Source organism: Klebsiella pneumoniae subsp. pneumoniae HS11286, from assembly GCF_000240185.1.
GTDB classification, from domain to species: Bacteria; Pseudomonadota; Gammaproteobacteria; order Enterobacterales; family Enterobacteriaceae; genus Klebsiella; species Klebsiella pneumoniae.
Genome location: NC_016845.1, coordinates 1,310,980 through 1,426,322, shown reverse-complemented (window position 1 = coordinate 1,426,322; position 115,343 = coordinate 1,310,980). Strand labels below are relative to the sequence as shown.

The 115,343-nt window shown below is 56.0% G+C and carries 111 protein-coding genes (2 of these 111 only partly in view); 41 read left to right on the top strand and 70 right to left on the bottom strand.

The features are described from left to right. Positions 1-200 carry the 5' end (the start) of a helix-turn-helix domain-containing protein gene (locus KPHS_13750; protein ID YP_005225675.1) on the bottom strand. 667 nt of this gene lie to the left of the window's left edge, so only the first 200 of its 867 coding nucleotides appear in the window; the start codon lies at positions 198-200; its stop codon lies beyond the left edge, outside the window. A gap of 108 nt (positions 201-308) precedes the next feature. On the opposite strand from KPHS_13750, the gene KPHS_13740 reads away from it, so the two are divergent. Next, entirely contained in the window at positions 309-1,736 is a 1,428-nt protein-coding gene (locus tag KPHS_13740) for a major facilitator superfamily transporter MFS_1 (RefSeq protein YP_005225674.1), read from the top strand. 70 nt (positions 1,737-1,806) lie between these two features. Continuing rightward, positions 1,807-3,051, top strand: coding sequence for a putative transport (locus tag KPHS_13730; RefSeq protein YP_005225673.1), 1,245 nt, complete (start codon positions 1,807-1,809; stop codon positions 3,049-3,051). Between the two features lie 3 nt (positions 3,052-3,054). Here KPHS_13730 and KPHS_13720 read toward each other — a convergent pair whose 3' ends face one another. Continuing rightward, positions 3,055-4,035, bottom strand: coding sequence for a putative LacI family regulatory protein (locus tag KPHS_13720; RefSeq protein ID YP_005225672.1), 981 nt, complete (start codon positions 4,033-4,035; stop codon positions 3,055-3,057). Positions 4,036-4,296: 261 nt separating this feature from the next. On the opposite strand from KPHS_13720, the gene KPHS_13710 reads away from it, so the two are divergent. From KPHS_13710 to KPHS_13640, 8 genes are all read left to right on the top strand, one after another. Next, the gene (locus tag KPHS_13710) at positions 4,297-4,695 is read left to right on the top strand and encodes an NUDIX hydrolase (protein YP_005225671.1); all 399 of its coding nucleotides are present in this window, start codon (positions 4,297-4,299) and stop codon (positions 4,693-4,695) included. Between the two features lie 207 nt (positions 4,696-4,902). Continuing rightward, a complete protein-coding gene (locus tag KPHS_13700) occupies positions 4,903-5,043 on the top strand; it encodes a hypothetical protein (RefSeq protein YP_005225670.1) in 141 nt (46 codons plus the stop codon). Positions 5,044-5,376: 333 nt separating this feature from the next. Continuing rightward, positions 5,377-5,994 carry an RmbA gene (locus tag KPHS_13690; RefSeq protein ID YP_005225669.1) on the top strand — a complete coding sequence of 206 codons (618 nt, stop codon included), beginning with the start codon at positions 5,377-5,379 and terminating at the stop codon, positions 5,992-5,994. Between the two features lie 70 nt (positions 5,995-6,064). Next, positions 6,065-6,643: a fimbrillin MatB gene (locus KPHS_13680; RefSeq protein ID YP_005225668.1), complete on the top strand. Its 579-nt coding sequence runs from the start codon at positions 6,065-6,067 to the stop codon at positions 6,641-6,643. A gap of 64 nt (positions 6,644-6,707) precedes the next feature. Further along, entirely contained in the window at positions 6,708-7,385 is a 678-nt protein-coding gene (locus tag KPHS_13670) for a hypothetical protein (protein YP_005225667.1), read from the top strand. Positions 7,386-7,393: 8 nt separating this feature from the next. Further along, the gene (locus tag KPHS_13660; protein ID YP_005225666.1) at positions 7,394-9,931 is read left to right on the top strand and encodes a TcfC E-set like domain-containing protein; all 2,538 of its coding nucleotides are present in this window, start codon (positions 7,394-7,396) and stop codon (positions 9,929-9,931) included. Beyond that, positions 9,921-11,540 carry a hypothetical protein gene (locus KPHS_13650; RefSeq protein YP_005225665.1) on the top strand — a complete coding sequence of 540 codons (1,620 nt, stop codon included), beginning with the start codon at positions 9,921-9,923 and terminating at the stop codon, positions 11,538-11,540. Before KPHS_13660 ends, KPHS_13650 begins: the two co-directional genes overlap by 11 nt. Then, positions 11,537-12,220, top strand: coding sequence for a hypothetical protein (locus tag KPHS_13640; protein YP_005225664.1), 684 nt, complete (start codon positions 11,537-11,539; stop codon positions 12,218-12,220). The genes KPHS_13650 and KPHS_13640 overlap by 4 nt, the downstream gene beginning before the upstream one ends. 6 nt (positions 12,221-12,226) lie before the next feature. Here KPHS_13640 and KPHS_13630 read toward each other — a convergent pair whose 3' ends face one another. Both KPHS_13630 and KPHS_13620 read right to left on the bottom strand, forming a co-directional pair. Further along, positions 12,227-12,922 carry a LuxR family transcriptional regulator gene (locus tag KPHS_13630; protein YP_005225663.1) on the bottom strand — a complete coding sequence of 232 codons (696 nt, stop codon included), beginning with the start codon at positions 12,920-12,922 and terminating at the stop codon, positions 12,227-12,229. A gap of 180 nt (positions 12,923-13,102) precedes the next feature. Continuing rightward, on the bottom strand, positions 13,103-13,270 hold the full coding sequence (locus KPHS_13620; RefSeq protein YP_005225662.1) for a hypothetical protein: 168 nt from the start codon (positions 13,268-13,270) through the stop codon (positions 13,103-13,105). A gap of 315 nt (positions 13,271-13,585) precedes the next feature. Here KPHS_13620 and KPHS_13610 point away from each other — a divergent pair, with 315 nt between their 5' ends. Next, complete coding sequence (locus tag KPHS_13610) at positions 13,586-14,002, top strand: putative lipoprotein (RefSeq protein ID YP_005225661.1); 417 nt, start codon at positions 13,586-13,588, stop codon at positions 14,000-14,002. Between the two features lie 19 nt (positions 14,003-14,021). Here the strand turns inward: KPHS_13610 and KPHS_13600 are convergent, their stop codons facing one another. From KPHS_13600 to KPHS_13540, 7 genes are all read right to left on the bottom strand, one after another. Next, the gene (locus tag KPHS_13600; RefSeq protein YP_005225660.1) at positions 14,022-15,173 is read right to left on the bottom strand and encodes a putative NADH-dependent dehydrogenase; all 1,152 of its coding nucleotides are present in this window, start codon (positions 15,171-15,173) and stop codon (positions 14,022-14,024) included. 1 nt (position 15,174) lies between these two features. Next, entirely contained in the window at positions 15,175-16,197 is a 1,023-nt protein-coding gene (locus tag KPHS_13590; RefSeq protein YP_005225659.1) for a putative xylose isomerase-like TIM barrel, read from the bottom strand. Between the two features lie 16 nt (positions 16,198-16,213). Then, a complete protein-coding gene (locus KPHS_13580) occupies positions 16,214-17,419 on the bottom strand; it encodes a putative nucleoside H+ symporter (RefSeq protein ID YP_005225658.1) in 1,206 nt (401 codons plus the stop codon). Positions 17,420-17,607: 188 nt separating this feature from the next. After that, complete coding sequence (locus KPHS_13570; RefSeq protein YP_005225657.1) at positions 17,608-18,984, bottom strand: putative phenylalanine-specific permease; 1,377 nt, start codon at positions 18,982-18,984, stop codon at positions 17,608-17,610. A gap of 107 nt (positions 18,985-19,091) precedes the next feature. Further along, positions 19,092-21,290 (bottom strand): putative TonB-dependent receptor, encoded by a 2,199-nt coding sequence (locus KPHS_13560; RefSeq protein YP_005225656.1) that lies wholly within the window; start codon positions 21,288-21,290, stop codon positions 19,092-19,094. A gap of 59 nt (positions 21,291-21,349) precedes the next feature. Further along, entirely contained in the window at positions 21,350-22,432 is a 1,083-nt protein-coding gene (locus KPHS_13550) for a YncE family protein (RefSeq protein ID YP_005225655.1), read from the bottom strand. Between the two features lie 395 nt (positions 22,433-22,827). Next, positions 22,828-24,321, bottom strand: coding sequence for a putative aldehyde dehydrogenase (locus tag KPHS_13540; RefSeq protein ID YP_005225654.1), 1,494 nt, complete (start codon positions 24,319-24,321; stop codon positions 22,828-22,830). 149 nt (positions 24,322-24,470) lie between these two features. Here KPHS_13540 and KPHS_13530 point away from each other — a divergent pair, with 149 nt between their 5' ends. From KPHS_13530 to KPHS_13500, 4 genes are all read left to right on the top strand, one after another. Beyond that, entirely contained in the window at positions 24,471-25,772 is a 1,302-nt protein-coding gene (locus KPHS_13530) for an FAD-binding oxidoreductase (protein ID YP_005225653.1), read from the top strand. A gap of 13 nt (positions 25,773-25,785) precedes the next feature. Further along, a complete protein-coding gene (locus KPHS_13520) occupies positions 25,786-26,151 on the top strand; it encodes a cupin domain-containing protein (RefSeq protein YP_005225652.1) in 366 nt (121 codons plus the stop codon). Positions 26,152-26,523: 372 nt separating this feature from the next. After that, a complete protein-coding gene (locus KPHS_13510; RefSeq protein ID YP_005225651.1) occupies positions 26,524-28,023 on the top strand; it encodes a putative amino acid/amine transport protein in 1,500 nt (499 codons plus the stop codon). Further along, positions 28,001-28,594, top strand: a complete 594-nt coding sequence (locus tag KPHS_13500) for a DUF3156 family protein (RefSeq protein ID YP_005225650.1) — start codon at positions 28,001-28,003, stop codon at positions 28,592-28,594. The genes KPHS_13510 and KPHS_13500 overlap by 23 nt, the downstream gene beginning before the upstream one ends. 6 nt (positions 28,595-28,600) lie before the next feature. On the opposite strand, the gene KPHS_13490 is transcribed toward KPHS_13500, so the two are convergent. The 3 genes from KPHS_13490 to KPHS_13470 form a co-directional block, all read right to left on the bottom strand. Beyond that, entirely contained in the window at positions 28,601-29,716 is a 1,116-nt protein-coding gene (locus KPHS_13490) for a putative deacetylase (protein YP_005225649.1), read from the bottom strand. A 16-nt stretch (positions 29,717-29,732) separates the two neighbouring features. Then, positions 29,733-30,905, bottom strand: coding sequence for a transporter (locus tag KPHS_13480; RefSeq protein ID YP_005225648.1), 1,173 nt, complete (start codon positions 30,903-30,905; stop codon positions 29,733-29,735). 117 nt (positions 30,906-31,022) lie between these two features. Beyond that, positions 31,023-31,706, bottom strand: coding sequence for a regulatory protein (locus KPHS_13470; RefSeq protein YP_005225647.1), 684 nt, complete (start codon positions 31,704-31,706; stop codon positions 31,023-31,025). 424 nt (positions 31,707-32,130) lie between these two features. Between KPHS_13470 and KPHS_13460 the strand changes: the two genes are divergently transcribed. The 4 genes from KPHS_13460 to KPHS_13430 all read left to right on the top strand — a co-directional run bounded on the left by KPHS_13460 (position 32,131) and on the right by KPHS_13430 (position 36,777). Then, on the top strand, positions 32,131-33,318 hold the full coding sequence (locus KPHS_13460; RefSeq protein ID YP_005225646.1) for a putative iron-sulfur modifier protein: 1,188 nt from the start codon (positions 32,131-32,133) through the stop codon (positions 33,316-33,318). A gap of 44 nt (positions 33,319-33,362) precedes the next feature. Continuing rightward, complete coding sequence (locus tag KPHS_13450) at positions 33,363-35,096, top strand: putative arylsulfatase (RefSeq protein YP_005225645.1); 1,734 nt, start codon at positions 33,363-33,365, stop codon at positions 35,094-35,096. Positions 35,097-35,183: 87 nt separating this feature from the next. Next, positions 35,184-35,960 carry a putative 3-ketoacyl-(acyl-carrier-protein) reductase gene (locus tag KPHS_13440; protein ID YP_005225644.1) on the top strand — a complete coding sequence of 259 codons (777 nt, stop codon included), beginning with the start codon at positions 35,184-35,186 and terminating at the stop codon, positions 35,958-35,960. A gap of 25 nt (positions 35,961-35,985) precedes the next feature. Next, the gene (locus KPHS_13430) at positions 35,986-36,777 is read left to right on the top strand and encodes a molybdenum cofactor biosynthesis protein F (RefSeq protein YP_005225643.1); all 792 of its coding nucleotides are present in this window, start codon (positions 35,986-35,988) and stop codon (positions 36,775-36,777) included. 668 nt (positions 36,778-37,445) lie between these two features. Here the strand turns inward: KPHS_13430 and KPHS_13420 are convergent. The 4 genes from KPHS_13420 to KPHS_13390 form a co-directional block, all read right to left on the bottom strand. Continuing rightward, entirely contained in the window at positions 37,446-38,399 is a 954-nt protein-coding gene (locus KPHS_13420; RefSeq protein ID YP_005225642.1) for a putative aldo/keto reductase, read from the bottom strand. Between the two features lie 128 nt (positions 38,400-38,527). Then, positions 38,528-39,304, bottom strand: coding sequence for an amino acid ABC transporter substrate-binding protein (locus KPHS_13410; RefSeq protein ID YP_005225641.1), 777 nt, complete (start codon positions 39,302-39,304; stop codon positions 38,528-38,530). A gap of 19 nt (positions 39,305-39,323) precedes the next feature. Next, complete coding sequence (locus KPHS_13400) at positions 39,324-40,502, bottom strand: aminobenzoyl-glutamate utilization protein (protein ID YP_005225640.1); 1,179 nt, start codon at positions 40,500-40,502, stop codon at positions 39,324-39,326. A gap of 215 nt (positions 40,503-40,717) precedes the next feature. Further along, the gene (locus KPHS_13390) at positions 40,718-40,855 is read right to left on the bottom strand and encodes a hypothetical protein (protein ID YP_005225639.1); all 138 of its coding nucleotides are present in this window, start codon (positions 40,853-40,855) and stop codon (positions 40,718-40,720) included. Here KPHS_13390 and KPHS_13380 point away from each other — a divergent pair. Beyond that, the gene (locus tag KPHS_13380) at positions 40,818-40,943 is read left to right on the top strand and encodes a hypothetical protein (protein ID YP_005225638.1); all 126 of its coding nucleotides are present in this window, start codon (positions 40,818-40,820) and stop codon (positions 40,941-40,943) included. The two genes, KPHS_13390 and KPHS_13380, sit on opposite strands and share 38 nt — an antisense overlap. 64 nt (positions 40,944-41,007) lie before the next feature. Here the strand turns inward: KPHS_13380 and KPHS_13370 are convergent, their stop codons facing one another. Both KPHS_13370 and KPHS_13360 read right to left on the bottom strand, forming a co-directional pair. After that, positions 41,008-41,463: an RcnB family protein gene (locus KPHS_13370; protein ID YP_005225637.1), complete on the bottom strand. Its 456-nt coding sequence runs from the start codon at positions 41,461-41,463 to the stop codon at positions 41,008-41,010. Between the two features lie 168 nt (positions 41,464-41,631). Continuing rightward, positions 41,632-42,021, bottom strand: coding sequence for a hypothetical protein (locus KPHS_13360; protein ID YP_005225636.1), 390 nt, complete (start codon positions 42,019-42,021; stop codon positions 41,632-41,634). A gap of 60 nt (positions 42,022-42,081) precedes the next feature. On the opposite strand from KPHS_13360, the gene KPHS_13350 reads away from it, so the two are divergent. The 4 genes from KPHS_13350 (at position 42,082) to KPHS_13320 (ending at position 45,295) form a co-directional block, all read left to right on the top strand. Continuing rightward, entirely contained in the window at positions 42,082-42,201 is a 120-nt protein-coding gene (locus KPHS_13350; RefSeq protein ID YP_005225635.1) for a hypothetical protein, read from the top strand. Between the two features lie 91 nt (positions 42,202-42,292). Then, entirely contained in the window at positions 42,293-43,411 is a 1,119-nt protein-coding gene (locus KPHS_13340; RefSeq protein ID YP_005225634.1) for a putative periplasmic binding protein, read from the top strand. Positions 43,412-43,472: 61 nt separating this feature from the next. Next, a complete protein-coding gene (locus KPHS_13330) occupies positions 43,473-44,501 on the top strand; it encodes a putative FecCD-family membrane transport protein (protein YP_005225633.1) in 1,029 nt (342 codons plus the stop codon). After that, positions 44,498-45,295, top strand: a complete 798-nt coding sequence (locus KPHS_13320; protein YP_005225632.1) for a putative ABC transporter — start codon at positions 44,498-44,500, stop codon at positions 45,293-45,295. The genes KPHS_13330 and KPHS_13320 overlap by 4 nt, the downstream gene beginning before the upstream one ends. A 40-nt stretch (positions 45,296-45,335) precedes the next feature. Here KPHS_13320 and KPHS_13310 read toward each other — a convergent pair whose 3' ends face one another. From KPHS_13310 to KPHS_13290, 3 genes are all read right to left on the bottom strand, one after another. After that, a complete protein-coding gene (locus KPHS_13310) occupies positions 45,336-46,478 on the bottom strand; it encodes an auxiliary transport protein, membrane fusion protein (MFP) family (protein YP_005225631.1) in 1,143 nt (380 codons plus the stop codon). Then, positions 46,478-46,822, bottom strand: a complete 345-nt coding sequence (locus KPHS_13300) for a DUF3302 domain-containing protein (protein YP_005225630.1) — start codon at positions 46,820-46,822, stop codon at positions 46,478-46,480. The genes KPHS_13310 and KPHS_13300 overlap by 1 nt, the downstream gene beginning before the upstream one ends. Before the next feature lie 135 nt (positions 46,823-46,957). Continuing rightward, positions 46,958-47,599: a helix-turn-helix domain-containing protein gene (locus KPHS_13290; protein ID YP_005225629.1), complete on the bottom strand. Its 642-nt coding sequence runs from the start codon at positions 47,597-47,599 to the stop codon at positions 46,958-46,960. A gap of 100 nt (positions 47,600-47,699) precedes the next feature. On the opposite strand from KPHS_13290, the gene KPHS_13280 reads away from it, so the two are divergent. The 6 genes from KPHS_13280 to KPHS_13230 all read left to right on the top strand — a co-directional run bounded on the left by KPHS_13280 (position 47,700) and on the right by KPHS_13230 (position 54,352). Continuing rightward, a complete protein-coding gene (locus KPHS_13280) occupies positions 47,700-47,819 on the top strand; it encodes a hypothetical protein (protein ID YP_005225628.1) in 120 nt (39 codons plus the stop codon). A gap of 18 nt (positions 47,820-47,837) precedes the next feature. Further along, entirely contained in the window at positions 47,838-48,761 is a 924-nt protein-coding gene (locus KPHS_13270; protein YP_005225627.1) for a fructokinase, read from the top strand. 164 nt (positions 48,762-48,925) lie between these two features. Next, the gene (locus KPHS_13260; RefSeq protein ID YP_005225626.1) at positions 48,926-50,443 is read left to right on the top strand and encodes a sucrose porin; all 1,518 of its coding nucleotides are present in this window, start codon (positions 48,926-48,928) and stop codon (positions 50,441-50,443) included. A gap of 104 nt (positions 50,444-50,547) precedes the next feature. After that, positions 50,548-51,918 (top strand): sucrose-specific enzyme II, encoded by a 1,371-nt coding sequence (locus tag KPHS_13250; protein ID YP_005225625.1) that lies wholly within the window; start codon positions 50,548-50,550, stop codon positions 51,916-51,918. Continuing rightward, a complete protein-coding gene (locus KPHS_13240) occupies positions 51,918-53,318 on the top strand; it encodes a beta-fructofuranosidase, sucrose-6-phosphate hydrolase (RefSeq protein YP_005225624.1) in 1,401 nt (466 codons plus the stop codon). Before KPHS_13250 ends, KPHS_13240 begins: the two co-directional genes overlap by 1 nt. A 23-nt stretch (positions 53,319-53,341) precedes the next feature. Continuing rightward, positions 53,342-54,352: a putative LacI family regulatory protein gene (locus KPHS_13230; RefSeq protein ID YP_005225623.1), complete on the top strand. Its 1,011-nt coding sequence runs from the start codon at positions 53,342-53,344 to the stop codon at positions 54,350-54,352. Positions 54,353-54,399: 47 nt separating this feature from the next. Here the strand turns inward: KPHS_13230 and KPHS_13220 are convergent, their stop codons facing one another. Then, positions 54,400-55,008 (bottom strand): hypothetical protein, encoded by a 609-nt coding sequence (locus KPHS_13220; protein YP_005225622.1) that lies wholly within the window; start codon positions 55,006-55,008, stop codon positions 54,400-54,402. 40 nt (positions 55,009-55,048) lie between these two features. On the opposite strand from KPHS_13220, the gene KPHS_13210 reads away from it, so the two are divergent. Then, the gene (locus KPHS_13210) at positions 55,049-55,186 is read left to right on the top strand and encodes a hypothetical protein (protein YP_005225621.1); all 138 of its coding nucleotides are present in this window, start codon (positions 55,049-55,051) and stop codon (positions 55,184-55,186) included. A 5-nt stretch (positions 55,187-55,191) separates the two neighbouring features. Here KPHS_13210 and KPHS_13200 read toward each other — a convergent pair whose 3' ends face one another. The 4 genes from KPHS_13200 to KPHS_13170 all read right to left on the bottom strand — a co-directional run bounded on the left by KPHS_13200 (position 55,192) and on the right by KPHS_13170 (position 60,123). Continuing rightward, a complete protein-coding gene (locus tag KPHS_13200) occupies positions 55,192-56,214 on the bottom strand; it encodes a sugar ABC transport system permease component (RefSeq protein YP_005225620.1) in 1,023 nt (340 codons plus the stop codon). A 19-nt stretch (positions 56,215-56,233) separates the two neighbouring features. Beyond that, the gene (locus KPHS_13190; RefSeq protein YP_005225619.1) at positions 56,234-57,718 is read right to left on the bottom strand and encodes a putative ABC transporter; all 1,485 of its coding nucleotides are present in this window, start codon (positions 57,716-57,718) and stop codon (positions 56,234-56,236) included. Positions 57,719-57,750: 32 nt separating this feature from the next. Then, on the bottom strand, positions 57,751-58,674 hold the full coding sequence (locus KPHS_13180) for a putative periplasmic binding protein (protein YP_005225618.1): 924 nt from the start codon (positions 58,672-58,674) through the stop codon (positions 57,751-57,753). A 429-nt stretch (positions 58,675-59,103) separates the two neighbouring features. Beyond that, positions 59,104-60,123 (bottom strand): LacI family DNA-binding transcriptional regulator, encoded by a 1,020-nt coding sequence (locus KPHS_13170; protein YP_005225617.1) that lies wholly within the window; start codon positions 60,121-60,123, stop codon positions 59,104-59,106. Positions 60,124-60,224: 101 nt separating this feature from the next. Between KPHS_13170 and KPHS_13160 the strand changes: the two genes are divergently transcribed. Next, positions 60,225-61,232 (top strand): putative oxidoreductase, encoded by a 1,008-nt coding sequence (locus KPHS_13160; RefSeq protein YP_005225616.1) that lies wholly within the window; start codon positions 60,225-60,227, stop codon positions 61,230-61,232. 383 nt (positions 61,233-61,615) lie between these two features. Here KPHS_13160 and KPHS_13150 read toward each other — a convergent pair whose 3' ends face one another. Genes KPHS_13150 through KPHS_13130 form a run of 3 tightly spaced genes read right to left on the bottom strand, consistent with a single transcriptional unit; the run spans position 61,616 to position 64,746 of the window. Continuing rightward, complete coding sequence (locus KPHS_13150; protein YP_005225615.1) at positions 61,616-62,647, bottom strand: putative oxidoreductase; 1,032 nt, start codon at positions 62,645-62,647, stop codon at positions 61,616-61,618. Between the two features lie 9 nt (positions 62,648-62,656). After that, a complete protein-coding gene (locus tag KPHS_13140; RefSeq protein ID YP_005225614.1) occupies positions 62,657-63,829 on the bottom strand; it encodes a gfo/Idh/MocA family oxidoreductase in 1,173 nt (390 codons plus the stop codon). After that, a complete protein-coding gene (locus KPHS_13130) occupies positions 63,826-64,746 on the bottom strand; it encodes a myo-inosose-2 dehydratase (RefSeq protein ID YP_005225613.1) in 921 nt (306 codons plus the stop codon). Before KPHS_13130 ends, KPHS_13140 begins: the two co-directional genes overlap by 4 nt. Before the next feature lie 571 nt (positions 64,747-65,317). Between KPHS_13130 and KPHS_13120 the strand changes: the two genes are divergently transcribed. Continuing rightward, on the top strand, positions 65,318-65,743 hold the full coding sequence (locus KPHS_13120; protein YP_005225612.1) for a hypothetical protein: 426 nt from the start codon (positions 65,318-65,320) through the stop codon (positions 65,741-65,743). Positions 65,744-65,819: 76 nt separating this feature from the next. On the opposite strand, the gene KPHS_13110 is transcribed toward KPHS_13120, so the two are convergent. From KPHS_13110 to KPHS_13050, 7 genes are all read right to left on the bottom strand, one after another. Further along, entirely contained in the window at positions 65,820-67,337 is a 1,518-nt protein-coding gene (locus tag KPHS_13110; protein ID YP_005225611.1) for a lysyl-tRNA synthetase, read from the bottom strand. A gap of 331 nt (positions 67,338-67,668) precedes the next feature. Continuing rightward, the gene (locus KPHS_13100) at positions 67,669-69,144 is read right to left on the bottom strand and encodes a di-/tripeptide transport protein (protein YP_005225610.1); all 1,476 of its coding nucleotides are present in this window, start codon (positions 69,142-69,144) and stop codon (positions 67,669-67,671) included. A 59-nt stretch (positions 69,145-69,203) separates the two neighbouring features. Continuing rightward, on the bottom strand, positions 69,204-71,351 hold the full coding sequence (locus tag KPHS_13090) for a lysine decarboxylase 1 (RefSeq protein YP_005225609.1): 2,148 nt from the start codon (positions 71,349-71,351) through the stop codon (positions 69,204-69,206). An 82-nt stretch (positions 71,352-71,433) separates the two neighbouring features. Next, complete coding sequence (locus KPHS_13080) at positions 71,434-72,768, bottom strand: arginine/agmatine antiporter (RefSeq protein YP_005225608.1); 1,335 nt, start codon at positions 72,766-72,768, stop codon at positions 71,434-71,436. A gap of 365 nt (positions 72,769-73,133) precedes the next feature. Further along, positions 73,134-74,702, bottom strand: coding sequence for a transcriptional activator of cad operon (locus tag KPHS_13070; protein YP_005225607.1), 1,569 nt, complete (start codon positions 74,700-74,702; stop codon positions 73,134-73,136). Between the two features lie 292 nt (positions 74,703-74,994). Beyond that, positions 74,995-75,267: a DUF1471 domain-containing protein gene (locus KPHS_13060; RefSeq protein ID YP_005225606.1), complete on the bottom strand. Its 273-nt coding sequence runs from the start codon at positions 75,265-75,267 to the stop codon at positions 74,995-74,997. 100 nt (positions 75,268-75,367) lie between these two features. Continuing rightward, positions 75,368-76,288: a lipid A biosynthesis lauroyl acyltransferase gene (locus KPHS_13050; RefSeq protein ID YP_005225605.1), complete on the bottom strand. Its 921-nt coding sequence runs from the start codon at positions 76,286-76,288 to the stop codon at positions 75,368-75,370. 510 nt (positions 76,289-76,798) lie between these two features. Between KPHS_13050 and KPHS_13040 the strand changes: the two genes are divergently transcribed. Next, complete coding sequence (locus tag KPHS_13040; protein ID YP_005225604.1) at positions 76,799-77,665, top strand: GNAT family acetyltransferase; 867 nt, start codon at positions 76,799-76,801, stop codon at positions 77,663-77,665. Positions 77,666-77,687: 22 nt separating this feature from the next. Here the strand turns inward: KPHS_13040 and KPHS_13030 are convergent, their stop codons facing one another. From KPHS_13030 to KPHS_13000, 4 genes are read right to left on the bottom strand one after another with little or no spacing between them, the layout of a single operon-like run. Beyond that, entirely contained in the window at positions 77,688-78,713 is a 1,026-nt protein-coding gene (locus tag KPHS_13030; protein YP_005225603.1) for a putative fimbrial biogenesis outer membrane usher protein, read from the bottom strand. A gap of 1 nt (position 78,714) precedes the next feature. After that, entirely contained in the window at positions 78,715-81,150 is a 2,436-nt protein-coding gene (locus tag KPHS_13020) for a putative outer membrane protein (protein YP_005225602.1), read from the bottom strand. 10 nt (positions 81,151-81,160) lie between these two features. Continuing rightward, a complete protein-coding gene (locus KPHS_13010) occupies positions 81,161-81,856 on the bottom strand; it encodes a pilin chaperone (RefSeq protein YP_005225601.1) in 696 nt (231 codons plus the stop codon). A 58-nt stretch (positions 81,857-81,914) separates the two neighbouring features. Then, the gene (locus KPHS_13000; protein YP_005225600.1) at positions 81,915-82,475 is read right to left on the bottom strand and encodes a fimbrial protein; all 561 of its coding nucleotides are present in this window, start codon (positions 82,473-82,475) and stop codon (positions 81,915-81,917) included. 471 nt (positions 82,476-82,946) lie between these two features. Between KPHS_13000 and KPHS_12990 the strand changes: the two genes are divergently transcribed. Beyond that, entirely contained in the window at positions 82,947-83,609 is a 663-nt protein-coding gene (locus tag KPHS_12990; protein ID YP_005225599.1) for a two-component regulatory system response regulator, read from the top strand. Then, the gene (locus KPHS_12980) at positions 83,587-83,892 is read left to right on the top strand and encodes a hypothetical protein (protein YP_005225598.1); all 306 of its coding nucleotides are present in this window, start codon (positions 83,587-83,589) and stop codon (positions 83,890-83,892) included. The genes KPHS_12990 and KPHS_12980 overlap by 23 nt, the downstream gene beginning before the upstream one ends. Before the next feature lie 52 nt (positions 83,893-83,944). On the opposite strand, the gene KPHS_12970 is transcribed toward KPHS_12980, so the two are convergent. After that, on the bottom strand, positions 83,945-85,249 hold the full coding sequence (locus KPHS_12970; RefSeq protein YP_005225597.1) for a putative citrate synthase: 1,305 nt from the start codon (positions 85,247-85,249) through the stop codon (positions 83,945-83,947). Between the two features lie 45 nt (positions 85,250-85,294). Then, entirely contained in the window at positions 85,295-85,435 is a 141-nt protein-coding gene (locus KPHS_12960; RefSeq protein YP_005225596.1) for a hypothetical protein, read from the bottom strand. 324 nt (positions 85,436-85,759) lie between these two features. On the opposite strand from KPHS_12960, the gene KPHS_12950 reads away from it, so the two are divergent. Further along, the gene (locus KPHS_12950; RefSeq protein ID YP_005225595.1) at positions 85,760-85,930 is read left to right on the top strand and encodes a hypothetical protein; all 171 of its coding nucleotides are present in this window, start codon (positions 85,760-85,762) and stop codon (positions 85,928-85,930) included. A 78-nt stretch (positions 85,931-86,008) separates the two neighbouring features. Here KPHS_12950 and KPHS_12940 read toward each other — a convergent pair whose 3' ends face one another. The 8 genes from KPHS_12940 to KPHS_12870 form a co-directional block, all read right to left on the bottom strand. Continuing rightward, positions 86,009-86,410 (bottom strand): hydroxyisourate hydrolase, encoded by a 402-nt coding sequence (locus tag KPHS_12940; RefSeq protein ID YP_005225594.1) that lies wholly within the window; start codon positions 86,408-86,410, stop codon positions 86,009-86,011. Between the two features lie 1,490 nt (positions 86,411-87,900). Continuing rightward, positions 87,901-92,253, bottom strand: a complete 4,353-nt coding sequence (locus KPHS_12930; protein ID YP_005225593.1) for a hypothetical protein — start codon at positions 92,251-92,253, stop codon at positions 87,901-87,903. Positions 92,254-92,289: 36 nt separating this feature from the next. Continuing rightward, a complete protein-coding gene (locus tag KPHS_12920) occupies positions 92,290-93,414 on the bottom strand; it encodes a tail fiber protein (RefSeq protein YP_005225592.1) in 1,125 nt (374 codons plus the stop codon). A 1-nt stretch (position 93,415) separates the two neighbouring features. After that, positions 93,416-94,003, bottom strand: a complete 588-nt coding sequence (locus KPHS_12910) for a DUF2612 domain-containing protein (protein ID YP_005225591.1) — start codon at positions 94,001-94,003, stop codon at positions 93,416-93,418. Beyond that, a complete protein-coding gene (locus KPHS_12900) occupies positions 93,996-95,228 on the bottom strand; it encodes a baseplate J/gp47 family protein (protein YP_005225590.1) in 1,233 nt (410 codons plus the stop codon). The genes KPHS_12910 and KPHS_12900 overlap by 8 nt, the downstream gene beginning before the upstream one ends. A gap of 7 nt (positions 95,229-95,235) precedes the next feature. Then, entirely contained in the window at positions 95,236-95,592 is a 357-nt protein-coding gene (locus tag KPHS_12890; protein ID YP_005225589.1) for a hypothetical protein, read from the bottom strand. A gap of 67 nt (positions 95,593-95,659) precedes the next feature. Beyond that, a complete protein-coding gene (locus KPHS_12880) occupies positions 95,660-96,598 on the bottom strand; it encodes an antirepressor protein (RefSeq protein YP_005225588.1) in 939 nt (312 codons plus the stop codon). 106 nt (positions 96,599-96,704) lie between these two features. Then, entirely contained in the window at positions 96,705-96,881 is a 177-nt protein-coding gene (locus KPHS_12870) for an Arc family DNA-binding protein (RefSeq protein YP_005225587.1), read from the bottom strand. A 217-nt stretch (positions 96,882-97,098) separates the two neighbouring features. Here KPHS_12870 and KPHS_12860 point away from each other — a divergent pair, with 217 nt between their 5' ends. Continuing rightward, entirely contained in the window at positions 97,099-97,359 is a 261-nt protein-coding gene (locus tag KPHS_12860) for a hypothetical protein (protein ID YP_005225586.1), read from the top strand. 2,353 nt (positions 97,360-99,712) lie between these two features. Here KPHS_12860 and KPHS_12850 read toward each other — a convergent pair. The 14 genes from KPHS_12850 to KPHS_12720 all read right to left on the bottom strand — a co-directional run bounded on the left by KPHS_12850 (position 99,713) and on the right by KPHS_12720 (position 109,987). Next, complete coding sequence (locus tag KPHS_12850; RefSeq protein YP_005225585.1) at positions 99,713-100,555, bottom strand: hypothetical protein; 843 nt, start codon at positions 100,553-100,555, stop codon at positions 99,713-99,715. A gap of 3 nt (positions 100,556-100,558) precedes the next feature. Then, complete coding sequence (locus KPHS_12840; protein YP_005225584.1) at positions 100,559-102,484, bottom strand: transglycosylase; 1,926 nt, start codon at positions 102,482-102,484, stop codon at positions 100,559-100,561. Beyond that, positions 102,465-102,608: a hypothetical protein gene (locus KPHS_12830; protein ID YP_005225583.1), complete on the bottom strand. Its 144-nt coding sequence runs from the start codon at positions 102,606-102,608 to the stop codon at positions 102,465-102,467. Before KPHS_12830 ends, KPHS_12840 begins: the two co-directional genes overlap by 20 nt. A gap of 77 nt (positions 102,609-102,685) precedes the next feature. Further along, on the bottom strand, positions 102,686-103,162 hold the full coding sequence (locus tag KPHS_12820; protein YP_005225582.1) for a hypothetical protein: 477 nt from the start codon (positions 103,160-103,162) through the stop codon (positions 102,686-102,688). Between the two features lie 79 nt (positions 103,163-103,241). Continuing rightward, positions 103,242-103,799: a Rha family transcriptional regulator gene (locus KPHS_12810; RefSeq protein YP_005225581.1), complete on the bottom strand. Its 558-nt coding sequence runs from the start codon at positions 103,797-103,799 to the stop codon at positions 103,242-103,244. Positions 103,800-103,979: 180 nt separating this feature from the next. Next, on the bottom strand, positions 103,980-104,423 hold the full coding sequence (locus KPHS_12800; protein YP_005225580.1) for a hypothetical protein: 444 nt from the start codon (positions 104,421-104,423) through the stop codon (positions 103,980-103,982). Beyond that, complete coding sequence (locus KPHS_12790; protein ID YP_005225579.1) at positions 104,423-105,904, bottom strand: DUF3383 domain-containing protein; 1,482 nt, start codon at positions 105,902-105,904, stop codon at positions 104,423-104,425. Before KPHS_12790 ends, KPHS_12800 begins: the two co-directional genes overlap by 1 nt. Before the next feature lie 3 nt (positions 105,905-105,907). Then, complete coding sequence (locus KPHS_12780; protein ID YP_005225578.1) at positions 105,908-106,459, bottom strand: hypothetical protein; 552 nt, start codon at positions 106,457-106,459, stop codon at positions 105,908-105,910. Then, positions 106,441-106,674 carry a hypothetical protein gene (locus KPHS_12770; protein YP_005225577.1) on the bottom strand — a complete coding sequence of 78 codons (234 nt, stop codon included), beginning with the start codon at positions 106,672-106,674 and terminating at the stop codon, positions 106,441-106,443. Before KPHS_12770 ends, KPHS_12780 begins: the two co-directional genes overlap by 19 nt. Before the next feature lie 131 nt (positions 106,675-106,805). Continuing rightward, positions 106,806-107,369, bottom strand: coding sequence for a hypothetical protein (locus tag KPHS_12760; protein ID YP_005225576.1), 564 nt, complete (start codon positions 107,367-107,369; stop codon positions 106,806-106,808). A 445-nt stretch (positions 107,370-107,814) separates the two neighbouring features. Continuing rightward, positions 107,815-108,141, bottom strand: coding sequence for a hypothetical protein (locus KPHS_12750; protein ID YP_005225575.1), 327 nt, complete (start codon positions 108,139-108,141; stop codon positions 107,815-107,817). Position 108,142: 1 nt separating this feature from the next. Continuing rightward, the gene (locus tag KPHS_12740; protein ID YP_005225574.1) at positions 108,143-109,180 is read right to left on the bottom strand and encodes a DUF2184 domain-containing protein; all 1,038 of its coding nucleotides are present in this window, start codon (positions 109,178-109,180) and stop codon (positions 108,143-108,145) included. Then, on the bottom strand, positions 109,180-109,662 hold the full coding sequence (locus tag KPHS_12730) for a hypothetical protein (RefSeq protein YP_005225573.1): 483 nt from the start codon (positions 109,660-109,662) through the stop codon (positions 109,180-109,182). Before KPHS_12730 ends, KPHS_12740 begins: the two co-directional genes overlap by 1 nt. Before the next feature lies 1 nt (position 109,663). Then, a complete protein-coding gene (locus KPHS_12720; protein YP_005225572.1) occupies positions 109,664-109,987 on the bottom strand; it encodes a hypothetical protein in 324 nt (107 codons plus the stop codon). Positions 109,988-110,183: 196 nt separating this feature from the next. Between KPHS_12720 and KPHS_12710 the strand changes: the two genes are divergently transcribed. The 3 genes from KPHS_12710 (at position 110,184) to KPHS_12690 (ending at position 112,749) form a co-directional block, all read left to right on the top strand. Further along, positions 110,184-111,152: a transposase InsC for insertion sequence IS903 gene (locus tag KPHS_12710; protein ID YP_005225571.1), complete on the top strand. Its 969-nt coding sequence runs from the start codon at positions 110,184-110,186 to the stop codon at positions 111,150-111,152. Between the two features lie 231 nt (positions 111,153-111,383). Continuing rightward, complete coding sequence (locus KPHS_12700) at positions 111,384-112,646, top strand: transposase (RefSeq protein ID YP_005225570.1); 1,263 nt, start codon at positions 111,384-111,386, stop codon at positions 112,644-112,646. Continuing rightward, positions 112,627-112,749, top strand: a complete 123-nt coding sequence (locus KPHS_12690) for a hypothetical protein (protein YP_005225569.1) — start codon at positions 112,627-112,629, stop codon at positions 112,747-112,749. The genes KPHS_12700 and KPHS_12690 overlap by 20 nt, the downstream gene beginning before the upstream one ends. Before the next feature lie 76 nt (positions 112,750-112,825). Here KPHS_12690 and KPHS_12680 read toward each other — a convergent pair whose 3' ends face one another. From KPHS_12680 to KPHS_12650, 4 genes are all read right to left on the bottom strand, one after another. Next, complete coding sequence (locus tag KPHS_12680; RefSeq protein YP_005225568.1) at positions 112,826-113,833, bottom strand: DUF2213 domain-containing protein; 1,008 nt, start codon at positions 113,831-113,833, stop codon at positions 112,826-112,828. A 162-nt stretch (positions 113,834-113,995) separates the two neighbouring features. After that, on the bottom strand, positions 113,996-114,151 hold the full coding sequence (locus KPHS_12670; protein YP_005225567.1) for a hypothetical protein: 156 nt from the start codon (positions 114,149-114,151) through the stop codon (positions 113,996-113,998). A gap of 121 nt (positions 114,152-114,272) precedes the next feature. After that, the gene (locus tag KPHS_12660) at positions 114,273-114,962 is read right to left on the bottom strand and encodes a putative phage head morphogenesis protein (protein YP_005225566.1); all 690 of its coding nucleotides are present in this window, start codon (positions 114,960-114,962) and stop codon (positions 114,273-114,275) included. Positions 114,963-115,014: 52 nt separating this feature from the next. Then, positions 115,015-115,343 carry the 3' portion of a DUF1073 domain-containing protein gene (locus KPHS_12650; RefSeq protein ID YP_005225565.1) on the bottom strand. The gene runs 1,192 nt beyond the window's last position, so the window shows 329 of its 1,521 coding nt (coding positions 1,193-1,521); the start codon falls outside the window, past its right edge; it ends in the stop codon at positions 115,015-115,017.

Here is a 115,343-nt window from a genome sequence, read left to right as displayed (position 1 = left end):
GTGTACCAGGTAACGCCGACGTCGGCGAGCATCGCCACCTCTTCCCGGCGCAGACCCGGCGTGCGCCGGCGGCCCACCCGGGGCAACCCCAGGCGCTGCGGATCGAGGCTTTCACGGCGGGCGCGCAGAAAGGCCCCCAGCTGTTTGCGTCGATCGTCCGGCACGGCGATCGTCGACTCCCGTTGCGGCATCGTGGTCATCACCCCTCCAGCATAGTAGTGCCAATACCAGTATAGACAGGAACTGGTACCCGTTTAATTTATCGGTAATGCTACGTCGGTCTGCTGAATGACGCAATGGAGAATCCCATGAATACGTCTGCTGTTTCACCCGGCCGCGCCGGTCTGTTGCTGCTGCTGAGCGGCCAGATGCTGCCGCTTATTGATACCTCGATCACCAATGTGGCGCTGGACGCCATCACCCACACCCTGGCGGCCAGCGCCACGCAGCTGGAGCTTATCGTCGCGCTGTACGGCGTCGCCTTTGCCGTCTGCCTGGCGATGGGCAGTAAGCTTGGCGATAACTATGGCCGCCGGCGCCTGTTTATGTGGGGCGTCGCCCTCTTTGGCATCGCTTCCCTGCTGTGCGGGATGGCGAACAGCATCGGCGCCCTGCTGGCGGCCCGCACCCTGCAGGGCGCCGGGGCGGCGCTGATTGTGCCGCAGATCCTCGCGACCCTGCACGTCACCCTCAAAGGCCCCGCCCACGCCCGGGCCATCAGCCTGTATGGCGGGATCGGCGGGATCGCCTTTATCGTCGGTCAGATGGGCGGCGGCTGGCTGGTGTCGGCGGACATCGCCGGGCTGGGCTGGCGCAACGCCTTTTTTATCAATGTGCCGATCTGCCTGCTGGTGCTGGCTCTGAGCCGCCGCTATGTGCCGGAAACCCGTCGCGAGACGCCGTCGCGGATTGACTGGCAGGGTACGCTGTACCTCGCGCTGATCCTCTGCTGCCTGCTGTTCCCGATGGCCCTCGGTCCGGAGCTGCACTGGCCGCTGTGGCTGCAGCTGATGCTGGTGGCGGTCCTGCCGCTGCTGTTCGCCATGCGTCAGAGCGCCCTGCGCCAGCAGCAGCGTGGCGACCATCCTCTGCTGCCGCCGCGTCTGCTGCAGTTGACCAGCATCCGCTTCGGGATGGCCATCGCCCTGCTGTTTTTCGGCGCCTGGTCCGGCTTTATGTTCTGCATGGCGCTGACCATGCAGGAGGGGCTGGGGATGGCGCCGTGGCAGTCCGGCAATAGCTTTATCGCCCTCGGCGTGGCCTATTTTATTTCGGCGCTGTATGCCCCGCGGCTTATCGCCCGCTACAGCATGGGGCGGATCCTGCTGACCGGTCTGGCGGTGCAGATCGCCGGTCTCCTGCTGCTGTGCGCCACCTTCTCCCGCTTCGGCGTCGCCACCAACGCCCTGACGCTGGTTCCCGCCACGGCGCTGATCGGCTATGGCCAGGCGCTGATCGTCAACAGCTTTTATCGGATTGGTATGCGCGATATCAGCGCCAGCGACGCCGGGGCCGGGAGCGCAATCCTCAGCACCCTGCAGCAGGCGACCCTCGGTCTCGGACCGGCTATCCTTGGTTCGCTGTTCCTGGCGCTGGCCCGTCGCGGCGGCGGAAACTATCCGCAGGCGCTGATTGATTTTCTGCTGGTCGAGGTGGCCATGATGCTGTTGCTGGGGGCGATAGCGCTGTGGCTACGCCATCATCTCAACCGACAGCCGGCGACGGTGGCCTCGTAATACCGGCGGCGGTAATTTGCATAATAGCTATCCAGCGGTCATCATACCCGCTGGATATTCAGGAGACGTTATGCAGGAATTAATATCGCAAATTGCCGCCTTAGGAATCGAAATAACCCCCACCCGCTCGCTGATGATTATCTTCGGCATTATCTTGTTCACCGCCGTGGTCGTGCATCTGATATTGCACAAAGTGGTCCTGCGCGCATTTGAAAAACGGGCGCTGGCCAGCAGCCATCTGTGGCTGCAAATCATCACGCAGAATAAACTCTTTCACCGACTGGCCTTTACCCTGCAGGGGATCATCGTCAACGTCCAGGCGGTGCTGTGGCTGCAAAAAGGCAGCGAGGCCGCGGAAATATTAACCACCGTGGCCCAGCTATGGGTGATGATATATGCCATGCTGTCCTTCTTCTCGCTGCTGGATGTCATTTTAAAGCTGGCGCAGAAATTTCCCGCCGCCTCACAGCTGCCGCTGAAGGGCATATTCCAGGGGATTAAGCTGGTGACGGCGATTATTATCGGCATCCTGATTATTTCCCTGCTGATAGGCCAGTCACCGGCGATCCTGATTAGCGGGCTCGGCGCGATGGCCGCGGTGCTGATGCTGGTGTTTAAAGATCCGATCCTCGGTCTGGTGGCCGGTATTCAGCTCTCGGCCAACGATATGCTCAAGCTTGGCGACTGGCTGGAGATGCCAAAGTACGGCGCCGACGGCGCGGTGATCGATATCGGCCTCACCACGGTCAAGGTGCGCAACTGGGACAATACCATCACCACCATTCCGACCTGGTCGCTGGTCTCTGACTCGTTTAAAAACTGGAGCGGCATGTCGGCCTCCGGCGGCCGCCGCATCAAACGCAGCCTTAACATCGACACCACCAGCATTCATTTTCTTGATGAACAGGAGCAGCAGCGCCTGATCCGGGCGAAATTACTTAAACCCTATATGGATTCACGCCACGAAGAGATAAGCGCCTGGAACCAGCAGTACGCCGGGGAACAGTCGGTTCTCAATGAGCGGCGAATGACCAATGTCGGCACCTTCCGCGCCTATCTGCAGGAGTATTTACGCCATCATCCGCGCATCCGCCAGGATATGACCCTGATGGTGCGCCAGCTGGCGCCGGATGCCAACGGCTTGCCGATCGAGATCTACTGCTTCACCAACACCGTGGTATGGGCGGAATATGAAGGGATCCAGGCGGACATTTTCGACCATGTCTTCGCTGTGGTGGATGAGTTTGGCTTACGCATTCATCAAACGCCCACCGGCAACGATATTCGCGCGCTGACCGGCGCCTTCTCCCGCTGATCCTCAGACGCTGGCGCGGTCTATCACGCGCCAGTCCATCATCACCCGCTCGACGGCAGCGTCGGGATCGTCGATGCGTTTCATCAGTAGAGACACCGCCGTACGGCCGATCGCCCGGGAGGGCTGTTCGACGGTGGTCAGCTGCGGGGAGACCACTTCCGCCAGCTCGGTGCCATCGAAGCCGATCACCGCGATATCCCCCGGCACCCGTAGTCCGGCCTGGGCGATAGCCCGCAGCGCCCCGGCGGCGAGGGAGTCCGAAACGGCAAACACCGCATCGGGCTTCTCGTCTTGCGACAGCAGTTGCTCCATCGCCCGTTTACCGGCCGCCGCGCTAAGATCCTGCGCGTAGGTCACCTGCTGATACGCCAGACCGTGCACGTGCAGCACGCTTTTATAGCCGCGCTCGCGCAGACGGGCATAGCGATAGCTGAGGTCGTGATTAATGAGCGCGATGCGGCGGCGGCCGCTATCGGCCAGTCGGGACACCGCCCCCTGAGCCGCCTCGACGTCGTTAATCCCGACGCAGGAGATGCTGCCGGTGTCGGCATACTCCGCGCACTGCACCCAGGGCGCATCGCCAATCATGGTGGTCAGTTCCGGCAGGCTGGAGAGCGCGTTCATGGTAATAATGCCGTCGACCATTTTGCCGGAGAGCAGCTGCAGGCCCGAGGTCGAGCGGGCCAGATCCGACCCGGAGTTACACAGCAGAATGCGGTAGCCATTCTTCTCCGCCTCTTCTTCTATCCCCTTCACCACCTCGGCGCAAAAGGGGTTAGCGATATTGGAGACCATCACCAGGATCATATTGCTGCGGGCGGTTCGCAGCTGACGCGCCAGCAGGTTCGGCTGATAGTTGCTCTCTTTGATCGCCTGCAGCACGCGCTCACGGTTTTTGGCTTTTACCGTATCGCTGTTGTTCAGCACCCGCGACACCGTGGCCACCGAGACGCCGGCCAGACGAGCAATTTTCTGAATAGACATAAACCCTGCACTTCCTGCGATAGAGGTGGATCCTGCAGGCTATCATAAATGAGCGCAGCCCGCGCCGCTAGCCGGGCTGCGTGCGAACTGGGAGCCTTACGCTTTTGCGATGCCAGGACGTTAACCGCTTTTGCAAAACATGACGGGATTGATTAGCACGCTTAGCGGGCTATCATGGTGGCGCTGATGTAATTTCGCAAAATGCAAAACTCACTCGAGTATGCTACGGCATTGGTATAGAAATGGGGTATTTTGAGCGCAATGAAAATGATTATTATCGCAGCGGCAATTATCACCGACAGTCAGGGACGCTGTCTTTTAGTGCGTAAGCGGGGAACTGAATATTTTATGCAACCCGGCGGCAAGCCTGAAATCGGCGAGACCCCGCACGCGGCGCTGATCCGCGAGCTGGAGGAGGAACTCAACTTCAGCGTCTCACCAGAAGAACTGGTCCAGGTAGGCCGTTTCACTGATGCGGCGGCAAACGAGCCAGGTCATCTTGTCTCTGCGGATGTCTTTCTGATAGCCACGAACAGGGTAAGCTTTACACCGACGATGGAAATAGAAGAAGTGATCTGGTTTACGCCGGGTCAGGATCGGCATATTAAGCTTGCTCCCCTTACCGAAAACCACCTGCTCCCTCTGCTGAAAGGGGTGTAACCACCCCAAACGCATCGAAAGTTTTGGCTCATTTATCTGCAAGTAAAAATCCACACCATCCTCGTCTTGAAGTATTTACGGCTACCTGTAGGCAGAGCCAATCCATGCGGCCCCCCTAACTCTCTCCGTGACCTGTTTGTCCGCTTTGTACCATCACTATTCCGCACAGACTGCTGACGAGTTCTCCTTAAACATTAACGCGTCTTTATGCATGGGCCTCTGCTGTTTTGTACGCCAGATCATATTTTGCCCGCGCCTTCTTTCACTCTGAGCATCAAACAGCGCAACTTCACCTTACAAAAAAGGGAATATCCGCCTGAAAAAACACAAATTAAAAAACAAATTTAAAACAAAATGTTAACAAAATAGTGTGTGGCTGCGCTTTTTTTGACTTATTGTGCTGTTTTTTTTTAACCAATTACTGCTCATTCAGCGAGAAAATTCCTGGTCGCAATGGATAATTCTTAAGCTGCGTTCGCTATAAAATTCTGCCCATTAAGATTTTTCTTATTAATAAGAGCAGGTTAGTATGATTCGCAGTATTTTTTGACTTTAAGAATTTACACATTTTTCAGCAAAATAACCACCTTGAAATTAAAGTTGTCACATTTATTAACTAGTCATAATATAGCCACATCATTGAACGATAAGGTAAGACAATATAGGGAAATAAATCGACACATGGTTCCACAGAAATATGAGAAGGCATACTGTATTAGCTGCCAGTATCAGTGCGAAATCTATCCACGACCTACGATAAAATCGATTAGATGTATTGAAACTCACTATTGCGTATGGCCTGATAAAAACATCTACTTAAAAAATGGCGTGCATTGTTTTTTAATTAACAAGCATTACAACTTCTCTAATTCTGGATATGTTTTTGTTGATTTTTCTCGCTACAACATCAGATTATTCACCAATGATAAATGGATTGAATATCTGATCAAAACAGGATTGCGGATAGTTTTGATTGCCGACAGATTAGCGCAACCACTGGCGTTGTACTGGAAACACCGTTGTCAGCAAATACTTTCAATTATCTATACCAGCGATACCCGAAATGAGATTGAAAGGAAAATACATCTTTCCTTTCTCGGCCAAAAAGATGGACGCGGCTATCGTCAGAAACTAAGCGCTCAAGAGGTATTGGTACTCGATCTTTTACTTGCAGAGAAGTCAGTTAAAGAGATAGCACAAGAATTGCAGATGGCAGAAAAAAGAATCTACGCAATCAAGCTCAGCTTGCAGAATAAGATGGGAGGCAGAGGGAAGTTAAACATTATTTTATCTGGATAAAGTCATTATCAGTATTTATAGCAATAACTCCATAAATGGAACTAACTTAATTATTCTCAGGAAATTGAAAATGAAAAAAATCGTATTAGCAGGTGTTGCGGCTGCGGCTCTTATCTCTTCCAACGCAATGGCTGACGTAACTGCTTCCGCCACTGCAAGCTGGGATGCAAGCGCAACGAAAGACACCACCAGCGCGCTAGTTGTCACTCCGCTGAAATCCCTGAATTTCCAGTACGCGGAAGGGATTAAAGCGTTTAACTCTCAGAAAGGCGCTTTTGACATCACCATCCAGGGCCAGTCTGGCGCGACTGACTTTACGCTGACCTCTCAGATCGTGAGCAACACCCTGAGCCGTACCACTGACGCCTCTACTCTGGCCGTCGGTGTGAACTGGAACGGCAACGCGCTGAACAAATCCACCCCGGTAACGATGATTGATACTTCCAACAACATTTCCGCGGGTCTGGATGCGCTGGCTGTCGCGACCGCCTTCGCAGGCGCCGATCGCGTCAGCACTCAGGGTAACTTCGATTTCACTATCGACTCCGCGACTTCTGACGGCAGCACTGCCGCTGAGTTCAAAGATTTAACCGACGGTTACTGGAGCGGCGACGTTCGCGTTCAGTTTAATGCGGTCTGGACTATCTAATCAGGTGTAGCCAACACCTGTCCGGTAAGACAAGGAGGCCTCGGCCTCCTTATAAGGATGCGCCATGAAACTGAATCCATTATTCCTCTCTCTCTTTTTATTCACCGTGACGCCCTCCTCCCATGCGATTAATGTCGGAGACGTCACCTCAATAATGGGGCCGGATGCCTCGACTCTGGCAAAAGAAATCATTAATACCACCGATACGGCGCGTTACGTTAGCGTCAGCGTGGAGCGTATCTCATCGCCTATGGCCGGTGGCACGGTTATCCCGATGGCGAACAGATCGGAATTATTATCAACACCCGCCAGCCTGATATTACCCGGCAATGCTAAAGAGAACTTTCGTTTTTTTTACAAAGGACCTCAGGATAACCAGGAACGTTACTACCGAATATCCTGGACCGATGAGCCGGTAACCGAGTTTGAAGCCAGTAAAAAGAAAAAACAGGGCGAGGCAACGACTTCAGCCATTATTGGTACCATTCTGGTGGTCGCGCCGCGAGAAGAAAGATTTGACTATCGTCGCGATAATGACACGGTAACCAATACTGGTAACGCTTCATTCCGTGTGATCTCCTACGGTCCCTGTCGTGATAAAGCGAAGGATGAGGGACAAGGCTGCCGTGAGCGATATTATGTCATGCCTGGTGTCAGCGTAAAAATAAAGCATACCGATCTCACCAATAAAAAAACGCGAATTGGAATATGGCACGGTGAGCAATATATAAATGTAAACTGAGTAACATCATGGATAATCTTGGTTATGTCAAAGGGACGTTGTTCGCTGGGTTATTGATTACAGTAAACCAGGGTTGGGCAGCTAATGCTACAGCGCCAGTCAAAGTCAGTAACTATATTATTCCTTCGGTATTTGCTAACGCGTTATATCAGGGCATGTCGGTCCCTGTTTTTATTCGTTATGAAGGCGATAATAGTACCCAACGCAGTCAGCAAAAAATCGCTGATGCCATCCTGACCATCAAGGATAATGAGTTTCGCCTGAATCAGATCGCGCTCAGCGATCTGCCGGAGCGAACCGAACTATCACCTCAGATTAAATCATTGCTCAACGAGATGCAGGATAAAAGCATCGGCGACGGTCAGCGCGTTTATATCAACAAAGACGCCTCACTTTCACTTGATACGCGTTCCTTTTATCTCGAGCTGACGGTTAACCGGGCAGCCATGCAGGCCGCTATTTTGCCGCGTACCAATATGCTTGGAGAATCTACCGCCCAGAATCTCTCGAGCGTGCTGAATTACTCGATGGGGAGCTATTACAACAAATATGAGAATACCGATAACGCCAGCAGCTATCTGACGCTGGATAATACCTGGTCGCTGCGGGAACACCATCTGAACTTTAACGGTTCTCTTTACGGGATAGGTACCGGCAACCAGGAGAGTAAACTGTATCGCTCGATGTACGAACGTGACTATCAGGGACGCCGCCTGGCAATGGGTATGGTGGATACATGGAATCTGCAATCGATTGCCAGCATGAGCGCCCTGAATTCCAGCCGTATTTACGGCGTCAGCTATGGCAATAAAAGCAGTTCACAAACGCAGGACAATACGCTTGCTCTGGTGCCCGTCACGGTGTTTCTCCCGGCCGCTGGTGAAGTACACGTCTATCGTGACGGCAAACTGCTCAGCATTCAAAACTTCTCGATGGGTAGCTACGAGCTCGATACGTCGCGTCTGCCATTTGGCATCTACAACGTTGATATCCAGGTGGTAGTTAACGGGCGCGTGGTCAGCAGCCGGACGGCGAACATCAATAAAACGTTCGCCCGTAAATCGAGCGTGACCGGCGATCTCTCGTGGCAAACCTTCGGCGGCAGCCTCGAATACAACAAGATGGACTATCGCCACAAATACAACATCAATTATGGCACAAAGAATACATGGATAGCCGGGATCGCCGCGGCAACCAGCCAACCCTGGCTTTCCGGCGTCAATCTGAAAACCACGCTCTACGGTTTTGACACTAACGGCGTCAATGAAACGGAAGCGAACGTTATTTTCAACGACGCGTTCAGTTTTAACCAGCAGGGGCTGCTCGCTACCGACGGCAGCTGGCAGAGTACCTCCACCTTTAATATGAGTTTACCCGACGGTTACGGCAACCTGTGGGGGTCGCGCCAGTACAGTTCCATCGGTAACGCGCTCCCGATGCAGCAGAATGACTACGTGACCATCGGCGCCAATGCCAATCTGCGCAAAATCGCGCCGTTCCTCGGTACGCTGAGCGTCAGCCGAACCAATAACAAATATACCGGCAGCACCTATACCAACGTCGATTACGACCAATCGCTGTTAGCCAATCGCTATGCGACCGTGTCGCTGCGCGCCGGTATTCAGAACTATCAATACAACAACCATGAAAATCTGCGTGATAAGTACGTCAATATTGATGTCTCTATCCCCTTCTCTACCTGGCTCAGCACCGGCGTGTCCAGCCAGAATGGAAACATGCTGGCGAACGCCACGCTGCGCAAAAGCTTTGACGACAGCGCTATTACCCAGGTGGGAGCATCGGTTTCGAAGCAGATTAAACAGAATAAAAATGACGATAGCCGCTATCGTTCCGACGATTACGCCGCCAATGGTTACGTCAGCTATGACACCAAATATAACGCTGGCACCGTCTCCGTTAGCCGCTCATCGCAGCACAGTTCAAACTACAGCCTGAGCTCGCAGGGCAGCCTGGCCTGGACGGAAAAAAATGTTTATGTCGGCAAAGGCACTCAAACCGCAGGCCTGGTGGTGAATACCAATTTCAGCGGCAAGGGGAGGATGATGGCGCAGATCAACGGCCAGAACTACCCGCTGACCGGCAAAAGCAACTTCATCAGTCTTCCGCCCTACGCCGAATACAAGGTGGAGCTGATGAACGACAAAAATTCGGAAGACAGCGTCGACATCGTTAACGGCCGGCGGAACAAAGTCGTGCTCTATCCCGGCAACGTCAGCGTGATTAACCCGGAAATCAAACAGCTCGTCACCGTATTTGGCCGGGTGAAAGATCGCCGCGGTGGTTACTACGCCAACGCCGATATACATAACCACATTGGTAAAACACGCACCGACGAACTCGGCGAGTTCGCCATGGACGTTGATAAGCGCTATCCGGTGATTACCCTGGTCGATAAATTCGGCGGTATTTGCGAAGTGGATTTGGATCTGCGAGAAGCGAAAGGTGCCGTATGGGTCGGTGAGATCCCTTGTGAGATCCAACAACAAACGGCATCAGTGACTGGAGATATTAAGAATGTCTATTAAACCCCAGGCCATCATGCTGCTGGCCGGCTGGCTGCTAGCCGCGCCGGCTATGGCACTTACCGCTACTAACGACGGGAGCGGCAGCAACACCTATATGTTTATCGACAACGATGTCGATGATGAATATTTCATCACCACCAGCTCCCTGTCCCCGCGCTTCACTGGAGCCAATATCTGGACGAAATATAAAACGAACCAGCGTAGTCTGGGATACATGGGCAACTCAGGCTGGAGTTACAGCAACCGCTATTTTGACCTCTGGATAGACAACTCCCCGATTAACCAACCGTTTCTCGGGCTCCGCTGCATGTCAACGGGCGCGAACTGCCCGGCTTCGGGCTATATCCCCGCCGATGTACTCGACAAAGACGGCTTCTATCACGCGATGTCCGGCAACAGCGTGGCCAATGGTTACTACGGCGCCGGGGTGCTGAGTCAGTCGGCATATGAGTATTTTCGTAATCGGCCGGTGGGAACCATCGATAATTTGCAGTTGAATCTTTGCTATATGGACTCCAAAGCTGATTATGACTTTGCTTCCGGCGTTCGCTGTAAAGATCTCCCCAGCGGAGGAAAGTGGGTTTACTACACGATGAACCTCGAAAAGGTCTCGCATCTGACCTTAAACAGTACCGGCGCGATGGCGGAAGTGTGGATTGCCAGCGACGGTACGCCAAGCGTCAACCTCGGCTCTGAATTGTGCCAGATGGGGGTGGTAGGGAGCGCTTCGGGGATCATTTGTAAAATGGTGTCTTACAGCTTTCAGGAAACCAAAACCCTCACCACTTCGCTTGATTTCCGGATGGTTATCGATACGACGCTGCTGGGATTTTCCCCTTCTTCGTCTGACGTCAAGTACAGCGGTGATGGCGCCAGCTGGACCAATTTCGGCTCGACTAGCACCTATAACAAGGTCTTCAAACCGTCAGGGGAGTACATCTATGTCTTTCTGTCCAACGCTTTTTTCAAAAAAGCTCTCAAGGCGGGCACAGATTTAACCAACAAAGATGAGCTGTTCACCTTTTATTTTGATAACTCCGTGACTCCTCAATCAGGTTATTATCAGTTTACGCCATCAACACTAATTAACATCATCCCGCGTGAATACGGCATCAGCATTATCGCCAGCGACGGGAGTGCTCATCCAAAAGCATCTGGCAAGATCGGTAGCGAAACGCCCATCACCTTTGAGTATAAAGTTACTACCTCCGCGTCGCGTCAGGCGGACAGCATCACCGCCCAGGTGACTGGCGACGCCATCAACATATATGGTCAGCCATACTGTCTGTTTACCTCAGCAGACGAGACGCTAAAAGTGCCGGTCCCGGCCTTCCTCGAATGGACTTCCGCTGCCGGTAACGCGGTAAGAGTGCGCAACAGCTGCGGTGAAAACCCCGTTGATATGACCAACGCCGCCTGGGTTCAGACGGCCTGGAACGCCAACGTCAACGATGGTTTCTTTTTTACCACCACGCTGAAACTGCTGTTTCCGATGGATGACTCGCATTCACAGTTCACTACTGATGGTCATGACTGGATGGGAACCGTCAGCGCCACCGGGGATGTAAAAGTGACCGCCACCTGGGTTGGCGTCGATCGGGGGGTATGATGAAGAAAATGCTTTTCATCGGATTGTGCGGGCTGTGTATTCAGCCCGCTTCCGCGGTGTACTTTGATTCCATCATTTATGATATGGATGCCAGTAAAGATTTTATCTCCCGGCCGTTAGTCAATGATACAAGCAGCAATAACTTATATACCATCTCGGCTTACAAAATCGCCAGGCCGGGCAACGGTAATGAACGGCCGGTGCCCGGTCAGGACAAAGACCTGGTCTGGTCGCCGCTGCAGTTCACCGTACAGGCCAATGGCCAGGAGTATTTTAAACTCTATTACCGTGGGCCTGGAGATGACATTGAGCGATATTATCGGGTGATCTTTAAAGAAACGCCCGTCACGGTTTTTCCCTGGCGCATGGAGCAGAAAAAACTGAATATTGTCCCTTCGGTATCGATGAGCACCATTCTCATTGTTCGCCCTCGAAAAACGCGTTTCCAGTATGAGATCAACGAAGCCACGGGCACCATTAAAAATACCGGCAATACCTATTTCAGAGTCATTCTCCAGAAAGGTTGTAATGGTGATGATGAAAGCTCTACACAGTTTTATATGCTGCCAGGGGATAGCTGGACAGGCCCTGAGGCGAAGAATAGCAACAGGAAATATATCGTCGCATTAGGCCGTTATCATAAATTAGGTGATGGCTGTTTCATGGATGCGCCGGGTTAATCACGGCTAATCCAGCGCGGGGATAGTATGCCTGAAGCGCAGATTGCGCAGGCGATTGAGCCCGCCGAACTTCTTGCATAAAGAGTATTGAAAGCGGTAGACGCTGCGGGTATCGCACGCCATGATACGGGCGATATCCTGGCTGGAATGCCCCTCTGCAAGCAGGCACAGCGTCTTCATTTCATGCTCCGTCAGCGACGGTGTGCGCCTGCACAGAAGGTTCCGCCCCAGCATAACGCGTTTTATTTTATTAATTAAGTTGCTTAAGTCACTATTCACTTCCACTACTGCCCAGGAAAACCCGGAACGCAGCCTCCAAAAATTAGCCATTGGCAGCATGTTTTTATCTGCTATCAGAATGATTTTCAGACCACTATCCCGCAATTTCCTGGTCCAGCACTCATTCAGAAAGTACAATATATTTCCCAATGAAAAATCCACCACCACTATACCTTCAGGTACAAAACAGGTGAGTTCACGGAAAACCAGATCATTTACTGCCCGTTTAAAAAAATAGTTCCTGTCTGGCCACACAGAAAATTTCTTCTCTCCACAGAGAGTGCGCTCTATTTTATTTTTCGCTTCAATCCGGCAGTTTAATCCACAGGCGATACATTTAATCTCACAGTTACACCCTCTCATTATAATCACCTCGCAAGTCATTAAAAAATTTAGTAAAGATACATAAGCAATATCAAACACTCTGTAAACAATAAACCCAAGGTGTATTTTATTTACTATAAAATAATAAAATAAAGATTAATGTATAATACCCTTGCACAAGCAGATAAATATCAACGCAAGCAATCAAAAGTTTAAAAAAAAACTGAAATTTAACCTCATACTGTTCCTATGTTTAGCTGCCATGCTTATGCATTACAGCTAATAAATATCATATTTATTATTTTGATGCCTGTCAGTAAAGATAAACGTGATATGCAAACCAGCGGCTAAATCAGTCTGGGCCTGCTGTCGGAGCGATGGAGGATGTGAAGAGTAAATAAAATTTGTTTCTGCCGTAGCGAACTGTGCGAGGAATGCCTGAATCATTGTGAATTCAGCATGAACGTTGCTTATAGGGATAAGGATCCCCGCCGTAGCCCGATAAACACGTCTAAGGGTTGCCAGCTTATCCGGTGTGGAAGAGCGCAGCCATAGAGGTGGATCCTGCAGGCTATCATAAATGACCTCTGGTCAGCCTGGCGCGAAAGCGCGGGAACGCGCGAGAAAACTATTAATAATCAGGGCTTCTCTCCCGCCCCGTTAACGCGCATCCTTTTGCCGTTTCATATTCTCATTAGCGCAGGAGGCGCAACAGACCGCCTGCGCCCCATTTTTTCTTTTATGATTAAGGATGATATCCCCATGAGGCTCACCACCGCGGTTCTCGCCCTCAGCTGTGCCCTGGCAACGATCACCGGCTGCACCTCGTCAAAATCGTCACCGGAACGCCATGCCTACGCCTTCGTCGCCCACCGCTCCGATTTTGTCGGCGGCAACTTCACCGTCAACCGCCAGGAAAATTACCGTTTAAACCTGCCGACCTTTACGGCGATGTATGCCCGCGGACAGCAGGATAAAGCCGCTGGCATGAGCGAAAGTGATGCCCGCCGCACCGCGGAAGCCATCAAACAGCAGGCGGCGCAGGGCACCCGCACCGAGCACGCCTTCACCGGCAATGCCAGCGACAAATGGGATAATGCGATGGAAAATAAAGATGCCGTCCTGTTCGGCAACGAGCTCTCCGGTGCCTATCTCGACGGCTATCTTGGGGTGAAATAATCCTGCGCCCCGCCTGCGCTCAGCGTTCGACGCTGACCCAGCGCTGTTCCTGATGGCTTTTGACGATCGCCTCGATGATGTACATCACATCGGCGCCGTCGTCGAAAGCGGCGAAGCGCCGGGCCCCGGCCGCCGGCATCTTCCCGGCGCGCACCGCCTGATAAAAATGCCCCATCATATTCTTAAAGGCGTCCGGCCAGCCCTCAATGTGGCCGCCGGGGTAATGGGCGCTGTCAGCGATTTCCGGCCGCAGCAGGCTCGGGTCATCGCTGAGCAGGCGATCCGGCTGCTCGCGGTGGCCGATCCACAGCCGCTGGGGCACTTCCTGATCCCAGGCCAGAGAACAGAGGCTGCCGTTAATCTCCACCGCCAGACGGTTTTTCCGCCCGGCGCTCACCTGAGAGACCATAAAGCTGCCCTTGCTGCCATCGTCAAAACGCAACAGCACCGAGCCAAAGTCCTCGGTATCGACAGGCCGCGTTTCATATGCCTGCGCCTCGTGAACGGCGCTGAAGGTCGCTTTGCCATTGACCGGCGCTTTACGCGTTGGCCAGACGATAGACAGATCCGCCATCACCTCGACAATCCGCCGACCGGTCATAAACTGCACGGTATCGCACCAGTGGGAGCCGATGTCGGCCACCGTCCGCGACGCGCCCCCCTGCGCCGAATCGACCCGCCAGTTGTAGTCGGTCTCCAGCAGCATCCAGTCCTGTAAATAGCTGCCGTGCGCCGCGAAGATTCTGCCGACCTCGCCATGGCGGATCATCGCCGCCGCCTGCTGGACCATAGCGAACTGGCGGTAGACGAAGCTGACGCCATGCACCACGCCGGCCCGGGCGGCAAGCGCCACCAGCTCCCGCGCCTCCTCCGCCGTCATACACAGCGGTTTTTCGGAGAAGACGTGCAGCCCGGCGGCGAGGATCTGCCGGTTAATCTGGGCATGTAGATGGTTGGGCGTACAGTTATGCACCACCTGCAGCCCCGGATGGGCCAGCAGCGCCTCCACGCTGTCGTAGGCATGGGCAATGTTCAGCGCTCGCGCCTTGCGCTGCGCCGCCTCAAGGCGGCTGTCGCACAACGCCACCACCTCGACATCTCCCAGCCGCCGCAGCGCCTCCAGATGCGCCGGGCCAATAAACCCTGCCCCGATAATCGCGACCTGAATCATGTTACTCCCTCCCGCCGGCGGCAAAGTCATCGAAGGCCCGTCCGGCAACGGGAATGATATGGCGGCGGATAAACTCGCTGCCCTCGCGCGCGCCGGTCTCACTATCCTTCAGGCAGCACTCCCACTCCAGCACCGCCCAGCCGGCAAAATCATATTCGGTCAGCTTACTGAACACCCCTTTGAAGTCGATCTGCCCGTCGCCGGGAGAGCGGAAACGCCCGGCCCGCTGCTGCCAGGGCTGGTATCCACCGTAGACGCCATTGCGCCCGTTGCGGCGAAATTCGGCGTCCTTGACGTGAAACGCTTTAATACGCGCATGATAGATATCGATATAGGTCAGGTAGTCCATCTGCTGCAGATGCAGGTGGCTCGGGTCATAGAGCATATTGCAGCGCGGATGGTTATCCACCAGCGCAAGAAAACGCTCAAAGGTCACGCCATCGTGCAGGTCTTCGCCGGGGTGGATCTCATAGCAGACATCGACCCCCTGCTCGTCGAAGAGGTCCAGCAGCGGCCGCCAGCGCCGGGCCAGCTCGGCAAAGGCCTCATCCAGAAGCGGCTGATTGTGCGGCGGCCACGGATAAAAAAAGGGCCATGCCAGCGCCCCGGAAAAGGTCGCGTGCGCCTGCAGCCCCAGGCGGCCGGAGGCTACCGCCGCCTGGCGCACTTTCTCCACCGCCCAGCGCTGGCGCGCCTGCGGATCGCCATGCAGCGCCGCCGGGGCAAAGGCGTCAAACGCCGCGTCATACGCTGGATGCACCGCCACCAGCTGTCCTTCAAGGTGAGTGGACAGCTCGCTGATCACCAGCCCATGCTCCGCCAGGATGCCGCTGACCTCGTCGCAGTAGGTCTGGCTCGCCGCCGCCCGCTCGACATCAAAAATCGCCGGGTGGTTGCAGGGGATCTGCAATGCCTTGTACCCCAGGCCGGCGGCCCACTGCGCTATCCCCGCCAGGGTGTTGAACGGCGCCCGCGGCCCGATAAACTGCGCCAGAAAAATGCCCGGTCCCTTAATCGTTTTCATACCCCCTCCTGAAAAATTAGTGCGGCTCTTTCTCGTTGTACTGGAAAGAGAAAAGGAAAATCAGCGCGATAACCGCGGCGGCCACCGCCGGGATCCACCAGAAGGTCACCCAGGCCTGAGGCACGCTCTGGCCGGCCACCAGATGGTTATACAGCGCGCCGGAGATCTGCGAGCCCAGCAGCATGCCGATCCCGTAGGTGAACATCACAATCATGCTCTGCGCCTGGCCTTTTACCTTCTCGCCCGCCACGCGGTCGGTGTAGATAAAGCCAACGACAAAGAAAAAGTCATAGCACACGCCGTGCAGCAAAATGCCCAGATAGAGCAGGAAGCGCCCCTCCTCGCTGACTCCGAGAGCGAAAAAGGCGTAGCGGACGAACCACGCCGCCATGCCGATGAGCAGCATGTATTTCACCCCGAGGCGACGGAACAGCAACGGGATCACCAGCATAAAGACGATCTCTGACATCTGACCGAAGGACATCGCGGTGCTGACATCTTTGACGCCGGCATCCGCCAGATACGACGCGGTATAGGCGTAATAGGTGCCTAACGGCACGGAAATTAAGGTGGCGCAGAGGGAGAAAATCAGGAAATGGCGGGTTTTCAGCAGCGCGAAGGCGTCCGCGCACAGCAGGTCGCGAAACTGAACCGGCATGCCTTTGGCCGGCGCCGGGGTGTGCGGCAGCGTCAGGCTGTAGAGCGCCAGCGCGACCGAACAGAGCGCCGCCAGCGTGAAGATGCCGGTGGTATCAGAGATACCGGTCACCCCGATGCAGATCCCGGCGATAATCCAGCCGATGGTGCCGAACACGCGGACCACCGGGAAGGTTTTATCGACATTGGCCAGGCTGTGGAAGGCGATATTGTTGGTCAGCGCCAGGGTCGGCATATAGCACAGCGTATAGCCGAACAGCAGGCCAATCAGCAGGGCGCCGTTCTGCGCCACCAGCGCCTGCGGGACAAACCACAGGATCGCCGCCCCGGCCAGGTGCATCACCGCCATCACCTTCTGCGAGGCGAAAAAGCGATCCACCAGCATCCCCAGCACAAAGGGAGACAAGATGGAGGCGATCGGCCCGGCGGAGAACGCATCGCCGATCAGCAATGACATCTCATAGCGGGTCATCACCAGCCCCAGGGTCACCGACCAGCTGCCCCAGATAAAAAACTGCATAAACATCATTAACGACAGCCGCGGCACCAGAAAACGGTGGCTCACGCGGACACTTTCCCGACCTTCTGTTGTTGTGACCATGTTGCTCGCCCTCAGAAAAGTAATCGATTACAAAACCACTCAAAAACAAAAGTAATCGATTACAAAAAGAAGATCGCCAGGCAAATGCGCCGCCTGCGAAGAGGATCACAATAAAAAGGCAGGCAGCCCCGCCGGACGGCGGGGCATCTCGCTTACGCCGGGCGGCGCAGCAGTTTGAAGGCGATAAACAGGAACAGGATCCACACCGGCAGCAGGATCGCCGACAGACGCATGCCGTCGATAGTGCACATCAGCGCCAGGATCAGCCCAAGGAAAGCAATGCAGAAGTAGTTGCTGGCGGGCGCCAGCAGCGCTTTGAACTTCGATTCGCGCCCTTTGCGGCGCTGGGCGGCGCGGAACTTAAGGTGCGCCATACAGATCATGATCCAGTTCAGCAGCAACGTCGCCACCACCAGGGCCATCAGCAGCCCCAGCGCTTCATGCGGCAGCAGGTAGTTCAGCACCACCACCAGCGAAGTGATAATTCCGGAGAGCAGCAGGGAGTTCACCGGCACGCCGCGCTTGCTGACGCGGGCGAGAAATTTCGGCGCATTACCCTGCACCGACAGGCCGAACAGCATCCGGCTGTTGGAGTACACGCCGCTGTTATACACCGACAGCGAGGCCACCAGAATGACGAAGTTCAGCGCGGAGGCCACCAGGTTGCTGTCCAGATTATGGAAAATCATCACAAACGGGCTGCTGTCGGATTTGATCTCCACCCACGGGTAGAGCGCCAGCAGCACCACCAGCGAACCGATATAGAACAGCAGGATACGATAGACCACCTGATTGACTGCTTTGGGAATGCTCTTTTCCGGGTTTTGCGCTTCGGCGGCGGTGATGCCGATAAGCTCCAGCCCGCCGAAGGAGAACATGATCACCGCCAGCGACAGAATAAGTCCGTGCCAGCCGGTGGCGAGGAAGCCGCCGTGTTTCCACAGATTGTCGAACCCGGCTTTGCTGCCGCCGTGGCCGCCGAACAGCATCCACAGGCCGAAGGCAATCATGCCGATAATCGCCAGCACCTTGATCAGCGCGAACCAGAACTCCGCTTCGCCATACAAGCGTACGTTGACCAGGTTGACGGCGTTAATAATGATGAAGAAAGCCGCCGCCCAAACCCAGGTGGGCACGTCGGGAAGCCAGTACTGCATATAGATCCCGGCGGCGGTCAGCTCCGCCATCCCTACCAGCACGAACATCACCCAGTAGTTCCAGCCGGAGAGAAAGCCGGCGAACGGCCCCCAGTATTTATAGGCAAAGTGGGCAAAGGAACCGGATACTGGCTCTTCCACCACCATTTCGCCCAGCTGACGCATGATCAGAAAAGCGACAATCCCGGCCACGGCGTAGCCCAGTAAGACCGCCGGACCGGCCATCTGGATAGCGGGACCAATGCCGAGAAACAGGCCGGTGCCAATGGCGCCGCCAAGGGCGATAAGTTGAATGTGTCGGTTCTGTAAACCGCGATGAAGCGTCGGGCCACTTTCCGTGACGGTCTCCGACGACGTTGACGCGTCTTTCACGTCGTTCCCCTGTGTGTTTTTGTGAAGGGGCACCTTTTATCACTTAGGGGGGATTGTCGCAAGTTGCGTGGGGCGAGCGTCAGCCGCCCGCCCCGCTTTTTTTAGCGTCAGAAGTCGTAGCTCATTGAGACGCGGACGGTACGCGGATCGCCTTCGAACAGGTAAGTACCGGTATCGTCAATGCCAGACCAGTACTTCTCGTTGGTCACGTTGGTCACCCCGACGCGCCAGATCATTTCGTTCTGGTCGGCGTTCAGACGCATACGATAGCGCAGGCCTAAATCCAGGGTGGTGTAGCTATCCAGCTTCTTGGTATTGGCCGCATCGGCATACTGCGAGCCGCTATGATTGACGCGCGCGGTGGCGGTCAGGCCTTCCACCGGCTTGATGTCATATTCGGCGCCGAGTACCGCGTAGAAGTTAGCCACCCCGATGGCATCTTTACCGTCGGTTGCGCCTTCAGCGGTTTTAGTCTGTTTGGCATCCAGCCAGACGGTACTGGCGTTAAGACGCAGTCCCAGCATCGGCTCGCCAAAGACGTTCATCTCTACGCCGCGGTTACGCTGCTCGCCGTCGAGGCCGTAATTGCCAGCGGTATCGGAAATGGCGTTCGGTTTTTTGATTTCAAACAGCGCCAGCGATCCTCCGATCGTACCGTAGTCGATCTTGACGCCCACTTCGTCCTGCTTCGAGTGCGCGATCCCGGTACTCTGCCCGGCATTGGCCGCCGTCGTCGGCGCCACAGAGCCCGGCTGCAGCGCTTCGGTATGGTTAGCATACAGCGACAGCTGCTCCCACGGCTTGTACACCAGGCCAAACGTCGGCATCCAGCGGCTTTGGGTATAACGCGAAGAGGTATCTTCCAGCCCGGTGGCGTTGCTGTAGTTGCGCACAACCACTTTCTGATGACGAGCAGCGGCGGTAAACAGCACTTTATCGTTAAAGAAGCCGAGGGTATCACTCAGCAGCCAGCCCTGCGTACGGCTGCGCGAGGTGACCAGCGGATCGTGGTAGTTGCCGCCAAAATAGGCGTTATCCGGCATCGCCACATCATGGTTGTCATAGATATTAGTGGTCGGGTTCCTGGCCGACATCCGCCAGGCGGTCGCATCGGTATGCACCTGCGCCGCATAGCCGAGGTTCACCTTATGCGAAATCGCGCCGGTATTGAAATCGCCGCGTACCCCGCCCATGCCGCTGATCGCGTCGATAATGCGGTTAGTATCCAGGCGGCCCACCGTCGCATCGCCGTTTTTATTCAGAAGCTTCGGCGCGCTGTAGGTACCAATTTCATGCGAATGCTGGCCGCCGAGGGCGCTGTATACCGTCCAGCTATCGGTCAGGTCATATTCTGCCTTCGCCATGCCGAACTCGCTTTCAATATCGCTATAGCCCCACTTCTGGCTGTAGTTTTTGCTGTTGTCCGGCAGCGCCGGAATGAAATCCACGCCGCTGATATTGACGCCCATCGTACCGCCGTGGAACGTTTTCTTCTGATAGCCGAAATCGAGCGAGGAGCGGAAACGGTCGCCGCGGTAATCAAGCCCCAGCGAAGCCAGCGTGGTACGGCGTTTATCATTATCGATAGCGCCTTCACCCTCGCGGTGCACCAGGTTGACCCGGGCGCCGAACTGGTTGTTGTCGCCGAAACGGCGCCCCAGGTCGAGGGTGCCGCCCACCTGAGAATCAGAGGTATAGTCGACGCCAACGCGTGCGGTCGGCAGATCTTCCGCCCGCTTCGGCTCGAGGTTAATCATCCCGCCGACGCCGCTGCTGGCCGCGCCGTTAAGCAGGCTGTTAGCCCCTTTGAAAATTTCAACGCGCTCCAGCATCTGGGTGTCCATCACCTGACGCGGCACCACGCCCGCCAGGCCGCCCATCGTCATGTCATCGCCATCGAGCTTAAACCCGCGGATTCGATAGGTCTCGGCGAAGTTGCCGTAGCCCTGTACGGCCTGCACGCCAGCGTCGTTACTGACGACATCGGCGATAGTTTTCGCCTGCTGATCCTGAATCAGCTTCGAGGTATAGCCGATGACGTTAAACGGGACGTCCATCGCTTTTTGTTCGCCAAGCATCCCCAGACGGCCGCCGTGGGCGATCTGGCCATCGAGGAATGCCGGAACCACCAGGTCGCCGCCGGATTTAAAATCGCTGGTTTCGTTAGCCTCGACGATGAGGGTCTCTTCGCCAGGCTGCTTCGCGGCGGCAGCGTCCGCGGCCATCGCCGTTTGACTGGCGGCGCCGATGGCTAAGGCCAGCAGCGTTTTACGCAGCGGGAAGGATGAATAGTGCGTGGTGTGCATAATTTGCCCCATGGATGAGGATAAATGAATCAAAGGGCCCGTCGCCGGACCCGTTATTTTTATTGCGCGTTCAGGTCGATACGTACGACGCTGTCCGGGCCTTTAGTGGAGTGGTCTTTATTGAAGGGCTGTTTGACGGTGACAAACAGCGTCTGACCATCGGCGGAAAGCAGCAGGCTGTTGGGATTGGCCGGCAGCGCCCAGCTTTTCTTCAGCGTGTAGCGGCTGGCGTCAAGGCTGATGACCTTGCCGGATTCACGCTGTGAAATATAAATTTCGTGGCGTTTCTTATTGAACTGCACCGCCAGCGAATCGCCGACGTCGAGCTGTTTAAGCAGCTTGCCGCTGTGGATATCCAGCACCAGAGTGGTTTTCGCTTTCGAGTTGTCGGTCACGAACAGACGGCCGGTGTCGCTATCTTCGGCCATATTAAGCAGCAGCGCCGGCTTGTCGCCCAGCGGCTTCCAGCGCTGTTCAATGCGTTGGTTACGCGGGTTGATCACCAGAATTTCACCGCTGCCGTTAGCGGCGTACACGCGACCGGTTTGCGCGGAGTAGTGCAGGCCGGTCATCCATTTACCGGTATTTTTAATCCGCGTTTTCAGCTTCAGGGTAGTGGCGTCAACCACCCAGATTTGCGCCGGGTCGGCGACCGCGCCAACGTAGAGAGTATTATTCAGCAACAGCAGCTGACGGGCCCCATAAGGGCGACCTTTTTCATTGCGCTCGCTGAACAGCAGGCGGTTTTTTACCTTGCCGGTGGCGGTGTCGATAGCGCTGATGCCGCCGTCCAGCGAATTGCTGACATACAGCGTTTTACCCTCCGCAGAGAGCTGTAAAGCGAAGTTTTTCAGATCGGTATGCGTCAGGCCGATGGTATTGAGGGTGTGCGGATCCAGTGTGTAAACCGCCCCGCCCTGTACATTTTTAAAGCCTTCAGCGCTGGCGACGTACAGCGCATCACCCTGCGGGCTTAACGCCATCTCGTACAGCCCTTCCGCTAGCTGGCGCTGCAGCGGTTGCGCCACGTTAGGGACTGGCGAGTCGACAACCGGTTGGGAAACGGCAGAGGAATGAGGCGTCGCGCAGCCGCTTAACGCCGCGCTGATGGCCAGCGTCAACGCCGGAAGTGTGTATTTCATTGGATCAACCCTATAAAAAATCAATGACCCGATGGACGCGCAGCGGCCGATATTGTGTGTTTCCAGCCTGCTGTCTTTACGTCACCCTACGCCTTCGCGACTCTTAGTGAACGACTCACTGGCGCAGCTCGAACCTTGCCAAAATTACGAATGAAAAAGAGAATGAGAACTATACTCATTATCTAATGTCAAACAAGTCCTGGCGGGCAAAAAAGATAATCTGCTGATTTTTTTTACGGCAATGGCGGATTAGGAGGGGAAGAAAGGATCCGTGACGGGAAAAGCGTCCCGGAAGCGATGCCGTGCACCGCCCGGGTTGCGGGCCAGAAGGCACACAATGTGTTGCCTATCTGGCGCAAAGCGACACATGACAGCGCTATGTCGCTGAACGGCGATTAATATCGCACCATCACCGACTTCAGCTCCGTATAATCATCGATAAACGCGCTGCCGAATTCGCGCCCGATGCCCGAGCCCTTCATGCCGCCGAACGGTACCGCCGGGTCGAGGAAGGTATGCATATTGACCCATACGATGCCGGCCTCAATCGCCTCCGAGTAGCGTAGCGCCTGACGAATATTATCCGACCAGACGCTGGCCGCCAGTCCATACGGCGAAGCATTAATTCGTGCCAGCGCCTCTTCTTCGCTGCGATAGCCGATAAAGCTGCATACCGGGCCGAAGGTCTCCTCGCGCATCAGAGTACTCTCTTCGCTGCGCACTTTAACCGCGGTCGGCTGCAGGAAATAGCCCTCCCCCGGCAGCGCTTCGCCGCCGCAGACGATGGTATCGCCCTCGTCGCGGGCGGTCTGAATGAGCCGCAAAACTTTGTCATACTGCTGGCGGTTGGCCAGCGGCCCCATCAGCGTCCGTTCATCCAGCGGCGACCCCGGCGCAAAAGCGCTGAGCTTGTCTTTCAGCAGCGCCAGTACCGCATCCAGTTTTCCCTGCGGCAGATAAAAACGTTCCGCAGCGGCGCAAATCTGCCCCTGGTTCAGGTAGCCAGCTTCAATAATGCCGTTGACCATCGCCTCCGGCGTCAGGTCATCGAGGAACAGCGCGGCGTTTTTGCCCCCCAGCTCAAGGGTCACCCGTTTACCTGACGCACTGGCCGACTGCTGGACTTTTTCACCGGTGGCCACCGAGCCGGTGAAGCTCACCTTGGCGCAGGCCGGATGCGTAATCAGCCGTTGGGCAATCTCGCCGCCGGCGCCGTTGACCACGTTAATCACCCCATCCGGGATACCCACCGCTTTTGCCAGCTCCGCCACGCGCAGCAGCGTCAGCGGCGTATATTCGCTCGGCTTGAGGACGATGGTGCAGCCGCAGACCAGGGCCGCCGCCAGCTTCCAGATGGCAATCATGATGGAGAAGTTCCACGGCACGATGCCAACCACCACCCCCAGCGGCTGGCGGCGGGTAAAGGCGGTATATTTCTCCCCGGCCATCGATGGCAGCGAGACATCCAGCGTTTCACCGGTGACTTTCCCCGCCCAGCCGGCGAAGTAGCGCAGGAACGCCACCGACTGGTCCAGCTCGAGCATCCGCGCCAGCGTGATAGTTTTGCCGGAACAGAGACTTTCCAGCTGCGCCAGCGCTTCGCGATGCTCTGCCAGCGTGTCCGCCAGCTTCAGCAGCAGCGCGCCGCGCGCCAGCGTCGGCATCTCGCGCCACTGACTAAACGCCTGGCGGGCGCTCTCCATAGCGCGATCCGCCTGGTCACTATCCGCCGCGGTGACCTCGGCAATCGCCCGCCCGGTCGCCGGGTTGATCACCGCGAACGGCGCGCCGCGGCCCGCCTCACGTTGACCGGCAATAAACTGCCCGTGCGGCTGGCGTAAGAAGGCGGTCACTTCCGCCAGTAAGGTTATCTCGCTCATCGTCAGCACCCGTTTTTCAGCAAAGTTAACCCATCACAGCACGGCTTCCCGCCGCAGCCTATCGTTCTAAAGAACGTCATTCTTCCGGACGATATTCAACGCCCGCGCGGCGTGCTGTGATGAGGGTCTTGAGCCAGGCAAGACCACAGGGTAACGCGATGAACATCAAGATCGATGCGCTGAACTACTACGGCGCGACGAAGAAATATCACCTCCATTTCCCGGCGCTACGGGAAGATATTGAAGCCGATGTGGTAATTATCGGCGGCGGCTTCTCTGGCATTAACACCGCCCTTGAGCTGGCGGAACAGGGGATCACCAACGTGGTGGTGCTGGAGGCGCGCCATCTCGGCTACGGCGGCACCGGGCGCAACGGCGGCCAGGTGATGGCCGGTATCGGCCACGATATCGAAGCGGTAAAAAAGCACGTCGGCAAAGAGGGGCTGGAGACGCTGTTTAAAATCGCCAACCTCGGCGCGGGCATCATTCGCGAACGCATCCGCAAATACAACATCGACGCCGATTTCGTGCCCGGCTACGGCTATCTCGCCTATAACCAGCGACAGCTTAAAACGCTGCGCCAGTGGGAGAAGGAGTTTAAAGCCGCTACCCCGGATGAAGAGATCGAACTGTATACCGGAAAAGAGGTGCAGCAGGTGGTGGGCTCCGAGGTCTACTGCGGCGCGCTGAAACATATGGGCGGCGGCCAGATCCATTCACTCAATATGCTGCTCGGTTCGGCGCAGGCCGCCCACTCGCTGGGGGTCAAGATTTTCGAATCCTCGCCGGTGGTGGAGGTGAATTACGGCAAACAGGTGCGGGTACGCACCGCGATGGGCAGCGTCAAAGCCGCCAAACTGCTGTGGGCCTGCGACAGTTTCCTCAACAATATGGAGCCGGAGATCTACAACAAGACGCTGGTCACTTACTCCTACCAGGTGTCGACCGAGCCGCTCTCCGATGAACTGATCGAGCGCATCAGCCCGCTGCGCGGCGCCTTCAGCGATATTCGCCCGGTAATTAACTACTACCGCGTCACCCGGGAAAACCGCCTGCTGTTCGGCAGCGCCACCCGCTTTGTGGAGTATACGCCGAACGATTTCGCCGCCTGGAATCGCACCTTGCTGGCGGAGGTCTTCCCCTATCTCAGGGATGTGAAGATCGATTTCGCCTGGGGCGGGCCGATGGCCTGTAGCGCCAATCTGTTCCCGCAGATCGGCACCCTACGCGATCACAACAACGTCTTTTACGTCCAGGGGTACTCCGGCTTCGGCGTCACCCCGTCGCACATCGTGTGCAAAATCCTCGCCGAAGGGATCGACGGCGGTTCCGACCGCTATCGCCTGCTGAGCAGCATCCCCCACGCGACCATCCACGGTCGTGACAGTCTGCGCTTGCTATTAGTCACGGCCGGAAAACTGATGCATCAAACCGCCGGTTTCTGGAAAGGCCGGAGTTAACCAGGAGAACGCTATGCACGCTTTTAAACTTAAACACCCGGTACCTGATCTGCAGCCGATCGGCAGCGTCAGCCTGCTCGGCGCGACGCCGACCGCCGGCGACCCGCAGGTAGCGGGCGCGATGATCTACGGCGAGCCGCAGGACGCCTTTACCTGCGGACTGTTTTCGTCCACTGAGGGGAGCTTTACCATGACCTATCCGTTTACCGAGCACGCCACCGTGCTGGAGGGCGAAGTGGAGCTGACCGTCGCCGGCGGCGAGCCGCAGCGCTTTGCGCCGGGCGACAGCTGGTTTGTTAAACAGGGCACCGAAGTGGAGTGGAAAATTCTGACGCCGCGCTTTGTGAAGCACTACCTGGCGAACGTCGAGACCCGCTAACAAACTGATAATGCCCGGCGGCGCATTACGCCTTCTCCGGGCTACCAAATCGCGCAGCGCTGTAGCCCCGGTAAGCGGCAGCGCCACCGGGGGGTTTGAGGCCAAATTAAAGGCAGGCCGCACGGACCGTAGGCCGGATAAGGCGCAGCCGCCATCCGGCAGAAACAGGCGCAACGTGGCAAGACGGATGGCCCCGGTTTTCGGGGTCATATTGTTTATCCGCCGCGACATTCATCGACTGCGTCACAGAATCATGCGCCGCCCTCCACCTTCCGGACGATATTCGTTGAGCAGGATGCCCGCCTAAATTATGACTATCCGGGAGTGGCGCTGGCTATTCCCTGCTACCCCATTATTGTGCAGAGGTTGACTATGTTTAGTAACAGACTCGCCAGCCATCTTGAGCGCGGCGTCGTCGGCTTCCCGACCACCCTCGCCAGCTCCGTCGGGCTGATCATGGCCAGCCCGGTGATCCTGACGGTCACCAGCGGCTTCGGCATGGGCGGCGATACCTTCGCGCTGGCGGTGCTGCTGGCCTTTATTATGATGCAGGCGCAGGTCACCACCTTTGCCGAGGCGGCGACGCTCATTCCCACCACCGGTTCGGTGTACGACTATATCTCCTGCGGCATGGGCCGCTTCTTCGCTATCACCGGCGCGCTGTGCGCCTATCTGATCGTCCATATCTTCGCCGGGACGGCGGAGACGATCCTGGCGGGCATTATGGCGCTGGTGAACTTCGAGTCGATTAACGCCCAGATGGCCGCTCACCAGAATACCTGGATGGTGGGCGTCGGCATGGTGGTGATTTTCGGCTTGCTCAACGCCATCGGCGTGGAAATCTTCGGCAAGGTCGAAGTGGTGCTGACCTTCGGCATGTGGACCACGCTGACCATTTTCGGCCTGTGCGGCATTTTTATGGCGCCGGTCACCCATCTGTCCGGCTGGTTCGGCACGCCGCTGAACGTTAGCGATATCAACGGCCTGTTCGGCTATATCGGCATGGCGATGTTTATGTTCGTCGGTTGCGAACTGGTGACGCCGATGGCACCGGAGATCAAACAGGCCCACCGCACCATACCGCGGGCGATGGCGCTGGGCCTGCTGGGGGTCGCCAGCTGCATGTTTATCTACGGCGCGGCGATCAACCGCCAGGTGGAGAATACCGTGCTCGACGCGGCCAACAACGTCCATCTGCTGGATACACCGATGGCGATCCCGGCCTTCGCCGAACGGGTGATGGGCCACGCCGGCCAGTACTGGCTGGGGGTCGGGCTACTGTTGGCCGGCTGCGCCACCATCAATACGCTGATGGCCGCCGTGCCGCGTATTATCTACGGCATGGCGCTGGACGGCGCGCTGCCCCGTTTCCTGACCTGGCTGCATCCGCGCTTTAAGACGCCGGTGATCGCCATTGCCATCGGGGTGGCGATCCCCTGCCTGCACGCCTGGTATCTGAACGGCGATCTGGACCGCATCGTGCCGCTGATCCTCGCCGCGGTCTGCGCCTGGGGCGTCGCCTATCTGCTGGTTACTCTGTCGGTGGTGATGCTGCGCATTCGCCGCCCGGATCTGCCGCGCGCCTACCGCTCGCCGTGGTTCCCGCTGCCGCAGATTATCTCCAGCGTCGGGATCATCATCGCTATCGTCAATATCACGCCGCCCGGGATGGACAGCCGCCAGGTGCTGGTGCCGTTCGGCATAATGCTCGGCCTGACCGCCGCTTACGCCCTGTTCTGGACGGTGTGCGTGCAGCGCGTCAATCCGTTCAAGCCGCTGGTAGTGGAAGAGGTGGTGGAGCGCGCCATCAACAATTATGAAAAACAGACCCGCGGGGAGATGACGCCAGATGTCCTCCGTCCCCTGGTTTGAAACGCCGTTAATGAACGCGGTGCAGCGCGATCTGGCGGGCTGGCCCAGCGAAAAGCTGAGCGAACGCAGCGCGCTGCTGCGCTTGAACGACGCCATCGCCGTCACCTTCAGCGTGCGTCAGAAGCGGCTGTTTATGGCCAGCATTCACAGCTGCGAGTTTGTCGTCGAGGGGCCGGTGACCCGGCCCGCTCGCGGCAAGATCCGCGCCCACCAATCCGGCTGGCTAAAACGCCTGCCAATCCGCTTTATCGGCAATAAAGAGAGCGCGGAACTCGCTGGCTATCTCAACGGTTTTCCTAATCTCCAGCAGACCTTAAGCGAGCTGGACTACCGCCGCTTTTCGTTGACCTTTGACGATAGCGGCTGGCGCTGCGGCATTGAACCCTGGGCCGCCAGCGAAGTGGTCTGTAAAATGCCGCCGCTGCGCCGTTATCTGCGGCTGGAAGCCCAGCAGCGGATGCTGCTGCTCAGCGTGCTGGCGATGATTAATCAGGCGGTAAGTCAGTGGATGCGCGGTGAAATCGCAGAAGAGAAAGCATTGACTTCCCCGCCATCACCGCGGGGAAGCTGAGGTGGTTTATAGCAAACCAAACTGCTGCGCCAGCCGATCGATGGCCTGGCGCTGGAACTGCGCGAACGTGGCGCGCGGCTGCTGCTGTTGAATAAATTCCAGCAGCGGATCCTGGACCTCGGTGCGGATGCCGCTCAGGGCTTCCATCACCGCCAGGCCGCAGAACGGCACGTAGGATTCGGCGTAGCCGCCCTCGTGCACCATTACCAGTTTCCCGCCGCACAGGCGATCCGCCGCCTGCTGGACCTGTTCGGTCATCGCCCGGAAGCTATCGCTGTGCAGCTGCATCCGCGCTAATGGATCCATGGCGTTGGCGTCATAGCCGCAGGCGATGATGATCAGCTCCGGCTCAAAACGCGCCAGCGCCGGAATAACGATAGTTTCCAGCGCATAGCGCCAGCTGTCATCCCCCGCCCCGGCCAACAGCGGAATATTGATGTTGTAACCTTCGCCCGCGCCCACGCCGCGATCGTCCTCGCCGGCGTAGCCCGGCGGGAAGCAGCCGTCCTGATGCAAGGAGATAGTTAGTACGTCGTCGCGCTGCAGGTAGATATGCTGGGTGCCGTTACCGTGGTGAACATCCCAGTCAATGATCGCCACCTTGCCCAGCCCCAGCTGCGCTTTCGCTCGCTCGACGGCAATGGGAATATTGGCGAGGAAACAAAATCCCATCGACTGGTCCGGCAGGCAGTGGTGTCCGGGCGGGCGCGACAGCGAATAGGCGTTATCCAGCTCCCCCTTCAGCACCGCTTCCACCGCCGCACAGGCCAGCCCGGCGGAAAGACAGGCGATTTCATAACTGCCCGGCCCCAGCGGCGCCTCTTTGCCGAGCATGCCGCCGCCGTTATCGCTTATCGCCTTGAAGCGCTCCAGATAGCTGTCGGGGTGGATCCGCCGCAGGTCCTCAAGGCTCGCCGGCGCCGCGCTGCGCAGCGCCAGCTGCGGCGTCAGCCCGGAGACATCCATCAGGTTTTTCATCCGCCGTTTGGTCTCTGGCGATTCAGCATGACCGCCGCCGGCGGGCGGCTGTACCCACCCGCCCACCGGCAGCGTCACCGCGTGCAGACCGGTACTGTGCCAGAAACAACGTTCATCAAAAAAGAAACCGGTTTTTCTTTTCACTCTATCCTCCCGTGGGCTAAGCCTTCCCGGCGGCGGATGCCGCCACAATTAAAATCAGTGACAGCAGCGCGCAGACGCCTGCCGCCGCCAGCAGCGGGTCGGCGCTGGCGAAGTGTTGCAGTAAGGCCCCCGCAAGCGCCGGGCCAGCCGCCATGCCGCCGCCGATCACCAGATTGATGCTGTTCATCAGCCGACCGCTGTTATCGAGCCCGGCCACGCGGGCGAGAATAAAGGGCAGCACGAAGGTCCAGGTGAACTTAAACAGCAGCGCCGCGATGGCGTAACGCACCAGCAGCGGCTGGCCGATCAGCAGCCCAACGCTGACGATCAACAGGCCGTAGCCCAGCCACACCGGTAAACGATCGGCCCGCCGGGTGCCGCGCAGGGCCGCGCCGCCGGCGCCGATAATGCCGCAAACCGTCGCCGCCGCCAGCACCAGACCGACCTGCGTCGGGCTCAGCCCCGCCGCGCTGCCGATGGTGCCGATAAAGGTCCACACGGCGCTAAGGCTGATATAGAAAGTGAGCACCGCCAGCACCGCCAGCGCCTGACGCCACAGCGCCGTCGACGGCTGCTGGCGGGAGACTGAAAGCGGTTGAAAGCGCGGAGGGAAAGCGGATACCAGCGGCAAACAGCAGAGCATGATGGCGGCGAGGATCAGATACACCACCTTCAGGCCAAAGGTCGCGAACAGGCCGGGCAGCGCCAGCAGGCCAAGCATCCCTAACAGCAGTTGCCCGAGCACCCAGAAGGCGTAGACCCGCGACGGGTTCGGCGTTCCGGCCGCGCAGCTGATGCACAAAATCATCAACGTGCCGCCCGCCAGCGAGGCGATAAAGCGCGCCGCCAGCAGCGTCTCATACTGGGTGACCACCGCCGAGGCGAGGTTGGCGGCCAGAAACACCACCCCGGCCGTCAGGGCAACCCGCCGCCAGTCGAGGCGGCTCATCCACCACCACGCCGGGAGCGTCGCCAGGCTCATCGCCCCCAGCTCCGCTGAGAACAGCCAGCCGATCTGCCCGGGTTTTAGCTGCCATTCGCTGGCCAGCTGCGCCGCCACCGCCGGCGCGGTCATCAGAATACCCGGCGCAATAGCGGCAAAAATCACGATCGCCGCCAGCAAACGCAGGGACACCACCAGCCCGGCGGGCCGGGAAAGCGCATTATCAGTGAGAGGTGTACTCGACATCGTAGGGCGTGCTCCGGTCAAAAAAGCCTCCCCCCGGGGGATCCTCCAGGGAGTGATACCCACAGGCATCAGGAAAACGCCGTGCTGCCACGGCGCGCGCGGGATGCGAAAGTCAGATTACAGATGCAGCGTACGCTGAGCGGCCGGCATCCAGGTTCGGGAAACCAGTTCGGTACGATTGACCACTTCGGTCTTGGCGAAAATATTGCGCAGGTGCGTTTTTACCGTCGAGAGCGAGATATCCAGCTGGCGGGCAATCAGCTTATTGCTGGCGCCTTCGCGCACCATGCCGACGATTTCCCGCTCTTTCGCCGTCAGGATGGCGGGCAGATCATCTTCTTCCTGCAGGCAGTCGCGAATGGCCAGCTCTACCAGCGGCAGCACCGCCTGGGCCCGCTGGCGCTCTTCGCTGGAGAAAGGCACGTCGCGCATCAGCGAGATACCGGCGACGATCCGCCGCTCGCGGCGGATAAAGATCTCGGTCATGTCGCGCACGTTATTCGGCAACATAAATTCATGATAGTAATGCCGGTTGCGGTCGCAGAGCCGCGGCGTCATCGCCGCCACGGTGGTGTTCTGGTGGCTAAAGTGCGACGGCAGAAGCGGATCCAGCGGCTGGAAGTTTTCCAGATATTGTTGGTGCGTATTATCGGAAATATTATGCAATATATAGTTTTCGGGTTTTAAACGATTATTTACTCGATAAAACACCGCTGAAGTTAGTGGAATTAACTGGGAAATAGTCTGTAAACAACGGGCTATTATCGCATCATTACGGCTGGCTTTTAACAAAGCAGACATGATAGGGCCTCCCCGTCGAGATGATGGTACATGACACATGGATGACTACTGATAACTGAAGCATACATTTCACATTTAAGTAACACAATCATTAACATATTAACAATGTGATAGCCGTTACAAAATTTTCAGCAATACATTGTTATATAAAGCATTTAAAAAACACCCCGGCCATGCTTTACGATAGCGGCGTTAAAACATAAACAAATAAGATTAACACCCGGCGTACCTGCCCCTGGTGATAAAAAAACCCTATTCCCGACGCGTGATTCTCATCCTAAAGAACGATGGATTTTTGTTTTTTTCACTTATACCCTTATCAGGATGCAATTAATTTTCGCCGCGGCTTAATCATGTGATTACGCCTGACCCGCTGTTGCCAAAATAATATCAACAGTACCGGTCATTAACCGAGGATAAGCCGATGCTGAATATCGCCGCCCTGCGCCAGCAGCAAATTCCGCTGGCCGCTGAGCCGCGCTCGCCGGTGCCGTTTCATATTCTGATGAAGCCGATTGGCCCCGCCTGCAATCTCGCCTGCCGCTATTGCTATTACCCGCAGGACGAAACGCCGGTCAACAAGATGGATGACGCGCGGCTGGAGCAGTTTATCCGCCGCTATATTGCCGCCCAGCCCGCCGGCGCGCGGGAAATCAACTTTGTCTGGCAGGGGGGCGAGCCGCTGCTGGCCGGCCTGAGCTTCTACAAAAAAGCGCTCGCCCTGCAGGCGCGCTATGCCCCCGACGGCGTGACTATCAGCAACAGCCTGCAGACCAACGGGACGCTGATCAACGACCCATGGTGCCGACTGTTCCGCGAACATGGCTTTATTATCGGGTTGAGCCTCGAAGGCAACGAAGCGCTGCAGGACTACCATCGTCCGGATAAACGCGGCCGGTCGACCTGGTCGGCGGCGCTGCGCGGCATTGACCTGCTCCATCAGCATCAGGTGGACTTTAATCTGCTGGTGGTGGTGCATAACGAGATGGCGGCCCACGCGGCAGCGATTTATGACCGGCTGGTCAGCCTCGGCGCGCGCTATCTGCAGTTTCAGCCGCTGATGAGCGAAGGCGCGGCCCTGCGCGAAGGATACCAGCTCAGCGCCGATAACTGGGGACGTTTTATGGTCGGCATCTGGCGACAGTGGCGGAAGCGCTGCGATAGGGGGCGGGTGTTCGTTATCAATATCGAACAGGCGTGGGCGCAGTATTTCACTCATACCAGCGGCAGCTGCGTGCACAGCGCCCGCTGCGGCAGCAACCTGGTGATGGAGCCCGACGGACAGCTCTACGCCTGCGACCACCTGATCAACGCCGAACATCGGCTGGGCCGCCTCGATGAGCAGACGCTCGCCGCCGCGGTCGACGCCTCGGTGCAACTGCCGTTCGGTCAGCAGAAAAGTCTGCGCCGCGAATGCCAGACTTGCTCGGTAAAAATGGTCTGCCAGGGCGGCTGCCCGGCGCATCTCAACGCCGCAGGCAACAACCGCCTCTGCGGCGGCTACTACCGCTTCTTTAGCGACATCCTCGCGCCAGTACGCCCCTTTTCCCGCGACCTGAATGGCCTGAAGGCCTGGCGGGCCGCGTTTGTTGGGACTGCGCATACTGCGTAGCGCCTTACCCTGATGATATCCCCCTCTGAACAGGAGAGTCAGTCGTGAACAAAAAAGCCATGGCCGCGGCGGTCAGCATGATCCTCGCCGGTGGCGCGCACGCCGCGCAGCAGGAGCGTCCAAACGTCATCGTGATTATCGCCGATGATATGGGCTACTCGGACATCAGCCCCTTTGGCGGCGAGATCCCCACCCCCAACCTGCAGGCGATGGCCGAGCAGGGAATGCGCATGAGCCAGTATTACACCTCGCCGATGTCGGCCCCGGCGCGCTCAATGCTGCTCACCGGCAACAGTAACCAGCAGGCTGGGATGGGCGGCATGTGGTGGTACGACAGCACCATTGGCAAGGAGGGCTACGAGCTGCGGCTGACCGACCGCGTCACCACCATGGCCGAGCGCTTTAAAGACGCGGGGTATAACACCCTGATGGCCGGTAAATGGCACCTCGGTTTTGTTCCCGGCGCCACGCCGAAAGATCGCGGCTTTAATCACGCCTTCGCCTTTATGGGCGGCGGCACCAGCCACTTTAACGACGCGATACCGCTGGGGACCGTTGAAGCCTTCCACACCTACTACACCCGCGACGGCGAGCGCGTCTCCCTACCGGATGATTTTTACTCCAGCGAAGCCTACGCCCGCCAGATGAACAGCTGGATTAAAGCGACGCCGAAGGAACAGCCGGTCTTCGCCTGGCTGGCCTTCACCGCCCCTCATGATCCCCTGCAGGCGCCGGACGAGTGGATTAAGCGCTTCAAAGGCCAGTATGAGCAGGGTTACGCCGAGGTCTATCGCCAGCGCATCGCCCGCCTGAAAGCGCTGGGAATTATCCATGACGATACCCCGCTGCCGCATCTGGAGCTGGATAAAGAGTGGGAGGCACTAACGCCAGAGCAGCAGAAATATACGGCAAAAGTGATGCAGGTATATGCGGCGATGATCGCCAATATGGACGCGCAAATCGGCACCCTGATGGAGACGCTGAAACAAACCGGGCGCGATAAAAATACCCTGCTGGTCTTTTTAACCGATAACGGCGCCAACCCGGCGCAGGGTTTCTACTACGAATCTACCCCGGAATTCTGGAAGCAGTTCGATAACAGCTATGACAACGTCGGCCGCAAAGGATCATTTGTCTCCTACGGCCCCCACTGGGCCAACGTCAGCAACGCCCCCTACGCCAATTATCACAAAACCACCAGCGCCCAGGGCGGCATCAATACCGACTTTATGATCTCCGGTCCCGGGATCACCCGCCACGGTAAAATCGACGCCTCGACGATGGCGGTGTATGACGTGGCGCCGACGCTATATGAGTTCGCCGGCATCGATCCGAACAAGTCGCTGGCGAAGAAGTCGGTGTTGCCGATGATCGGCGTCAGCTTTAAGCGCTATCTCACCGGCGAAGTACAGGAGCCGCCGCGCGGCAACTACGGGGTTGAACTGCATCATCAGGCGGCCTGGGTCGATGGCGAATGGAAGCTGCGACGGCTGGTGCCGCGCGGCCTCACCGCCGGCGACGCGCCGTGGCAGCTGTTTAATCTGCACGACGACCCGCTGGAGACGCATGATGTCGCGGCCGAACATCCCGATCGGGTCAAAGCCATGAGCGAGGCCTACGAGGCATTTGCTAAGCGCACCATGGTTACCAAAGCGCAGGGCAAAATGATCGACTACGTCGGTATCGATAGCAAAACCGGGCGCTATCTGGCGGTCGACCCCGCCACCATGAAGCCGGTGCCTGCGCCGCAGGCGATCCCTGTGAGCGAGATCCATTAACCGCCACGGCTATCGTTCTTCCGGGCGATAGCCGGGACCTGACGCGCTTTTTAAGGTAATCGGAAACCCCATTACAGGAGAGTGCGGATGGCGAGAGTCGTGGTGATAACCGGCGGTGGAACCGGAATTGGCGCCGCCTGCCCGCGGCTGATGCGCGCCGCGGGCGACCGGGTGTTTATTACCGGACGGCGCGAAGCGCCGCTGCAGGCTGTCGCTGATGAGACCGGCGCCACGGCGCTGGTGGGCGATGCCGCCGACGGCGAGGTGTGGCGCCAGCGGCTGCTGCCGGCCATCCTCGACCAGACCGGCGGGATTGATGTCCTCATCTGCAGCGCCGGCGGGATGGGCAACAGCCCCGCCGCCGAGACCAGCGACCGCCAATGGCGCGAGGCGCTGGACGGCAATCTAACCAGCGCCTTCGCCAGCGTTCGCGCCTGTCTGCCTTCGCTGATTGCCCGCCGCGGCAATGTGCTGTTTGTCGCCTCCATCGCCTCTCTGGCCGCCGGGCCGCAGGCCTGCGGCTACGTCACCGCCAAACACGCTTTAATCGGCCTGATGCGCTCCGTCGCCCGCGATTATGGCCCCCAGGGGGTACGCGCTAACGCCGTCTGTCCCGGCTGGGTCACGACGCCGATGGCGGATGAAGAGATGCGCCCGCTGATGCAGGCGGAAGGGCTGTCGCTGACTGAGGCTTATCAGCGGGTCTGTCGTGACGTTCCGCTGCGCCGCCCCGCCAGCCCCGAGGAGATAGCCCAGGCCAGTCAGTTTCTCTGTTCGCCGCAGGCCGCCATCATCAGCGGCGCTACGCTGGTCGCCGACGGCGGGGCCAGTATCGTCGATGTTCCCACTCTGGCGTTTGCCTAACGCCCTACTCTGTTCAGGAGCCCCTATGACTTCAGAAGCCGTATTTATCCAGGTCGGCGCGCTGGCCGATGGTTTTGCGCCGCACGGTAACCTGCTGGCTACCGCCAGCCTGCCCGCCGGCGAAAACTTTACCTTTTATGTCGCCGGGAGCGAGCCGCAGCAGCTGGTTATCGAAGATGAGCAGACGCTAAGCTGGAACGGCAAGCGCGCCCCCTGGCGGGCGACCGCCCTGCGCCCGGACATTCTGTTTATCGACTTCCTTGACCCGGAGCGGGATAACGCCAGCATTAGCGCGGTATGCAACCTGACGCAGCGCAATGCCACGCTGGTATACGGCCAGCTGCCGGACGAAGCCGCCGCGCGGCTGGACGCCTTCAGCCGGGTAGAACAAGGGTTGCCGCTGACCGCGGTTGAGGCCCGTTTCGTCTTCGCCCGCCTGGATGCCCAGCCGGGGCCGTTGCCGGGCTTTACCGATGCGCTCATTGGCATGCGCAATCAGTACACCTATAGCCCGACCGAGCGCTATGAGCACATCTATCTCAACGATAATTTTTACGCCTGGCAGTGTCTGGACGGCGTGGAAAAGGGGCTGGCGGATGTCGATCGCTGCCACTATGTGCAGGTGGCTGAGGATCTCTATCTGTTCGTCTGGCGGGAGAAAATCATTCCCACGCTGGGGGTGATCCTCATCGATCTGCAGCAGATGCGCACTGACGGCAAGATCATGGGCTATCAGGGCAGCGATTTCGGCGCCCTCAGCAATTTTCCGGTCGGCGCCAGCGCGAAGATCCTCAACGTCACCCGCCATCAGGAATAGTAGGGCGCCGCCGGGCACGCTTTCAGGCACCGCACCCGTCATTTCGCCGGGTGGCGGCTGCGCCTTACCCGGCCTACCGGGGCCTCTCACAGGCTCACACCTCGCAGGCCCGGTAAGCGCAGCGCCACCGGGCGATGCTATCAGGCACAGAGCCGCTTTATTGCCGGGTGGCGGCTGGCGCCTTACCCGGCCTACGATTCGCGCAACCTGTCGTTAATTTATTCACCAGTCTTGCTGAAACTGCCGGTGTTGCGGCCTCAACATCGCTGAGACGTTCCCGGAAGGCCGGGGCAGCCCGCATGGATGCGGGCTGAGGGCCGTGTTTTGCACGGACGCTGCCTCGGCCCGACCCGAAGCCTGCAGGGATAAGTCGAAGGCACCGCGCAGCGGCGATGTTGCTGGCCGGAGCCCGGGGGTACAGGGGGCGGCGGCGACTGGCCGCCCCCTGTGCGCTCCCTGCACCATGACTGCCATAACGCAGACAATTAACCGGGAGCGCAATCGGCCCGGAAGTAACATAGAAGCTGTAGCCCTGCTAAGCGCAGCGCGGGCAGGGACATTTCCGGTTGCGCCGTTATTTTGCCGGGTGGCGGCTGGCGCCTTACCCGGCCTACGCTCCGCGTCATGTATAGCCTTCCCCCCTCTCCCCGCCGGGAAGAGGGATTGCCTCAGGCGCTGGCGCCGTCCAGCCGCGCCACTTGCTCCGCGCTCAGGCTCAGCGCCGCCGCGCGGGCAAAACTCTCCACCTGAGCCACGCTGGTGGCGCTGGCGATCGGCGCGGTCACCCCTTCGCGGCCGATCAGCCACGCCAGGGCAACCTCAGCCGGCTTCGCGCCCTGCTCGTCCGCGACCGCCGCCAGGGTATCGATAATCCGCATCCCGCGCGGATTCAGGTACTTACCAATCCCGCTTCCGCGCTGACTCTGTGTCAGATCCGACGGCTGGCGGTACTTACCGGTTAAGAACCCCGAGGCCAGGCTGTAGTAGGTCACCACCCCGATATCGCGGCTGACGCAGAGATCGCACAGCGCGCCTTCAAACGCAGAGCGGTGGTAGAGGTTATATTCCGGCTGCAGCACCTGCCACGCAGGCAAGCCGCCCTTACGCGCCACCTCCAGCGCCCCCGCCAGCTGCATCGCATCGAGGTTAGAGGCCCCCATCGCGCGGATTTTTCCGGCCTGCTGCAGGCTGTGGAAGGCCTCCAGCGTTTCCGCCACCGGGGTTTGCGGATCCGGCCAGTGGGAGAAATAGAGGTCGATATAATCGGTATTCAGGCGACGCAGAGAGTCGTCAACCGCCTGTTGGATCCAGGCTTTGCTGAGCCCTTTATGGCCGGGGAGGCCGAGATCGGAGCCGACTTTGGTGAAAATTTTGACTTTATCGCGCATGCCGGGGCGCGCCTGTAGCCAGCGGCCGATTATGGTTTCAGATTCGCCGCCCTGGTTGCCCTCCGCCCAGCGGGAATAAACATCCGCCGTATCGATAGCGTCAAAACCGTGGTCAACGAAAGCATCAAGAAGAGCAAAACTGGTTTTTTCATCGATGGTCCAGCCAAAGACGTTGCCGCCAAAGACTAATGGGGCGATGGAAAATCCGGTTTTGCCCAAAGGACGTGTCATCATGCCGAGTACTCCTTAGCTTATATTCTGCTTCCCTCAGGTAACCACAGGGGTCAGGAGAGGAGGTCGATTGGATAATCAGAAAAGGAATCTTACGGCGGGCGCTCCACGCCCGCAGGTACACTCTGACATTATGTCCCGGAATAAACATCAAAGCTAAAATATTTGCCAGCTAATTTTTTATAGGTGCCGTCGGCAAGAATCTTCGCAATCGCGCCGTTAATTTCCTGACGCAGCGCCTCATCGTCTTTACGCAAACCTATCGCCGCCCCGGCGCCAAACAGCGTATCGTCCTGCAGATGGCCGCCGACAAAGGCGAATTCTTTACCCTGCGGCTGCTGCAGGAAGCTGTAGTCGGCCATCATCCCGGAGAGCACCGCGCCGTCGATGCGCCCCGACTCCAGGTCACGCACCACGCTATCGGCCCCCTGGTAGGCCACAATGTTTATCCCCTGCGGCCGCCAGTGCTGGTTAACATACGTCTCCTGCGCCGAGCCCTGCTCCACGCCGATGGTTTTGCCCTTCAGCTGTTCCGGCGTATTGCCTTGCAGGGTATTTTTACGCGCCACGAGGAACACCGGCCCGTTATACAACTTGTCGCTAAAGGCAATCTGCGCTTTGCGCTTCTCGGTCATATACATCCCGGAAAGGATCGCGTCGAATTTACGCGCCTTCAGCGCCGGGATAATGCCGTCGAAATTGCTTTCCACCCACACGCATTTCGCCTGCAGCTGCTGACAAATGGCGTTGCCTAAATCGATATCAAACCCCGCCAGCTTGCCCTGCGGATCTTTCCATTCAAACGGCGCGAAAGTCGGGTCGACGCCGAAGCGGATCTCCTTTCCCCCTTCGGCCAGCGCCGACGTCGACGCCATTAATGCCAGCCATAGCAACAGTGATTTTTTCATTCGCGTTCTTCTCCAGAGATTAGCGACAGTGTTTTTCCACCAGACGGGCGAACAGCGTCGCGCCGATGGTGATAATGTCATCGTTAAAGTCGTAGCCGGGGTTGTGCACCATGCAACCGCCCTTCTCCCCTTTCTCGCCATTGCCGAGCAGGAAGTAGCTGCCCGGGCGTTCGCGCAGCATAAAAGCGAAATCCTCGCTGGCGTTCATCGGCGAGACCGACTCCAGGACCCCTTCGCGGCCAAACACCTCCAGCGCCAGCGCCCGGGCGAAATCGGTCTCTTCAGGACTGTTGGTTAATACCGGATAGGAGTCGTAAACCTCCACTACGCTGCTGGCGCCATAGCTTTTGGCGGTAAAGTCAGCGAGCTCGTGAATACGCTTGATCAGCAGGTCGCGGATTTCCTGCTTCATCGCCCGCACGCTCAGCTCCATCACCGCGCTCTCCGGAATGACGTTGGAGGCGATACCGGCCTGGAAGGTGCCGACGCTGACCACTGCCGTTTCCCCCGGCGGCACGTTGCGCGCCACAATGCTCTGCAGGGCCATCACCAGCGCCGCACCGGCGACGATCGGGTCGACGGTGCGCTCGGGGTGGGCGCCGTGGCCGCCGTAGCCGGTAATCGTGATTTTGACGGTGTCCGCCGAGGCCATGAAGTTGCCGGCGTAGAAGCCCAGCTTGCCTACAGGCAGGCCTGGCATGTTGTGCAAGCCAAAGATGCGTTCGCAGGGGAACTGCTCGAACAGGCCGTCTTTAATCATTAAATCCGCGCCGCCGATAGCCTCTTCCGCCGGCTGAAAAATCAGATGCACCGTGCCGTTGAACTGACAGGCCGGCGAGGCGATATATTTCGCCGCCGCCAGCAGAATGGTGGTGTGACCGTCATGGCCGCAGGCGTGCATTTTTCCTGGCGCCGTGCTGGCCCAGGGTAAACCGGTGGTTTCCTCGATCGGCAGGGCATCCATATCGGCGCGTAAACCGATGGTGCGCGGAGAATCGCCTTTGCTCAGGCTGCCGACCACGCCGGTCTTGCCGAGACCGCGCGTCACCTGATAGCCCCATTCCGTCAGCTTGCTGGCGACCAGTTCGCTGGTATTAAACTCTTCAAGACTTAATTCCGGATTGGCATGTAAATAATGACGGATAGAAATCATTTCCGCTTCCGTCGCTTTAATTTCTGGAATTACATAATCACTCATGCCGCTCTCCGGGAAATAAATTAAGGACTTATCACGGTATCGCGATGAAAAGTTTATGCAAGCAGCATTTCTAATACCTGGAATGGACGCATCTTATTTAATAATTCACTCATCACAGCGCAATGAATAATAAAAATAGTGCAATTAAAAAATAAAAGTTTATTTTTTTGAGGATTTCCAGTTATTTACCCTACCGTGCACGGCCACATCCAGCGTTATATAAAATAAACGGGCAGGCAATTACAGAGGCTTTTCCTTCTCGCAATCGTTGCGCTGGCGGGCTGCAGCGCGCCGATCGCCGCCGCTTCCAGCGGCGTGGCGTCAGATACCGCCTCGTTGTCCTCGAAGGTCAACGTTTATCATCTGACCGAAAAAGAACTGTCCACCCAGGCAACGATCAATGGTTATAAATACTGGCCGGATGCTGCGCTGGATCCGTAGCTTTCCGCGAGTGCGCCATCGCCGGATCAGGCTTTTCCTGACCCGGCGTCGCGGAGCAGCGCATTTAGTGGCCGAGGGCGCCGCTCACCAGAATCGAGGTGATGATCCCGGTCGCCGCGGCGATCAGCACATAGTTACCGTCGATATAGGACCAGTGATGGCCTTCCGGCGGGGGCGGCAGGCCGCGGTCGCTCCAGTCGCGGACGCGATATTCATCGCCACGGAACGGCGCCGGAGCCGGGTGGCCTTTGCGGAAATCGTTCCCGCGCCAGGCGAAATGGTCCTGCTCATGACGTGCCAGATCGCGTTTGTCATGGCCGTCGCGATCCGGGCCACGCTGGTCATGGTCGCCCTGATGATGCGCGTCAGGTCCGCCCTGCGGTGCATGCCCGTCATGGTCCGGACCGTTCTGCCACACCGTGGGTTGCCCCGGACGATGGCCGTCGTTCGGGCCATCGGCAAAGGCCGGGACGCTCAGCACACAGGATAAAATTACTGCCAGAGAAATCATCTTTTTCATGGTACACCTCCTGATTCAGCTCCTTTGTACCGGGCAAATGTGAAGAAAGAGTGAGTAACTGGTTAACCAGGACGATTCCTGGCATCGGCAGTCGGGAAGAGGTTGTGCTGATGGCGGGGCAATAAAAAAGGCCGCTTTCGCGACCTTTATTCAGACAGGTTAAAGGACTTATTCAGTCACTTTATTTTTTAATTCTTCGGCGCCGGTTTTGGTTTTATCCCAGCCCTTTTCCGCACCGGATTTGGTAGCGTTCCAGCCTTTTTCACTGACCTCTTTGGTCTTATCCCACCCCTTCTCGGTGCCTTCTTTGGTCTTGTTCCAGGTTTTCTGCGCGCCTTCGCTCACCTGGCTGCCGACGCTGTCCTGCTTGCCTTCGGCGGCGTGTTTCGCCTTCAGCTGCTGCTCTTCGCCCTCGTGCTGGGCCTGATGCAGCTTCTCTTTAGCGGTGTTGGCGTTGGCATTCGCCGCCGCGACGGTATCATCTGTTGCATGTGTTGTCGCAGCAAAAACCGGAGCCGCAACCAGAATAGCCGATAACGCAATCATTGCTTTTTTCATAATATCCTCTCTCACGTGTCGTGTTATGAGTCGCATTCAGGATGGCACAACGAACCGGGGATGACATTAGGAATTAGCCTGAAAAACGTCTTCGACCTCCAGCCATGGCAGAAAATGCTGCCGCCGCGCGCGCCCTGTCGGCGTTGGCATAATTTCCAACATGTTTGTTACATTTTATGAAATTTGCCCTTGATATACTTGCCGTTGACGTTTACTCGAGAATAATTCTCAGAATCATTATATTTATAAATTGGCAAACGGAACTCATTTTATGGCAAGAAAATCAGTAAGATCGCTGTTACTTACTGCGCTGCTCGCGACGCCCCTCCTCAGCTATGCAACCCAATATCCCCTGACGGTCACGGACCTTGACGGCCGGCAGGTCACCCTCGCCAAAGAGCCGCAGCGTATTATTTTGCAGGATGGTCGCGACATTATGACCCTCGCCCTGCTGGACCGGGACAATCCGTTTAAACGGCTGGTGGCATGGAATAATCTGGCGAAAAAGCAGGATGTTGCCACCTGGCAGATGCTGAAAACGACGTGGCCCCAGTCGGCCACGATCCTTGACATGGGCTTCAGCGATAAAGGGAACGTCGATCTTGAAAGCGTCATCGCCCGTCAGCCGGATCTGATGATCGCCCAGCTGCGCGCCAGGCCAGCGCTGATGGAGAGCGGCGTCATCGACAAGCTCAGCGCCCTGCACGTTCCGGTGCTGTTTGTCGACTATGAGATCGCCCCGGCGAAAGATACCGCCCCCAGCATCGACCTGCTGGGCAAAGTCCTTAACCGCGAGAGCCAGGCCAAAGCCTTTACCGATTACTATCGTCAGCAGCTGCAGTCGATTCGCCAGAAGACCGCGACCATCACGCCGAAGGCCAACGTCTTCGTGGAAGCGCTGGCCGGCAACAGCGACGCCTGCTGCTTTACCCACGGCCACAGCGGCTGGGGCGGGCTGGTGGAGGCGGTCGGGGCGAACAATATCGGTTCGCAGCTGCTGCCGGGCGCCTCCGGGTTCGTTTCGCTGGAGAAAATCATCAGCATGAAGCCCGACGCCTGGATCATGACCGGCTCGAAGCGCGGCAACAGCCAGGTGTTGCCCCTGGGTTATGCGGTTAAGCCAGAGGCGGTGAAGGCCCAGGCGCAGACGCTGCTGGCGCGGCCTGGGGTCAGCCAGATCCCGGCGGTACAGGAAAAGCGGGCCTATGGCGTTTATCACCACTTCTATAACCACCCGTGGAATATTGTCGGCATGGAATACCTGGCGAAAGATATCTACCCGCAGGCCTTCGGCGATCTCAACCCGGATGAGACGTACCATTATATCGTGCGCCATTTCACCGACCTGCCGGACCAACCGTTCGTCTTCTCCTGGCAGCAGAGCGAGTAAATACAGCATGCGTTTAACCTCCGACTCCGTGCTCGACGGGCTGCCCGCCGGGACCTCTGGCATGATGAATGATTATCGCCGTATCGTGCGTCGCCGTCTGCTGCTGATCCTCCTGCTGGCGCTGTTGATTGTCGCGTCGCTGCTGCTCGATTTTATGCTCGGCCCCTCCGGTCTGCCGCTGCAGAGCCTGTGGCAGACGTTAACCGATCCGGCCAGCGCCGATCCGGGCACGCGCGCCATCGTCTGGGATATCCGCCTGCCCTATGCGGTGATGGCGATTATCGTCGGTCTGGCGCTGGGACTGGCCGGCGCCGAAATGCAGACCATCCTCAATAACCCGCTGGCCAGCCCGTTTACCCTCGGCGTCTCCTCGGCTGCGGCGTTTGGCGCCGCGCTGGCGATTGTGCTCGGTATTGGCCTGCCCGGTATTCCCGGCCAGTGGTTTATCTCGGCCAACGCCTTTATCTTCGCCCTGCTGGCGGCCCTGCTGCTGGACGGCATCACCCGCTGGACCCAGGTGGCCACCTCCGGCGTCATTCTGTTCGGCATCGCGCTGGTCTTTACCTTTAACGCTCTGGTCTCGATGCTGCAGTTCATCGCCAACGAAGACACGCTGCAGGGGCTGGTGTTCTGGACCATGGGCAGCATCGATCGCGCCTCCTGGAGCAAAGTCGCCATCCTGCTGGTCGCCCTGGCGCTGGTGATGCCCCTGTCGCTGCGCAGCGCGTGGAAGCTGACCGCCCTGCGGTTGGGCGAGGACCGGGCCATCAGCTTTGGCATTAACGTTCGCCGTCTGCGCCTGACCACGCTGCTGCGGATCAGCATTCTGTCAGCGCTTTCGGTGGCCTTTGTCGGGCCAATCGGCTTTATCGGCCTGGTGGCGCCGCATATTGCGCGGATGCTCTTCGGCGAAGACCATCGCTTTTACCTGCCCGCCAGCGCGCTGATCGGCGCCCTGGTGCTCTCCCTGGCCTCCATCGCCTCGAAAAACCTGATCCCGGGGGCCATTATTCCGGTGGGGATCGTCACTTCCCTGGTCGGGGTCCCGTTCTTTTTGAGCATCATTTTACGTCATCGGGGGCAGGTATGAGCGACCAGACATTATCCGGGCTGTCGCTGTCTCACTTCAGCGCCGGCTACCCCAGACGCAAGGTGATCGAGAACCTGACGGTTCCCCATCTGCCGCGAGGGAAAATCACCGCGCTGCTGGGGCCAAACGGCAGCGGTAAATCAACGTTAATGCGGGCGATGGCGGGTCTGGGCCCCTGCCGCGGCGAGCTGCTGCTGGAGGGGGAAAATCTGCTGACGCAGCCGTTCTCACGTCGCGCAGAGCAGGTGGTCTATCTTCCGCAGACGCTGCCCGCCGGCGTGCATCTGCATGTGCTGGAGTCGATTATCGTTGCCCAGCGCGCCGCCGGAGGACGCCACAGTCCGCAGCGCCAGGAGGAAGTGATGGCGCTGCTGCGACAGCTGGGGATTGCCCATCTGGCGATGAGCTACCTCGATCAGCTCTCCGGCGGGCAAAAGCAGCTGGTGGGTCTCGCCCAGTCGCTGATCCGCCAGCCGCGCCTGCTGCTGCTCGACGAACCGCTCAGCGCCCTTGACCTCAACTACCAGTTTCACGTGATGGATCTGGTGCGCCGGGAGACCCGGCGGCGCAACATCGTGACCCTGGTGGTGGTGCACGACATCAATATTGCCCTGCGTCACGCCGACCACGTGCTGATGCTCAAGGCGGGCCAGCTGCTCGGCGACGGCACCCCGGCCGCGGTCATCACCCCCGAGACTCTGGCGGCCGTCTATGGGGTGCGCGGGCGTATTGAACCCTGTTCGCAGGGGGTGCGGCAGGTGATTATTGACGGCCTGGTGGACAGCGAGGCCTGACCGCGGCGCGGGGCGGTTCGTCCGCCCCGCGCCCGCCGGCTTAGTGATCGAGATAGATATAGTTTTCCCAGCTTTTCATACGGATCAGGATCTTCCTGATCAGCGACAGCTCTTTCAGATGATCCGAGTAGACCGCCGCCTCGAGGGTGGCCCCCTGCGGCAGAGCGTATTCGGCAAAACGCGGATCGGTCACCTTCAGCACCACCAGCGCCCGGCCATGGGTATTGAGCGCGTCTGTGGTCAGCAGTTTGCCCTGCCCCTGGAACTGGCTCTCGCCAATCGCCGGCAGCACGTCGGCCACTTCTCCGCGAAAGACGGTGCCCGGGATAGCCGGAAACATCAGCTCCGCGGGCTCGCCTTTGTGCAGACGCTGCAGGGCGTTCTGGCGAAATGCCGCGACGTACTCCCGCGAGGCGGCGCCCTCCACCGGCACAAAGGTCATCAGCGGGATCATCCCCAGCGCAGTGGACATGGTGCCCGGCCGTAAGCCGACGGTACTGACATAGCCATCCTCCGGGGCGCGGACGACGGTGTTCTCCAGCTGAAACTGCGCCTTTTGCAGCTGCGCCAGCAGGGAGGCCACGGTGGTGTTTTTGCCCTTCACCACCGAGTCCAGCGCATTACGCGCCTGAACCACCTTTGCCTGAGCCGCGCTGACGCTGGCTTCATCGGCTTTCCACGTCTGCAGACGGGTATCAACCATTTGATCGGAGAAGGCGCCCTGGGCATGGCCCTCCCGATAGCGGGCATACTCTCGCCGCGACTGGTCACGCTGGGCCACCGCTCTGCTCAGCTCGGCCTGCGCCTGGCTTAACGCCGCGTTTAAGGAGAGCGCATCCTGACTGGCAGCTTTTATCTGCGCCTGCAGATCGTCCACTTTCGCCTGGAACGGCGTCGGGTCGAGGGTAAACAGCACATCGCCCTTATGCAGCATCTGGTTAGGCTTCACCGGTACGCTCTGCACCCGGCCGCGTACCTGCGACACAATCGGCACGGTGCGAAACACCTGGTTACCGACGTCGGTATAAGGGAAGTTGTAGTTCATCCCGAAGATCACCGCGCCAATCAGGGCGATACCGCCGAGCACCGCCGTCGGCACGGTCCACTTATTGAGCGGGATGCGAAAAACTTTAAACACCACGATGCATAGCGCGGCGTAGGTCAGCAACATTAACGTTTCCATTATTTTGCCTCCTTCGCTTTCAGAACGTCCACCTCGCGCTGGACCTGTTCCAGCTGCTGGACCACCGTTTCCAGACGCTGATGCAGCGCCTGCTGCTCGTCGGCAATGTGGCGCATCCCCCATCCGCGGTCTTCGCGCCACAGCGTCGCCCAGATCCATAACAAGGGCCACAGCGCGTGGAGGGTAAATAAGCTGACCCAACCGGCATAATGAATCGCATCCTGATGAGGATGACGCCGCTCTTTGGCGATTTCATAAGGAATATCGTGAATAACAATCACGCCATAAAAAAGTATTAAGGCCACGGCGATCAGAATGGCCAGCGCCACATAGTCCAGGGTCATAAAATAACTCCAGAGTGCAAGGTTAAATAAATAAAACAGCCAGATTCAGGCGTAACGGGGCCGGGGGAAAAAGCGCGCTTAGCGCTTTCCCTGGCGGTAATAGCAACGTGATGGCGTGAATCTGCCGAATCGGATTTAGAATTTCTCAGGAATATGACGGTCGATGGAGATCAGCTTGCCTTTTTTCACCGTGATATATCCCCCCTCGCGCAGCGCGGCCAGCACCTGGTACACATAGCTGCGCGAGAGATTGGTTCGTTTAATAATAAATGCCGACAGGCTCTCATGCTGACCCCCATCAATTTCGCCGCGATATAAATAGCGCGACAGCATCGATTTAATGGTCTGAAAGCTGGTCTGGCTGCCGCGTTCATAGTGGGCATCAAGGGCAAATATGCCCATATAGGCCAGGATCGTGGTCAGCTCTTGCATATAGCCCGGCGACGAATGAAAGAATATTCGCTCAAAATCGCTGGCGGTTATTTTCGCCAGCTGGCACTCGCCCAGACACTGATAATAGAGCGCGACCGACGGACAATAATGTTCCAGTAATCCTAACGGCATATGCGCGATAACAATCCCGACCAGGTTCTGCTCATCGCCAAAGGCCAATGTCATTTGCCCCTGCAGCAGAAAGTAGAGATAGCCCGGCTGCGGAATAAAGCCCTGGTCTTTGCCCAAACTCAGCGTTTCACTGCAGGCGATCACCGCCGGCAGATGCGTAGTCAGCGTCAGCTTCTGGTACCGATCGTAAATATCGCCAAAACTGGGGTTCATCGCGCTACGCACTCCTTTACCTTTGGCCACCGCGGCGGGGCTAACCGCGACCTGGTGAACTATACCTAAGCGGGTGGGGAAGGAAAAGTCCAGATCTGGAGTGGCGAAATATTCCGCCTGGCTCACATTTTTTACCCTCGCCTCCCTGTTTCGTGACCCAATCGTTCCGCTTACCGGTGGGCTGTGCTTTAATGAGCTAAACCGGTTTAATAAAGTTTAGCTTAGAGGAGCTTGTCGTATGAATGGAAAAATCTGGGTACTCGGCGATGCGGTCGTCGATCTCCTGCCCGATGGAGAGGGCCGCCTGCTGCAATGCCCCGGCGGCGCGCCGGCCAACGTGGCGGTCGGTGTGGCGCGGCTCGGCGGTGACAGCGGGTTTATCGGCCGCGTCGGCGACGATCCCTTCGGCCGTTTTATGCTTCACACCCTGGCGCAGGAGCAAGTGGATGTGAACTATATGCGCCTCGATGCGGCGCAGCGCACCTCCACGGTGGTGGTCGATCTCGATAGCCACGGGGAGCGCACCTTTACCTTTATGGTCCGTCCGAGCGCCGACCTGTTCCTTCAGCCCGAGGATCTCCCGCCGTTTGCCGCCGGTCAGTGGCTGCACGTCTGCTCCATCGCTCTCAGCGCGGAGCCGAGCCGCAGCACGACATTCGCGGCGATGGAGGCGATAAAGCGCGCCGGGGGCTATGTCAGCTTCGACCCCAATATCCGCAGCGACCTGTGGCAGGATCCGCAGGACCTTCGCGACTGTCTCGACCGGGCGCTGGCCCTCGCCGACGCCATAAAACTTTCGGAAGAGGAGCTGGCGTTTATCATCGGCAGCGACGACATCGTCAGCGGCATCGCCCGGCTGAACGCCCGCTTCCAGCCGACGCTACTGCTGGTGACCCAGGGTAAAGCGGGGGTACAGGCCGCCCTGCGCGGGCAGGTTAGCCACTTCCCTGCCCGCCCGGTGGTGGCCGTCGATACCACCGGCGCCGGCGATGCCTTTGTCGCCGGGCTACTCGCCGGCCTCGCCGCCCACGGTATCCCGGACAACCTCGCAGCCCTGGCTCCCGACCTCGCGCTGGCGCAAACCTGCGGCGCGCTGGCCACCACCGCCAAAGGCGCCATGACCGCCCTGCCCTACAGGGACGATCTTCAGCGCTCGCTGTGATCCCCTTGGGCCGGTTAACGGCCCACTTTGCTGGCGACATCACAATTCTTAAACCGGTTTAGCAATTTTTATTTTCACCGCGTTACCGACATGTTTACCATATCAACTAAACCGGTTTAGCAAACATTAGCACACTCACTGATTTACCTTTGGATGTCACCAACATGTATAAAAAACGGAAGTTAGCCATTCTTATTGCTTTGCTAACCGGCACCGCCGCCGCCCATGGGCAGACAGACCTGAACAGCATTGAAGCGCGTCTCGCCGCCCTGGAAAAACGCCTGCAGGACGCCGAGACCCGCGCCAGCACTGCCGAAAGCCGCGCCGCCTCAGCGGAGCAGAAAGTTCAGCAGTTAACCCAGCAGCAGCAGCAAACCCAGGCCACCACCCAGCAGGTGGCCAGGCGCACCACTCAACTGGAAGAAAAAGCCGAACGGCCCGGCGGCTTTGAGTTCCACGGCTATGCGCGTTCCGGGGTGATCATGAACGACTCGGCCGCCAGTACCAAATCCGGCGCTTATATGACCCCCGCCGGGGAGACCGGCGGCGCCATTGGTCGCCTGGGCAACCAGGCCGACACCTATGTGGAAATGAACCTCGAACATAAACAGACCCTGGACAACGGGGCGACCACCCGTTTCAAAGTGATGGTGGCCGACGGACAGACCACTTATAACGACTGGACGGCAAGCAGCAGCGATCTGAACGTGCGCCAGGCGTTCGTCGAGCTGGGCAACCTGCCGACCTTCGAAGGCCCGTTCAAAGGCTCGACCCTGTGGGCCGGGAAACGCTTTGACCGCGACAACTTCGACATCCACTGGATTGACTCGGATGTGGTGTTCCTCGCCGGGACCGGCGGCGGGATCTACGACGTGAAATGGAACGACAGCCTGCGCAGCAACTTCTCGTTATACGGCCGCAACTTTGGCGATATCGCCGACAGCAGCAACAGCGTGCAGAACTATATCGTCAGCATGAATAACTTTGCCGGCCCGGTGCAGATGATGGTCAGCGGGATGCGGGCGAAAGATAATGACGACCGCCAGGACGCGAACGGCAATCTGGTGAAAGGCGATGCCGCTAACACCGGGGTTCATGCCCTGCTGGGCCTGCACAATGAGAGCTTCTATGGCCTGCGCGACGGGACCAGCAAAACGGCCCTGCTGTACGGCCACGGGCTGGGCGCCGAGGTTAAAGGCATCGGCTCCGACGGCGCGCTGCGCCCGGGGGCCAATACCTGGCGCTTCGCCAGCTATGGCACCACGCCGCTGAGCGATCGCTGGTTTATTGCCCCGGCCGTGCTGGCGCAGAGCAGTAAAGATCGTTATGTCGATGGCGACAGCTATCAGTGGGCCACCCTCAACCTGCGTCTGATTCAGGAAGTGACGCAGAACTTCGCCCTCGCCTGGGAGGGCAGCTATCAGTACATGGATCTGCAGCCTGAAGGCTACAACGATCGCCATGCGGTCAATGGCAGCTTCTACAAGCTGACCTTCGCCCCGACCTTCAAGGTGGGCAGCATCGGCGACTTCTTCTCGCGGCCGGAGATCCGCTTCTATACATCGTGGATGGACTGGAGCAAAAAACTGGACAACTACGCCAACGATGACGCGTTAGGCAGCAACGGATTCAAATCGGGCGGCGAATGGTCGTTCGGTATGCAAATGGAGACCTGGTTCTGACGGCCACCGGGGCGACAGGGTAAATAACACATAAATATAAGGTTCGCGGCGCCTGCCACGGCTGGCGCCGCCCACGCCATATCATCATGCATTTAGAGGGTACTATGGATTTTGAACAGATTTCCCGCTCACTGCTTCCCCTGCTGGGCGGCAAGGAAAATATCGCCAGCGCCGCGCACTGCGCCACCCGCCTGCGGCTGGTGCTGGTCGACGACGCGCTCGCCGATCAGCAGGCGATTGGCAAAATCGACGGGGTGAAAGGCTGCTTTCGCAATGCCGGACAGATGCAGATCATCTTCGGCACCGGGGTGGTCAATAAAGTCTATGCCGCCTTTATCCAGGCCGCAGGCATCAGCGAATCGAGCAAATCCGAAGCCGCCGACCTGGCGGCGAAAAAGCTGAACCCGTTCCAGCGCATCGCCCGCCTGCTGTCCAACATCTTCGTGCCGATTATTCCGGCCATCGTCGCCTCCGGCCTGCTGATGGGCCTGCTGGGGATGGTGAAAACCTACGGTTGGGTCGACCCGAGCAACGCTCTCTATATCATGCTGGATATGTGCAGTTCGGCGGCGTTTATCATTCTGCCGATCCTGATCGGCTTTACCGCCGCACGCGAATTTGGCGGTAACCCCTATCTGGGCGCGACCCTCGGCGGGATCCTCACCCATCCGGCGCTGACCAACGCCTGGGGCGTCGCCGCCGGCTTCCATACCATGAATTTCTTCGGCATCGAAGTGGCGATGATCGGTTACCAGGGCACCGTCTTCCCGGTGCTGCTGGCGGTGTGGTTTATGAGCATGGTCGAGAAGCGGCTGCGCCGCGTGATCCCTGACGCGCTGGACCTGATCCTCACTCCGTTCCTGACGGTGATTATCTCCGGCTTTATCGCCCTGCTGCTGATCGGCCCGGCCGGTCGCGCGCTCGGCGACGGCATTTCGTTTATCCTCAGCACGCTTATCAGCCACGCCGGCTGGCTGGCGGGCCTGCTGTTCGGCGGCCTCTATTCGGTGATCGTCATTACCGGTATCCATCACAGCTTCCATGCCATCGAAGCCGGACTGCTGGGCAACCCATCGATTGGCGTCAACTTCCTGCTGCCGATCTGGGCGATGGCCAACGTCGCCCAGGGCGGCGCCTGCTTTGCGGTGTGGTTTAAAACCAAAGATGCCAAAATAAAAGCCATCACCCTGCCGTCGGCGTTTTCGGCGATGCTGGGGATCACCGAGGCGGCAATCTTCGGGATTAACCTGCGCTTTGTGAAACCGTTTATCGCCGCGCTGGTGGGCGGTGCCGCCGGCGGCGCCTGGGTGGTGTCGATGCACGTCTACATGACCGCGGTAGGCCTGACGGCGATCCCGGGGATGGCTATCGTGCAGGCCAGCTCGCTGCTGAACTACATTATCGGAATGGCGATCGCCTTCGCCGTGGCCTTCGCGCTCTCTCTGACGCTGAAATACAAAACGGACGCTGAATAATGTCATTACCGTCACGTCTGCCTGCGATCCTGCAGGCCGTTATGCAGGGCCAGCCGCAGGCGCTGGCCGACAGCCATTATCCGCAATGGCATCTGGCGCCGGTCAACGGACTGCTGAACGATCCTAACGGCTTTTGCCAGGTCGCCGGGCGTTACCACCTGTTTTATCAGTGGAACCCGCTCGCCTGCGACCATACCTATAAGTGCTGGGGACACTGGAGCTCTGCCGATCTGCTGCACTGGCGGCACGAACCTATCGCCCTGATGCCGGATGAAGAGTATGACCGCAACGGCTGCTACTCTGGCAGCGCGGTCGAGTTCGAGGGTGCCCTGACTCTGTGCTACACCGGCAACGTGAAATTCCCCGACGGCGGGCGCACCGCCTGGCAATGTCTGGCGACCGAGAATGCCGATGGCACCTTCCGCAAGCTGGGGCCGGTGCTGCCGCTGCCAGAAGGCTATACCGGCCATGTGCGCGACCCTAAAGTGTGGCGGCAGGACGGGCGCTGGTACATGGTTCTTGGGGCGCAGGATGTGCAACAGCGCGGCAAAGTGCTGCTGTTTACCGCCAGCGACCTGCGGGAGTGGCGCCTGGTGGGCGAGATCGCCGGGCACGACGTGAACGGCCTGGCGAACGCCGGCTACATGTGGGAGTGCCCGGATCTCTTTCCGCTGGCGGACACCCACCTGCTGATCTGCTGCCCGCAGGGGCTGGCCCGCGAAGCGCAGCGCTTTCTCAATACCTATCCGGCGGTGTGGATGGCAGGCCGCTTCGACGCCGAACGCGGGATCTTCGACCACGGCCCGCTGCACGAGCTGGACAGCGGATTTGAGTTCTACGCGCCGCAGACCATGCAGGCCGACGATGGCCGCCGCCTGCTGGTCGGCTGGATGGGCGTCCCCGACGGGGACGAGATGCATCAGCCCACCCGCGCGCAGGGCTGGATCCATCAGATGACCTGCGTGCGTGAGCTGGAGTGGCAGGCTGGCACTCTGTATCAGCGTCCGCTGCGCGAGCTGGTCGCCCTGCGCGGGGAAGCCCAGGGCTGGTGCGGACAGACCCTGCCCCTCGCCCCGATGGAGCTGGCCTTTGACATCGCCCCCAACAGCACGCTGGGGCTGGACTTTGCCGGCGCCCTGCAGCTCACCGTCAATCGCGACGGTCTGCGTCTGTCGCGCCGCGGCCTGCAGACGGCGGAGATGCATCACCGCTACTGGCGCGGCGAGGCGCGCCGCCTGCGGATCTTTATCGACCGCTCCAGCGTAGAGATTTTCATCAACGATGGCGAAGGGGTGATGAGCAGCCGCTTCTTCCCGGGCTATCCGGGGCAGCTCATCTTCAGCGGTGCGACGCCGGTGGCATTCTGCCGCTGGCTGCTGCGGCCATGCATGGTAGAATAAGCGTTTTGCTTTCAGGCTCCCGGGTGCTGATGAAAACCAAACGCGTAACTATCAAAGATATCGCCGAACTGGCGGGCGTCTCCAAAGCGACCGCCAGCCTGGTACTCAACGGTCGTGGTAAAGAGCTGCGCGTGGCGCAGGAGACGCGCGAGCGCGTACTGGCGATCGCTCGCGAACAGCACTATCAGCCGAGCATTCACGCGCGCTCGCTGCGCGATAACCGCAGCCATACCATTGGTCTGGTGGTGCCGGAGATCACCAACTACGGGTTTGCCGTTTTCTCCCACGAGCTTGAGACGCTCTGCCGGGAAGCCGGCGTGCAGCTGCTTATCTCCTGCACCGACGAAAACCCAGGCCAGGAGAGCGTGGTGGTCAATAACATGATCGCCCGCCAGGTCGACGGCCTGATAGTCGCCTCTTGTATGCACAGCGATGCCGACTATCAGAAACTCAGCGAACAGCTGCCGGTGGTGCTGTTTGACCGCTTCCCCAGCGACAGCGCCCTGCCGCTGGTGATGACCGACTCGGTCACCCCAACGGCCGAGCTGATCTCCCGTATCGCGCCTCAGCATGCGGACGAGTTCTGGTTTCTCGGCGGCCAGCCGCGGCTGTCGCCGTCGCGCGACCGGCTGGCGGGGTTCACCCAGGGCCTGGCCCAGGCGGGGATCACGCTGCGCCCTGAGTGGGTGATCAACGGCAACTACCACCCCAGCTCCGGCTATGAGATGTTCGCGGCGCTCTGCGCGCGGCTGGGGCGTCCGCCGAAGGCGCTCTTCACCGCGGCCTGCGGGCTGCTCGAAGGGGTGCTGCGCTATATGAGCCAGCATCATCTGCTGGATTCCAATATTCATCTCGCCAGCTTCGACGATCACTATCTGTATGATTCGCTTTCCCTGCGCATTGATACCGTGCAGCAGGATAATCGCCAGCTGGCCTGGCACTGCTACGATCTGCTCAGCCAGCTGATCGACGGTCAGGCCCCGGAGCCGCTTCAGCGCTACCTGCCCGCCACCCTGCAGATTCGCCATCCCTGACGGCGCGGTTGGCAATTAGCGTTTTCGCCTGGCGCGCGCCGCCTGCCTCAGCGCCAGCAGCGCGCTGGCGAGCACCCGCCAAGGCCGATCGTTACCGGCCAGCGGTAAGCCACCAGCAACGAGGGCAATCCACCATCCGGCGCCAGCATCACCAGATTCCAGCCCGCCAGCCCCGCGTTGCCGTTCAGCGCCCGGCTTAACATCCTTTGATGCGGGGCGAATGGCTGAATGGTCTGGTAGTGGCTGCCGAACAGCGGGGGCTGCATCTCTCGCGGGAACTGCGCCTGCACTTGGGCCAGCACGCTGGCCGGCAGCGCGTGCGATGCCGCCAGCAGATGCCCGTCGCCATTCACCAGCAGCAGCTGATAATGCCGCTCCTGGGCGAGGGTCTGGAGAGCGGCGCGCATCGCCGCCAGCGGCCAGGTCGCTTCCCGCTGCGGCGCCGGAATGTTCATCCGCCGCTCAAGGCGTTCCGCCACCCACTGCGCATCCTCCTCCAGCTGGCGGATCTGCCTCTCACGGAAAACCTCTCTGGCCGGCAAATTCATGCCCCGACCGAGCGCCAGGATCGCCAGCCCCGCGAGCAGCGTGACGATAAGGCCCCTTTTTCCCGCTAGCCAGCGCGGCGAGAATTTGCCAAAGGATGGTGTATTCATACGACTCCAGAAACCGCAGGCCACGCGTGGCCCCTGACGAATGGGCAACGGAAGTGGCGAAACTGTACAGGATGCGCAGCGCGGGCAAAACAGACAGGCGGAGCCTGGCGGGGAGTATTTTGTTTATTTCTGGACAGGACGGGCGGCAACGGCATCCTTCGCCGTTGCCGCCCGTTGATAAGATTAGTGTTTTTTCCGGTTGCGACGCATATCGATGGTTACCGCCGCAACGATAATGATGCCTTTAATAATATCCTGCACATAGGCATCGACGCCGACAAAGGTAAAACCGCTTTTGATCAGGCCAAGGATCATCGCGCCAATCAGGGTGCCGGTAATGCGCCCCACTCCGCCCATTAAGCTGCTGCCGCCGATCACCGCGGCGGCAATAGCGTCCAGCTCGTAGGACATCCCCATGCTCGACTGGCCGCTGCTGACGCGCGCCGCCAGCACCACCCCCGCCAGCCCGGAGAGCGCCCCGGCGATGGTGTAGACGATCACCAGATATTTATTCACATTGATGCCGGACACTTTGGCCGAGGTCATGTTGCCGCCGATGGCATACACATATTTGCCATACCGGGTATGCTTCAGCGCAATGTGAAACACGGCGGCGATCACGAAGAAGATAATCACCGGCATCGCACCCTGGCCTATCGCCGTAAAGCTGTCGGAGAGGAAGCTGATCGGGTTGCCCTGAGTGTAATACTGCGCCAGACCGCGCGCCGAAACCATCATCCCGAGGGTGGCGATAAACGGCGGGATACCGGTCCGCGTCACCAGGAAACCGTTGGTCAGGCCGCACAGCAGGCCGACGCCGATCCCCGCGCAAATGGGGATCACCGCCGGCAGGTTGACCAGCGCCGGGAACATTGGCGACAGGCTATCGGAGGTTTGCGCCAGGCTGGCCGCCACCACCGCCGCAAGGGCAATAACCGAGCCGGAGGAGAGGTCAATCCCGGTGGTGATGATCACCTGGGTGACGCCCACGGCGATGATGCCGATAATCGCCACCTGCAGCACAATCAGCACCAGCCGGTTGGTATTGAGCAGGAACGACTGGTCGCGAACATACCAGCCGGCGATTTCAAAGGTCAGGGCAATCACCAGCATCACCACAAAGATGCCGGTATCTTTCGGCATTTTATGCCGCAAATTAGCGAAGAAGGAGGAACCCTCGCTGGCCGGAGCCGCCGTTAATTTCATATTACTCATTCTCTGTGCCTCAATGGGATGCCAACGACAAAATGGTTTCCTGGTCGGCTTCGTCTTTTTCCAGGATGCCGGTGATACGACCTTCATGCATCACCATGACCCGATCGCTCATGCCAAGGATTTCCGGCAGTTCAGAGGAGACCATAATCACCGCCACCCCCCGATTCGCCAGTTCACTGATAAGATGATAAATCTCCGCCTTCGCCCCGACGTCGATACCGCGGGTCGGCTCATCGAGAATTAAGATTTTCGGTTGCGCTAACAGCCAGCGCGCAATCAGGACTTTTTGCTGATTCCCCCCGCTGAGGTTATTAATAATTTGATCCATCGTCGGCGTTTTAATATTGAGCCGGCGTATTTGCTCCATGCAGTCTTCGGCCATTTTCACGTGCTGGACAAAACCGCTCTTGCCGATATATTCCGGCATTTTGACGATACTCATATTTTCCAGCACCGACAGCACCAGAAACAGGCCCGACTTTTTCCGGTCTTCGGTTAATAATGCCATCCCCTTTTCAATCGCCACGGAGGGGGAATCGATGGTCACCGGCGCCCCGTCGATCAGCACTTCGCCGCTGTCGAAGCGCTCCATACCGAACAGGCTTTCCATCACCTCGCTGCGCCCGGCGCCCACCAGCCCGGCCACGCCCAGGATTTCGCCACGGCGTACGCTAAAGCTGACGTCATGGAACACGCCCTGACGCGTCAGGTTGCGCACCGTCAGCACCTCTTCGCCGATGGTGTTATTAAATTTCGGAAACAGCTGGGTTAATTCGCGGCCCACCATCTGGGTGATCAGCGACTGCCGGGTAAATTCGGTGGTGTTTTTGCTCCCTACCCAGGTGCCGTCGCGAAAGACGCTGATCTCATCGGTGATGGCAAAGATCTCATCCATTTTGTGGCTGATATAGATGATCGCTTTACCCTGGGCGCGCAGGTCGCGGATGATGGTGAACAGGTGAGCCACCTCGCCTTCGGTCAGCGCCGAGGTGGGCTCATCCATGATCACGATATCCGCGTTCCATGAAACCGCTTTGGCAATCTCCACCATCTGCTGGGCGGCGATGCTCAGGTCGCCCACCAGCCGGTCAGCGGTTAAGCGGATATTGAGCTTATCCAGCAGCGCCTGGGTCTGGCGGGTCAGCTGGCCGTGGTCGACAAAGCCGTATTTCATCGGCTCGCGCCCCAGCCAGATATTCTCCGCCACCGTCATATGCGGCACCAGATTGAGCTCCTGGTGGATCATCGAGATCCCCGAGCGCAGCGCATCCATGGTGTCGGTAAACTCCACCGGCTCCCCTTTCACGCGAATCGACCCTTTATCGGGGCGATAGATACCGATCAGGCATTTCATCAGCGTGGATTTACCGGCGCCGTTCTCGCCCATCAGGGCATGCACCGTTCCCGGACGCACGCGCAATGAGACATTATCGAGCGCCTTCACGCCGGGGAAGAACTTACTGATACCTTCGGCTTCAAGGGCAAAAGCGTTCATACATCCACCTCCGTACCACAGGTTGGCCAGGACTATTTCTGATTACGGTTGGTAAATTCAGCCATGTTCTCTTTGGTGATCAGCTGATACGGCACGTCGATGATTTTTTCCACTTTCTCGCCGTTCGCCAGCTTGATGGCCGCGTCTACTGCGCCTTCACCCTGGCCTTTCGCATCCTGGAAGATGGTGGCGATCATCTTGCCGCTCTTCAGCATCTGCAGGGCATCCGGGGTGCCATCCACGCCGGCGATGAGAATATGGTTCGGGTTTTTGCCCAGCGCCTGCAGGGCGCCGATCGCCATTTCATCGTTGTTGGAGGCGATGGCCTGGATATCCTCACCGCTGGTCATCCAGTTGCTGACCACATCCACTGCGTCATTGCGGGTAAATTTCGCGGTCTGCTTCTGGACGATTTTGATGTTCGGGTATTTCGCTACCACCTCTTCCACCCCTTTGGTGCGGTCGCGAGTGGATTCATTCGCCAGGTCGCCGAGCAGGATCGCCACATTGCCCTTACCGTTCATCGCTTTCGCCAGCGCTTCCATCTGCAGACGGCCGGCGAGAATGGAGTCCGATCCCACATAGGCCATCTTGTCGGTCAGCTCCGCCTGCGGACGGCGGTTCACAAACACCAGCGGGATCCCGGCTTTGGTGGCCTGATCCATGATCGGTTTCACCGCGTTGGTATCCACCGGGTTGACGATAATGGCGTCCACCCCCTGGCCGATAAAGTTCTGTACCTGCTGCAGCTGCTGGGAGACATCCCCTTTCGCGTCCTCGATCTGCGATTTAACGCCATCTTTTTTCATCTCTTTTTGCATCGAGGTACGCAGGATCGTCAGGAAGTTATCGTCAAACAGCGCCATCGAGACGCCAATGGAGACATCTTTTGCCATAACCACCGCAGGCAGCATGCAGGCTAACAAAGAGGCAACAATCGTTTTCTTAATATTCATAGTTGATCCTTGATTTTGTAGGTACGCCGGTGAATGAAACAAAATGAAAAATTAATTTCAGTTACGTTGCGACAAATGTCTGCTGGTATATCGACGACGCTGCGGCACCTCTCGCACTCCATCGTGATCTAAATCACAAATAACGGCTGTTTTATCATCACTATTTTGAAACATCAGTCCATTTACGCCGCAACCTGGATTTCAGACCATTTATTTCATTAACAAGACATTTGAAACTTTTATAAGTAAATAACTGAAATGAAAATTTTAAAACTATGCAGTAACAGAATTTTGACAGACATCTAACATTGCCGCATAAATGAGCGAAAAATGAGAAGCAGACAACGCTTTGAAGCGATCCCTCCCGGCGGGGTTGGCATTTACCCGCCGGGGAAATCCGTGTTGTCAGGAAGGGAGGCGCCGTACGCCTTAGTCCACGTTCTCGGCGCTGTAGAGGATAAAGTCGACTTTACCGTCGGCATAGGTTTGCGGCTGGTAGCCGGACTCCAGATGGCGCAGCATCAGGTCGATCGCCAGCTGGGCGTGCTGGCGGGTGTTCTGATCGAGCGTTAACGCCAGGCTGCCCTTCGCCAGCTGCTGCCGGGTGGTGTTGTAACGCTCATGGGTGATCCAGCAGACGTCGCCTTCGCGGCGGTGGCGGGCCAGCGCCTCGGCAATCTGGGTATTGCCAAGCCCGGTGTTATAGATCCCAACAATATTCCGGCTGCGGCACAGGGCTTGCTCCACCAGGCGGGTGATCTGCTCCCGCCGCTCCTCGCCCGCCAGCACGTCGCTGAGCTGCAGGTGGGGAAAGCGCTGGCTCAGCACCTCGCGGAACCCCTGAATGCGCAGGCGATGCGCGCTGTAATCTTGCCGGCCGCTGACCATCAGCACCTCGCCGGGCCGCGGCGTCATTCTCCCCAGCATTAACCCCGCCGTGCGGCCAGCCTGTAGCTGATTGATCCCCACGTGGCAGAGTCGGTCGGCGCCGGGCAGGTCCGTCGCCAGGGTGATCGCCGGGACGCCAGCCTCCCGGCAGCGGTGCAGCGCGTCGTGCACCGCGGGATGGTCATTGCCGAAGACGATGATCCCTTGACGCTGCTGGCAGCTGCGCGCAATGCGCCGGGCCAGCGTCGTTGGCTGCGACTCCGGGACAAAGGTGCGGTGCAAGGTCAGACGGCGATAGCCGAGGCTATCCGCCACGGCGGCAAAATCCTGCGCCAGCTGCGGAAAGAAGAACGAGTCATTGCTGCTGAGAAAGACCTCAATCTGCCAGGGAAAGCGGTGCTCCTCCGGCAGGATCCGCTTCAGCCCCGCCTCGCGCGCCGCCTGCAGCACTTTGCGCGTGGTCTGCGGCGATACGCCGCCGCGCTCGTTCAGCACCCGGTCAACGGTGGCCACGCCGACGCCAATCTGTCTGGCCAGCATCGCCAGTGAAATGTTTTTCATCGCCCCTCTCTTCATGATGGAAATCCATCAAAACGGCAGTGTCAGTGAGTTTAGCAAACCGATTATGGTGGCAGCGTCCCCTCGCCATTCTGGAGAAAAAAATGATCTGCAAACGTTTTGCCCTGGTAGGCAGTGGTTTTATCGGTCAGGTTCATGCCGCCAGTCTTGCTCGTCATGAAGGAAGTGCGTTGACGATGGTGGCCGATGCCGCCCCGGAGCGCGCCCAGGCGCTGGCCGCCCGCTATGGCGCCCGGGCGGTGACCGTGAGCGAGGCGATCCATAGCGACGCCATCGACGCGGTGCTGATCGCCAGTTCAACCCCGTCGCATGCCGAACTGCTGGAAGCCGCCGCCAGGGCGGGCAAGGCGGTCTATTGCGAAAAACCGATCGACCTCACCCTGGCGCGCGCCCGTGAGGTGGTGGAGCGGGTGCTCCCCCTGAACGTGCCGGTCACTGTCGGCTTTAACCGGCGCTTCGATAGCAGCCATCAGCAGCTCCGCCGCCAGCTGGAGCAAGGGCTGATCGGCCGGGTCGAGCTGGTGCAGATGGTCTGCCGCGCCTCCAGCATGCCGCCGCTCGACTATCTGCGCAGCTCCGGCGGCCAGATGCGCGATCAGGCGATCCACTTCTTCGATCTCCTGCGCTTTCTCACTGGCGATGAAGTGCGCACCGTAGCAGCGATGGGCGCGGCGCTGGCCCTGCCGGACATTGCCGAATTTGGCGATGTCGACACCTCCATCCTGATGATGCAGATGCGCGGCGGCGCGCTGGCGCAGCTGGACAATACCCGCCGCACCGGCCACGGGTACGATGAACGGATCACCCTGCTGGGCGCCGAAGGCGCGCTGGAGTCCGGTAGCCAGTCGCCGGCGGGCCCTACCCTGTGGCGCGGCAATCAGCGCATTGAGCCGGGCCTGTGGCCGGACTGGTTCAGCCGGGTACAGGGATCTTATTACCAGCATCTTGACGCCTTTATTCGCTCCCTGAATGGTGAAACCGTCGCCGACCTGCCCGGCCTGCTGGACGGCCTGCAGGCGCAGGCCATTGCCGAAGCGGCAGTTCAGTCCCTGCAGCATGGCCAGTTTGTCGCCGTCGACGACTGTCGCTGAGCGGGTGCGAGGCAACCGCTATCAGGCGCTGTACCTGCCTTTATGCCGGGCGGCGGCGATGCCTTGCCCGGCCTACAGAAGACAGGCATTCATACACCGTAATATCAATCGGTTGCATTGATATCCCAGGCCCGTGCAAGCGCAGCGCCGCCGGGCAAGAACAGCGGGCGCGGAGCCGTTTTATGCCGGGCGGCGGCGCCGCCTTGCCCGGCCTACATAACACAGGCACTAATCTGATTTAATATCAAACGGTTGCATAGATATCCCAGGCCCGTGCAAGCACAGCGCCGCCGGGCAACAGACATCAGGCATCGTACGCGTCCTTTTGCCGGGCAATGGCAAATACGCTCGCGCTATCTGCAAACCAATGCCCGGCCGGCTCCTTAACGTTCTTCGTTAAACACCGCGCCCACCTGGCGCCGCACCTCATCCATCACCTGCAGATTCTGCAGCACCCGACTGAGCGGCCGCAGCGGCGAGTCCTGCACCCCCTGTCCGATGCACCAGGCAAAATGCTCCGCCTGCCAGAACAGCTGGTCGTAGCGATTGCGCGGCTCTTCCCAGCGCAGCACCTGCCCGCCCTGGCTGGCGGCGAGCGTGAAGCCGCCGGGGGCGTAAAACTGGCCGTCGATCGTCAGGGTCGCCTGGCGTCCGGCCACCACCGCCCCGCCCGGCGTGTTGCTGAACAAAGTGGTGTTTAACAACCCCTGCATCCCGTTCTGCCAGCTAAACAGCATCGACGTCTGACCGTTCAGCCCCTCCGCCGTGGCGCTGCCGCGGGCGACAATCTCCTGCGGCATGCCGCCCACCATCAGCGCAAACGAGGTCACATAGCTGCCGAGGTCCATCATCGGCCCGCCGGCAAGATCGGCATTGAAGATGCGGTGGTCGCGGGTGAAATACTCGCCGTGATCGGCCAGCAGGGTATGCAGGTCGCCGAGCGCCCCATCCTCCAGCAGCTGGCGGATCACATCATATTTCGGCGCGTAATCGCACCACATTGCCTCCAGCGCCAGCTTCTCCTGGCGGGCGGCTTCGGCCTGCAGCTCACGCCCTTCGCCGAGGTTGAGGGCGAAGGGTTTCTCTATCAGCACGTGTTTGCCCGCCTTCAGCGCCTGCATGCCGTCGGGAAAGTGATGGTTGTGCGGCGTCGCAATATACACCGCATCAATATCCGGACGCGCCAGCATCTCCTCCACCTGGCCGTAAGCCTGGGGGATCCCCCATTCCGCGGCCACCCGGTCGGCCTTCGCCTGGCTGCGGGAAACCACCGCCACCACCTGCTGCCGGCTGTAGGTTTTCAATGAGTGCACAAAGCGCTCGGCGATCCAGCCAGGACCGATAATGCCCCAGCGCAGGATGGGAATGCTCTGCGCCGCCGGGCGGCGCGGGGTTGGTAAGTGTGACGGAAACATAGCGGCTCCTTAGTCTTTAACCACGTTCACCCAGCGACGGCTGGCCATCGAGGCTTCAATCGCCGACAGCACGCGCTGATTCTGCAAACCAAATTCAAAGTTGGGATAGCAGTCGCCCTCCCCGCAAATCCCCTGCACCAGGTCATGCACTTCGATCACCTTGACGTCAAAATAGCCCAGCCCGCCGCCGCCAAAATCGAAGCCGAAGAAGCCGGCATAGGCCGGGATCTGGCTCCCGGCATACAGCGTCTTAAAGCCGCGGTCATGTTTATCATCGTTGAAGCGATAGACCTGCAGCTCGTTAAAGCGCTCCCCGTCCATATACAGCGTGCCTTCGGTGCCGGAGACCTCCCAGAACACGCCGAAGATCCGCCCGGCGGCGATGCGCGAGGCCTCAATCACCCCCGCGGCGCCGCTGTCGAAATTGACCAGGCACTGAACCTGATCGTCATTTTCCACTTCCCGCCACTCGGCATCGACCGCGACCCGGCTGGCATACCCGGCATCGGTCTGCGGCACCGGACGCTGGCGCAGGCAGGTTTGCGCGCTGGCGGTCACTTCACGGATCCCGCCCAGCAAAAACTGGGCGACGGACAGGGTATGGGCGCCGAGGTCGCCAAGCGCCCCGCTGCCGCCGAGGGTTTTCGAGCAGCGCCAGGACCAGGGCAGGTTCGGGTCGTTATAAAACCCCTGATCAAAGGTGCCGCGAAAGCGCACCGGTTCGCCAATATCTCCCCGGGCGATAATCTGCTTTGCCAGCAGCGCCGCCGGCGTTTTGATGTTGTTAAAGGCCACCATGGTCTTCACCCCCGCGCGCCGTGCCGCCTGCGCCATCTCCTGCGCCTGCTGCTCATTGACCGCCAGCGGCTTCTCGCAATAGACATGTTTACCCGCCGCGATCGCCGCCATCGCCATTGTGTAGTGCAGATGGTTCGGCGAGGTGATATCCACCACATCAACCTGCGGATCGTTTACCAGCTCGCGCCAGTCGCCGTAGGCCTTTTCCGCCCCCAGTTTCGCCGCGTGGCGTTCGGCCATCGCCTGATCCTGATCCGCCAGCGCGTAGAGATGCGGGCGCTTGGGCAGATCGGGATAGAACATCGCCGCGCGACGGTAAGCGTCAGCGTGTGCCTGCCCCATAAAACCTGAGCCGATAAGGCCGATATTTAACCGCGCGCTCATGATGCATACTCCTCTGACGATGAAGGGGAAGATAAATGGTGCGCCAGCCAGGCATAGGCGCGGCTGGCGGTGGCCAGCGGCGGCGCCATCGCCGGGTCCTGCTCGGCTTCGATAATCAGCCAGCCGCGGTAGTCGCTGTCCCGGACAAAGTCGAGGATCGGCGCATAGTCGATGCAGCCGTCGCCTGGGATGGTAAACAGCCCGGCGCGCACCGCCTCGTTAAAGCTCAGGTTTTCCCGATACAGACGCCCCAGCACCTGGGGACGCACGTCTTTCAGATGCAGATGGCGGATACGGTGGCCATATTTGTGCAGTACGCGCGGGATCTCGACCCCGGCGACAAAGGCGTGCCCGGTATCAAACGCCAGCCCGACGTTGTCATGGGTGTGAGACAGAAACCGCTCCAGCTCGTCATCGTGCTCCACCAGCATCATCAGATGATGGTGATAGGCCAGCTGGAGGTCATAGTCGCGCAGCAGCAGGTCAGCAAAGGTATTCAGCTTGTGGCAATACGCCGCCAGGCTGACGCGGCTTAACGGCGGCGAGAGCGAAATAGGCTCATCAAGCGGGGTTTCACCTGGCAGTTGCCCGCATTCGCCGTAAACCATCACCTTCGCGCCGAGCTGCCGGAGAAGCTGGGCGTGCTCCCGCACCGCCTCCAGCTCCGCTTCCACGCTGCGGTCGGCCAGCATGCCGCTGTACCAGCCGGACGCCAGGCGCAGGTCAGCCGCCGCCAGCAGCGGGCCCAGGGTTGATGCCTGGCGGGGAAATTTCCGTCCTAACTCAATGCCCTGATAGCCCGCCTCCCGCGCCTCGCGCAGGCAGGTATCCAGGGGAATATCACCGCCTAAATCCTCGAGTACATCGTTGGTCCAGCACAGGGGGCTCACGCCCCACCGCAGTTGCTCTGTCGCCATCTTGTTCTCCTTTCCACCCTGTGGTCTTGTCTGGCGTCACTATAAGCAGGTGACGACCGACGATGAAAACGGAGAAATGATGGAAATCCATCATTGCACTGGCGGTATATTCGCTATTTCAGGTAACCCTGAAAAATAAATGGAAATAATGCTTGCCGCCGGCTTATTTTGCGGATAAAAATTACTGGCTTAATAACCCGCTTCAGAGGTTATCCCTTTCATTCGAAATATGATGATAGCAATATGAAAAAAACTCAACACCGCACCAGAGCGGGCTTTTGCCGTGCGCCAAGGACAGGCCTGCTGTTATTTGCCTGAATGACACATAGCCGCTTTTAAAACATCAAATAATTAACATTCTCTCTGCAATAATATGACACGCAGTGGGAAGGTTGGCTTGCGAAATAAGCATGAAACTTTGATGCTTTACTAATAAATAACCCCACAGCGTCTTGCTAATTACTTATCAGGACTGGTTGGGTTATTTTATTCTGACGCCAACGGGAGAATACACCAACGTGTATCCCTCTCTATGGCCCGGCACGCCGCTATCGCGATGAGAAACAATAAGATGAATAAGACCTGGCTTTTCACCACCCTCACCCTGGCGCTGGTCGCCGCCGCGCCGGCCCACGCCATTAGCGCGAAATACCGGGAACAGCTTGAACGTTCCGGCTGCACGCAGATGACCGATGGGACCACCTGCGATATTCATAAAACCAAAGCCGAGAATGCCGCCGCCGCGCAGCACGCCAGCAGCGGCTTCGGCCCCTGGGTGGGCACCTGGTATGTTTATACGGAGTATGGCGATAAAATTGATGAGATTACCGTCACCGCTAAAACGGTGAAAACCCATGGTCATCTGGTCGAGGAGGCGAAAGCCAGCCAGGGTAAACTGACCTTCCGGGTGAAAAGCTCAGCCTTTACGCTGAACGACGCCTTTAACGGCGTATGGGCAAACGGCAGACAGCGCGGCTCCCTGCAAAAAGTCCTGTAATAACATCGCTCTGCCGACAGGCCGGGGATAATGCAGGGAGAACCTCCCGGCGCAGGCCGGGAGGGAGTGCAATGGATTACTTCTGCGGACGCATGGCCGGGAAGAGGATCACGTCGCGGATGGTATGGCTGTTGGTAAACAGCATCACCATGCGGTCGATACCAATACCCAGACCCGCGGTCGGCGGCAGGCCGTACTCGAGGGCGGTCACGTAGTCTTCGTCATAGAACATCGCTTCGTCATCGCCCGCCGCTTTGGCGTTCACCTGATCCTGGAAGCGCTGCGCCTGGTCTTCGGCATCGTTCAGCTCGCTGAAACCGTTACCGATTTCGCGGCCGCCGATGAAGAATTCAAAGCGGTCAGTGATTTCCGGGTTGACGTCGTTACGGCGCGCCAGCGGAGAAACTTCCGCCGGGTATTCGGTGATGAAGGTCGGCTGAATCAGATGCGCTTCCGCCACTTCGTCAAAGATTTCGGTAACTATGCGTCCCAGCCCCCAGCTTTTCTCTACCTGAATACCGATAGATTCCGCCAGCGCTTTCGCCGCGTCGAAGTTATCCAGATCCGCCATGTTGGTTTCCGGACGGTGTTTCTTGATCGCTTCCCGCATGGTCAGTTTTTCAAACGGCTTGCCGAAATCAAACACCTGGTCGCCATACGGCACTTCGGTTTTGCCCAGCACCGTCTGCGCCAGGGTGCGGAACAGCGACTCGGTCAGTTCGATCAGGTCTTTGTAGTCCGCATACGCCATATACAGTTCCATCATGGTGAACTCTGGGTTATGGCGTACCGAGATCCCTTCGTTGCGGAAGTTGCGGTTGATTTCAAACACGCGTTCAAAACCGCCAACCACCAGACGTTTCAGATACAGTTCCGGCGCGATGCGCAGGTACATATCCAGATCCAGCGCGTTGTGATGGGTGATGAACGGACGGGCGGACGCCCCGCCTGGGATCACCTGCATCATCGGCGTTTCGACTTCCATAAAGCCGCGAGCCACCATGAACTGGCGCATGGTGGCGAGGATCTGCGAACGGATACGGAACGTATGACGCGACTCTTCGTTGGCGATCAGATCCAGATAGCGCTGGCGATAGCGAACTTCCTGATCCTGCAGGCCGTGGAATTTATCCGGCAGCGGGCGCAGGGCTTTGGTCAGCAGGCGCAGCTCGGTGCAGTGGATCGAGAGTTCGCCGGTTTGCGTTTTGAACAGCTTGCCGCGGGCGGCGATGATATCGCCGAGGTCCCATTTCTTAAACTGTTCGTTGTAGACGCCTTCCGGCAGGTCATCGCGCGCCACGTACAGCTGAATGCGGCCGCCGACGTCCTGGAGGGTGACGAAGGAGGCTTTGCCCATCACGCGACGGGTCATCATCCGACCAGCCACCGCAACTTCAACGTTCAGGGAAGCGAGTTCATCGTTGTCCTTCGCATCGAATTCAGCATGCAATTGGTCAGAGGTATGATCGCGACGGAAATCGTTGGGGAAAGCTACGCCCTGCTCACGCAGCGCAGCCAGTTTTTCGCGACGAGCTTTCAGTTCATTATTAAGGTCAATGGCCTCATCGGCACCTTGTGCTTGTTGTTCAGACATATGGATTCCTCATAACCTTGCTTTCAAACTAGCTTCGATAAATTGAACCAGGTCACCCTTCCGCGCGGCCTGTCTCTGGGAAGACACCAGAGCACAATCTTAACGATCCTGGATTCACTCCAAGCTGATCTCACTCAGCTATGGCTTCAGTAACGGTATTTTTTATCGTTGGCCTCCGCGCATGCCAGAATATCCTCCTCCTGTTCACTAAGCTGTGCAAGGAGCGACTTCGCGCTCCGCTGTTGAGGTAATGTCCCCGGTCGCGCTGCGCTTACCGGGGCTACGAATCGCGGCCCGGACAAGGTGTTTACGCCACGAGCCGGGACGAGCGTCAGGCGCCGCCGCCGGTAATTTCACCGGCAGCCGCACGACGTTTGCCGACGCTACAGGCCGCGGCAAAGGCGATAATGACCATCACCGCCACGCAGCCAAGGGTCCATTCGCCCATCTGCGCGAAGAAATGCTGATAGGCGGCAATCGCCGTATCGCTGATTTGCGATTCGGTGGTTTGCTGGGCGACCACGCCCGCCAGCCAGTTGGCCACCGCGCCGGTGGCCAGCATATAAATGCCGGTCAATACGCCGGTGACGCCGGGCATGTTCAGACGGGTGATTTGCGCCATCGCCACCGGGTCGATAAACAGTTCGGCAAAGCCCATCATCGCCAGCCCGGCGACCATCATGCCCATTGAGGCCTGACCGTCAGCCGCGCCATGGCGGGCATTGAGCGCCAGCAGCATAAAGCCGCCGCCCATCAGCAGCAGGCCGAAAGAAAATTTCAGCCAGACGCGCAGCACAGAACGCACGCTGCCTTCCGGGCGCATCAGCCACGCCAGCACCACGCCGGCCGCCATCACCGCTATCGCGTTAACTGACTGGAACAGCGCGGTCGGCACGTCCCAGTTCAGCAGACGACGATTGACGAAGTGGTCGATAAACAGGCTAATCGAGCTTCCGCCCTGCTGCGCCAGCACCCAGAACAACGTTCCGGCGAGCATCAGCAGGACGATCTGCCACAGCGCGCGACGATGCTCCGGGGCTTTGATCATGATCCGCGCCACCATCTGGGCGGCGAACAGGCAGACGATCGCCAGCAGATAGCCGGACCAGTTGTTTTGCAGCAGCAGCGTGAAAAATACCGGCGCCAGGCAGAGCATCACCAGCAGCCAGCCCCAGGTCGGCAGCACGAACTTCACCGCCCGCAGCGCCGGTTTATCGACGCCGCGGGTATGCCGGAAGTGGCGGCTGCCGCTTAAGAAAATCATCAGGCCGATAAACATACCGATCCCCGCAAGGGCGAAGCCGATATGCCAGCCGTACCACTGCGCCGCCAGTCCGCAGGCGATGGGCGCGGCAATCGAGCCGACGTTGCCGGCGGCGTACAGCAGCGAGAAACCGCCGTCGCGACGCGGGTCGTCGTGAGCGTACAGTTCGCCGAGCAGGCAGCTGATATTGGATTTAAACAGGCCGTAGCCGCAGATGATGATCGCCAGCGCGACGTACAAACTCCATGCGGAGGTCGACTCAACGCCCAGCACCACATGGCCGAGGGTCATCAACAGCGCCCCGGCAATTACCGCCGTGCGGTTGCCGAGCAGGCGGTCGGCAAGCCAGCCGCCGAGAATAGGGGTAACGTAAACCAGAGATGCGTAAGCGCTGAACAGGCTGATGGCGTGGCTGTCGTCGAAGCCAAGCTGGTGGGTAAGGTAAAGGATGAGTAAGGCGCGCATGCCGTAAAAGCTGAAGTACTCCCAGATCTGGATCGCAACGATGTAGTAAATCGCGCGCGGCTGTGAGGGTGTTTTCATGTGTTCTCCTTGCAGCGTGAAAAAGGGAAGTGGCAAGCCACTTCCCTGGTGTGCGTCTATTACTTGTTATTCTCTTCTTTCAGCACTTTAACGGTGTAACGACCATCCGCCTGACGATAGGCGCCGTGGATATCGGTTTCGAAGCCTGGATAGTGGGCGCCGATTTCGCACAGCATCTGCAGGAACTCCAGCACCGGACGGCTCTCTTCGGTGATCATCTCACCCGGCATCACCAGCGGCACTCCCGGAGGATACGGCAGGATCATGTTGGCGTTGACGCGGCCGACCATCTCTTCGAGATACACTTCTTCCGTCTGACCGTGCAGCTCTTTCTGGAACGCGGCATACGGGGTCATCACCATCGATGGCAGCACTTCAAACGCGCGGAACATCAGATCCGGCAGGTTGTGATGCTCAATCAGTTTGTGAATGTTCTGCGCGAGGTCCTGAATACGCATGTTTTCATAGAATTCAGGATCTTCACGGTACAGCGACGGCAGCATGTTTTTCACCCGCAGGTTCAGGTCGAACGCGCGTTTGAAGTCGGTCAGCGCACGCAGCAGGCTCAGCGCTTTAGTCTTATCGATACCGATACTGAACAGGAACAGCAGGTTGTACGGACCGGTTTTCTCTACCACGATGCCGTGTTCGTCGAGGTATTTCGCCACGATGCTTGCCGGAATACCGAAGTCATCCATGGTGCCGTCTTTCTTCATCCCCGGAGTCAGCAGCGTGACTTTGATCGGGTCGAGGTACATGTGTTCATTATCGATGTTTTTGAAACCGTGCCATGCGCTGTCGGAACGCAGCGGCCAGCATTCAGGACCATCGATATGCTCCGGCTGCCAGACGTCGAAGAACCAGCCGTCAGACTCGCCTTTCAGACGTTTGATCTCTTTACGGAACTTGATGGAACGTTCAATAGAGCCGTCGATCAGACGCTTACCAGCGTTCCCCTTCATCATCGCCGCCGCGGTTTCGGTGGAGGCCACGATCCCGTAGTGTGGAGAGGTGGTGGTGTGCATCATGTAGGCTTCGTTGAAGGTCTCTTCGTTTACGTCGCCTTTCACATGGATCATCGACGCCTGGGAGAACGCCGCCAGCAGTTTGTGCGTGGACTGGGTTTCATAAATCACTTTCCCTTCGACGCGGCCGCCGCTCATCCCGCATTTGCCTTCATAGATCGGCGAGAAGTTGGTGTAAGGCACCCACGCGGAGTCAAAGTGGATGGATTTCACATCCAGGGTTTTCTTGATGAAGTCGGTGTTGTACAGCAGACCATCATAGGTTGAGTTGGTGATAACCGCGTGTACCGGCCAGGTCGCATTCGGCGTCTCTTTCACACGCTTGGCGATAGTCGCGTGCTGGAATTCGCTCTGCGGAATACCGCCGAGGATACCGTAGGCGTTACGGGTCGGACGGAAGTAGATCGGCGTAATGTCGCTCATCATCATCAGGTGAGTCAGCGATTTGTGGCAGTTACGGTCAATCAGCACGGTGCTGCCGGCCGGCGCGGAGTACATGCCGACGATTTTGTTAGCGGTAGAAGTACCGTTGGTCACCATGTAGCTGCGTTCTGCGTTAAACACGCGAGCGATATACTCTTCCGCTTCTTTGTGCGGGCCGCTGTGGTCCAGCAGGGAACCCAGTTCAGAAACCGAAATGGAGATATCGGATTTCATGGTGTTGGAGCCAAAGAAATCGTAGAAGATGCTGCCTACCGGGCTTTTCTGGAACGCGGTACCGCCCATGTGGCCTGGGGTACAGAAGGTATATTTACCTTCACGGACATATTTGAACAGCGCTTTGGTCAGCGGCGGCAGAATGGTGTCGATGTATTCGTCAGTGTTCTGTTTGATTTTGTTCGCGATATCTTCCGCAGCGCCCAGCGCATATTCGAAGAAGCGAACCTGCATGCGCAGATCGTTCAGGCTAACGTCCAGAGTGGAGTAGGTGTTAGCGAACGCATACAGCGGCATGTACTCGTTCATTTTGCTGATTTCTTCGCACAGTTCGAGATTGTATTTATCCCAGTCGAAGATCACGCCGCACAGACGAGAGTTGTTTTCAATAAGTTTTAATAAGTCGTCACGGTCGTTCGGGTAGACAATACGGAAGTCCAGGCGTTCGAGAGCACGATGCAGTTCACGGATGGGTTCTTCTTTGAAGTAAACCCCCATGTGATTCATGATTGCAATAACGTTCATAGTCAAATCTCCAGATGTAGAAAGCCCCTCCCGTCGCGTGATGACAGGTGATGGAAGGAGCCTCAGGAAAACGGGTTGCTGATTAGTGCGCGTTAGCGGTGGTGTTGTTATCCGATGCGTTGTTCTGGCGCTGGTGCATTTTGCGACCGTAGAACATCAGGATAATCAGGCTAACGATGAAGGTGCCGGCCAGTTCGAAGGAGCTTGCGCCCATCAGCGCGATGAAGCAGAACACGCAACCCAGTACCGAACAAATCAGGCTAACGAAGTTACGGATGTTGATGCCTTCGAAACGAATCAGGTCAACACAGGAGTAGAAGTAAGGCAGCATGGTCAGCAGTACCGCGATACCGGTCAGTTCGCCGAACAGGTCAGAGGCTTTACCACCGGCGGAGTTCATCAGGGTAATCAGCACCATCAGCGCGGTCATTTTCACTGCGGCCAGCAGCAGGCCTTTTTTCGGAATACCGTTGTTATCAACTTCGCCATACACTTTCGGGAAGTTACCGTCGTTGGCGGCACGTACACCGGCCTGGCCAACCAGCATCATCCACGAGCCCAGAGAAGTCAGGCAGGCAAAGGCGGTGAAAGCGGATACCATCGGTGCAGCCCAGCCGCCGAGGATGGTAGAGGCGCTAATTGCGAACGGCGCACCGGACGCGGCCATCTGAGAAGCAGGATACATACCGGCGATAACCTGAGTCGCGGCGATATAGACGATACCGGCCATCGCTGTGCCCAGCATGGTAGCCAGCGGCACGGTACGTTTCGGGTTTTTCACCATCCCGGTACTCACGGCGGCGGATTCTACGCCAACGAAGGCCCACAGGCAGAGCAGGATACTTTTAATAACCGCGTGGCTATCGGTGGTGCTGGAGGTATTCCAGTTCGCCTGATAGGTAGCGACATCAAACCAGTGCCAGCCGACGACCGCGGTCATGACTACCGGAATAAGCACCAGTACCAGACCAATGGTGGTCAGACGGCTGACCCAGGTCCCGCCAAGCATATTAACGAAAGTAAAGATCCACACGATGGCAATACAGGCAATACCTGCTGGCACCGGGTTATTTAAAATTGGGAAGAACGTAGAGAGATAAGAAACTGCGGTAATCCCGATGGCCAGGTTACCAATCCAGTTTGCATGATAATAAAGGACACCGGTCTGGAAACCGAATGCCGGAGATATTTCGCCAGCGTAGGCAATAGGACCGCCCTGCTGCGGGTTTTTAGTGGCCAGTCGGGCATAAACATAAGCCAGAGACATCGCACCAATAATTGAAATTACCCAGCCCCAAATGGCAATACCACCGATGCTGGCCAGGTTCGCAGGTAATAATGCAATCCCGCTCCCCATCATATTACCGGCGACGACACCGGTACAGGCAAATAGCCCGATCTTCTTGGCAGAACTCATGGTTGTTTTTCTCCTAAGTTTATTTGGGAGGTACAGATCATGATACAGAACCATTAATTGACCCGACCAACTGCCAACAAGATTACTGATTTGTACGAGATAAGTCCTAAAGATAAAGTGATATAAAAACAAACATCAGACAAATGATATTTTGACCTTTTTCGCTTAACATATAAAAATGACAACAGGGTGTCATAAAAAGATAAACATCGTTGAATTACAGTGAGTTAGAAGAAGGAGAACGTGTTATCTGACTGTTATTTAAAGCCTCCTGAATGCTAAATAAAAATAACAACAAGAGGCTTCATGAGAAACATAAATTTAACCTCACCATGTCCAAAACCTTGCACATGATGAGGGTTTACTTATTCTGAAGAGAGAAAGTTGTCGAGATATGGAACTACTCGGTTAACCGATGTCTGGAAAACCCCATTTTCAATCCAGTACAGGGTATCTTCGCCAGGACGTAAATTAAACGCCGTGATGTAAGAATCGGCAGCCAGACGGTTCTCACCTTTCATCTCATAGACTTTCCCTAACAGCACATAATTTAGCCATGACATCTCTAAATCAATCGCACTATTAATTGCGGTATTTGCTTCGTCGACTTTGCCCTTCCCCAATGAATCCACCGCTTTTATTTGATAATAAATCGCCATGTCTTTTATACCCGGCATCGCCCCTACCCGCTCGAATTCACTGTAGAGGGCGGCCAGCTGTTTATCGTCAAGCGGCTGTTGCGAATGGCGCAATACATCCACCAGCGTTTTTTCGGCATAGGCGTAAATAAAATCCGGCGCCCGCTTAATCACATCATCCAGCAGGCTACTGGCCTTACTTAATGAATCGACATCGCCCTTCATTAACAGCTGATGCGACTGGTAGAAATAGGTTAACGCCACGCTTTGCGAGGGCTGATATTGCCTGAGCATCGCCTGCATTCGCGCCGGCCACGGCTGCGCCAGGGCATCCGACAGGCTGTTCATCAGATCGTTCTGGATGGTCAGCTGGTTATCGTTGGTCACAAAGTAGCGCTTATCCAGCATCGTCGAGCTGTCGGCGTTGTCCACCAGCTGGACCGACATAAAGCACTGCTGCGCCCGATAATGGCGCTGATTAACGAACTCAATGGTCAGCGTTTTGCCGGAACTGCTTGGTTCATTGATGTTGTAGTCCGTTTTGTCATGCACCATAAAGGTCGAGAAGGTGTTCAGCGAGGTGGTGATCAGGCTGGCCAGTCCTACGGCGTAGGAGTGCTGCGACGACCAGTTAGCGCAGGAGTTGCCATTCACCAGGTGGATATCGATATCGCGCGGATTGAGCAGCAGACGCGCCTTGTTGACCGGCGGCCGCGATTCCATGCTCGACAGCGCCACCAGCGCCACGCAGGTGCCCAGCGCCAACAGGAACAGCCCCCACACCAGGGCGGTAGTGAGGCGCTTGCGGCCTGACGGCGCGCTGGCCACGGTAGGAGCCGGTGGCGGCGCGGCGGCATCAGGGAGAGGGACAGAGACGTCGGATGGCGCACCGGCGGCCGGCGGCGCAGGAACGGCGGTCGACGGCGAAGGCGTCAGCGCCTCCATCGACGGGGCTAGCTCCTCCCCCTCTTCGGTGCACCAGATCACCGGCACCGTGAGCTTATACCCCCGTTTGGGTACCGTCGCGATGTACTCAAGGCTAACGTCGTCGCCGTCTTTGAGCGACTTGCGCAGTTCAGAAATACTCTGCGTGACGACGTGGCTGGTCACAACGTTCCGGGTCCAGACGTTTTCGATAAGCTCGTCCCGGCTAAGCACTTCCCCCGGATGGCGGGCAAAAAAGACCAGAAGATCGATTAAACGCGGTTCAAGGGTAAGCTGGCGCCCCTTCCTGCTGATTTGGTTTACAGAGGGGGTTACCAGCCATTCACCGACGCGAACAACAGGTTGTAGCATACAAGAAAGCCCCAGACAAAAAGGGAAAGGCGCGATGATAACACATTTGTCCTACCTATTTTTGCCAGGGGTCACTCCCTCAGGCATTAGGCCGGAATTGGCTCTTTATTAATAATAAAAAGCAATAATTCATTAACATCGTGATCATGAAATCTATATATAGCGATAAAAACGCATTTCCGCTGCCGCTATTGCCTAAGGCAATTCCGATAGCAGAAAAAAATAAGCCCGGAGGCTTAACGCGCTCCAGGCTCAGTGCGTTGCGCGCCGATACGGCACGCTTTAAAAAAGGTTATTTATACACTTCCGCTGTGGCTTCAAAGTTAGGGCCATGCTCACGCGCAGCGGTGATCACGTAGTACTTTCCGCCTTTCTCATCGGCCAGCTTGGAGAGCTGATCGTGCAGATCGGAAGGCGAAGAGAATTCGCCACCGGACGGCCCCACCGAGATCGGCCCGACTTTGGTCAGTTTGAAGTGTTTCACTTCTTCTTTGGTAATCAACTGCGCGGCGGAGGCGCCAAATGCAACGGCGGAAAGGGCTAACGCGACTATCACTTTTTTCATCCTGCAATCTCCTTGGAATTAGCCTTCAGTCAGGCCCTTTCAGTATAGACGGCGATTTACTAAGCGTGCTACCGATGCGCTTATTTTTTGGCCGAGGCGTTCAGTAACGCGGCGGTACTCCTTCCGGGCGGGTCTTAAAGCGCCGGTGCAGCCACATGTATTGCTCGGGCGCCATCAGGATGCACTGTTCGATAATCTGATTCATCCAGGCCGCCGTAACCTCGGCGCTCGCCAGCGGCGGCGTGCGCTCCGGCGTCAGGGAAATCAATTCATACCCCATGCCGTTGGGCTTGCGCCGCGGAACAAACGGCACAATCGTCGCCCCGGACATTTTCGCCAGCATCCAGGTACCGGTGGTGGTCGCCGCCTGTTCGACGGCAAACAGCGGGGCGAAGACGCTGCTGGCCGGACCGTAGTCATGATCCGGCGCGTACCAGAGAATTTCCCCCTCTTTTAGCGCCCTGACCATCCCTTTCAGATTTTTTCGATCCAACATGGTCTTGTTAGAGCGCAAGCGTCCCCAGGTTTGCAGCCAGTCAATCAGCGGGTTATCGTTGGGCCGGTAGACGCCAATGCCTGGGGTAAACATGCCGTACATTCGCGCACCCATTTCGAGGGTCAGAAAATGGATACCGATCAGTAAAATGCCCTGCTTTTCTTCCAGAAGCTCCACCACCTCGTTAACGCCGCTGGTCTCGGTCCAGCGCGCTACCCGGTGCGTCGGCCAGAACCAGGCCATGCCGGTCTCCATCAGCCCCATGCCCAGCGATTCAAAGTTTTTCACCAGCAGCGCCTCGCGATCGGCGGCGCTCATCTCGGGAAAGCAGAGTTCGAGATTACGTCTGGCAATCCGCGCGCGGCTTTTCATCACCCGCATTGCCAGCCGCCCAAGCGCCGTTCCCAGACGGTAGATCACCGGATACGGTAATTGCACCAGCAGCCACAAAAAGCCAATTCCCAACCACAACAGCCAGTAACGCGGGTGCAACAGCGCGCGGGAAAATTTGGGTAAATTTGACATAGTAATCCTGTTAATTCACTCAATAATAGCTGAGCAAAAACCGCGAAATAAAGTAGCGGATCCTGCACGTAGTATTTTTCCAATTCGTGCGGTAATACTCAATCACAAAGCGCGTTATTATAAGCCGATTCCAGGATAAATTCAGCCCTTACGCTGGGGACTACTCTATTATTAGACGCAACGCGTAAAATTTCCTGTTTAATGCATAAATAAATAAACCTAACCTCTACGGCTCGGCCGATTGTCGATAAAATAGCCAGTACATTTGCCTCAGCCTCTCGACCAATACCTCTTTTACTCACGCTTTATTATGGCGGTAGCGAATGCAAACAGGCCGTTCAGACCGGTCTGACACGGTCAGCATGCGGTTATTTGTGACTGGGGCAAAGGTTAAGCATCGACATTGCTGATCCTTTTCCCAGATATGCTACGTTTACAGCGCTCATTCGACGCAAGTGCCTTTGCCGACGTCGCCGCTTTCAGAAGCCATTGTGAGAAGGAACTATGACAATGAATTATCAATTAGTGAAGCAAGTCAGAGAAAATAACCCATTAAGAAAAAGCTTCATTGACCTTGCCGTTAAGACTTTTGACCTGTCTTTTGAAGAGTGGTATCAGCAAGGTTACTGGACCGATGCCTATATCCCCTATGCTTTTGTCGAACGCAATAAAGTTATCGCTAACGCTTCGGCCAACATCATCGACCTGCGCTGGCAGGGCGAGCCCCGGCGTTATATTCAGATTGGCACCGTGATGACCGAGCCGGACCACCGTAATAAGGGATTAGCCGGCCAGCTTATCCATCACATCCTGCAGGACTGGCAGCAGGAGGCGGACGCCTTCTTTTTATTCGCCAATCCCACCACGGTGGATTTTTACCCCAAATTTGGCTTCACCCGCAGCGAAGAGTATCAATATATTATGCCGGTCTCCCCGCGAGCCGGTGATTTTCGTAAACTGGATATGGACAGCCCTGACGATGTCGCCCTGCTCCGCCATTACTATGAAAAATCCAACCCGTTCTCACCGCTGCGGGTGGAGCATAACTTTGGCCTGCTGATGTTTTACTGCTCAGCCTTTATGAAGCATTTTGTCTATTACTCGGCAAAAAATGAGGCGGTGGTCATCGCCATGCAAAACGGTCCGGTGCTGATCTGCTTTGATCTGTTCTGCGACGTGGGTAAGAGCCTGTCGACGCTGGTCAACGAACTGGCCGATGACCACGTTTACCAGGCCATCCTCGGTTTTACCCCCAGTGAAGACCGGCTCGGCGAGTATGAGAAGATAGAGGGAGAAGATATCCTCTTCGTCTATGACCAGAAGGAAAACCTGTTTAAAGACAGGAAGTTGATGTTTCCTTTACTGGCGCATGCCTGACGGCGCCGCGCCGCCAGGCAGATCAGTTATAAGTCACCACGAAGGTCGCGCTGGCGTTCGCTTCGCCCGCAGTCACTGCGGGCTGCGTCTGGATATAGCGGGCCTGATAGGATAAACGATAGTTCGTCTGACTGCCTTTTTTCCCGGACCAGACCTGGCTCACCTGGTTTAGCGGCACCAGCGAGCCGCCGGCACTGAGGATCTGCACGCCAAGTCCGGATGCCCCTTCAGGTTGGTCATCGATTTTAATCACTTCGTTGGCGGCGACAGCGCTGTCCACCGTCGCGTTAAACTGCATAAACACGCTGCCGACATTTTCACAGTTCGTCAGGTTGATGTTAAAAGGAACCGGGGCGGTGGTGCTGTTGAGCCCGGTAAATGCGGTTTTGTTATGCCGTCCGAGGAAGACGTTAATGTTTTTACTGTCGTCAGTAATCTTGCAGGTGGGTGATTTGACCTGAATACAGAGCCCGCTGACGCTGAAGCGCATCGCCTGTACTCCGCCAAGATAAATATCGCCAAGGTAATCATTAAGGCAATATTCGCCCGGCAGCGGTAGACCGCCGTTATCGGCAATCCGCCAGAAATAGATGGTCGGTTTTTTATTCTCCGCCTGAAATGCGCGCTGGCCGGAAAATACCGGCGCGGAAGGCCAGGCCGTGAACAGGGGATCGAAATTAATGCCATCCTGTTCCCCCATCTGAAAGCTGTAGCCGATGCCCGGCAGGCGGTCGATGCTGTAGATATCCCCCGGCTTGCCGTCTCCCGCCGGGCCGACCCGGGAACCGCCAATGCTCTGAAACCCGCCGGGCTCGCTGCCGCTGCAGGCGATCTCCCAGCGTTCGTTATTAGTGATAATCATCCCTCCGTAGCTGTATAGCAGGGAGCCGATGGGGAGATCGCTGACGTCAAGGTTGATACTGGCCTGGCTGACGTTCACTGAATACTCGATAGTTTTGCCACTGACCATCTGACACGCTGCCGACAGCGAAGCGCAGTACCCGCCGGCCAGCAGAAGAGGTACCCCTGATGCGATGATTTTTTTCATATTACTTCTCCTTTATTCCCGGCCGGCAGACCTGATGCGGCGTGCCGCTGCTAACCTGCTGCACCGCGTCGTCGCGGATGGCATAGGCCAACCGGCAGCGTTGCCCGCTGCGTTCGCCCCATACTACCGAGACGCTGCCGTGGTCCTGCGGCACCCGGGCATACAGCAGCCCGCCCTGACCGACGGCGCCAACCGCCCGACCGTTGTCGTCGAACACCTCCGCGCCCAGCGGGGGCGCCGCGCCATCCGGCAGCGTGACATGGGCAAACCAGGCATAGCCGGTACGCGTGACAAATTTGACCTTCACCGCCGCGCCCGAATCGGGCACCACCGTCGTGCTGCTGGAGACAATCTCCACATGGTCGTTCAGACCCTGCGGATCGAGATCCAGCCAGTTAGCGGTAAAGGGATCGAGGTAAGGGATGATCGTAAAACCCTGGCGGTTAATCGGCTGTCCAAGGCGGTTAGCCACCCGGGCCCCCACCGCGCCGGGCGCTTCCACAATGGCGAAGGTTTCCCCCAGTTCGGGGGTGGCGGTCATGCCGCCCTGATGCGCTACCAGGGCGCCCGACGCCCCCAGCGAGTACTGCTGCTGATGGCGACCGGCGCTGGCGCTGGCGTTCAGGTACGCATAATCCGTCCGCAGGCTACCGTTGGCCGCAACGCTGGCTTCATTTGGGTTCTCCCGCGGCATGTCGTAGCTGGCGGTCAAACCGTAGCTGAAGGCGTTTTTCTCGCCTGCGCTGCCGGTATAGCTGGACTGCAGCTGGCTGCCGTAGTTTTTATCGTGGTTAAAGCGGGTGGTCAGGCTGCCCGCCTGCCCGAACGGCAGCGAAAAGGAGACGCCCACCACCTGATTATTGCGGTGATGGATATCCTGGCTCTGCTGGGCATACAGATAATAATTGAGCTGACCATAGCGGTTGGCATAGCCCAGCTGATATGAGCGCCAGCGGTGGTGGCGGACATCCTCACTCCAGATTCCGTTAAATGACAGACTGCCGCTGCCGGCCTGCTGAGACAACGTCGCGCTGTAGCGGGTCATCTCCCGCCAGTCGTTGGGGTGCCGGTCGTGCTCCCAGGCGGCATCGCGAATGGAGCGATAATTGCCGTCGTTGCTGTGGCTCATCGAGAGCAGCATTCGCGTATCGGATGTAAACGATTTTGATGCGGACACCCGCCAGCGGTAGCCCTCCTGCCAGCCGTGCTCCCTGCCCTTCGCCGCAGAACGGGAAAGATCGACCGCCAGCGCGCCCCAGTAGGTATTGAAGGCGCTGCCGACCAGCGTCGAGTAATAATCTGTCGTCGCGTTAGCGCCGGTATAGCCGCTGATATAGTCATTGAAGCCGTACTGCAGCGTGGCTTCGCCAAATCCCGGCCGCCCGGCGATCCCGTCCTCATCCAGATAGCCCAGCGACAGATCATAATAGACCGCGCCTGCCTGCACCAGGCCAGGCAGCGTGGCGTACGGCACGGTAAAGGTGTCCTGACTGCCATCCGCCTCGTGGATCGTCACCTGTAAATCGCCGCCTGCGTTGGTGGGATAGAGATCGTCGAAGGTGAATTTGCCCGGCGGAACCGTTGCCTCGTACAACAGAGCGCCGTTCTGGGTGACCGTTACGCGGGCGTTGGTGCGCGCCACGCCGCTGACCGACGGCGCAAAACCGCGGCGAGAGCCCGGCAGCATGCGCACATCGGTAGCCAGCCTGCCGCCGATAAAACTGACGCTGTCAAAGAAGGTTCCGTCGGTCCATCCCTGACCCAGCCGTAACGTGGACGCCCAGTTCACTACACTTCTCTCAGCCCAGGTGGCAATGCTATCCCAGTGCGTATTCCCTTCCTGCGCCTGGTAGCTGGACTGGTGATGTAACCGCCAGCCAAAGGCGCGCAGGCTGGCATCCAGCCCGAGATAATGATGGCTGCTGGTGTCCCCGTCGACGATGCTCTGATAGCTATTGGCCTGGTAGCGCAGCACCGCGGCGGGCACGCCGCTATCCACCTTTTTCAGGTTCACCGCCCCCCGATAATGGGGTTGCAGCAGCGCCTGGGGCATATTTACCCGCAGGACGTTTTCCCCGCTGTCATACTCCCAGCCGATCGCCTTATCGATCTGCGAAAAACGCAGGCAGGTGGCCGCGGTTGGCCACTGGGCATCCTTCAGCTGCAGAGCGTCGAACAGCGAGGGTGAGATGCAGGGCTCAAGCTGGCCATCGTGTTCCTGGATAACAAACGTTTCTTCCCCCAGGTCCCGGCCATTCACCGAGAGCGTGCTGCGGTACTGTCCGGCGTGTAGTGGATTACCGTATTGATATTTCTGGAGATCAACCTGCGCGGCGCCGTGCAAATGGGCGCGGTTAAAACTAAACGCCTCTGCCGCCCATGCCTCCTGCCAGGGAAGGAGCAGCATCAACCCAACCTTGATCTCCCTGAATTTCATAATAATGTCCTTACTGAGGATAATTATGATTCACTACCGCGCCGTAATCATTGATGGTGGTGAAGCTGAATTTGGCTGGCAGCGTGCGCAGCGCGACCCCTTTAGGCGCGATCTCCAGCGAGGAAAACGGGGCGACCATGCCGGCAGCGTGTTTTTTTCCGTTAAGGGTGATGCTGTCGATGGTGATATAGCGCGCTGAGGCATTGCTCACCCGCAGCCCGTTGCCCGTAGGAGCCAGCGCCCAGCTCAGGGCTTTTTCCGCGGCTATTTTTTCCGCCGCCACGCCTGCCGGACGGTAAAACAGCTTGATACGCGACCGTATCGCGAGCTGCAGGTAATTGTCAGTCTTGCCATTTTTCGGCTCAGGTGGGATATCCAGAAGATTGAACCAGAACAGCGATTCCCGATCCTGCGGCAGGCGGCTGCCGTTAAACACCAGGCGCCAGCTCTGGCCTTTTCCCGGTTCGATGCGCACAATCGGCGGCAGCACAATAAACGGCGCCGCATCCTTTTCCGGTTGATTTTGCACGCGGCCATCGTCGACCCAGACCTGCGTCAGAGAGGGGGTCTCCCCCATATTGGTGGCCCGGACGGCGATCTCTTTTTTGTCGCCGGAAAAAATAATCCGTGTGCCGTCAATAACCATGCTGGCGTCCGCCGAGGGTAAATAGCTGGACAGCAGCAGTGCCAGAACCATACGCCGCATATTCACCTCCTCCTTGCCGGGTGGATAAACGGCCCCTGAACGGGGCCGTGGACAGGGGTTACGGATAGACCACCGTAAAGTTGACGTAGGTAGCGACTTTTCCAGCCGTAGCGGCGTCGGTCGCATAGTAGCGGGCATAGAAAGGCAGCGAGGCGGAACCATCCTGCTCAGCCACCGCCACCGGGATCACGTCCGGGCGAGCAATGGTGCCGTCTGCAGCGACCGCCGGGGTCTCCGCGAGGTTAATCGGCGTAAACCGAGTGTTCAGCAGCTCCACATCGACGTTTTCTGCTTCCGTGCCGTCAGACAGAGTGTTTTTTAGTCGACCCTCCGTGGAAACGTATTGATCTTTCTCGAAGTACACCGAGACATCAGCCCCTGGGGTGCAGCTCGTCAGATCGATGGTGAAGGGAACCACGCCCGCCGTTTCACCCGCGCTGCTGAGCGCTGAACGCTGGACCGTCGGTAGGGTTACCGTCTTGTCTTTATTCACTACCGTACAAGTATTTTCGATGACTTCACCATTAAAGGTGACTTTGCCATCAGCAGCCTGTGCCGCTACCGGAGAAAGCATCATCATCACCACGAAAGATGCCATTCCTCTGCTGTATTTTTTCATCTTCACTCCTCATCACCACGCTTATGGAGAATCGTTCAGGAAATACCCTGACGTACTTTATACGTACAATTTATTAATGCTCAGTCCATTGGATTAACCTGTTATCTTTTAACCCCTTCCCTGCACTGACATCCTACTCACTTCATTATTTATTATTCAAATTCGCCACCAGGACCATTTCTACTTTTTATAGAAAAGTCTTAACACCACTTTGAAAAAGAAATAAAACTGACGCACAATAAAAACACAACTCACTGTAAATAAAAGGTAATTTTTATTTTTTATTTTCTAAAAAACATTCGAGAAATGCGATCTAACTATCTCACCCTCATTATTAACCACCTCCTCCCACGTTCTCCCCCCCTGGATTGAAAGCGCAGGGAGTATGTTATTTCAGGTGGGTATTCTCTACAGTAAATTGTCGAATCAGGCAGGACAGCATGCACAGCGTATTTATGCCAGGAGGTCATTATGTTGATCTGCATTGCGGATTCAGAATATTTTAATATTGCCCTGAAAGCGTATATTAATGAACCAAACAGCAAGCCTCTGGATATTAAAGAAATACTCTGTTACCCGTTTAGTGGACAGAGTGAGATGTTCTATACTTTTTTTGCGACCGATGCCGGAGCCCGGCTAAGCACCATCCTTATTGATTACAGCAGCGTCAGCATCGAAGTACTGCAGGTCGCGCTCAGTTTAAAATCGTTTAATCCCCTGATCCGGATCTTTATTTTTGCCAAATCAGGCTACCCGTTGAGCGAGCTCGAACGCAGCCTCGCCATTGTGCTCGGCGCAGAGTTCATCACCAGTTTTGCCGGGCTCAGCGCTGCCCTTGCCCGCGGTCCGCGCTTGACATCGCCCCCCGCCGACAAGCTCTATATCGCCATACCTGACAGCTATAACCTGACCCGTAAGGAAACTTTTTTAATCAGCCTGCTGATGGGGGGAATGCCGTTGTGTCACGTGGCCAGCACCATGCAGCTCACGATCAAACGGGTCTACTACTACCGTTCACGCGTCCTTAGCAAGCTGGCGGTGAAAAATAACGTGGAACTGATGAACAAAGTTCAGGGGATGGTGTTGCGCCACTACCGACAGGAGACAGGCCATGAAATCGTATCTCTACGCTAAAAATCGCCTCATGTTGATTATCCTGAGCTGGCTAAGCGCAGACGAGGCGTTGCCATCTCGTCATGATTTCCAGCAGACTGAAACCATCCTCAGCACCCTGCATATACCGTATGTGCTGAAGCCCGACCTTGATCAACTGAGAGCTACGCTACAGCAATTACTCGCCACGCCCAGGCCGCAGGCCTGTGAGGTAGGCGCTTTTCTCAGCGCCCTGTTGGCGCTGTATACCCGGTTAACCGAATATACCGCCGTCGAGCACTATCTGCTCTCCCGGCATCTCTGAGTAGTAACCCGCCTGGGCAGGAAGACGCCGCGCGCCTCCTGCCTGTAAGGCATTACCTTAGCTCAGCAGACCGCTCGCCGCGTCGGGAGACGTAATCCCGATAGCCCTCGCCAACGTAAATCTGCCGTGGCCGGTAGATGGTCAGCGGCGCCTGGTGCATCTCGTTCCAGTGCGCCACCCACCCGACCGTCCGACCGACCGCGGTGACCACCGCAAACATCGACGAAGGCAGATTCATCGCTTTAAGGATCACCGCGGTATAGAAATCCACGCTTGGCGACAGGCCATTGTCCACAAAATAGGGGTCGGTCAGCGCCACGTCCTCAAGGGCCATCGCCACCTGCAGCAGGCGGTCAGACATGCCTACCTCCGCCAGCACCCGATGGCTGGTTTCACGCAGGATATCGGCGCGCGGGTCACGGTGACGGTAGCGCGAGTTGCCAAAACCCAGCCGGCGAAATGCCTGCGGATCGCGCTTCGCCTGGCGCAGAAACGCCGGAACCTGATCGACGCTTTCAATCTCCTCCAGCATTCGCATGCTCGATTCATTTGCTCCGCCATGCATCGGCCCCCACAGCGACGCCAGCCCGGCGGCGACGCAGGCGAATAAGTTCGCCCCGGAGGAGCCCGCCGCGCGCACCGTAGTGGTCGAGGCGCACTGCCCGTGATCGGCATGCAGCACCAGGATCTGGTTCATCGCCTGCTCGATGACCGGATTCAGAACATATTTCTCCGCCGGGATAGCAAACAGCATCTGCAGGAAATTTCCGGCATAGGAGAGATCGTTGCGCGGATACGCGGCGGGTTGTTCAATGGTGTACTTGTAGCTCATGGCGGCGATAGTGGGCATTTTCGACAGCAGCCGGGTGGCGGCCAGCGCCCGGTGCTGCGGATTTTCCACATCCAGTACATCATGATAGAACGCCGCCAGCGCCCCCACCAGGGCGCACATCAGCGCCATCGGGTGCGAATCGCGACGAAAGCCGCTGCACATGCGGGCTATCTGCTCGTGGACCAGAGTATGGCGGGTGATGGTCTCGCGAAAGGTTTGATAGCTGGCCTCATCCGGCGCGTCACCGTTCAGCATGATGTAGGCCACTTCGAGAAAATCGCACTGGCGAGCCAGCTGATCCACCGGATAGCCGCGGTGCAATAGCACGCTGTTTTCCGTATCGATCCACGAGATCGCCGACTGGCATCCGGCGGTGTTGGCGAAGCCGGGGTCATAGCTGCAGAATCCGGACTGATCTAGCCCGCGCATGTCGACTCCCACCGGCCCCCGCGTTCCCGGCACCTGCGGCAGGGCGAGGGGCGGTTGTTGTCCGGCAAAAGAAAGCGTTAACGGTGTAGTGCTCATCCTGTTATTCCCCCAGCAAGCTTATCAGCGACCCGAAGTCATTCTTCAGGCGGAAAGACCAACATAACCAATGTGATGCAGCTTATTCATTGATGTCATCACTATAACCCTGACAAAGAGGATATTTTGCTGGCCTTCACGGGGAAACAGGCCGTCTTTCCCCAGCCCACCGCCGGATAGCGGCACAAATCGCCAAGGATAAAGGCGATCATCGCTGTCAAAATTTACGTTGAGTAAAGAAAGGATGAAGAGGAGCTACCATGAATTTTGTGCTGTCGATGACCCTTATCTGCATCGCCATCGCCTGGCTGATGATGAGCCTCCTGCCGGTGTAGATGCACCGCTAACCGCCACGCCAGTGGTCTGGATAACCCCTCCTTCAATTGATTTCCGCCGTGGTCTTCGCCTCAGAGGTTTCAAAAGAGCCATATAAGAAGTACTGGTTGCATATCAGGCTGTTGCGTTTTCCCGCCGAGGGGTAGGCTAAAGGCCCACTGTTAAGGAGGTGATATGTCTGGACTGATCAATCCACATGCGGCCCCGGAAGAAGCAGCCTATGCGCTGCTGATTGAGCTCGTTCGCGCCCAGCGCGTGCCGCAATATGAAGGCGAAATTTCCGGCCTGCTGGCGATGTACGACGAAGCCGTTAAACACTTTAAAGAGAAAGAGACCGAGCGTTAGGCATGGACATCGTGGTGCGAGAAAAGCGTGACGCCTGCGGAAGCCGCGCAGGCGTTGGCTGGATAGCGGCTTGGGTCATCAGCTGCCGCGGTAGGTAGAGTATCCGTACTGACTGAGCAGCAGCGGGATATGCAGTTTTTGATTTTGCTTTGTGACATTGAAAATAACCGGAATCACCGGGAAGAACGTATTCATATTTTGGCTTTTAAAATAGTCACCGGTTTTAAACGTCACTTTATACACCCCCGGCTCCATATTCTCCGCCTGCGGATAGAGCGATTTAATCCGCCCATCGGCATCCGTTTTACCGGTGGCGATATGCTGCCAGCTCTCCCCCTGCTGTTTATCCAGCTCAATCTGCACCCCCGGTGAAGGGAGCCCGGTTTGCTGATTAAGAATGTGTACGCTGAGCGTCCCCTCTGGCGCCGCCAGCGCGCTGAAGCTGAGCAGAGAAATTACGGAGGCGATAACTAATTTCATAATCGTGACCTTATTGGGCAAGTGAAAGTGCCCTAACTATAGTCAGCGCGGCGGGGAAAAAAATTAAACTTTTTGTTATCAGTTTGAGTTGATGGGTACTGTCTCCACACACAACACGCTGAACCGGTTTCCTCGTAAGAAGAGGAAGTGTCTTATGAGTAGGTAGCCCCGTGCTCTTAGTAACAGGATACGGTGACACTAAGTCTATCAGGCAGGGGAAATAGATTTGCTGGGTTCAAATATCACAAGGTAAAAAGATATACGCCGTGGCCTCTGCCGCCTCTACCAGAACAGTGCTTACTGCAAATGGGCTGCAGTATTCGAAATAATCATTTAATATTATTTAAACTACTATTCCAGTGTAAGTAATCACCTGGTTCAGATATTGATCGTTATCATTGATTCTCTTGTCGCCACGCCTTAACCATCTCCTTTGTTACCTCTTTCTTGTAGCAAATAGGTGAGTACCCACCAGCTTTGCTCCAGGCACTGCGGCCACCGCACGAGCTGCCGTTCCGGGCGGTATTGAAGGGACAGGCACAAGTACCGGGGTAGGATGCGACAGAATCATCAATAATCCTTTGACTGACCTGATCATCGCTTAAGGAATTCGATTTGGCGATGGAAATATCTGATGCAAAGACGCAAACAACAGCGAATACGGAGATGGCGACGAATTTGATGTTCATTCGGATCTTTCCAGGCAGTGGATGAACATCGAGGGTATGCTTTCAAATAGTGTTCAATATTGATCTATAACAACTGTACTTCACGCCAGCTTAAAATGCGATATTTAACCCAGTCAGACAGAACCTAAAGCTATAATGACTATTAGCCTGTTACCGGCAACATATTTTCACATTCCTGCAGAGCGCTTATTCTGCACTCAGCTATAACCAGCATTAACCATTCTGTTCGATATTACAGAGCAGTAATGCTGTACTCTGACTGGCCATCGTCCGACAGATACTACAAGACATTAGAATCATCGAAATGGTCCGTCGATATGCTCACCTGGCACCTAACCATTTAACTGAGCACGCACGTCAAATTGACTCAATTTTTGCAAATTTTTGCAGAAGATGTCCCAAATATGTCCCACAAGGAAAAATCAGCGACTGGAGGAAGTTGATAAGTGATTGATTATTAAATGGCACGCCCTACAGGATTCGAACCTGTGACCTACGGCTTAGAAGAAAGTAGAGCGTTAAATAACACACTGTAATCACACATTTTTTCCGCGTTCGCATCCGGTTTTGTGTCGTTTCGTGTCGTTTGAATACATCCATGTCTTTATCGTGCATTCCTGTCACGCCACATCTACGACACAGAAACCACTAGCTCTTCCATTCATCGACAGCAACTAAACAACCGCATTGTCCTGGCGCACATCGCAGATAGTAAACGTCACGACGCCGATGACAGTAACATCGTCCAGGGCTTATCGTCGCGAGATCATTCAAGCATTTTTGCCTTCCATGGCGTCAGTGCTACTGGTTGTTATCCAGCCAGTATTGCATCCATGCGTCGGCCATAATATTGCAGGCAAACGTATACTCTGAGAAAGTCGTGGATATCACCGAATAAAAATCCAGATCCCACAGCTTGATCTGCCCGTCGGTATTCGAACCACCATACTCATCAAACGCATCCATCAGGCGCTCAGCTGCTTCGAGGCAGGAGTTATCACCAGAATGCAGGAGAGGGTACAGCATGAATCCAACCGTTGTCGGCTGCCCGCGACGCGATTCGGCTATGCAGTAGTCCACTTCCTTCAGCCCACCGTAACCCGATACAGCATTTAACGCATAGGTTTCCATGTTAAGGACCGATGCCCGTCCCGCTGCTTTGCATCCGATCAGGTAGTTGTTCCAGGCATACATCTGATAATGCAGATAGCGACGCTTCGGAACATTCTCAGTGACGTTATCGGTAATAATGTTTTTCACCCCGGCAAAATACGTACTGGATGAAAACTGACCGTCAACCATCGTCATCGCCGTAGCGTAGCTCCCGGAGGTATCCAGACCCGCAGCATACGCCATCGCCCATGAACGGAACGCAGCAGCATAGAAGTTGCTGTTTGCCGAACCGACCGTACCGAATGCCGAATAGCAATCCGCCGCCAGATTGCCGATGGCCACTTTCAGTTCGGTTTGTTTTTCCGTGTCACCATTCAGCACCGCGAGCTTATAGAGCCACCACAGCGGAGGGAGTACCAGGCGGGAGGCAAACTGCAGCGACTTGGAATCAGCTGCGTTTCCGAGGTGAATGTTGCCGATACTTCCGTACCACGTTGTCGCCCACGCGGAGAACTTCGCATACACCGTCTCAAACGAGCCGATTTTCAGATGCAGCATGCGCACAATATCGCCGGCAATGGTGTTGAACATCCCGCCGCCGTTGTCGGTACTTGTCGCATCCAGCGCATTCCATGCCGCAATACCGCTGATAGTATCCCCCAGACGACTCATCAGTTTCGCCTGCCTGAATCGCGGGTAAATTGAGTCGCGGGAGGCAAACCCAACCACCGGATTTAGCTCAACGTTGGACAGGGCTGTCGTGTCTGAAATGCCCTCATTCAGATTGACTGCAAAGACCACGGGCCAGGCCCAGCCCGCCGGAGCGCCAAGCGTTGTGGTTGTTGCTCCGTATGTCGACCCGGCCACCCACCCACCGTCAAATCTGACATAACTGGAGTTAATCGTCATTCCTGCAACTGGGGGGCGGTTTCCGAGTGTTGAAATCTCGGCGGCATCGCGACGAACGTCACCGCCCGAATTCAGTATCGAAATTGAGCGCTGAACTGAGTTATCAGTCCAGATAGCGTTATATTCGGTGCGATACGACTTGGTCGCTGACGTATTTAGCTGCATTCTTGTCATGCAGCCGAAAAGTGCATTTTCAGCCAGTTCTGACTGAAGTCGGGCCACAGAGTGAATTTGCACATAACCGTTTTTAAATACCCGCGTGCGATATTTGTGTTTCAGCACCCCGGCGGCGATGGGCACATTCCCTGATATTACCCCATTAATAAATGACGTCTCAATTTCAGTAAACACAGGACCGTCACTGATAATTTTATACGAATAATCAGTGTAATTCGCTGCGACGATAGACCAGGCGGTCCCTGTGCAGGAGATATACAGTTGCTGACAGATATTGGTGTAGTTGCTGCCATCCCGTGTCAGTTTGTACGGGAGCCAGCCGACAACGCTGTCAAATCTCACTTCAGTGCCATCATCTGCTGTCACTAAAAGACTGGTTGCAGTTTCCCGGTTAGTTCGGCGGTAGGAAGACGCGTCCTGTTGAGTCGGATAAGCCTTCAGCAGATATTTTTTGGACGAGTTAGCCGGAATATCATCAATAATCAGCAAATCACCGCTTCGCAGCGAGCCATCGGCCCAGTAGCTCAGGTTTCGTCCGCGGCGGGGGTTAAAGTCCTCCTCGCCAGCCCACTGCGCGGGGTACACTGTGCCATCCGTATCTGTCACTACAATACAGCGATCGTCAGGTACTTCACCCGCCTGGAATTTGCATTTAATCACTACAGGACGGTTCCCGCTCGCGTAATCAGTCGTGTTATTCGCTACAACTTCATAGCGTCGATATGTCGTTAAATCGTCAGTCGTCATTTTTGGCCCGTTGAATGTGCCGGTTAATGTTGCGTTCCCGTCAGTCGTCAGGGTGACGGCACCACCGGCGAGTTTAAAAATGTTGCAGAAGGTTTTTGTTGCAGATACAGATGTGACCTGACTGAACACGTACCCCGCCAGCTTATCCACCACATATTGAATAACCCCTGCGGTGGTCAGCGCATAGCCTGCTGCCGTGACGTCCGCATTCATCAGGGCAACAATCAGGCTGCCTGTGGCCGATTCATACGTGATACCTCGCGTGGTACCGGTAAAAATTGTTGACGGCTGGTACGCGTCGAAATACCCCGCCCTGTCCCGGATGATCCGCTTTGTGTCAGCAGGAAGCGCCCCGGGAAGTGTTGTGGGGATTTTGAACGTAGAACGGCCTGTTTCGGTATTAATACTCAGTGTGTTGAGTGTTAACGGCTGAAACACAAAATCGACATACGGCGTTGTCAGGACGGCGCCAGCGGTAGATTCGCCTTCCAGCAGAGTTATGCTCTGTGAAGTACCAAGTCCGTCGGTCATCGTCATGACCAGGCGACGTACGTTAGTGGAAAGTGACAACTTATTCAGCGTGAAAATACTGCCGCCGTTCATCGTGGCGCTATAAGACACCTGTGACCCAAAGTTACCCACTGAACCGATATTAGTCTGGTAATCCTGCAATTCGAGATTGAGTTCACGCAATCTGTCAGCGGCATACGCCTGGGCATTTGCAGCAATATTCACGGCATTGGCGTCTGACTGCATTTTCCCCACGTCAAGAGACAGTTTTTTTGTCACCTGAATAGTCGCCGTGCAGTTCTGGTCTGTGATGACAGAAACCTCTCCCGCCTCAGAGAAAAAGAGGGTGTATTCCGGTAGCGTCTGCGATTCAGTAGACTGCTGGCTGAGTATCAGTCCACCGTACGTGTCCCAGAAATAATTCTGCGCACCATCTGTGGTGTCATCATACCCCGCTGAGGTCATCGCCGAACGTGAGACAGCGACATACAGGAGCGCATTAGCCGCGTCAAATGCCAGCGTGTCACCCGTATAGGTGTATACCGATGACGACACACCGATAGCAATAGAGTTTTCGCGGTCACGCAGCACGCGCCCTTCTGACGAAGAATAAGATTTCGGCAGTTTAATCGAGCCTTTTAGCACCCACGTATTAACTTCGCTTGCAGAAACACTATCAACTGTAAATTGACGCATCGACACGTCAAAATATGGGGTAGTTAACACGCCGTCTGACAGGGATTCGCCGCTGAAAAAGCCTCGCTTAAACAGCGTTCTGCCTGCACCGGTAATAGTCATTATGCAGGGTGCTGTCGCAAACGAAGTAGAAAATGACGCGATTGATATCAACGTGCGCTCAGCGTAGGTTCCAGACCCACTCAGAGCAGATGAGCCACCGGCAGAGAATACGGCCAGATACTGCGTGAAATCAGCGGCTAGCGTGCGACGGTCCTGCATACTCATGCCGTGTAACTGGTTATCACGGACAGAGGAAGCGGTTGCCACCTGCCCAGCCGCAATCAGTGCCTGGTTAACTGAATTCTGTGACGGCATTTTCCGCCCGGTAGGCTGCAGCGTCCCGGCGTTGTTAATAACCTCAACCGCAAGAGCGCTGTCATCAGAGCTGCGGTAATACGCTGTTGACCCCACCGGAATATTTCCAGCGTCTGCATCCGCCTGCGCAGCCGCTAGAGTAGGAAATTCGCGGATTGTCCCGGTTATAGCCGAGGTGCCTGGCTGCTTCGCCTGCAATACGGCCACGCCTGCTTTGTTTTGATACTGCCATGCAGCGGAAAGTGCATCTGGGCCCTGGGCTACCCAGAACGACTGGCCGTCGGTCGTTGCTGCCAGCCCTGCAATAGTGCCATCTGGATCGCTGGCAGTCTTATAGAACGTGAACTTATTCTGTGCGTAGTCAGAAGCGTTATCTGCATACTCTTCAGCCTGTGCTGCTGAACCTGCGGCTGCAGTTGCCGATTCGGATGAGGCTGCGGCCGAAGTAGATGAATTTTGCTCAGCAGTTTCTGCGGCGCTCTTCGCCGCCTCTGCCGCTGTGGCTGCATTAATCGCTTCCTGAGTGGTGGCGCTAATATCCTGATAGCCCTGCTGGACCTCGATAAGGTACTGTTTTGCCTCTGCGGCACTCACGGCTGCCTCTGCCGCGAACTGCGCCGTTTGCTGTGTGTCGGTAGTTGCCATGCCTAATCCTGAACTTATTAATTGAATTATTGCGAGTTAGTATTTAATGCACGCCAGCAGCGCTACGTTTCGCGGCCTTACTGTCTGCAGTGGTGAACCGCTTACGGCTCCCTCCGTTATTTTGTATCTCAAATAAGTTGGTTGGTAGGTGCTTCGCCCGTCATCATCGAATACACCGGTGATTAATTCACCATTCACGCCGCCAACGTATGGGGAAATACTTGTTGACCTCTGCCACGATCCTAAATCTCGTTGCGGGTCAACTCCGCGCCCGTCATCCCATCCGCGAATGAACTCGCCGCGCAGATCTGGAAGGTTGAACGTCGTCGAACCATCGCCCGCACCGAAAGTAGTGCCAATAGCAGCGAACAATGCTGCATATGTAGTTCGAGAAACAGCATCTCCGTTTGCTTTTAGCCAGCCGGTAGGGGCTGTGCTTCTGGCAGTATATTTTATGTCTCCGGGTTGGCCAGGGATGTAGGCTTCATCAATTATATTTATTCCGTCGCAAAATATGCGTGAAACGGTACCTGGAGTAACTACCACTCCATTTCCTGAACTTGTTCTGCAGGTAACGGTAAAATTTCCGGTGCAGTTATTATGAATAACCCATTCTTTTATCCAGGATGGAAAAATTATATTTATATTTGCCGTTAATGCTCCATTTAGAAATATTCTTTCCTTTGCAGCCTGCAGTGAAGACAGTGTGATATTAGAAGATGAAAGGCCGGTAATTGATGTAATTCCGTAAGCATGTTGAGGGACCCACCCAGTGGGTTCTCCATAAGGAGATTCAGGGTTAAGGTTATTAGCATTATTTAGATTCAGCCATTGCCCTGAGTAGTCTGATGATGGAATTAATGCGCCTTTCGGATAGCCTGAAATGGCCGTTCTGAAATCCGCGTTAAAGGGATATCCCATCCCGGCATCCGACCATTGCAGGCGCGTGTAAACGTCATTAAAAATTCCGTTAAAGTCCTGACCTCTTGGCGGCTTACCGCCGGCAGAAAGAGCAATACGGGTCAGCGGCGGGAAACCGGAATCCATCGCCGCCAGGCCGTCAGCCAGCGTTTCAGAGGTGGAATTGACCGGGATCGTGTTTTTGTCGCCGCTCGCAGAAAATACAACCGTCAGACGTGACGGTATGGCTGAATTATTCAATTCAGACCTCCTGAACGATGTTAACTTTTACCCCTGAAGGGGAAGGAAGCGCGCCGGAGCTTTGCACTATGGCCAGCTCCGAATCGGAAAGCTGGAACTCAAATACGTAGCTCATGACATGGTTGCCATCGTCACGCACGTAAGCCCGCCCGCTGGCGCCGAACATGTACATCAGCATGCGATTCATGACCGGAACGGTGCAGTCGCTGATGTTCGCCATCGCTTTGCACATGATCAGCTTGCGGTATGCATCATTGGTCAGGACCACAGTGTTCGTGTCCTGCACGCCGGTATAGAAAGGCGCCTGGTTAAAGGGTTGCGGGTCGGTGAGTTCTGCCGGGGTGCTGGTCGCTTCGCCAAACCCCAGAAACTGCTGGGATGGCGTCACAGTCAGCAAACGCTCTACATCAACGATCTTACCCCAGCACATCAGCCCGTAATCACCACAGGTCTCGATGTTGAAAACGAGGTCATAGAACGTGTCTATCCAGTCCTCTGGCGCTACAGAAGCGTTAAAGGTATCAATCAGTGACCGCAGGCTGGTTGAGTTCACGTACTGCGCGTAGATCGTCCAGTCGACATTATTCACTTACCGCCTCCGTTATGATGTTTGTCGTATCGAGGGTCGGTTCCTGATCTATCCCCATAGTCAGCGCACTAGACCAGGTGGTTCCGTCCAGAGAGATCTGGACCGAAAGAACGTTCATGTTCTGTGCATCAAGCGCCTGAATGGGTCCGATATACCGGCTGCCATAAATTCGCGCGCCGGCACGCGCCCGGGTGCCGCCATCTGCGCCGGTAAAGGCATTCAGGACGACCGTTCTGATCTGCGCGTTGATATCTGACGGAAGGCCATCATTTGCCTCGTATTCCACCTTGATATGAACACTCACCGCGTCCAGAGTTTTCCACCTGTAGGTGTACTCCGGATAAGGGGCGTCATAATTTTCGGTATCCTGCACGGTCCCGGTGGTGTCACCGTTCATAACGATGCCCGGGGGAAGTTTTTTATTGATGGCCGCTGCAATGTCTGCCACTGCCCCGCCATAAACCCCGATATAAATCGAGCTGGCCAGCAGCGTGTAATTCGTGGAACCTTTGTCGACGGAAGTGGGCTCTTTGTTGTCGATCACATAAACATCAAGCACCCCGTCGACTTCCAGGACAGCAGCCCGCACAGCCGCTGCTGTGTTAAAGGCGTTACGTGCCACTGACTGGCGACGGCGATACTCAAATGCAGATCGCCCTTCAACATTCGAGCCCGGTACACCCGCGGTCTCGTTGGTGATACTCGACCAGCCACTTACCGCGACATAGATGTTTGTCAGGGTGCCGATGGGACAAGCTATCGGCCCGGTAGTCAGGTTCTGGAACTCGATCTTTACCGTCCCGTCGGCGCCTATCGTTCCGGCCGCCAGGGACACGTACATATAACCGTTATCGTCGGTTGCATAGGACTGCGCCGGGATCACCGTCCCCGGTACGCCGGAGCATGTGGCCGTTACAACCGTACCCGCAGCAGCAATGCGATCGAGGAAGTAAATCCTGCCGATGCCATCCTGAAATCTGCCGGAGGAAAAGTCCGGGTTCATGTTGTTGACGATAGCCAGAAGCTGATCGTTCTTGTCGGCGATGATTGCAGTATCAGTGACAGCCAGTTGCCCCTGCGGCGTCTTGAGGTTCGTGCTCATCGCCGTCCCGAATGCAGAACCAATATCTGCTATACGCCCGGCAAGAATGTCTCCCTCATCTGGAACATCAAGGCCAGTGGTAGAAAAGGTCACGGCCGGTACCGCCGTAGAGATTGTCGTCATTTTTTCCTCACAGGGTGACGCTGGAATCCAGGCCGTTGGTATCCACGATCGCAATAACGCCGGTAGTGCGGCGCGTATCGCGGTTGTTAATCAGCGTCGGCTCAGCGCGCGCGATATAGCTCATCCGCAACGCTTCAACCTGAAGCGCGGCCGCCATGGCGCCGGTGCTGGCCTTAACGTTCAGAAGCTCTTTGTAATTAACGCCGGTGTCTTTTTCATAAATGCACTCGCCGCGTATAGCCAGGCATGCCGTCGCTACGTCCTGAGCGCAGGCGTAGGGATTTTCAACCGTGGCGATATTACCCAGCTCATCAAGGACAAGATCCCAGGTATCGGGGTCGAGTTTGAGAGATATTGTTTTCATGGATTTCGCCCATAAAAAAACCCCGCCGAAGCGAGGTTTATGATGTCTACGAAAATTTCGTAGTTAGTTAACCAATCAGATATTCAGCCTTTCCGCCGCGGAACGAGATGGTTTTATTCTTCGCCCGGCGGCAAGCATCTGCGATAGCCTTCATACCGTACTCGACATTACCCAGATGTTTGCGCATCGCCACAATTTCAGCCTTCGGCGCCGACACATCAAAGCCGGCCTCTTCCAGAACGTTAATCAGGCGAATAGCTGCAGATGTCGAGTTGTCACCACAAAGCATCTCCATCGTCACGTCAAAGGACGGGGCTGTTAGAGACTTCCCAAATGACAGGTTGCCACTGCGAACCAACGGGTTGTTATCGATCCACCATTGAAGCGGAATGTTTACGTCAAACTTCGGCTCTGGCAGTGTTTCCTGCTTGCCAAGGAATTCCCCCTCAAGAGGTACGCGCGCAGCGATAGAAAGGGCCTCGGTAAACTGGTCGTCGCTGATTTCTTTGTAACTGCAACCAAAGTGAGATTTCAGTGAAGACCACATGGTGATCATCGCTTTGGCCTGATTCTCTTTCGGCAGCGCCTTGCCGCGAGTCATTACCAGTTGCTTAATGGCTTCCTGCTGCTCAGGGGTGATTTTGCCGGGTAGTGACTTTTTAGCCTTGCGCGGGTTCTTAACCTCGCCTTTAGTCCAGTACTCGTAAAGAACGTCGTCGCACTCTTCCTGGTAGCGAATGACGTTATCGCGAATTTCAGGACGAACTTTGTTGGGACTGATGCTGTTCAGCCAGGCTGCCAGCTTGCGCAGGGCGAGGCAAATCATTGACTGAATACCACCAACTGAGGGTATGGTGATTTCCACCATACCTTTGTAAAAGCGCTGAGAAATCTTTTTGTGCTGAGATTTCCAGTCCAGCCCCATCCCCTCAACAATCGGTTTCATCGGCGTGTAGGCCTCGCCGTTATGCTCAACTACAAAAAGAGAGTTGCCGTAGAAAGGCACGTTGATTGTACGATCTGCAATTGCTAAACTAGTCATGTCAGTTTTCTCGTAGTTAACTGGTAATTTAGAAACCTCAGTCGTTGGCGCGACTGGGGTTTCGTCGTTTTTAGGCGCCGAACATTTTCTCATCGTTTTTTAAGCTCCAAACCAACCGCTGAACGATCGCTGCATTCAATGACAACCCCTCTTCTTCTGCTTTTTCCTGAACTGCTTTCTTGACTCTTTCCGGCAGTCTCAGTGAGAACTGCTCGATCACGCGCTGGCTATGTAACAGGTCTTTCATATTCTCCTCCGTTTTAGCACCAAACCAATTTGGAACTAGAACCAATTTAGCACCATTTAAAACAATGTCAAGTTGGTGCTATTGTTTGTCGTCGAAATTGAAACTTTGAGGACTTATGAGCAAATTCCCTAGCCAAGAAATGGACAGGTTTAATGTAAGGTTGCCTGTTGGCATGCGCGATGCCATAGCCGATCGCGCTAAGCGGAACGGCAGGTCTATGAACTCTGAGATTGTCCAGATCCTTCAGGATGCGCTGGAGACAGAAAAGCTGATAGCTGAAACCGACATTGTCGATTTTGACTCAACCCAGGCGGCTCTGGATTCAAAATCCACGCCAGAGGAAAAAGCTGCGTTTCTCTCTGAGCTTGAGAAAAGAGATCCCTTTACCGCTGCAATTCTTCGCGAGGGAGAGGAACATAACAGAAGGCTTGCTGCAATCCTTGGGAAGCGCATGGGTTATCTTGACAACGATAAATAGCAAAACCTCTGGAGAACATGATGGAATGGATTATTGGTGTAATCGTAATAGTATTTCTCGTTAACCTTTTCAAACCAAGGCGTTGCGATGTATGCGGCATAGGGTTTAAGCGGAACTACTACACCTGGAAGATCGACGGCAAAAATCAACACCTTTGTCCGAACTGCAATAGCAAAATGAAAAAAAGAAAAAGCGACATCAGCTTTAAAGACAGATTCGGCTAAGAAGAAGCCCACACAATGGTGGGCTTTCATTATTTAATGCCAGCAACCTTACCTTCTAGCCTTTTGCACGCCTGATCATCAAGCATGCTTTGATACGGGCCAATGTTATTGCAAGCATCAACAAGAGTTTTGACCGCATATCTAGCATAACTACCACCATCCTCCCGCATCAGCCTGCCACTCCTGGCAGAGAGGTCATTTGCTCCCTCATCATATGCTTCTGACAAAGCAAGTTGAGAGGCTTTCTCTTTTATAGCTAATCTAATCTCAATATCATTGTTTAGATCTTTATTTTTATTGAAAAAATCATCAAGCGTCTCTGCATATGAAAGAGTGGTGGTTATTAGCAGAATTGAGAATAGCAAGGAATGTTTAATCATCATCACGGCTCCAGAGGATCGGTTCGGCTTCCTCCTGATACTACTCCACCATGAGTATGACCATCAACGATGGAACCGTCGACAAGCTCAAGCTGTCCGTTCGGATGGACTTTCAGGCCGTTTATGTTAACCACTCCAGGGCTCTGTATGTTTATGCCGCTGCCTGTAAACTCAGCAAACTCCGTGGGTTCATCGTTCAAACTGGCTATAGCCGTGATGTAAACAGCATCCGAGTAAGAGTGGCGCCGCTGAGTTGGTGGAGGGCCTCCGCCTTTAGTTTTTTTCACATTTGTGATGTCTTTATCACAGGCAATCACCAAGCCAATATCACCTACTCTGGGCGTCATTTTTACCGAACTATTTCCAGCCTGGTACTGAATGAATGGAACATTGTAAACATCCTGGTTTTCAATTGATCCGCCAGAAGCGTTTGTTCCAGTAACCAGAGGAAAAACGGTAAGGGTCTTCCCATTCACTTTTTTGACTAAAACGATATCGGCAAATACGCAGCCCTTTATGGCTCCGGCTATAAGCGAAAGAACAGCGTTCCCCTGGCACGACATGTCACTAGGCTTTTGCTTGGTAAGCATTTCATACTCCAAATACAAATCCCGGATAAGCTACAACGAACGTTTCCCACAGACCACCGGGGACCCTGCATGACAAGTAATGAGTGGTTCCATACTGGACTATCCAATCCCCGCTTGCATGAGGGAGAGAGGTTTCCAGTTTTATTTTTCGAGCCAGCTTTATTGATGGTGAATAAATGCAGCGAAAATTTATACCAATATCATAAAAAATAGGGTAGCCAATTAATCCATTCTCTGGGGATATAAATGGAACTACAGAGTCAATAGGGCTTTTCCCTGTGTAGATTGTAACCGTCCCAAAGTCTATATCTGCGATGATATTATGGTCGGCCGCAATTTTCTGAATTTGCTCAATAGCATTTCCCTCATAATAGGGGTTGCTATGCACCGATTTAACATCAACGTTTACGAACTTCAAATCCACCTTAGAGGCCAGTGCTTTTATCATATCAGAGACAGAAGCTTCACCTTCAATTGAAGTTGGCTCGCATACGACAAGCTTTTCCTTTCCAATAGCTGAGGCCGTTATTTCAATCGGAGCATCAGGCATCTGATTCAGATTTACCCTGGCAGATATTATCGTGCCCATAAACACGCAAACATCTCCAGTAAAAACCCGTATGGCGTTTTGCTGCTCACCGAAGAATTTCTCGGAGTTGGTGGTCAATTTAGCCATGTTATCAAGGGATAAGCCCCATAGGCTAAGCTCCATCATCGTCCCGGTAGCCCCCCCATAAGCCGAAACAGAAAGCTCGCACTTGAAATTTTCGGCTATGAGCGTGTTACCTTTTTTACCGTCAAAGGTGCCATTGGCCAGAGTAAACTCAACCGTTATCTCTCTTTCCTTGTAACTCATCGGCCCACCTCATCACTCGTCGCATAGTAAAGTTTGAAGCGTGTTCCTATTTCGTCATAAACCGGATTCGAATCCCCTTTTGTGTCTACAAAAATGAGATCGCCATTAAATCCAAGATACTTATATCTGACAAGGTATATACAGTTAAGGCAGAGAACACCCTGCATAATTGCAGTGTCATCAACGTACAGGTCTATGTAGAATCCAGTTGAGCGCTGATGAAGCTTTATTGCGCAGTTCTGGCCACCAAGCGTGACATAGACCTTTTGAGATAGTGACGGTGATAAGCTAATTTCCTGCATGTCACATCACCTTATTTTTAAGAAAATCAGCCACCGTGCTTTTGATCTGTTTTGCGACCGCTGTTGATGAGTTATCCCATACTTGAGATACCGATTTGGCCGCAGAATTGACACCTGAAACTATGGCACTCCCGGTAAGATCAAGGGCGCTTGATAGCGATGTATTCCCGCTTGTCCACGCGTTTTTTGCGTCAGTAAGCGTTACTTCTTTAGTTGAAGCAGTGATTACCTCTGTTTTTGCAGCGCCCTTATTGTTTGTTTTGTCGTTATCTGTCGGAACCTTACCGGAAACCCCGTTAGCGATAATTACTTCACCGCTATCCATTATCTCTTCGAAGGTGCAGTTCGCCATCAACAACGTCTGCCCGCGATACGAACCCACAAAGTAATCGAAGTGGGTAAGATCGTAGCTGTAATACACCGTGTCAGGCGTCTCGATGTTGTAGGTGCTGGCCGTGTTTTTCATCTCATCCAGCTTCTGAATGAAATTACTTCGGCTAAGAAGAGATAAGTTTGTCAGGTTTGGAAGCGCACCTGTATATGCAGTCCATCCCTCAAGTGCCAGGATCACCCTTAATTCCGATGGCTGCCGGACCTTGTTGTACGAAGTATACTGCCCATTTTCAACCGGCCCCTTCGTCACGTTAGCATCACCGTAGCGATCAACGCTAACCCAGCCGGAAGGAGCGAAAACCTCCTGCCCGGCTGCAGCCGTCAAAAGCGACTTGTCAACGGTGTTATAGGTGATCCGGTAGGTTGGCGACAGGGCGCTGTTAAGGACGGATAACAGGCTTCCTCCCTGAATGGCGGATAGCACTGTCGAGACATTCAGAGAAAACGACATGAGTTATTGTCCTGAGTAGCCAGCCATTAGCATGACGCGGTTGTCGCCGTGCTTTTTGATGTCGCTGGTAAGCTGTTCCACGTTCTGGGCCTGAGTGGTGATTTTGGTGCCATAAAAGTTATAAACACCGCCAGCCTGACCCGGCATCGCGCGGTCTACGGCCATCCCGGCGCCGGGGCGCATTCCGGCCATGACTTTGGGGACGTAATTGCGAGTTTCCGACGGCAGGTTATCCATGCCTTTCTTCTGGACGTTTCCGAGCCCCCAGTTATAGGAGGCAAGAGTTTTTTCCAGATCGCCACCAGTAGCATCCAGCAGATAGCGCAGGTATCTTGCAGCGGCATCAGCTGACTTATGGGGGTCATAAACGTCCATCCCCTTCAAACCCAAGTCTCTGGCAGTTCCATCCATAAACTGGAATGGGCCTTTCGCCCCTTTGGGGGATACTGCGAACGGGTCCCCACCTGATTCAGTAGCAGCTACCGAAGACAGCAGTCCGGCCGGAAGTCCATATTTACCTTCCAGCGCCCCGAATTCGCCAGCCATTGCCTGAAGAAATGCCTTTCCTTTGGTGCCAAGGCGAGCGGCCTGCGCGTTAAGCGGGACATTTGGCTGGTAGCCGCCAACAATATTTGGCTGCATGGATGCTGCCCCAGCCGGAGAAATTAATGCATTCACAGCCTGTGAAAGAAGATTTTTAGTTGATTCCCAGAATGAGCGCTCATCCTGATCTTTCTTTCTTTGCTCCGGTGATAGAGCTTGTATATTTTGCTGATTGTTATACCAACCACCTGCAGACCAGCGCTGTTTTATTGATTCCCAAAGAGAATCAGTATGGTCTGCTTTGGTTGCGGCATTGGATATGTTCTGATAAGCCCCTACACCCACAGCACTGGCAGCGACAAACCACGCAGGTGGTGTGAGGGCGAACAATCCAGTAAAAGCCTTTGTGATTCCCATCACCCATGTCGCAACCTTTAAGCCGATGAGTAGCTTGATCGCGTTTTCCCAACCACCAACAGATCTCGCAGCGTTATCTGCCACCTTAGCTCCGCTCTCAATGGCGCCAAAGAAGGACTCGACCTTTTGTCTCATCTCATCTGGATGAGATTTCATCCAGTTTGATAACTGAAGAAGAACGCCATTAAACTCACGCACATACGGAATAAGGAACGTGTAAAACTGGTTTTTAGTGGTTTCGAGGTTCTGGTTGAGCACCACCCATGCTTCTGTAAACTCTTTCGCCCCCTTAACAGAGGCGTCAGTTATTCCAGAGCTTTTTGTTAAGCGGTCAACATCCGGAAGAAATCTACCCTCCTGGTTTCGCTGAATGGTCGCATCATCGAACCCACCCATAGCACCAATCTGGCGCCGAATGTTTGGGTCTTTGACTTTCCTGAGTGACTCCAGATAAGACCTTGCGAGTGACTTGGCATCCTTTGAATAGACGTCAAAAGTATCGCCAGTTAACGCCGTAAGCATTCGCATGCCGCTAAAGATCGGGCTGCTGGTATCCCCAAATAGAGAGCCTTGCTTTGCAGCCTGAAAACCCTGCAAGGCGGCCGTTATCCTCTCAAAAGAGCTTCCGGCTGATTCTGCAGCCTTTCCGAAACCATCTAGTTCCCTGGCTGTCATGCCAAGAGCCTTTGACTGAATGGAAAGGTCCATCAGGCTAGACGTGGTATTTTTAACAAGGCTCATCAGGCCGCCGGCAGTGACGGTAACGCCAGTCAGTGCCAGCAATTCCGTCTTTATGCTGCTGAAGAACGAAGCGGCTTTCTTGCCCTGCTCCGCCATTTCCTTGGCAGTTTTTTTCGCATCCTCACGCTGCTTCTTGAGGTCGTCGCTAACGTCTTTCTGCCCCTTACGGAAGTCAGACGTATCAAGGCCCAGCGTAATCAGGAGGGCGTCAATTACCGTTGCTGCCATGATCACTCTCCGCTATGGCTCTGTTGGTGTTATCCACGGTCATTATTTCAATCAGCCACCACATATCCTGGACGCTGTATAAGGTGTCCAGTTCGTGGAGTGTCGCCATTTTCCCGGAGATCACCGCGGCGATGGTGCGCGGTACATTCGCATACTGTATAAAGCCGCGATCTGAATCTTCAGGAACGGATAAGGGGATTTCTAACTTGCGGTGGCTGCTACAAAAGCGATATGGAGTTTGAAGGCTTCGATTTTCAGGCGCGACCAGGTGCTAATTTCTTCGATCTGCCCTTCGTCAACAAGCGCTGTCTCGATACCGTTACCCCCGAGGAATTTCACGCAGCCAAGCAACTCATCAAGCAGAGGCTTAGACTGTGCGAACGGAACTTTAGCCAGTGAAGTGATACCCCACTGAGCGAGTCCGGCCATACCGCTGGCCATCACGCTTTCGTACAGCTCGCGAGCTTCTGCGTTATCCTCGGCTGGGGCCGGCGCCACCGCAGCACCGATGGCCATCATCATATTGTCGGGAACGGTAACGCCGGCGCCAATCACGGCACACGCCAGACGGATCGCCCACTCTTCGGCCTTTCTCGCCGGCATTTCGGTGATTTTGAACTGCTTACCCTTGTCACGGTTATCTGCTTCAACCGTGAATACGATGCTTTTACGAGCCATTTTTGTTTCCTGAATGAGTGATCTGGCAATAAAAAAGCCCACCGTAGTGGGCCATTCAAAAACCACGAATTTGTGGTTTTCATGATTCGGTAAGCGCACCAGGAAAACCGGGCAATGCCAACTGGCCTTGCTTGTCCAGTTGCTCAATGCGTGAAAGTAGCTGGGGCTTCTTCTCTTTCCCCCACCGGCGTAACAGGCGACCAGACATACTGGCAACATCCTTCTCTTTCAGGAACTCCAGCATGACGGCGTTACGCTCTTCTTCAAACTGGCGCCGCCCAACCTGAAGCATCGCGTACATCCAGTTGAAGGCGTTGATGTAGGCGATCTTGATACGCATCGCCTCTTTTTTGGTGTAGGACATAACCAGAAGCATCAATCCATCTTTACGGAGCCGATAGAACTTCTGCGGCTTACCGTTCTGCAACTCATTGTTTTTATAGCAAAGCTCAAAATTGAGTTTTGTATCGAACTCCGGCGGGCAGGACTCGATAGTTCGCTCAATGTCGCGAATTACGTTTTTAGGCAACTTTCCAAATGCCTTCGCCACCATAAACGAGTCAGTTACCGGGTCGTTGTCAGCAACAAAAATGAGGTCACGGAAATCAAGTCCGTTAACAACTGTTGGGTATGACATTGCGGTATTTCCTTTAGAAAGATGAGCCTGTTCGCACAGAAATGCCGCCCCGAGAAGGTCCGCACCTATACGGCATTTCTCAGGCTCAGCTTTCTGAAAGACTCGGGAGTTAAATGCGCTGCGACGCGCAGGAGGTTTATTTCTGATATAAAAAAGCCCGGACTTGGCCGGGCTGATTGTTTACGCTGAATAGCCTGCCGGGGTGACAGTTTCCCACTGGATAAGCCCAGTTACCGGCTGAAGCACACGGCCGGCAGATGGCATACGGCGCGCGCGCTGCAGGATGCCGTTGGTCATGATGTACTTTTTACCCAGCGATGGCAGGATCACTGTACCATTGACACGCAGCACAGACCGCGTGGTCATCTGCGTGGTTTGCCAGTTGTCGATGTACTTAATCGACGGTGAGGATGCAGCCAGATGGAATGTCCACGGCAGATCACCATAAACAAAACCGCCCAGCAGTTTACCGTCAGCAGTACGCTGGTACTCTGCCATATCGGTATCACCCATTTCGAAGATGTTTTGCGCTTCGAACTGCTCCAGGTTAAACCCTGACGGGTAGAGCTCAGCGATTACCAGCTCAATGATGGCGTCTGCCGACGTAATATTTTGACCGGCCATTACTGCACCTCCGTGCTGTTAACGGTGATACCCTGGATGATCCCGCCGTCGGTGTACCAGAAGTAAACCGTTGGCTTGGTACGCGCGGCGCGCATTGCCGGGGTGAACGGGCCGATGTAGATGTAATACCCTTCAGCCAGAAGCGAATCCGTAACATCGACGCCAGCGATGGCGTTAATCTGGTCGATCTGCGACTGGTCAAGATCGGTGCCCGCCGTCATGCCACCCCACGCCCTGAATTGCTCAACGGTCGGCTTCATGCACGACTCAATGCGAGCTTTTCCGGCTGTTGCGTACGGCAGATTGCTCGCCTGCTGGAACAGCGCAACAAGAGCCGCCTGAAGCTGAGCATTTACCCATACCTGACCAGCCCATGCGTCAAGCCAGGCGTAATCACCGGTAATAGAGCCGGGCGCCCACTGGTTGGTTTCGACTGCATTCGAGGCATAGTTGCCGTAGAAGTTATAACCGTTGGCCTTGGCCGCCTCGTAATCAGTATCGTTACTGATCATCGGCAGCAGGCCGGACACCTGACGACCATTCAGCGAACAGCGCCCATTGGCCTGCGTGAAGTTCAGCGCGGCCACAAACCCCATCGCGTTTGCTGCGTGGTTCGGGTAACCATACACCGGGCAGGTATCGTTATAGGCGTAGGTGTTGATGATGTCATACACCAGTGCATTCGAGCTTCCCGCCACGATTGCCGTTCCTGATGCGTCCCATGGGACATAGGCAAAGCGGTGGTTCTGACTGTTTGTCCAGAGCGCAAACGCATTAGCCTGGTCTTTGGTGACAGCGAACGTCGTGGAGAATGTTACCCAGTCCTGCTCTTTGGCCAGAATGGCAGTAAAGATATCGTCAACCACTGCCGGCGCCGCCCCCTGAGAGATCACCGCGCCGGTCGCTTCGGTCAGTTTAAGGCCTGTGGCCAGCGTACCTTCATCGGCAAAGGTAATGGTGCTATCCACGCCTGTGGTGGCAGAGGCGATGATGAATTTCTTCAGAACGCTATCCCAGGTCACTACAACCGAGGAGCCAATGCCGGTTTCAATCAGCTCTGCCGCGTTATCAAAACTGGTCGCGCCGCTGAGGTTGATAGCCGCAGAAGTCTCCTCCGTGCCGTCAACGGTCAGAGTCAGCGTACCCGAAAGCAACTTGAGCTGTGCCAGCGTGGTCGCGGCGTGCGACCCGGAACGAAGGAATGCCGCCACTGCTGCGGTATTGAATCGGCTAAAATACAGCTTGCCAGGCATCTGCGTTTTACCGGTGAATGCGGCGAAATACAGCACCGCGGCGGTGTACTCAATCGACGCGCTGCCGAAGTACGCCTTTACCTCATCCGCACTGGAAAATGAGGGTACTGCACCAACCGGCGCGTATGCGCTGTCGGTCAGGAACAGGCCATTGAGATCAATAGCTGTCCCTGTCGCCTTCAGTACGCCGGGAAGCATCTGGGCGATTTTTGATAGCGAAATTGCCATTTATTATTTCTCCGGAGGAAATCTCACGTCGACCGGCTGCGATATCACATCTGCGCCTGTCATAAACTGCTGAGGAACGCTGACGACAATCAGCGGGTTTGCGTGGAATTCAAGCGTCCAGCGGGATTCCCACTGTTTCTCGCCGTTGATCATCGAGGTTTGCCGCGGGGGGCCGGAATAAAGCGGTACCAGGACATTCGCGTTTTCCCTGAACCAGGTGCATGCGAATTCGGAACGGGCAATACGCGAAAAGATGCTGGCATTGTTTTGCGCCTGATCTCCGTAGAAATCGAGCTGACATTGCCATTCATCAACGCGGCGAAGTTCTGCCCGCCAGTAATCGCTAACGCCGTCATACTCGTAATTGACAGCACTGGTTGAGAGGTCAGTCAGAAAAAGCGGAGTCATGGTAATGAAACCGCCTTTCGGCATGGGGGTCTGATTTTGCTGAGTCTGCGTGATCTCTGCATCCGGGAAGAGGACAGAAAGGAAATCGCCAGTCGCCTTAAACAGATCGCTTTCAGTGACCTGCAGGCCTACGTCAATTGTTGACATGCGATAACCCTCGTCCAGTCCGGCCAGATTTCAGGAACATCCACAACCAGCCATGTTTCATCGCCGATAACGAACTTATCGCCGCCCTGCTGCCGATCCCTGTTAATCCCGCACCAGTTGCCATCCGTCCAGATACTGACCAGCACACCCTGGATATTCATGTTATCCATGTGCCTGATATCAGCCTGACTCAGCGCCTGCTTTTGCACCATCATCGTTACCGGCGGCGCGAAGCCAGGAGAAGTCGAGTAATCCGGGTTTTTGATTGGTCCGATCGAGCGGTAAATCTGCGCCTCGACGCGAGGATTAACCGCGCTAATGGCGCTTCGCACTATGGAATGAAGATTCACTCTTTCACCTCGTAGTCGACCGAGTTCAGCATGTGGGCCGAGTCGATTAATGGGTCATTAAACCCTTTTTTGTCGACCGTGCTTTTTGCGTTCGGCGGCTCAGAAAAGGCGATGATTGACGACTGAATCTGCCCTTTGATCCGCTCACCCATCAGCGCCAGGCTTTTGCTGGCGTCAAAATCGTTTGCCTTCATGAGCTTCCCGAGCTCTCCTCCCCACTCAGGACCATGTTCAGAAATGGTCTTCCTGAAGTACGGTCGGGATGGGATCGTAACGATATGCTCGGGTATCATTACTGACTGCGCGAAATTGGCCTTTGATGGCTTTGCGAAGCGCGAAACACCGTCACGGCGAACGTAAAAGTTCAAATCCCGGGTATGCGCCGGGATTTTTACAGTGCCACCAAATTCGTTGGTGGCTGCCACAAGTGCTACCGGCGTCCCGTCTGGGTACTTAGCCCCCTCAAGGAACCCCACCTTCAAATCATCGCCAGAGGACAGCCCCTTTGCGATCGACTGCAGGTGCTCCATCAGCTTATCGCCGCCTGACATTCCATCCATAGCTACCTCGGGATGAAAGAGCGGCGGTTATAATGGCCAGGGTACATCGAAGGAGAGGACCCAGGGACATATCGCACAGTGCGATAAGGGGCCGTAGCTTGCCAGTAAGCTGCACCGTATGGCGTCTGTAGATACCACCACGATGACGCGCTGGAAGGCCCCGCATCAGTCGAAACCGATACAGACCCCTCCGATGCGCTTGCGACCCGACCTACCAGACCAGAAGCCTTCTCGCCGTTTACGCCTGAATTCAAAGCCGCGATGTGAGCAACCAGCATATTCAAGAAGACGGCGCGGACATCAACATCCGCAACCAGGCTGCGGTCCGTGTTATCAAGGTAAATCGTTGCCTCCGTGAAGTACGCATTAAGCAGCGTTTCACTTACGGCATCGAACTCCGGATAACGCTCACGAAATGCGGCAACATCAAAGACAACGATCGCCATTATTTTTTGTCCGCCTTCTCAACGCCCGGGGCCGGGTTGTTCTGATCCAGACCTTCCAGACCGGTTTTCTCCGAAGCGTTTTCATTCGCTTTCGCCTGGGCGCTGCTGGTTTTCGCCTGGGCAAACACCAGCTCTTTGCGAACATAGGGCTGATCAGCATGTACGGCCAGCCACGCCTCAAAGGCTTCCTTGTCCACGTTTTCGGTCAGGCCGTAGCCGCCGAAAACGAGAGAGGAGTTGGAGCCGTTAAGCTCCACTTTGTACCCGCCCTGCTCCAGGATCAGGCCGTTCGGCAGTTTGCATCCTACAGTTACTGTTTCGGCCATGTTACACCCCGATCATGCTGGCAATGCCCAGCGGTTGACGAATGATTGCACCCCAGGTGCCACCGGATTTTTTCTGCCGCCAGGAAGACTCTTCCACCACGACAGCGTGTGCGCGCATCTTCTCCGTGAATGCTGCGTAAGCGGTGTCCTGCTCACCCAGCCGCTCAACGATCAGCTGCACAAGCTCACCTGCGTCGGTGCTGTATTCAACAGCGGTTTCGATACGCAGGTTCGGGAAGTTTTTCTTCAGCTGATCGGTGACGTTCACGTTGTACTGGTTCGTCTTGGTCAGGTTGACTTCCATTTCCGGCGACATGCCGAGCACCATGCGATCGGTACGCTCTACGAGGCCTTTGGTCTGAGAAACCAGCTGCTTATAGAGGCGACCGGAAATGTCGTCATATACAGCCTGCCCGTCTTTCGTTGCCCAGGTAACGCTACCGCCGGAACCAGTCGCCGCCGGAGTAACCGGAGCGCTCAGAGACGGATCGTTGAGCAGACCGTAGTTTTCCAGCCCGGCGATGCCGTAGAAGTAGGACTTGTTCTGGAACTTGTTCAGCACAAGTGCAGAGGCCACATTAAGCTCGGCGGCATAGCCGATACGCCCGGCGCCGTACATGTCCAGCTCGCGCTCACCCCATCGAGTGTGAGTCTGATAATGGAATGACTGGCGCGGTACCCAGTTAACGTTGGCTGACGTCATGCCGTTGTTGTTGAAGTCGCCGTAAGCGCTGGTTTCACCAGTCGACTCGACGATCGGGAACTGCGAGGTCAGCGTCGTCCAGTCGCCTTTTTTCACTTCACCGATAATCTCTGCGGCTTTCATCGGCGTTACGAGAACGCGGATAAGTTCCGGATCGACGTAGTTAGTGAAGTAGGCCGGGATACCGGCGTTATTCGCTGTGACCATTTGCGGCTGGGCATCCATCGCCAGCGCGAAATTCTCCGCAAACTCCGGCTTCAGGTAGTCCTTTGCGCCGGGCAGCACAATGCCATATTTCCCGCTGGCTGCGGCGTAGTGTCGCTGAAATTCGTTCATTACTTGCTCCAGGTGCTGATTTTGACCAGCTCGCCAGCGTCACAATCGCTTGCGGCATAGAATGCGGTCTCGATAAAACCGGCCACGGTTGCGCCGGCTGCGGCTACTTGCACCTCACCGGTGGTCAGGGATGCAAAAACCTTCTGCCCGCGGGTGGCAGCGGTTGACGTTTTGGCCCAGAAGTCACCGGCTACCATCAGGGTGATTTCGCGGCCGGGCTGGATAAGCATGGATGCCTGGCCGAGCCAGATGGTGATCGACGCCTGCCCATCACGATGGACAAAGCCAGACGGAACACCGCTACCGGCATTGGAAGCCACACCGTCAACAGCCCAGGCGAAGCGGCCGACAGTCAGGCCGTCCTCACCAGCAACCAGAGCGCCCTCGCCAGCCTGATAGGTCGCGTGAGGGTTGGTGCCAGCAAAGGCCCCTTCGACGCCGGGGGCCGGATACTGGTTAATTCGTGTCTGAAAACCTGCCATGTTAACCTCGTTTCAGTTTGCCAGCGGTCGGGAATGCTTTTTCGAACTCACTGACGGAAGCGGAATCCTGCGCAATGACAGGGCGTGAATTTTCTTTCTGGCTGATCGCCATTTTGACCATCGCCGGATAAGCGGACGGGTGAACGCCGGAGATATCCACACCGCTTTGCTCAAGCGCGGTGCGATAGACATCTTCGGCTGAGTCCATGGCAACGACGTCGCCGATCAGCGGACGGACGACCAGCTCTGCTTCACGGATTTTCCGGAAGTTTTCCGCAGCCTTTTTAGTTGCGCTGTCGGCTGCCAGACGAATCGCAGAGTCCATCGCCGTTTTGGAGACTTTGTCGTCTTCTTCATCGTCTTCATCTTCGGCGGTTTTCTTCTTGTCCTTGTCTTCGTCGTCGTCCTCATCGTCCGCCGTTTTTTTCTTGTCCTTCTCGTCGTCGTCTTCGTCGTCGGCGGGTTTATTCCTAGATTCTACGTCAGTACGGTTTTGTTGAATAAATCGAACTTTTGCTGAGTTGAAGGATCAGATCACGTATCTTCCCGACAACGCAGACCGTTCCGTGGCAAAGCAAAAGTTCAAAATCACCAACTGGCCCACCTACAATAAAGCCCTCATCAACCGTGGCTCCATAACTTTCTGGCTGGATGATGAAGCTATTCAGGCCTGGTATGAGTCAGCAACACCTTCTTCACGAGGCAGACCTCAGCGCTATTCTGACCTTGCCATCACGACTGTGCTGGTCATTAAACGCGTATTCAGGCTGACCCTGCGCGCTGCGCAGGGCTTTATTGATTCCATTTTTTCTCTGATGAACGTTCCGCTACGCTGCCCGGATTACAGCTGTGTCAGCAGGCGGGCAAAGTCGGTTAATATCAGTTTCAAAACGCCCACCCGGGGTGAAATCGCACACCTGGTAATTGATTCCACCGGGCTGAAGGTCTTCGGTGAAGGCGAGTGGAAAGTCAAAAAGCATGGCCAGGAACGCCGTCGTATATGGCGTAAGCTGCATCTGGCAGTTGACAGTAAAACACATGAAATCATCTGCGCTGACCTGTCGCTGAACAACGTTACGGACTCAGAGGCCTTCCCCGGGTTAATCCGGCAAACCCACCGGAAAATCAGGTCAGCCGCCGCCGATGGAGCTTACGATACCCGGCTCTGTCACGATGAACTGCGGCGTAAGAAAATCAGCGCGCTTATCCCGCCCCGAAAAGGTGCGGGTTACTGGCCCGGTGAATATGCAGACCGTAACCGTGCAGTGGCTAATCAGCGAATGACCGGGAGTAATGCGCGGTGGAAATGGACAACAGATTACAACCGTCGCTCGATAGCGGAAACGGCGATGTACCGGGTAAAACAGCTGTTCGGGGGTTCACTGACGCTGCGTGACTACGATGGTCAGGTTGCGGAGGCTATGGCCCTGGTACGAGCGCTGAACAAAATGACGAAAGCAGGTATGCCTGAAAGCGTGCGTATTGCCTGAAAACACAACCCGCTACGGGGGAGACTTACCCGAAATCTGATTTATTCAACAAAGCCCGTCAGTACTTCAAAAAGCATAATCAAAGCCTTGATAAATATGCATTCCTTCGAAATTCAGCTTTCACCCATTGGGTGAAAGAAAAGTGCTCAAAAATATGTTAAATTATCAGCTTTTATGACTCGATATATGGTAAAATAATAGTAAGAAAAGTAGTAAAAAGGGGTTCTAATTATGATTAATAAAATTGATTTCAAAGCTAAGAATCTAACATCAAATGCAGGTCTTTTTCTGCTCCTTGAGAATGCAAAAAGCAATGGGATTTTTGATTTTATTGAAAATGACCTCGTATTTGATAATGACTCAACAAATAAAATCAAGATGAATCATATAAAGACCATGCTCTGCGGTCACTTCATTGGCATTGATAAGTTAGAACGTCTAAAGCTACTTCAAAATGATCCCCTCGTCAACGAGTTTGATATTTCCGTAAAAGAACCTGAAACAGTGTCACGGTTTCTAGGAAACTTCAACTTCAAGACAACCCAAATGTTTAGAGACATTAATTTTAAAGTCTTTAAAAAACTGCTCACTAAAAGTAAATTGACATCCATTACGATTGATATTGATAGTAGTGTAATTAACGTAGAAGGTCATCAAGAAGGTGCGTCAAAAGGATATAATCCTAAGAAACTGGGAAACCGATGCTACAATATCCAATTTGCATTTTGCGACGAATTAAAAGCATATGTTACCGGATTTGTAAGAAGTGGCAATACTTACACTGCAAACGGTGCTGCGGAAATGATCAAAGAAATTGTTGCTAACATCAAATCAGACGATTTAGAAATTTTATTTCGAATGGATAGTGGCTACTTTGATGAAAAAATTATCGAAACGATAGAATCTCTTGGATGCAAATATTTAATTAAAGCCAAAAGTTATTCTACACTCACCTCACAAGCAACGAATTCATCAATTGTATTCGTTAAAGGAGAAGAAGGTAGAGAAACTACAGAACTGTATACAAAATTAGTTAAATGGGAAAAAGACAGAAGATTTGTCGTATCTCGCGTACTGAAACCAGAAAAAGAAAGAGCACAATTATCACTTTTAGAAGGTTCCGAATACGACTACTTTTTCTTTGTAACAAATACTACCTTGCTTTCTGAAAAAGTAGTTATATACTATGAAAAGCGTGGTAATGCTGAAAACTATATCAAAGAAGCCAAATACGACATGGCGGTGGGTCATCTCTTGCTAAAGTCATTTTGGGCGAATGAAGCCGTGTTTCAAATGATGATGCTTTCATATAACCTATTTTTGTTGTTCAAGTTTGATTCCTTGGACTCTTCAGAATACAGACAGCAAATAAAGACCTTTCGTTTGAAGTATGTATTTCTTGCAGCAAAAATAATCAAAACCGCAAGATATGTAATCATGAAGTTGTCGGAAAACTATCCGTACAAGGGAGTGTATGAAAAATGTCTGGTATAATAAGAATATCATCAATAAAATTGAGTGTTGCTCTGTGGATAACTTGCAGAGTTTATTAAGTATCATTGCAGCAAAGATGAAATCAATGATTTATCAAAAATGATTGAAAGGTGGTTGTAAATAATGTTACAATGTGTGAGAAGCAGTCTAAATTCTTCGTGAAATAGTGATTTTTGAAGCTAATAAAAAACACACGTGGAATTTAGGTTATTTTCTTTTTCGTCTTCCTTTTCGGCTTCATCAAGAGCCAGAAGAGCTTTGCGGACTTCTGCCTCCAGATCTGCATCCTGCGCCAGAAGTGGCTTAAGGGTGGCGCGGATCGCCGCTACCTTATGTTTACGCATGTGATTAAGCTCCGGTGGTAATGAATCTGCGACCAGTACATCTGGCCCTGCGCGGCCGTCAGGGACCAGCGCTTCGTGGTTTCCGAAAATGTCACGCATAACGCCGTCATAAGGCTCGCCGTCAGGGGTAACACCCGGGGTCATGTCTGCGACGTACTTGTACGATGCAGATAGCTCTCGCTGCTCTCCGCTCTCAATTCCAGCAATCGCGCTGTTATCCCAGATCGACATACCAACCGTGAGATACGTGCCGTCAAACTCCGCATTGGAGTGCGTCACGCCAACACGAAATTCATTTGGCGGGTCATTGGGAAAATCGGGGATGTGCTTGCTGAGCACGGGGATGTTATTGAAGGTTTTGGCTGCTTTCCGGAGCTCGTCCGGGTGGCGCCAAAGCCGGTAAAGCTTGTTTGGTTCGAGCCCAAGCTCTTCGCTTCCTGGTATCTCTCGTCCGTAGTAGGCGTTGACGTTTGCCTTGCTGATATTCGTTCGTGAAATCTGAAGGCGGCCATTTGCGTCGATAGTGCGCACAGAGGCGCGGTCAAATGCCAGGCTTTCCGTAATCCCGTCCATTGCGGGTCTCTTTTCCTCGCTTATGTATCTGACCTTTATTGTCACCGGCTGCCCCGGTGATTTTGGGGGATGCACTCCAATCACTTCCATTTTTGCATTGCGTGGAAGTAATGTTTCATCTTCATGCTTGTTGCTGGAAAGACCAGTAACATCTAGCCCCTTGTCACCTTTATTTGTTTCTATTTGGAGCATTACACCGCCGATGCTGAACATACCGGCGATCTTTTTTTCTTTAGATGTGGAAAGAAAAGCAGGGTCTGAAACAACCATTCCTTTTTTAATATCTCCGCCTGGGAACAGTTTTTTTTGCGTCCTCCCTGCTCATTCCTCGGTAAAGCGTTCCACCTTCTAAACTTCCCTTGCCAATGGCGGAGTCAATGCGTGCCACATCAGGGTCTTCATCTTTACCTTTACGAAGATCTGAGTTTATTTTTAAGAAATTGTCACCTGAGTAACTGGAAATGGCTGACTTTTCATTGGCTGATAGTTTTTCCCCGGCTGATTTCTTTTCATTTTTATTACTATTAATCTTCCCTTCAGCGCCAGCAACAACATCTCCATTTTCATCAATTTTGACGTGGGAACCATTTATGGTTATCCACTTATCCTCATCCTCGGCTAGCGAGTAGGATTCGAGTTCGTCCATAGACTTCCCCGCTTATGGCAATAAAAAAAGGCCGCCTTAGCGACCTTGATTGATTTTGATTATTTACGATAGGCCTGGTATTACTGGTGACCAGGTGCAACGGCAATTGATTTCCTCTCCAGGCATCACCCATTTACCATCCAGATACATTCCCTTGCTTAGCTCAAACACCTTTCCATCAGCTTTAACGTGGGATGGTCGCGGCTCTTTGCCAGCATGGGAGTGCTTCCATATTCCCTGGGTAATTCCGAGCGCCTGCTGTCGCGCAGACTGAACGACTGAGGTAGCCTTGTTGTTCTGATCTCGGGCAATGAACGCCGCACGCCGCCGGGTAATCCCGTATCGCTTCTGGAGTTCATCGGTGAGATAGGACAGGTCGCGCCCACGCGCTACCGACCGCATAACCAGCCCTTCCACCTCGGTGAAATACTTCTCGGGGATGGATCGGATAAGGCCGACATTCTCGGCGATGGTCGCCTGAAGAGCGTTATTCATCTGCGAGGTCATCTTGAACTCGACAGTAAACCCCGCATCTTTGAAGGCTGTGGCCAGTGACGCATCCGCGTTTTTCATGGCGTCGTTAGCGAACCTGTCGGCCAGCTTTTGCGCCATGTCATCAAACCGCCGCGTCCAGCGCTTAGCCAGTTTCTGCATGGCATTACGCATCATCACTGCAGGTGATGCATCCATGGCGACAGCCGCGCCGCTGGCGCGATAGTTTGCAGACAGCCAGTAGACAACAGATGCCTGCATTTCCTGCACCTGCTTATCAAGCTGTCGGCGGTACCATGCTTCGACGCCAGCGTTAGGATGAACCGCCCTTATCGTCAGGGTCTGTTTCTTCCTCTTCGTCGTAGTCGTCTTCGATTTCGAGGTCATCATTCAGGTCCAGAGAGTGATAGGGCGAGTCCGGGTCACCGGCGATTTTTTCGCGGACTTCGTTGCCAGAGAGCACGCTGGCGGCCACATAGACAGCGTCCGTGTCAGCGTCTACTTTGCGAATTTCCGCCCGCTCTTTAGCGCTCATTTCGTACAGCGGCTCAAAGTCGAAGGTTATGCCGTCGTCAATGTCCCCGAACTCAGAGAGCTGAATGATGTCCATCACACGCTTCAGGTTGTCTTTAAAAACAGACT

What these genes read in the sequence shown, in the direction of transcription:
- KPHS_13220 (YP_005225622.1), bottom strand. Translation starts at nt 55,008, where the DNA reads ATGAATACACCATCCTTTGGCAAATTCTCGCCGCGCTGGCTAGCGGGA.
- KPHS_13550 (YP_005225655.1), bottom strand. Translation starts at nt 22,432, where the DNA reads ATGAAATACACACTTCCGGCGTTGACGCTGGCCATCAGCGCGGCGTTA.
- KPHS_12690 (YP_005225569.1), top strand. Translation starts at nt 112,627, where the DNA reads ATGAAAAATGTCTGGTATAATAAGAATATCATCAATAAAATTGAGTGT.
- KPHS_12860 (YP_005225586.1), top strand. Translation starts at nt 97,099, where the DNA reads ATGAACTCTGAGATTGTCCAGATCCTTCAGGATGCGCTGGAGACAGAA.
- KPHS_12810 (YP_005225581.1), bottom strand. Translation starts at nt 103,799, where the DNA reads ATGTCATACCCAACAGTTGTTAACGGACTTGATTTCCGTGACCTCATT.
- KPHS_13650 (YP_005225665.1), top strand. Translation starts at nt 9,921, where the DNA reads ATGTCTATTAAACCCCAGGCCATCATGCTGCTGGCCGGCTGGCTGCTA.
- KPHS_12970 (YP_005225597.1), bottom strand. Translation starts at nt 85,249, where the DNA reads ATGAGCACTACACCGTTAACGCTTTCTTTTGCCGGACAACAACCGCCC.
- KPHS_13050 (YP_005225605.1), bottom strand. Translation starts at nt 76,288, where the DNA reads ATGTCAAATTTACCCAAATTTTCCCGCGCGCTGTTGCACCCGCGTTAC.
- KPHS_12850 (YP_005225585.1), bottom strand. Translation starts at nt 100,555, where the DNA reads ATGTCGTTTTCTCTGAATGTCTCGACAGTGCTATCCGCCATTCAGGGA.
- KPHS_13370 (YP_005225637.1), bottom strand. Translation starts at nt 41,463, where the DNA reads ATGAAAAAGATGATTTCTCTGGCAGTAATTTTATCCTGTGTGCTGAGC.
- KPHS_12930 (YP_005225593.1), bottom strand. Translation starts at nt 92,253, where the DNA reads ATGGCAACTACCGACACACAGCAAACGGCGCAGTTCGCGGCAGAGGCA.
- KPHS_13100 (YP_005225610.1), bottom strand. Translation starts at nt 69,144, where the DNA reads ATGAAAACACCCTCACAGCCGCGCGCGATTTACTACATCGTTGCGATC.
- KPHS_12890 (YP_005225589.1), bottom strand. Translation starts at nt 95,592, where the DNA reads ATGAAAACAATATCTCTCAAACTCGACCCCGATACCTGGGATCTTGTC.
- KPHS_12700 (YP_005225570.1), top strand. Translation starts at nt 111,384, where the DNA reads ATGATTAATAAAATTGATTTCAAAGCTAAGAATCTAACATCAAATGCA.
- KPHS_12800 (YP_005225580.1), bottom strand. Translation starts at nt 104,423, where the DNA reads ATGGCCGGTCAAAATATTACGTCGGCAGACGCCATCATTGAGCTGGTA.
- KPHS_13000 (YP_005225600.1), bottom strand. Translation starts at nt 82,475, where the DNA reads ATGAAAAAATACAGCAGAGGAATGGCATCTTTCGTGGTGATGATGATG.
- KPHS_13150 (YP_005225615.1), bottom strand. Translation starts at nt 62,647, where the DNA reads ATGTTTCCGTCACACTTACCAACCCCGCGCCGCCCGGCGGCGCAGAGC.
- KPHS_13040 (YP_005225604.1), top strand. Translation starts at nt 76,799, where the DNA reads ATGAATTATCAATTAGTGAAGCAAGTCAGAGAAAATAACCCATTAAGA.
- KPHS_13620 (YP_005225662.1), bottom strand. Translation starts at nt 13,270, where the DNA reads ATGATTCAGGCATTCCTCGCACAGTTCGCTACGGCAGAAACAAATTTT.
- KPHS_13090 (YP_005225609.1), bottom strand. Translation starts at nt 71,351, where the DNA reads ATGAACGTTATTGCAATCATGAATCACATGGGGGTTTACTTCAAAGAA.
- KPHS_12770 (YP_005225577.1), bottom strand. Translation starts at nt 106,674, where the DNA reads ATGATGGTGCAAAAGCAGGCGCTGAGTCAGGCTGATATCAGGCACATG.
- KPHS_13070 (YP_005225607.1), bottom strand. Translation starts at nt 74,702, where the DNA reads ATGCTACAACCTGTTGTTCGCGTCGGTGAATGGCTGGTAACCCCCTCT.
- KPHS_13310 (YP_005225631.1), bottom strand. Translation starts at nt 46,478, where the DNA reads ATGGAAACGTTAATGTTGCTGACCTACGCCGCGCTATGCATCGTGGTG.
- KPHS_13210 (YP_005225621.1), top strand. Translation starts at nt 55,049, where the DNA reads ATGGGCAACGGAAGTGGCGAAACTGTACAGGATGCGCAGCGCGGGCAA.
- KPHS_13440 (YP_005225644.1), top strand. Translation starts at nt 35,184, where the DNA reads ATGGCGAGAGTCGTGGTGATAACCGGCGGTGGAACCGGAATTGGCGCC.
- KPHS_12870 (YP_005225587.1), bottom strand. Translation starts at nt 96,881, where the DNA reads ATGAAAGACCTGTTACATAGCCAGCGCGTGATCGAGCAGTTCTCACTG.
- KPHS_13470 (YP_005225647.1), bottom strand. Translation starts at nt 31,706, where the DNA reads ATGTCTGCTTTGTTAAAAGCCAGCCGTAATGATGCGATAATAGCCCGT.
- KPHS_13020 (YP_005225602.1), bottom strand. Translation starts at nt 81,150, where the DNA reads ATGAAATTCAGGGAGATCAAGGTTGGGTTGATGCTGCTCCTTCCCTGG.
- KPHS_13110 (YP_005225611.1), bottom strand. Translation starts at nt 67,337, where the DNA reads ATGTCTGAACAACAAGCACAAGGTGCCGATGAGGCCATTGACCTTAAT.
- KPHS_12780 (YP_005225578.1), bottom strand. Translation starts at nt 106,459, where the DNA reads ATGTCAACAATTGACGTAGGCCTGCAGGTCACTGAAAGCGATCTGTTT.
- KPHS_13290 (YP_005225629.1), bottom strand. Translation starts at nt 47,599, where the DNA reads ATGAACCCCAGTTTTGGCGATATTTACGATCGGTACCAGAAGCTGACG.
- KPHS_13610 (YP_005225661.1), top strand. Translation starts at nt 13,586, where the DNA reads ATGAGGCTCACCACCGCGGTTCTCGCCCTCAGCTGTGCCCTGGCAACG.
- KPHS_13660 (YP_005225666.1), top strand. Translation starts at nt 7,394, where the DNA reads ATGGATAATCTTGGTTATGTCAAAGGGACGTTGTTCGCTGGGTTATTG.
- KPHS_13500 (YP_005225650.1), top strand. Translation starts at nt 28,001, where the DNA reads ATGTCCTCCGTCCCCTGGTTTGAAACGCCGTTAATGAACGCGGTGCAG.
- KPHS_13590 (YP_005225659.1), bottom strand. Translation starts at nt 16,197, where the DNA reads ATGAAAACGATTAAGGGACCGGGCATTTTTCTGGCGCAGTTTATCGGG.
- KPHS_13410 (YP_005225641.1), bottom strand. Translation starts at nt 39,304, where the DNA reads ATGAAAAAATCACTGTTGCTATGGCTGGCATTAATGGCGTCGACGTCG.
- KPHS_13140 (YP_005225614.1), bottom strand. Translation starts at nt 63,829, where the DNA reads ATGAGCGCGCGGTTAAATATCGGCCTTATCGGCTCAGGTTTTATGGGG.
- KPHS_13340 (YP_005225634.1), top strand. Translation starts at nt 42,293, where the DNA reads ATGGCAAGAAAATCAGTAAGATCGCTGTTACTTACTGCGCTGCTCGCG.
- KPHS_13680 (YP_005225668.1), top strand. Translation starts at nt 6,065, where the DNA reads ATGAAAAAAATCGTATTAGCAGGTGTTGCGGCTGCGGCTCTTATCTCT.
- KPHS_13350 (YP_005225635.1), top strand. Translation starts at nt 42,082, where the DNA reads ATGACATTAGGAATTAGCCTGAAAAACGTCTTCGACCTCCAGCCATGG.
- KPHS_12660 (YP_005225566.1), bottom strand. Translation starts at nt 114,962, where the DNA reads ATGCAGGCATCTGTTGTCTACTGGCTGTCTGCAAACTATCGCGCCAGC.
- KPHS_12790 (YP_005225579.1), bottom strand. Translation starts at nt 105,904, where the DNA reads ATGGCAATTTCGCTATCAAAAATCGCCCAGATGCTTCCCGGCGTACTG.
- KPHS_13260 (YP_005225626.1), top strand. Translation starts at nt 48,926, where the DNA reads ATGTATAAAAAACGGAAGTTAGCCATTCTTATTGCTTTGCTAACCGGC.
- KPHS_12730 (YP_005225573.1), bottom strand. Translation starts at nt 109,662, where the DNA reads ATGGCAGGTTTTCAGACACGAATTAACCAGTATCCGGCCCCCGGCGTC.
- KPHS_13130 (YP_005225613.1), bottom strand. Translation starts at nt 64,746, where the DNA reads ATGGCGACAGAGCAACTGCGGTGGGGCGTGAGCCCCCTGTGCTGGACC.
- KPHS_13080 (YP_005225608.1), bottom strand. Translation starts at nt 72,768, where the DNA reads ATGAGTTCTGCCAAGAAGATCGGGCTATTTGCCTGTACCGGTGTCGTC.
- KPHS_13190 (YP_005225619.1), bottom strand. Translation starts at nt 57,718, where the DNA reads ATGAACGCTTTTGCCCTTGAAGCCGAAGGTATCAGTAAGTTCTTCCCC.
- KPHS_13600 (YP_005225660.1), bottom strand. Translation starts at nt 15,173, where the DNA reads ATGATTCAGGTCGCGATTATCGGGGCAGGGTTTATTGGCCCGGCGCAT.
- KPHS_13120 (YP_005225612.1), top strand. Translation starts at nt 65,318, where the DNA reads ATGAATAAGACCTGGCTTTTCACCACCCTCACCCTGGCGCTGGTCGCC.
- KPHS_13560 (YP_005225656.1), bottom strand. Translation starts at nt 21,290, where the DNA reads ATGCACACCACGCACTATTCATCCTTCCCGCTGCGTAAAACGCTGCTG.
- KPHS_12950 (YP_005225595.1), top strand. Translation starts at nt 85,760, where the DNA reads ATGTCTGGACTGATCAATCCACATGCGGCCCCGGAAGAAGCAGCCTAT.
- KPHS_13640 (YP_005225664.1), top strand. Translation starts at nt 11,537, where the DNA reads ATGATGAAGAAAATGCTTTTCATCGGATTGTGCGGGCTGTGTATTCAG.
- KPHS_13400 (YP_005225640.1), bottom strand. Translation starts at nt 40,502, where the DNA reads ATGAGTGATTATGTAATTCCAGAAATTAAAGCGACGGAAGCGGAAATG.
- KPHS_13240 (YP_005225624.1), top strand. Translation starts at nt 51,918, where the DNA reads ATGTCATTACCGTCACGTCTGCCTGCGATCCTGCAGGCCGTTATGCAG.
- KPHS_13700 (YP_005225670.1), top strand. Translation starts at nt 4,903, where the DNA reads ATGCATGGGCCTCTGCTGTTTTGTACGCCAGATCATATTTTGCCCGCG.
- KPHS_13180 (YP_005225618.1), bottom strand. Translation starts at nt 58,674, where the DNA reads ATGAATATTAAGAAAACGATTGTTGCCTCTTTGTTAGCCTGCATGCTG.
- KPHS_13740 (YP_005225674.1), top strand. Translation starts at nt 309, where the DNA reads ATGAATACGTCTGCTGTTTCACCCGGCCGCGCCGGTCTGTTGCTGCTG.
- KPHS_13160 (YP_005225616.1), top strand. Translation starts at nt 60,225, where the DNA reads ATGATCTGCAAACGTTTTGCCCTGGTAGGCAGTGGTTTTATCGGTCAG.
- KPHS_13460 (YP_005225646.1), top strand. Translation starts at nt 32,131, where the DNA reads ATGCTGAATATCGCCGCCCTGCGCCAGCAGCAAATTCCGCTGGCCGCT.
- KPHS_13270 (YP_005225627.1), top strand. Translation starts at nt 47,838, where the DNA reads ATGAATGGAAAAATCTGGGTACTCGGCGATGCGGTCGTCGATCTCCTG.
- KPHS_13320 (YP_005225632.1), top strand. Translation starts at nt 44,498, where the DNA reads ATGAGCGACCAGACATTATCCGGGCTGTCGCTGTCTCACTTCAGCGCC.
- KPHS_12820 (YP_005225582.1), bottom strand. Translation starts at nt 103,162, where the DNA reads ATGGCTCGTAAAAGCATCGTATTCACGGTTGAAGCAGATAACCGTGAC.
- KPHS_12900 (YP_005225590.1), bottom strand. Translation starts at nt 95,228, where the DNA reads ATGACGACAATCTCTACGGCGGTACCGGCCGTGACCTTTTCTACCACT.
- KPHS_12760 (YP_005225576.1), bottom strand. Translation starts at nt 107,369, where the DNA reads ATGGATGGAATGTCAGGCGGCGATAAGCTGATGGAGCACCTGCAGTCG.
- KPHS_12940 (YP_005225594.1), bottom strand. Translation starts at nt 86,410, where the DNA reads ATGAAATTAGTTATCGCCTCCGTAATTTCTCTGCTCAGCTTCAGCGCG.
- KPHS_13730 (YP_005225673.1), top strand. Translation starts at nt 1,807, where the DNA reads ATGCAGGAATTAATATCGCAAATTGCCGCCTTAGGAATCGAAATAACC.
- KPHS_13420 (YP_005225642.1), bottom strand. Translation starts at nt 38,399, where the DNA reads ATGATGACACGTCCTTTGGGCAAAACCGGATTTTCCATCGCCCCATTA.
- KPHS_12980 (YP_005225598.1), top strand. Translation starts at nt 83,587, where the DNA reads ATGAAATCGTATCTCTACGCTAAAAATCGCCTCATGTTGATTATCCTG.
- KPHS_13030 (YP_005225603.1), bottom strand. Translation starts at nt 78,713, where the DNA reads ATGAAAAAAATCATCGCATCAGGGGTACCTCTTCTGCTGGCCGGCGGG.
- KPHS_13710 (YP_005225671.1), top strand. Translation starts at nt 4,297, where the DNA reads ATGAAAATGATTATTATCGCAGCGGCAATTATCACCGACAGTCAGGGA.
- KPHS_13690 (YP_005225669.1), top strand. Translation starts at nt 5,377, where the DNA reads ATGGTTCCACAGAAATATGAGAAGGCATACTGTATTAGCTGCCAGTAT.
- KPHS_12740 (YP_005225574.1), bottom strand. Translation starts at nt 109,180, where the DNA reads ATGAACGAATTTCAGCGACACTACGCCGCAGCCAGCGGGAAATATGGC.
- KPHS_13530 (YP_005225653.1), top strand. Translation starts at nt 24,471, where the DNA reads ATGAACATCAAGATCGATGCGCTGAACTACTACGGCGCGACGAAGAAA.
- KPHS_13170 (YP_005225617.1), bottom strand. Translation starts at nt 60,123, where the DNA reads ATGAAAAACATTTCACTGGCGATGCTGGCCAGACAGATTGGCGTCGGC.
- KPHS_13430 (YP_005225643.1), top strand. Translation starts at nt 35,986, where the DNA reads ATGACTTCAGAAGCCGTATTTATCCAGGTCGGCGCGCTGGCCGATGGT.
- KPHS_13520 (YP_005225652.1), top strand. Translation starts at nt 25,786, where the DNA reads ATGCACGCTTTTAAACTTAAACACCCGGTACCTGATCTGCAGCCGATC.
- KPHS_12670 (YP_005225567.1), bottom strand. Translation starts at nt 114,151, where the DNA reads ATGGTTCCCACGTCAAAATTGATGAAAATGGAGATGTTGTTGCTGGCG.
- KPHS_13720 (YP_005225672.1), bottom strand. Translation starts at nt 4,035, where the DNA reads ATGTCTATTCAGAAAATTGCTCGTCTGGCCGGCGTCTCGGTGGCCACG.
- KPHS_13010 (YP_005225601.1), bottom strand. Translation starts at nt 81,856, where the DNA reads ATGCGGCGTATGGTTCTGGCACTGCTGCTGTCCAGCTATTTACCCTCG.
- KPHS_13300 (YP_005225630.1), bottom strand. Translation starts at nt 46,822, where the DNA reads ATGACCCTGGACTATGTGGCGCTGGCCATTCTGATCGCCGTGGCCTTA.
- KPHS_12720 (YP_005225572.1), bottom strand. Translation starts at nt 109,987, where the DNA reads ATGGACTCTGCGATTCGTCTGGCAGCCGACAGCGCAACTAAAAAGGCT.
- KPHS_12990 (YP_005225599.1), top strand. Translation starts at nt 82,947, where the DNA reads ATGTTGATCTGCATTGCGGATTCAGAATATTTTAATATTGCCCTGAAA.
- KPHS_12680 (YP_005225568.1), bottom strand. Translation starts at nt 113,833, where the DNA reads ATGGTTGTTTCAGACCCTGCTTTTCTTTCCACATCTAAAGAAAAAAAG.
- KPHS_13360 (YP_005225636.1), bottom strand. Translation starts at nt 42,021, where the DNA reads ATGAAAAAAGCAATGATTGCGTTATCGGCTATTCTGGTTGCGGCTCCG.
- KPHS_13670 (YP_005225667.1), top strand. Translation starts at nt 6,708, where the DNA reads ATGAAACTGAATCCATTATTCCTCTCTCTCTTTTTATTCACCGTGACG.
- KPHS_13250 (YP_005225625.1), top strand. Translation starts at nt 50,548, where the DNA reads ATGGATTTTGAACAGATTTCCCGCTCACTGCTTCCCCTGCTGGGCGGC.
- KPHS_12750 (YP_005225575.1), bottom strand. Translation starts at nt 108,141, where the DNA reads ATGGCCGAAACAGTAACTGTAGGATGCAAACTGCCGAACGGCCTGATC.
- KPHS_12840 (YP_005225584.1), bottom strand. Translation starts at nt 102,484, where the DNA reads ATGGCAGCAACGGTAATTGACGCCCTCCTGATTACGCTGGGCCTTGAT.
- KPHS_13060 (YP_005225606.1), bottom strand. Translation starts at nt 75,267, where the DNA reads ATGAAAAAAGTGATAGTCGCGTTAGCCCTTTCCGCCGTTGCATTTGGC.
- KPHS_13330 (YP_005225633.1), top strand. Translation starts at nt 43,473, where the DNA reads ATGATGAATGATTATCGCCGTATCGTGCGTCGCCGTCTGCTGCTGATC.
- KPHS_13510 (YP_005225651.1), top strand. Translation starts at nt 26,524, where the DNA reads ATGTTTAGTAACAGACTCGCCAGCCATCTTGAGCGCGGCGTCGTCGGC.
- KPHS_13200 (YP_005225620.1), bottom strand. Translation starts at nt 56,214, where the DNA reads ATGAAATTAACGGCGGCTCCGGCCAGCGAGGGTTCCTCCTTCTTCGCT.
- KPHS_13480 (YP_005225648.1), bottom strand. Translation starts at nt 30,905, where the DNA reads ATGTCGAGTACACCTCTCACTGATAATGCGCTTTCCCGGCCCGCCGGG.